We start from the raw sequence: 114095 nt of genomic DNA, 5'->3' as shown, positions 1-114095 counted from the left end.
CGATCGTTTCGCACATGGAAGCGGTGTTCGCCAGCGACTGGTACCTGGAAACCGGGCAGATGCTGGAGGTCTCGCCGGCGCGGCCGGTGCACGACGAGGACGTGGCCGCGCAGCTGCTGCCCAGCGGTCCGGCGTATCCGTTCGGAAACGCCGGCGAGACGGTCAACTCGCTGATCCACCTGGCCCAGCACCGGCTGGTGCTGACCACGCCCTACTTCGTGCCCGACGACGCGACCATGAGCGCGCTGCGCATCGCCGCGCTGTCGGGCGTGGACGTGCAGCTGGTCCTGTCGGCGACCAACAACAAGCGCGTGCTGCTGCTGGCCCAGCAGTCCTACTACGAGGAACTGCTCCAGGCCGGAGTCAAGATCGCGCTGTACCAGCCGCACTTCATGCACGCCAAGCACCTGAGCGTGGACGATTCGGTCGCGCTGGTAAGTTCGATCAACCTGGACATCCGCTCCTTCGCGCTCAACGCCGAGATCGGCCTGCTGTGCTACGACCGCGACGTGGTGGCGCGCATGCACGAGATCGAAACCGACTACCTCGCCCATTCGCAGATGCTGTCCCTGGAGCAATGGCAACGGCGCCCTTCGTGGCGGCGCAGCCTGGAAGGCCTGTCGCGACTGGCCGATTCGTTCATGTGAGCGCGGCCCGGCGACGGCGGCCGGGTAGAATCGCATCCATGCAGTCCCGCTTCGACATCGCGATCATCGGCGGCGGCGCCGCCGGCACGCTGGCGGCGATCCAGTGCCTGCGCCAGGCGCGCGAGCCCGTGCGGATCGCCCTGTTCGAGCCGGCGCCGCGCCTGGCCGAAGGCGTGGCCTACGCGACCGACCGCCCCGAGCACCTGCTCAACGTTCCGACCGGCCGCATGAGCGCGTTGCCGGGAAGTCCCGCTGATTTCCTGGACTGGCTTGCGCTTCGGGACGGCCACCGCGACACCGCACGCGAAGCGCTGGCGCGCAGTTATGCGCCGCGCCGCGAGTACGCGCACTACCTTCGCGATCGCCTGGAGCAGGCGCGCGCAGGCAGCGTGGCGACGCTGGACGTGGTGCCGCTGCGGATCGATGCGCTCGCACGCGACGACGACGACTGGCGCCTTTCCTGGAACGACGGACAGGCACGCGCACGACGCGTGCTGCTGGCGGTCGGCAACGCGCCACGGCCCTTGCCGCTGCGCGGTTCGGGTGCGCTGACCCGGCCGCGCCTGGTCGACGCCTGGGACTACGCAGGCGTCGCGGCGATCGGGCCGGAAGCCGACGTATGCATCGTAGGCACGGGCCTGAGCATGGTCGATGCGGTACTGACCCTGGAGGCCAACGGCCACCGGGGTCGGATCCACCTGCTGTCGCGGCATGCGCTGCTGCCGTTGGCGCATGAGCCCGTCCACGAGGTGGACGACCAGCTCGATGTCGACGGCCTGAAGGTGCTGGGCGTGCGCGGACGGTTGCGACAGCTGCGCCGGCAGGCGCGCGACGCGGCGGCGCGCGGCCTGCCGTGGCAAGCGGTGATGGAAAGGCTGCGCCCGCACGTGCAGGCCCTCTGGCGTTCGATGCCCACCATCGAGCAGCGTCGGTTCCTGCGCCACGCCGTGCGGCACTGGGATATCCACCGGCATCGCATCGCCCCCGCGGTGCGGGACGTGCTGCAGGACCTGCGCGACAGCGGGCGCCTGCACGTGCACCGCGCGCGGCTGGACATGGCCACCGCCGGCCAGCGCTGCGTGCAACTGACCGCGCGGACCCACGACCAGCGCATCCTCGCCCTGGACGTCGACCACGTGGTCAATGCCACCGGCGTGGAGATGCGCGTGCAGGCCATGCGCAGTGCGCTGCTCGTGCAGTTGCTGGGCGACGGCCTCGCAGGCCCGGGCGCGCACGGCATCGGGGTGGCTACCGATGCCTCGGGCCGCCTGGTCGATGCAAGCGGCCATGCGCAGGATGCGCTGCGCGTGATCGGCAGCCTGCGCATCGGTGAAGCCTGGGAAAGCATCGCGGTGCCGGAACTGCGGGTCCAGGCCGAAGCCATCGCCTGCGACTGGTTCGGCGACGGCGCGCACGCATCGCCCTAGGCGTCGGCGCGCGCTCCCGGCACCAGCGTGGCCAGGGCCCGCTGCAGTTGCGCCTCCGGCGCGAGATCGACCGGCAGTGCGACAACGTCCGGCTCACCGCGTGGATCCTCGAGGGTGGCGAACTGGCTGTCCAGCAGCGACACCGGCATGTAATGGCCGCTGCGCGCGCGCATCCGGGCGGCGATGAGGCGAGCCTCGCCCTGCAGGTAGACGAAGCGCAGCGGCAGCCCCGTGACGCGCAGCGCATCGCGATGCCGCCGGCGCAGGCCGGAGAACGCCAGGGCGATGCGTTCGCCCGCCTCCACGCGGCGCACCAGATCGCTCGCGATGCGTTCCACCCACGGCTGGCGCATCGCATCGGTGAGCGGTTGCCCGCTGGCCATGTGCGCCTTCGCCTCGGCGCTGTGGAAGTCGTCGGCATCGAGGAAGGTCGCCGGCCAGGTATCGGCCAGCGCGCGTGCGAGCGTGGTCTTGCCGCTGCCGGACACGCCCATCACCACGGCGACGCGGACGCCGCCATTCACGCCGGCAACTCCACGCGTACCTGGTAGTGGCGCCCGGCCTCGACCGCGGCGATCACCTCGCCCTGCAGCGGCGTCCCGTCCACCAGGATGCGGCGCTCACGGAGTCCTTCGACACGCTCGATCCCCACCTCGAACACCGCGCCGCGGAACTGCCGCGATGCGCATGCGCGCGGCCAGTGCGAAGGCAGCTGCGGCGCGATGCGAAGTCCGTCGCCGTCTCCGCGCAGGCCGAACAGGGACTCGACCATGCAGCGATACAGCCAGGCCGCGGTGCCGGTGTTGAACAGCTGGCTGGACCGGCCAGCGGTGCGCGGGTGCGACCGCCAGGCCCCGCGGTAGTAGTTGGGCACGAACACCGGCAGCTGGCCGCGCTGCAGGCCGTCCGCAGGATCGGGGCCGGTCAGCATCGCGCGCATGACCTGCCAGGCGCGGTCCGACTCGCCCACCGCATACAGACTGTGCAGGTAGAACGCGGCGGCATGGTTGTAGACCGCGCCGTTCTCGGCCGAACCGGGGAACTTCTGGGTCAGACGGCCGACGTCCTCGCGCATGCCGGTGTACGGGGGATCGAGCATGGCCACGCCGGAGGGCGAGACCAGCTGCGCATCGATCGATGCAAGCAGCCTGTCGCGCCGGTCCGCATCGGCGGCGCCACTGAGCATCGACCAGCTCTGCGGATTGAGATAGATGCGACCCTCGCCGTCGGCACGCACGCCGAACACGACGCCATCGTCGGTGATGCCGCGGCCGTACCAGTCGCCATCCCACAGGTGCCGGTTGACCGCGTCGTTGAAAGCCGCGGCGCCTTCGCGGAAGGCGGACGCCTGCCGCGCCCGGCCCCGGCGCTCGCAGATTCCGGCCCACAACGACAGCGCATGCGCGCTGGCCAGCGACAGCCAGCCCGATACGCCGCGCCCCTGCCACCCGACCATGTTCATCGGATCGCACCAATCGCCCTGGGCGATGTAGCTCAGGCCGCGTCCGTCGCGTTGCGCCAGCAGCCATTCCATCGCGCGATCGATGCGTTCGGCGACGCTGGCGCGCACGCCCTCGCGGTCGCCGACCTGGACGTCGAGCAGTGCGTCGTCGCCAGTCTCGTCCAGGTAGGCCTGCAGGCACACCGGGAGCCACACGCAATGGTCGGTGTGCGGCACCTGGTTGATGTACTTCAGTTCCGCGCCCTCCAGCAGCAGGATGCCGTCGGGCATCGCGCCGCTGGCTTCCTGCTGCGACAGCGCATGCAGGAACGCTGCGCGTGCCGTCGCCGGCCGCAGGTAGGCCATGCCCATGTGGTCCTGCAGGTAATTGCGCGTCTGCGGATCGGTGGTCAGGCGGTTGGAGTCGCCGTGGTAGTAGACCTGGCGCGGCAGCCAGTGGTTGGCGAAGTCGTCCAGCCACGGATCCGGGGTCTGGATCCGGAGGCAGCCACCCCCTTCGTCGAGATAGGCGGCATAGTCCGTGCGCGCCATCGCGAAGCCGGTGGCGGAGAGCAGCCGTGCGCGCAGGGCCAGTACCTCCGCATCGTCGCGCGCCGGAGCGAACACGAAGCGGTATTCCTCGACCGCATCGGCGGCGAGGGTGGCGCGGTACTGCAGGGCGGCGACCGGCATCTCGTAAAGCGCATCGCCGCATGCAAGCCGCTCACGGCCCATGATCGCGTCCGGCGCCTGCAGGCCACCCTCGCCCTCGAACGCAGCCTGGTTCGCCTCCCAGGCATGCGGCTCGCGTTCGTGCAGCAGCACGGTGCGATCCTTGAATTCGCGGTTGCGGAAGTAGTCCTGCACCTTCTGATAGGGCGTGACGCTGTCGCACACGATCCCGCCCAGGTCGGCGCGCCAGGCGCCGGACTGGTTCATCCACGACATGTAGCCGACCGGGAAGTACGGATACAGGCTGACCCTGCGTTCGCGGCCCGAGCGGTTGCGTACGCGCAGCGTCCACAGCTCGGCGGCGTCATCGAGCGGCAGCGATACCTGCCACTGGACTTCGATGCCGTCGCGGCACACCGTCCAGGCCACGTCACCCCGGCCGACCGAGAAGGCGAATTCATCCGGCGCATGGTTCACCGGCGCGTGCGGGGCGGAGAAGAGCAGGCCGCTCTCCTCGTCCTTCACGTAGCAGAAGCGACCCGGGTGGTGCGCGTAGTACGGCTGCTCCGGTTGCATGAAGGTCCTGGCCTCCAGCGTCGGCGCATGCGCGTATTTCGCCGGCTCCGGCTGCATGAACTGGGCGGTGGCGTAGCCGCGGCAGTTGAGCTGGAGCAGCAGCTTGCGGTTCCACAGGAACGTCGACGCCTGTGGCATGGCAAGCGGGCTGTGCAGGACGAAGCGACGCCCCTGCTCCTCGAAACCCCAGCAGGCCTGGCTCATGCCGCGGCCTCGCGGCGCGCCTGCAGTTCGGCCTGCACTTGGCCCAGGGCCGCATCATCGAGCGGATAGAAGCGCATCACCCAGGCGGCAAGCAACGCCACTACGCCGGGAATGACCGTCAGCAGCAGCACGATCCCCAGCTGCGACGCGTCGGACTGGGCCTGGTTGGCCACGTAGCCCATTCCGGCCAGCATCCAGGCGATCGCCGCCGAGGCCAGCGCACCACCGAACTTCTGCGAGAAGGCCGCGGCGGCGAAGGTCATCGCGGTGGCGCGGCGCCCGGTCTTCCACTCGGTGTAGTCGGCGCAGTCCGCGTACATCGAGAACGCCAGCGGCGACTTGGGTCCGAGCAGAAGTCCGATGAGGATGTTCAGCGCGAGCATGGTCCAGATCTGCTCGCGCGGGATGAAGTACATCGCGCAGCTGAGCACGCCGACCGCCGCCATCAGCCACATCAGCAGGCGCTTCTTCTCCACGAACCGGGTCAGCAGCGGGGTCGATGCCGCACCCACCGCCAGTGCCACCGAGTAGCTGCCCAGGAACAGCCCCGTCAGTTCAGGACGCGCAACGTAGTACTTGAGGTAGTACACCAGCGAACCGCTGCGCATCACGATCGTGACCATGATGATCAGCGCCAGTGCGAACAGCACCAGCCACGGGCGGTTGTCCAGCAGGTCGGCCACGTCCTGGCGCATCGTGCCCTGGTGCTGGAGTTGCGGCTGGATGCGCTCGCGCGTGGTCGCGAACACGACCGCGAAGCAGGCGACCGCGACGATGCCGTACAGGCCCAGGGTCAGCTGCCAGCCCAGCGGCTCGTCGCCGCGGCCGAGCCAGCGCACCAGGTCCAGGGTGAACCAGTTGACCACCGTGGTGCCGGCGAAGGCGGCGATGAAGCGGAAGCTGATCAGCGTGGTGCGCTGCTGGCTGTCGGCGGTCATGACGCCCGACAGCGCCGAATACGGCATGCTCAGCACGGTGTAGGCGAGCATCATCAGGGTGAAGGTGGCATAGGCCCACAGCAGCTTGCCGCCGCCATCCAGGTCGGGCACCGTCCAGGTCAGCACGCCGGCGAAGGCCAGCGGCAAAGCGCCCCACAGCATCCACGGGCGGAAGCGTCCCCAGCGGCTGCGCGTGCGATCGGCGACCGCGCCCATGAACGGATCTGTCGCCGCGTCGACCAGCTTGGTCACCAGCATCATGGTCCCGACTGCGCCCGCCGCCAGGCCCATCACGTCGGTGTAGAAGATCAGCAGGAACGCCGAGATATTGGCCCAGTAGAGGTTGAAGCCGAAATCGCCGATGCCGTAGCCGACCTTTTCGCGGAGTGGCAGTCGCGCATCGGCCTCGCGCGCACCTGGATGACCGGCCTGTACGGGGTGCTGCATGCCTTCGCCTCGAGATGGGGCGCAAGCGCGCGTGGCCACCGGGCCACACCCGGCCCGGCGCCTGGTTGACAGCGTTGTCGAGCTTGCCGGCATGGGGCCGCGCAGGCAAGCGTGCAGCGCATGTGGCGGACGCGGCCAGACCATGCGCCGCAGTACACTGGCCGCCTCCGGATGAGGAGGGCCGCCTTGGTCCCGAGCTGGATCCTGCTGCTGGTATCGGTCGGCTACGCCGCACTGCTGTTCGCGGTGGCGTGGTGGGGTGACCGCCGTCCGATGTACCCCGACCGTCCGTGGCTGCGCCCGGCCGTGTACAGCCTGGCGCTGGCCGTCTACTGCTCGTCGTGGACGTTCTATGGCGCCGTCGGCAGCGCGGTGCGCAACGGGATCGGCTACCTGCCGATCTACCTGGGCCCCTTGCTGCTGTTCCTGTTCGGCTGGCGGATCATCGAGCGCCTGGCGCTGATCGCGCGCAGCCAGAACACGGTTTCAATCGCCGACTTCATCTCGGCGCGCTACGGCCGTTCGCGCCGGCTGGCCGCGCTGGTCACGGTGATCGCGCTGGTGGGCGTGGTGCCGTACGTGGCCCTGCAATACAAGGCGGTGGCGATGAGCCTGACCGTGCTGTCCGGACAGGACGCCGGGCAGGTCGGGGTGATGGCCGACCCGGCGCTGTACGTGGCGCTGCTGATGGCCCTGTTCGCGGCGCTGTTCGGCACCCGCCAGGTCGATGCCACCGAGCACCACCACGGCATGATGCTGGCCATCGCGCTGGAATCGCTGGTCAAGCTGGTGGCGATGATTGCCGTGGGCGTGTTCGCGTGGGCCTGGCTGGGCGGGCACCAGATCCGCATCGCCGACTCGGCGCGGACCCTGTTCCAGGCATCGCCGCCGATGGGCTTCGTGGCCCAGACCCTGCTCGGCTTCCTGGCCATCGTCTGCCTGCCGCGCCAGTTTCAGGTGGCGGTGGTCGAGTGCGGCGACGTGGCCGACATCCGCAAGGCGCGCTGGCTGTTCGGCGCCTACCTGCTGGTGATCTCGGTGATGGTGGTGCCGATCGCCGGCGCCGGCGTGGCCTTGTTCGGGACCTCGGGCGACGTGGCCAGCGACACCTTCGTGCTGGCCCTGCCGCTGGCCGAGGGCCGCGACGCGCTCGCGCTGGCCGCTTACGTGGGTGGCTTTTCCGCGGCTACCGGCATGGTCATCGTGGCCAGCATCGCGCTGGCGACGATGGTCAGCAACGACCTGGTGATGCCGGTGCTGCTGCGACGCGGCTGGGGCGAGCGTCACGCGGCGGCCGACGTGGCCTCGATGGTGCTGTGGGTGCGCCGCGTAGCGATCCTGCTGCTGGCGCTGGTCGCCTACACCTACTACCGCTGGATCGGCGGCGACACCACGCTGGCCGCCTACGGGCTGATGGCCTTCGTCGCGGTCGCGCAGTTCGCGCCCGGCCTGATCGGCGGCCTGTACTGGCGCGGGGCCAGCCGCCGCGGCGTGGAGATCGGCCTGCTGGTCGGTTTCATCACCTGGATCTACACGCTGCTGCTGCCGGCACTGTCCAGTTCCGGGCATTTCGATCCGGCGTGGATGCACGAGGGCCCGTTCGGCCTGCACTGGCTGCGGCCACAGCAGCTGTTCGGCCTCAGCGGCTGGGATTCGCTCACCCACGGCACGTTCTGGTCCTTGCTGCTCAACGGCTCGGTGATGATGCTGGTCTCGGCGCGCTGGCGGCCGGGCGTGGACGAGCGCCTGCGCATCGCCCCGTTCCTGGACCCGTACGCGGAGCGCCAGACCCTGGCGCAGGGCGAGTGGCCGGGCAATGTCAGTGTCGGCGACCTGCTGGCGCTCGCAGTGCGCATCGTCGGCGAGCGCCATGCACGGCGCGCGTTCTCCGAGCAGGCCATCTCGCTGGGTCGCGAACTGCAGCCGGCCGCAGCGGCGGACCGCGCCTGGATCCAGTTCACCGAGCGCCTGCTGGCCGCCTCGATCGGCGCGGCGTCCGCGCGACTGGTGCTGACCAGCGTGCTGCGCGGCTCGGGCATGCACCTGAGCGAGGTCATGGCGCTGCTGGACGAAGCGGGACAGGAGCTGCGCTTCAATCGCGGCATCCTTTCCACCACGCTGGAGAACATCAGCGCCGGGGTCAGCGTGGTCGACCCGGACATGCGCCTGGTCGCGTGGAACCGCCGCTACCAGAAGATGTTCGGCTATCCGGCCGGCATGCTCTATGTCGGCCGTCCGGTCGCCGACCTGATCCGCTACAACGCCGAGCGCGGCGAACTGGGCGACGGCAACACCGACGAACAGGTCGGCAAGCGCATCGAACACATGCGCGCCGGCAACCCGCATGTGTTCGAGCGCGTGCGCGCCGACGGCAGCGTGATCGAGATGCGCGGGCAAGCCCTGCCCGGCGGCGGCTACGTCACCAGCTACAACGACATCACCGCCTACAAGCATGCCGAGCAGGCCTTGCGGGAAGCCAATGAGACGCTGGAGCAGCGCGTGGCCGAGCGCACCCGCGAGGCGGAGGAAGCGCAGCAGTCGCGCACCCGTTTCCTGGCGGCGATCAGCCATGACGTGCTGCAGCCGCTCAATGCCGCGCGGCTGTTCGCCTCGGCCCTGCGCGACAGCGGCGAACCGCAGGAACAGCAGCACCTGGCCGAACGCGTGGATGCGTCGCTGCGCGCGGCCGAAGAACTGCTCGACGGACTGCTCGACGTCTCGAGGCTGGATACCGGCGCCCTGCAGGCCGACGTCCGCGAGTTCGATGCGGGCGAACTTCTGCGCGAACTCGCCGCGCAGTACGCCCCGGTGGCAGCCGGCCGCGGCCTGGACCTGCGGGTGTACGCGCGCCCGTGGCCGGTACGCAGCGACCGCCGCCTGCTGCGCCGGGTGCTGCAGAACTTCCTCGCCAACGCGCTGCGCTACACCCGGCAGGGGCGGATCGTGCTGGGCATGCGCGCGCACGGCGACGCCGTCGCGCTGCAGGTGTGGGACACCGGCCCGGGCATCCCGCTCCAGCACATGCGCCAGATCTACGACGAGTTCCATCGCTACCAGCAGCCATTCGACTGGGGCGAGCGCGGCCTGGGCCTGGGCCTGTCGATCTGCCAGCGCATCTCGCGCCTGCTCGACCATGGGCTGGATGCGCGCAGCTCGGTGGGTCGCGGCAGCATGTTCTCGATCACCGTGCCGCGCGCCGCGGCCTTGCCGACGCCGATCGAACGGCCAGCCACCTTCCTGCCCGACTCCGGTTCGCTGGCCGGCCTGCGCGTGCTGTGCGTGGACAACGACCAGGAGATCCTCGACGGCATGCGCGTGCTGCTCACGCGCTGGCATGCGACCGCGATCACCGCCAGCACCGTGGACGATGCCCTGGCGCGGATGGCCGACAGCGCGCCGCAGGCGATGCTGGTCGACTACCACCTGCACGATCGCCTCGATGGCCTGGACACGCTCGATGCTTTGCGCGATGCGGGCGGGCGGATTCCCGGCGCGCTGCTCACCGCCGATGGCCGCGACGAACTCAAGCGGCTGGCGCGCCAGCGCGGCTACCGCCTGCTGACCAAGCCGGTGAAGCCGGCTTCGTTGCGCGCCTGGCTGGCCGCGCAGGTGCCGGCGGCCGAGCGTGCCGAGCCCTAGGACTCCCCCTTGGCCCGGTAATGGCATGACTTGACCCTGGGCTGACTCCAGGGTGTGCAATCACGTGCCGCACCCGGCGTTCATCCACCATCCGTTGAACCGCCGCCATTCGTCGCTTAACGTGGCGATGCCTGCCGATATCCGCACGATGACCCTGATCCGCCGCCTTTCGCTTTGCCTGCTCGCCCTGGCCCTGTTGCCGGGGGCGACGCTGCAGGCGCAGATGTCATCGACGTCGGTGCGTGATGCTGTTGCGATTTCGTCGACGGTAGCGACCGGCGATTGTCACCAGGCGATGTCCATGCCGCCGTCTACCGACACAGTGGACGCGGGCCATCACCCCGGGCCCGCCAGCGGTGCGACGCACGCCGGTGAATGCTGCGGCGATGCCGACGCCAAGGACAGCTGCTCGGGTGCCTGTCCGTGCCCGACGGCGCTCGCGGCGCTGCCGCTTTCGTCCCCCAGCGCATCGGACCCGATGTTGCAGCAGCGGTGGCAGGCCGTAGGGTTTCAAGGCCGTGACCGCTTCGCCGAAGGACCGCCCAGGCGCCCCCCGATCGGCTGAGGGGACGCAATCCTCCGCGTCGCGCGATGTCTGCGCGCAGTGCCTGCCTGTATCGATGCCGCGGCTTGCGGCTTCGACCTCCGCTGGAATCCAGATGAGCCGTCATACCCGCTTCCCCCACTCTCCCGGCGTGGCTTCGCTGCCGCGTCGCCGTTTCGTCCAGGGCCTCGCCTTCGCCGGCCTCGCCGGCGGCAGCGGCCTGCTTCGCACGCCGGCGCTCGCCGCGCCCGGCACGTCACCGCAGGTGCTGCGCGGCACCACGTTCGACCTGGCCATCGGTGCCCGCGAGGTCAACATCACCGGCCGCGCGCGCCAGGCGATCACCGTCAACGGCAGCCTGCCCGCCCCGCTGCTGCGCTGGCGCGAGGGCGACACGGTCACCGTACGCGTCGCCAACCGCCTCGCCGACGCACCGACCTCCATCCACTGGCACGGCATCCTGCTGCCGGCCAACATGGATGGCGTGCCGGGCATGAGCTTCGACGGCATCGCGCCCGGCGAGAGCTGGCTGTACCGCTTCACCCTCAGGCAGTCCGGCACCTACTGGTACCACAGCCACTCGATGTTCCAGGAACAGGCCGGCCTCTACGGCGCGATTATCGTCGAGCCTTCGCAGCCGCCGCCGTTCCACTACGACCGCGAACACGTGCTGCTGCTCTCGGACTGGACCGACCTGGCGCCGGACGCGCTGTTCCGCCGGCTGAAGAAGGCCCCGTCCTACGACAACCACTACAAGCGCACCGTCGGCGACTTCGCCCGCGATGCCGGCGAAGGCGGCCTGCGCGCCACGCTCGCCGATCGCGGCATGTGGGGCCGGATGCGGATGACACCCAGCGACCTGTCCGACGTCAATGGCCACACCTACACCTACCTGCTCAACGGCCTGCCACCGGCGGGCAATTGGACCGGGCTGTTCCAGCCCGGCGAGAAGGTGTTGCTGCGACTGGTCAACGCCGGAGCGATGACCTATTTCGACGTGCGCATCCCGGGCCTGAAGATGACCGTGGTCGCGGCCGACGGCCAGTACGTGCACCCGGTGACGGTGGACGAGCTACGCATCGCCGCTGCCGAAACCTATGACGTCATCGTCGAGCCCGCGGGCCAGGACGCGTACACCATCTTCGCCCAGGACATGGGCCGCACCGGCTTCGCCCGCGGCACGCTGGCCGTTCGCCACGGCCTGGCCGCGCCGGTCCCCGGCAACGACCCGCGACCGCTGCTGACCATGGATGACATGGGCCACGGTGCGCACGGCGGTGCGGTGGCGCCTGTCGAAGGCGGCTGCGGTGCGATGATGCGGCACGGCACCGAGGGCGGTTGCGGCGCGACCATGCACGGCGGCGGTCACGACGGCCACGCGGCTGCATCCGTCACCCATCCGGACAGCGAACGCGGCAATCCGCTGGTAGACATGCAGTCCTCGCCCGGCGGCCCGCGACTGGACGACCCGGGCATCGGCCTGCGCGACAACGGCCGCCGCGTGCTCGCCTACGCCGACCTGAAAAGTGTCTTCGACGATCCCGACGGCCGCGAACCTGGACGCGAAGTCGAGCTTCACCTCACCGGGCACATGGAGAAGTTCGCCTGGTCCTTCGACGGCATTCTGTTTGCCGGCGCCGAACCGCTCCGGCTCAACTACGGCGAGCGCCTGCGCATCGTGCTGGTCAACGACACGATGATGCAGCACCCGATCCACCTGCACGGAATGTGGAGCGACCTGGAAGATGCCGATGGTGCGTTCCAGGTGCGCAAGCACACCGTCGACATGCCGCCCGGCACGCGTCGCAGCTACCGCGTGCGCGCCGACGTTCTCGGCCGCTGGGCTTACCACTGCCACCTGCTCTACCACATGGAAGCCGGGATGATGCGCGAAGTGCGCGTGGAGGAAAGCGCATGAGCCGCGCGACACTCCGCATTGCCATGGTGCTGGCCCTCGGCGCGCCCGCGTTCGCGCAGGCGCAGGCCGGCTGCACGGCGGAGCATGCGGCGATGGGCCACTGCACGTTGCCCGCGTCCGCGCCGGTGCCCGCCGCAGTTCCAGCCAAGGCGCCTTCTGCACAAGCCGTCGACGACTGCACGGCAGAGCATGCCGCCATGGGTCACTGCAAGCGTCCACAGGCCGGCTCCGCGGCATTCGATGCGAACGACCCGGCCTGCCCTCCCGAACACGCCGCGATGGGGCATTGCACGCCACGCAGCCCGCGCGCGCAGGTGCGGGAGCAGGCACCACGCGAGCCCATTCCCATCCCTACCGAAGCCGACCGCGCCGCCGCCTTCGCTCCGCTGCAGCATGGCCACGCGCACGGCGGCGACATCCACAGCCTGGTGCGCTTCAACCGCTTCGAGGCATGGGATGCCGACCCCGGCACCGGCCAGGCGTGGGAAGGCAAGGCCTGGATCGGCGGCGACGTCCGGCGCCTGTGGCTGCGCAGCGAAGGCGAGCGCGAGCACGGCCGCACCGCATCTGCCGACCTGGAAGCGCTCTACGGGCGCGGCATCAGCCCGTGGTGGGACTTCCTGGCCGGCGTACGCCACGACTTCAATCCTGGGCCCTCGCAGACCTGGGCGGCGGTCGGCGTGCAGGGCATGGCCCCATACAAGTTCGAAGTCGCGGCCACCGCATACCTCGGCGCGGGCGGGCAAAGCATGTTTACCGCCGAGATCGAGTACGAACTGCTGTTCACCAGCCGCCTCATCCTGCAGCCGCTGGTGGAAGTGGAGTTCATGGGCCGTGCCGATCCGGAGCGTGGTACTGGCTCGGGCCTGTCCTCGGTCGAAGCCGGATTACGGCTGCGTTACGAGGTCGACCGCCAGTTCGCCCCGTATGTCGGGCTCGCGTACGAGCGCACTTATGGCGGCACCGCCGATCACCGTCGAGGCGCGGGCGAGGCGGCACATGAAACGCGCTGGGTCGCCGGCGTGCGCTGGTGGTTCTAGCGGTTGCGCGCGTCGCCTTGCACGGAAACGGACAGGCGCGTGGCCGGCTGCGAAAGCCAGCCACGCGCCCGGTAACCGCACCACCGTCGGAGCGGGCGGGACTCAGCGCGCGACGCGGGTCTGCGTGCCGTCGTTGGTGACGCGGACGCGGTCGCCGACCCGGTAGTCCCCGACCGTGCCCGGCTGCACGACCACGATGGATTTCCCCGACTCAAGGCGCACGGTGAATTCGACCGCACTGGTATCGCTGGTGAGCCTGCGGCCGCTCTCGATCGCCACGGGGCGCAACGCCTGGATGGTGCCCCACTCCACGCTTTGCACCTCGCCCGAGACACCGCGCCCGAAGGTGTCGGCGTCCCTGGGCGTGCTCGCACATCCTGAAATCGCGGCGGCGGCCACGACGATCGAAACCAGTACTGCCCTGCTGGCACTGCTGTTCATGGTTCCACTCCTGATGTTCGTTTCCGGGTTGGGACGGAACTGCATCCGACCCGCTGGCTGGACGAGGACGGCGTCCACTGCGGGTTGTGCCTAACGTACCACCGGGAGTGCCGACGACAGGATGCCTCTGCAAGGCGAGCCCCTTTTCGGGGCAGACCTGCGCGCGAGGCGATGGCGCCGGGACATGGGCCCACCAGGATTCGAACCTGGAACCAAGGGATTATGAGTCCCCTGCTCTAACCGTTGAGCTATAGGCCCGTAGCAGGGAAAGTGTAGTGGAGCGCACGCATCCGCGCCCAGCCGCCGGCTCCCGGACCGGAAAAGCGGAAGGCCCCGCATGCGGGGCCTTCCGGTGTCGCGTGACGTCGAACAGCCCGGTCAATCGATGTCGAGGAAGCTGCGCAGCTGTTCCGAACGCGACGGATGGCGCAGCTTGCGCAGCGCCTTGGCCTCGATCTGGCGGATGCGCTCGCGGGTGACGTCGAACTGCTTGCCCACTTCCTCGAGGGTGTGGTCGGTGTTCATGTCGATGCCGAAGCGCATGCGCAGGACCTTGGCCTCGCGCGGAGTCAGGCCGGCCAGCACGTCGCGGACGGTTTCCGACAGGTTGATGTTGGTGGTGTTCTCGATCGGGGACTCCACGTTGGTGTCCTCGATGAAATCGCCCAGGTGCGAGTCCTCGTCGTCGCCGATGGGAGTCTCCATCGAGATGGGCTCCTTGGCGATCTTCATGACCTTGCGGATCTTGTCCTCGGGCATGTCCATTTCCTTGGCCAGCTCCTCCGGCGTGGCCTCGCGGCCGTACTGCTGGAGCATCTGGCGGGAAATGCGGTTGAGCTTGTTGATCGTCTCGATCATGTGCACCGGGATGCGGATGGTGCGCGCCTGGTCGGCGATCGAGCGGGTGATCGCCTGGCGGATCCACCAGGTCGCATACGTCGAGAACTTGTAGCCACGACGGTATTCGAACTTGTCGACCGCCTTCATCAGGCCGATGTTGCCCTCCTGGATGAGGTCCAGGAACTGCAGGCCGCGGTTGGTGTACTTCTTGGCGATGGAGATCACCAGGCGCAGGTTGGCCTCGACCATTTCCTTCTTGGCCTTGCGCGCCTTGGCTTCGCCATAGGCCATCTGCCGGCCGATCTCGCGGATGTCAGCCAGGTCCAGGTACATCGCCTGCTCGATGGCGATGGTGGCCTGCTGCTCGGCGACGATCTGGTCCTTGACCTCGCGCAGCGCCGAAGACCACTTCTGCTTGCGCTTGAGGACTTCGTCGACCCATTCCAGGTTGACCTGGTTGCCTTCCCACGCGCGGATGAAATCCTTGCGCGGCATGTGCGCCACGACGGTGGCCAGGTGCAGCACGCGACGCTCGTGGTCCTTGATCTCGCCCATCACCTCGCGCATCTTGCGCACGAGGGTGTCGGTCAGGGCCAGCGGGAACTTCAGGGTGACGAACTGGTCGGCCAGCTCGGCGCGCATCTTCACCACGTTCTTGGCCTGCGGGCCCGACTTGGCGTTGGCCTTCTTGAGCTTGGCGTAATCGGCGGCCAGCGCTTCCATGCGGCGCGCCACTTCGGCCGGGTCCGGGCCGGTCGGGCCGGCTTCGGCCTCGTCGTCCTCGGCCACGGCCGCCTCTTCTTCCTCGTCTTCGGCGTCGTCGCTGTCTTCGGCCACGGCCGCGACCGGTTCCGGCACCTCTTCGACAAGGTCATTGAAGCCGACCACGACTTCGGCCAGGCGCTTCTTGCCGGCCTTGTGCAGTTCGTATTCCTCGAGCAGCAGCTCGATCGACCACGGGAAGCTGCCCAGCGCGGCCTGGACCTGGCCCAGGCCTTCCTCGATGCGCTTGGCGATGGCGATTTCGCCTTCGCGTGTCAGCAGCTCGACCGTGCCCATCTCGCGCATGTACATGCGCACCGGGTCGGTGGTGCGGCCACCTTCCGAATCCAGCGCGGTCAGCGCGGCGGCGGCTTCCTCGGCGGCGGTGTCGTCGATCTCGCGGTTGCCGGTGTTGCCGTCGTTGAGGAGCAGCGTTTCGGCATCGGGCGCGACTTCATGGACGTCGATGCCCATGCCGTTGATCATGCCGATGATGTCTTCGATCTGCTCCGCGTCGACGATATCGTCGGGCAGGTGGTCATTGACCTCGGCATAGGTCAGGTAGCCCTGTTCCAGGCCCTTGCTGATGAGCTGTTTGATTTCGGATTGCTGGGCTGGACGTTCGTTGGCCATGTGCGGCGCGCCACCGGGATCAGGTTGGTGAAGAGAACCTAGCATTATAACAGGGGGCCGGCCGGAAAGCCGGACATTCCTTATGCGTCAACCACTTGCGGGCGGCTCGCGTTCAGCGGCCTTCAGGCCCGAAGCAGGAAGGTGACCGGGCCGTCATTGACCAGGCTGACTACCATATGGGCGCCGAACCGCCCGGTTTCCACCCCGCCGGCATGCTGGTTGCGACAGCTTTCGACCAGCTGGCTGAAAACCCGTTCAGCGGCATCGGGCGGCGCGGCGGTACTGAAGCTGGGGCGCATCCCGGCATCGGTATCGGCGACCAGGGTGAACTGGCTGACCAGCAACAGTCCACCGCCGGTATCGGCCAGCGAACGATTCATCTTGCCGGCATCGTCGGCGAAAACCCGATAACCGAGCAGCCTTTCGGTCATTCGCTTCACCTTGCTCGCGTCATCGCCGGGCTGGACCCCGACCAGGGCAAGCAGGCCATCCCCGACCTGGCCGACCACCTGGCCATCGACCTCGACAGAGGCCCGGGCGACACGCTGGATCAGGGCAAGCATGGACGGGACACCGCGCGGTGAAGATGCGCCAGCATCGGCGGCGGCTCCGGGTTTGTCATCCCATGCGGAGGCGCGGACCGGGTGACACCGGCAGCTTTGCACGCCCGGCCGCTAGACTTGCTCCATGTCCGCCCAACGCCAGGCCCGCCTCCTCGTCACCGCCACCCGCTTGCTCGGCGCTCTTCCCTGGTCGGTCGTCTACCGGCTTGGCGACGGCATCGCCGCGCTGTGGCGACTGGGCGGCGCCCGCGAAAGCCGGGTCGCCCGGCGCAACCTCGAGCTGGCATTCCCGCAGGTGACCGGCGCCGAACGCGACGCCCTGCACCGGCGCATCCTGCGGACCACGGCCCGGCAGGCGCTGGAAACCCTGAAGCTCTGGACCCGCCCCCCGGCCGAGAACCTGGCCCTGCTCCGCGAGATCCACGGGGCAGACCTCTACGACCAGGCCCTGGCCGCCGGCCGCGGCGTGATCGTGGCCGCGCCGCATTTCGGCAACTGGGAGCTGCTGAACCAGTGGCTGGCCTCGCGCGGGCAGATCGCGATCGTGTACCGGCCGCCCGACTCGGCCGTGGGCGACGAATTCCTGCAGCAGGTCCGCGGCGTCGACAACGTGCGCCAGGTCCGTGCCGAGGGCGCCGCGGTGCGCCAGCTCTGGAAAATGCTCAAGGAAGGCGGTGCGGTCGGCATCCTGCCCGACCAGCAGCCCAAGGCCGGGGATGGCGAGTTCGCCCCGTTCTTCGGCGTGCAGGCGCTGACCATGACCCTGCTGTCGCGACTGGCCGAACGCACCGGCGCGCCGGTGCTGATGGCGTGGTGCGAACGGATCGGCGACGGCCCGGGGTTCGCCCTGCATGTCGAGGCCGCACCGGCGGCGATCGCCGATGCCAACCCGGTCGCCGCCGTGACCTGCCTCAATGCCGAGGTCGAGCGCATCACCCGGCGCGATCCATCCCAGTACCAGTGGACGTACAAGCGCTACACCCTGCGCCCGCCGGGCAGTGGCGAGATCAATCCGTACGAACGCCGCGAGTGGGCCAAGCGCCCGGCCTAGCCGTCCGCGAAGCATCACCGCGTCGCCAGGTCGCGTCCGGGTGCGCATCCCGGCGCGCGAACGCTTACGATCCGGTCAGTCCATCGACCTTGAAGACTCCGTGACCGAATCGCCGGCTGTTGCGCCTCCTGCGCTGGATACGAACCTCCACGACGCCATCGCCACCGCCGACTGGCAGCCACTGCCCCGGCGCGGCGCCCTGCTGTATGCCATCGGCGCGGGCTTCGCGTTCGCCATCCCGTCCGGTTTCGGTATCGGCATGCTTGTCTCGGGGCTGGCCGACACACCCCGCATCCCGACCGCCATCGCCGCCGGCGTCGCGGGCCTGTTGCTGGGCGTGTACGTGGGCCTGCTGCGGCATCGTCGCATCGGCTGGAAGCTCGATGCCGACGGCTTCGCCACCCGCCGCGGCGGCCTGTGGCGCACCGAAACGCTGGTACCGGTTTCGCGCGTGCAGCACCTGGACCTGGAACGCGGTCCGCTGGAACGAAAACTCGGCCTGGCCACGCTGGTGGTGCATACCGCCGGCACGCGCATGGCCGCGGTGAAGCTGCCGCTGCTGGCACTGGACGATGCCGAAGCGCTGCGCGCGCACCTGGCCCGCCAGGTCGAAGCCGACGACGCGCTGTGAGCGACGCCCCCGCCTCCGTCGCCGTTGCTCCAGGCGAACACCGCCTGCATCCGTGGTCATGGCTGTTCGTGCTGCTGCAGCAGCTCCGGCAGTTCATCGTGCCGCTGGTCGTTTTGCTGTTCGCCGGTCGCCGCGGCAACACCGAGGGCTGGTGGGAACTGGCGCCGCTGATCGGCGTCGGCGCGCTGGTCGCGGTGTCGTTGCTGCAGTACTTCACCTATCGCTACCGCATCGGCCGCGATGGCATCACCATCCGCAGCGGACTGCTGCAGCGCTCGCAGCGCGAAATCCCGTTCGCCAGGATCCACAACGTCGGCCTGCACCAGTCGTTGCTGCACCGGGTTTTCAAGGTCGCCGAGGTGCGCCTGGAATCGGCCGGTGGGCAGAAGCCCGAGGCGCAGATGCGCGTGCTCGGCATGGACGAGGCACTGGCGCTGGAGCGACTGGTAAGGCATCGCGGCGCGGAACCGGCCAACCCCGATAGCACTGATGCTTCGATCGCGCCAGCCGACGACAGCCACGCGTTGCTGGCCCTGTCCACCGCCGAGGTGGTGCGCCTGGGCCTGGTGTCCAACCGCGGCATGATCGTGTTCGCCGCCGGCTTCGGCCTGTTCTGGCAGCTGTTCCCTGACGAGCGCCTGATCGCGCGCTACGCCGAGGATTCGTTCCGCGAAGCAGCTGGTTACGCCGGCGACCTGCACCTGGGCTGGATGGGCACGGCCAGCGCGGCGCTGGTGGCCATCGGCGTGTTCGTCTTCCTGTTGCGCGTGCTGTCGGTCGCCCTGGCGCTGAGCCAGTACCACGGCTTCCGCCTGAGCGAGATGCAACGCCGGCTCACCGTCGAGCGCGGGCTGTTCGCGCGGATGCGCACCAGCGTGGCGCCGCGCAGGATCCAGGCCTGGTTCCTGCAGGAAACGCTGCTGCATCGCTGGTTCGGTCGCAGGAGCCTGCGCATCGACACGGCCACCGGCGGCCAGGAGAACGATCCGCGCAAGCTGCGCGAACTGGCGCCGATCGCCACGCCAGAGGCCTGCGACGCCCTGGCCGCGCACCTGCTGCCGGGCGTGGCCTGGCCGCCGGCGCACTGGCACCCGTTGCCGCGCAATGCATGGTGGCGCGTGTTCGCCTCCGGTGCGCCATGGACCCTGCTGCTGGCCGGCGTGCTGGCCTGGCAGCTGGGCGCCTGGGGCCTGCTGGTGCTGCTGTGGTTGCCGTGGTCGGCATATGCCGCGTGGCGCCAGGCCGGCCGGCTGGGTTACTCGATCGATGCGCGCCTGGTCGCGGTGCGCGGCGGCTGGTGGTCACGCTGGTGGCGTTTCGCCGAGGTCGACAAGCTGCAGGCACTGCGTCTGCAGCGCTCGCCGCTGGACCGCTGGCTGGGCACCGCATCGCTGTGGATGGATACCGCCGGCGCCGGCGCGATGTCGCCACCCTTGCGGATCCGTTTCCTGCCCGAGGCCGAGGCACGCGCCTTGTACGCACGACTGGGCAGCACCCTCGCGTCGCGGCGGCTGCGCTGGTGATGGCGCCGCCGGTGGAAGCCGGCGATCGGCCGCCTCAGACCCTGGCCGGACCCCAGTAACCGATCCGCTTGCGCAGCTTCAGCTTGCGCCACAGGTTCATCGGCTTGGGCTTGCGGCTGCGCCCGCCTGCGGCGACGAACGCGTCGATCGCATCGAGCACGCGCTCGCTGGAGCGCCCATCGCGATAGGGATGCAGCTGGTCGGCGAATTCGCGCACCGCGGCCATCAGTTCCGGCGGCCGCGACAGCGCGCGGCGGATCGCCGGCTCGAACTGCGACGGGTCGTCGATGTCGATCAACTGCGGCCCGGGGCGACGGTTCTTGAAGGTCACCACCGGCTTGTAGGTGAGCAGGAACTCGTTGAGCGCCGAGGACGTGTCCGAGCACATCATGTCCACCTGGCCGAACAGGTCGAGGATGTTGTCGTTCTCGGCGAACGTCAGGTACTCGTTCTGCAGCGCCTTGTACTTGGCCACCACCTCCGGGTCCATTTTCGGATGGAAGGTGACGATCCAGCGCCACTCGCCACTGCGCGACAGTCGCGCGATCTCGTCGTACAGCACGGGTGCCGCGCTCCACGAGGGCGAGAAGGTGGAGTGGTAGAGGATCACCGGCGGCTGCCGCACCGGCTCGGGCGCGTCGCCCAGCCCGGCCATGAACGGATCGATCTTGGGGAACCCGGTTTCGGCGACCGCGAAGTGGCCAAGCTCCCTCGACAGTTCGCCGAAGGCGGCGGTGTCGCGCGGGCCGGTGGTGCAGTACAGGTCGAAGAAACCGCGGATATAGATGTGCCGCGGCTTGCCGGCGTCGAAGCCGTGGAAGGTCTCGACCTTCACCCCGGGGAAGAAGTGCGGCACCGCGTTGCTGGAGGTGATCACCGCGTACGGGTTCCATTGCCGCACTTCCTGCACGGTCAGCAGGCGTTCGTCCGGCGCGAGGTCGGCGGCACCGGGGCCGTCGAAGAACCAGGCCGTCTCATCGCCACGCGCGCGGATCGCGGCCTGGATCGGGCGCAGGATCGCCAGCGCATAACGCTCGGAACCGTAGAGCAGGTAGTGCTTGGGCACGTCGCACTCCAGGGTGCGCAGGGATGACGGCGATTATCGCACCGGCGCACGCCGGGTCAGCCAGCCCCTGCTAGGCTTCCCGCACCTCCCATGCCGTGCATCGCCGCATGACCGCCGACCGCCAAGCTCCCTCCGCAATGCCCGCCGCCACGCCGGGCCGGGTGCCGCTGTCTGCGTGCGTCATCGCCTTCAACGAAGCCGACCGGATCGGCGAATGCCTGGCCTCGCTGGCGTTCTGCGACGAGATCGTGGTGGTCGACTCCGGCTCCACCGACGGCACGCGCGAGGTGGCGCGTGCCGCGGGCGCGCGCGTGTTCGAACGCGCCTTCGACGGCTTCCGCAGCCAGAAGCAGTTCGCCATCCAGCAGTGCGCGCACGACTGGATCCTGAGCCTGGATGCGGACGAGCGCGTCGATGCCCGACTGCGCGCGGCGATCGAGGCCGAGCGCGACGGCGGCTTCCAGCGCGCGGCCGGGTATCGTTTTGCGCGCATGTCGGAGTACTACGGTCGCTTCCTGCGCCATGGCACCGCCTATCCGGACCGGGTGCTGCGCCTGTTCGACCGGCGCCGCGGCGGCTGGCACGGTGATCGCGAGATCCACGAAGCGGTCTCGGTCGAAGGTCCGGTCGCCCTGTTGCCCGGCGACCTGCTGCACCATCCGTTCCGCTCCTTCATGCAACTGCTCGACAAGAAGCAGCGCTACGCACGGATGATGGCCGAACACGATTTCGCGCGCGGCAAGCGCGCAACCCTGGGCAAGCTGGTGCTGGCGCCGGCCTGGCGCTTCTTCCGTGGCTTCGTGCTCAAGGCCGGGTTCCTCGACGGTTGGCCCGGGCTGATCGAGTCCTTCGTCAGCGCCAATTACGTGCGACAGAAGACGATCATGCTGTGGCTGCTGCAGAACGGGCAGCCGCTGGTCGATCCGCCGCGGTCGCGACGCGACCACAACGCGGCGCCTTGACGCCGCGGCGCCGTTGCCTCGCTACTGGGCGGCCCGGCGATTCCGTGAGGGTGCGCAAGGGGAGCGGCTTCCGATCGCCCGCGTAGAGCGGGCGCCGGTTGGCGGATCGGCCGCCGGCGCTACAGCGGCGGCGCCGCCAGTTCGCGCGCGTCGAGATGGCCGCTCTTGTCGGCATCCTGGCGCACGAAGCGTTCGGCCAGGCGCCGGCGATGCTCTTCGATCGTGATCGGCTTGCCCCTGCCGCCCGGCAGCTCGGCGGTCGACAGCACGCCGTCGCCGTCGGCATCCATGCGCTCGAACGCGTAGCTCATCCAGGCGACGTACTCGTCCTGGGAAATGCGTCCGTCGCCGTCGGTGTCCATCCGCTGCAGGTAATCGCCGGTGCGCTCGACCTGCGCGGCGGCAGCACCCGCCAGCAGCAGGCCCGCGCAAAGCAGCAGGCCCGGACGCGGACGCCCGGGCCTGTGCGGATGCGGTGCCTGGCGGCGGGTGCCGTGCATCAGTGCGCCAACGCGTAGCCCTTGAGCCGCATCGAATACTCCTGCAGCGCGCGGATGCCGCTGGCTTCGGCTTCCTGGCACCAGGCCTGCAGCTGGCGCAGGCGCTCGGACGCGTCATGGGTGCGGGCTTCCAGCAGCGCCGACAGGCGCGCGCGGTGCTCGACCAGCGCCTGGATCCGCGGACGCTGCGACACCCAGGCGTGCAACTGCTCGCGCGCATCGGGCTTGAGCCAGCGACCGTCGTCGACCAGGCCACGACGCATACGCCGCGGCAGCAGCTCGCGCAGCCGGGCGCCGGCGGCGGCGGCTTCCTCGCGCAGCGCCGGCGTGAACACGTTGCGCTGGTAGTCGGTCATGGCCTGGAAGCGGTGCGAGAGCAGCGCGCGCAGCGTTTCGGTATCGGGCACGGCGATATTGGGGCGGACGTCCAGGCTCGGGGCCACGCGCAGCACCTTGGCCAGGCCGACCTTCTCCAGGCCCTTGATCGCGGCCCAGCCGATGTCGAACTCCCAGCGCCGCATCGAGAAGCGCGCCGAGCTCGGGAACGCGTGGTGGTTGTTGTGGAGCTCCTCGCCGCCGATCCACACGGCCCACGGGGTCAGATTGGTCGAGGTGTCGGCCGATTCGAAGTTGCGGTAGCCCCACCAGTGGCCCAGGCCGTTGACCACGCCGGCGGCCCAGAACGGGATCCACGCCATCTGGATCGCCCACAGCGCGATGCCCGGCAGGCCGAACACGGCGAAGTTCACGAACAGCAGGGCGACCGGGCCGAGGTTGGCATGCGGCGTGTACAGGTGGCGCTCGATCCAGTCATCCGGCGCACCCTTGCCGTACTGCTCGATCGAGGGACGATCGGCGCGCGCCTCGCGGTACAGCTCCACGCCTTCCCAGAACACCTTGCCGATGCCACGGGTCTGCGGGCTGTGCGGGTCTTCTTCGGTTTCCACCTTGGCGTGGTGCTTGCGGTGGATGGCGACCCACTCCCGCGTGATCATCGAGGTGGTCAGCCAGGTCCAGAAGCGGAAGAAGTGGTTCAGGACCGGGTGGAAATCGACGCCCCGATGGGCCTGGCTGCGATGCAGGTAGAGGGTCACCGAGAAGATGGTCAGCTGGGTGAAGACCAGCAGCACAACCCCCATCCCGAGCCAGCCCACGCCGGCCAGTCCGGAGGTGAGGAAATCAAGCAGCGCGTCGGGCATGTCGGGAACTCGTAGCGGGGACGGAGACCACCGGCATGCAGGGGGCGTGCCGGCGTGGGGACATGATGGGGCCTGATCCGGCAAACTTCACCCATCGGCCGCGTACTGTGTTCATCCGCGGCTCCGCCCAGGAATGTCCGCGCGATGTCCCCACCCGAACCCCTGGCCGCGCCCGGTCGCAACCGCCCGCCACTGATCGAACTGGACCGCGCCAGCGTCACCCGGGGGCAGGTGCGGGTGCTGCACGACCTGTCGCTGCGGATCGACCAGGGCCAGCACACCGCGATCCTGGGCGCCAACGGCTGCGGCAAGTCGACCCTGATCAAGCTGATCACACGCGAGCTGTACCCGCTCGCCCGCAGCGAGGGCGGGCCGCCAGTGCAGGTGCTCGGCCAGTCGCGCTGGCAGGTGGACCGGCTGCGATCCCAGCTGGGGATCGTGACCGGCGACTTCGGCGCCACCCTGGCCGACATGCATGCCCTGACCGTCGAGGACGCCGTGCTGAGCGGACTGTTCGCCAGTTTCGTGCTCCCGCCATTCCGCGAGATCACCGAGGACATGCGCACCCGCGCCGCCGAGGCGCTCGATCGCGCCCATGCCCTGCCGCTGCGCCGGCGCCTGTACGCCGAGCTGTCCACCGGCGAGGCGCGCCGGGTCCTGATCGCGCGCGCCCTGGTCAACCGCCCGCAGGCACTGCTGCTGGACGAACCGGGCACCGGCCTGGACCTGGTCGCCCGTGGCCACCTGCTGGCGATGCTGCGCGCGCTGGCGCGGCAGGGCGTCACCCTGGTGCTGGTGACCCACCACATAGAGGAAATCGTGCCGGAGATCGAACGGGTGCTCCTGCTGCAGGCCGGCCGGGTGCTGGCCGACGGGCCGCGCGCGGCGGTGCTGACCGGCGAGCGGCTGTCGCAGGCGTTCGCCGGGCCGCTCCGGGTCTGGCAGGAGCGTGACAGCTACCTGGCCACGGCGGGCTGAGCCATGCCCGAGCTGCCCGAGGTCGAAACCACCCGCCGCGGCCTGGCCCCGCACGTGGAGGGCCGGCGCATCACCGGGGTGACCCTGCGCCGGCCCGACCTGCGCTGGCCGATCCCTGCGGAGATCAGCCGGGAGTTGCCCGGCCAGCGCATCGCCGCGGTCCGGCGCAGGGCCAAGTACCTTTTGCTGGACACCGAGGCCGGCGACAGCGCGCTGCTGCACCTGGGCATGTCCGGCATGCTGCGGGTACTGCCGGCCGACACGCCGGTCGCCGCCCACGACCATGTCGACCTGGGGCTGGATTCGGGCCGCGTGCTGCGCTTCACCGATCCGCGCCGCTTCGGCAGCCTGCTGTGGCAACCGGCCGGGACCGAGCACGAACTGCTGCGCGGCCTCGGCCCCGAGCCGCTGTCGGACGCCTTCGACGGCGACTACCTGTTCGCCCGCAGCCGCGGCCGCTCCGCGCCGGTGAAGACCTTCCTGATGGACCAGCGGATCGTGGTCGGGGTGGGCAACATCTACGCGGCCGAGAGCCTGTTCCGCGCCGGCATCTCGCCCACGCGCGCAGCCGGCAAGGTGTCGCGGGAACGCTACGCCGCCCTGGCCCTGGCCGCCCGCGAGATCCTGGCCTACGCCATCACCCGCGGCGGCACGACCCTGCGCGACTTCCTCAATCCGGACGGCGCGCCGGGTTACTTCGAACAGGAACTGGCGGTTTACGGGCGCGGCGGACTGCCCTGCCCAGCCTGCGGCGGCCCCCTGCGCGAAGCCAGCATCGGCCAGCGCGCCAGCGTGTGGTGCCCGCGCTGCCAGCGCTGAGCGCAACGCTCGGCCGCCATGATGCAGCCGCAGGCAACCGGGCAGCACCGATACGGCAAAGGCGAAGAGAGGTGCAGGCTGACCCGCTCCTCATCGCGGAGGAGACCGTCCACCCGCCAGCAAAAGCCCGCCCCGCCAGCGCCAGGCTGGAACACGCCCGACCGTTGGGCTCGCCGTAGCCACCCTGCCGGCCCGCCCTCAGTCCCGGCATACATCATGCCAACCGCAGCGCCGGCGCCAGCAGCAGTCCGCAACGCCAAAAGTCGCTATATTCGGCCCCTTGCCGCGGTCACGGAGATGACGATGGCTGATGCTCCCGAGAGTTCCCCCGAGATCACCGTGTGGCTGGATGCCGCGCGCGGCGGAGACCGCGAGGCGCTCGATCGCGTGCTGGGCACGCTGTACCAGGAGCTGCACACGCTGGCGCGGCGACAGCTGTCGGGCCAGCAGAACAACACCCTGGACCCGACCTCGCTGGTCCACGAGTCCTACCTCAAGCTGATCGGCGCCAGCAACGGCGCCCGCTTCGAGGACCGCGCCCACTTCTTCGCCTATGCCGCCTCGGCCATGCGCAGCGTGGTGGTCGACTACGCGCGCAACCGGATGGCGCGCAAGCGTGGCGGCGACCTCAAGCGCGTGGCCGAGATCCCCGAGGAGGCCGAAAGCAGCCTGCGCCTGGACGAGAACCTGCTCGCCTTGGACACCGCGCTGGAACGGCTGACCGCGGTCGACGCGCGTCTGGCCAAGGTGGTGGAGCTGCGCTACTTCGCCGGGCTGTCGGAGCAGGAGATCGCCGAGCTGCTGGAGCGCTCGGAACGCAGCGTTCGCCGCGACTGGCAGAAGGCGCGCCTGTTCCTGCACGCGGCCATGCGCGAGGACTGACGGCGCAAGCCGTCCGCCCGCATGGACGCCGAGCGCTGGCAGCGCCTTTCGCCGCTGCTCGACGCCCTGCTCGACCTGCCGCCCGACGGGCGCATCGACGAACTGGAGCGGCTGCGGGCCGAAGATCCCGTGCTGGCGGCCGAACTGCAGGCGCTGCTGGCGACCGAGGACACCGACGCGGACTTCCTGCACGACCCGCTGCCGGGCACGCGCCCGACCTCGCGCGAAGGCACGCGGCTGGGTCCCTACCAGCTCGAGCATCTGCTCGGCGAAGGCGGCATGGGCCAGGTCTGGCTGGCCGAACGCGCCGACGGCCTGTACCGGCGCCAGCTCGCGCTGAAATTGCTGCGCCCCGGCTACGCCGACCCCAACCTGCGCCTGCGCTTTTCGCGCGAACGCGAAATCCTGGCGCGCCTGCAGCATCCCAACATCGCGCGCCTGCTCGACGCGGGCATCGGCGAAGGCGACCAGCCCTACCTGGTGCTGGAGTACGTCGAAGGCGTGCCGCTGACCGAGTACTGCCGCGACCACGCGCTGCCGGTGGAGGCGCGCTTGCGCCTGTTCCTGCAGGTGTGCTCGGCGGTCAGCCATGCGCACGCGAACCTGATCGTGCACCGCGACCTGAAGCCGTCGAACATGCTGGTCACCGCCGACCACGAAGTGCGGCTGCTCGACTTCGGCATCGCCAAGCTGCTCGACCGCGATGGCGTGGACAGTGCCCACGTGCGCACCGAAGTACGCGCCTTCACCCTCCACTACGCGGCGCCCGAACAGGTGCGCGGCGAACCGGTGAGCACGCTCACCGACGTCTATTCGCTGGGCGTGGTCCTGTACGAGCTGCTGGCCGGCGACAAGCCGTACCGGCTGCGCCGGCAGAGCGACGCCGAATGGGAGCGGGCGATCCTGGAAGTCTCCCCGCCGCGGCCCTCGGTGGCGGTGCAACGCCTGGCCGAAGCCGGGCAGCTGGAGGCGGCTCCGGCGCGGCGCCTGGCCCGGCGCCTGCGCGGCGACCTGGACAACATCGCGCTCAAGGCGCTCAACAAAGTTCCCGCGCGGCGCTATGGCTCGGTGGAGGCGCTCGCCCGCGACGTCGAACGCCACCTCGAGGGCCGGCCGGTGGAGGCGCGGCCGCCGCGGATCGGCTACCAGCTGCAGAAGTACCTGCAGCGCCATGCCTGGGGCGTGGCGCTGGGCTCGGTGGCCATGGTCGTCCTGCTGGCTGCGCTGGGCCTGGCGCTGTGGCATGCGCACGAAGCCCGGCACGAGGCCGCCCGCGCCCAGGCGCTGCAGCGTTTCGTGCTGGGCCTGTTCGATCACGCCGGCGGTGCGCAGCGCAGCCAGGGCATGGCCATGCGCGAACTGCTCTCGACCGGAGCGCGGCGCGGCGAAAGCGAACTGAAGGAGCAGCCGCGCGCGCTCGCCGAACTGCTCGGCGTGATCGCGCGCCTGTACATCGGCATTGGCGCCTACCAGGAAGCGCTGGCGCTGTCGGAGCGGCAGTTGCTCCTGCTCGACAGCGACCCGGGCGCCGCCGACGGCGTGCGCCTGGACGCGGCCAGCCAGCATGGCCGCGCGTTGCGGCTGCTGAGCCGTTCGCAGGAGTGCGTGGCGCGGATGCAGCCCCTGGCCGATGCCGCGCAGGAACTCGAACACGCGCTGCCGCAGCAGGTCGCCGATTTCTACATCCAGTACGGACGTTGCCGGCGCATGCTTGGCGAGACGCGGGTAGCGCGGCAGTGGTACGAGCGCGCGATCGAGATCCGCCGCGGTGTGCTGCGCGATGATGCCGGCGTGGCCGAGGCCCTGATCGACCTGGCGGCGCTGGAGAGCGACGTGGCGCACACCAGCGCGGCGATCGAGCAGTTCCTCGCTGCGCAGCGGCAGCTGCGCGCGCGCCTGGGCGACCGCCATCCGCTGATGGTCGAGATCCAGCGCAGCCTGGGCGCGCTCTACCTCGACCGCGGGCAGGCCGTCGAAGCCGAAGCGGCGCTGCGCTCCGGCCTGGCGCTCGCGCTGGAGCTCAACGGACCGGCCCACCCCTCGACCCTGGCGGTGCGCCGCCAGCTTGGCCTGGCCTACCTGCAGCTCGGTCGCCTGGCCGAAGCCGAGCAGGCGTTGCGTGCGCAGCATGGGCCGACCGAGGCCGCGCTCGGTCCCCGGCACCGGGAAACCGGCCTGAGCCTGTATGCACTGGGGCGGCTGGCGCTGGAGCGCGGCGATACCGCCGCGGCCATCACCACGTTCGAACAGGCCGTGGCGGTGTGGCGCCAGCCCGATGGCCGCTACGGGCTCGACTACGCCCTGGCCGACCTGGCCCAGGCCCTGCAAGCCAAGGGCGACCGCGAGGCGGCGCGAGCCCGGTTCGAGGAGGCGCGGCGCGTGCGTGTCGCCCGGTTCGGCGCCAGCCATCCGGCCGTGGGCGACCTGGACCGGATGATGGGCGAGCTGCTGCTCGAATCGGGCGACGTCGCGGCCGCCCTGCCGTGGCTGGAGCGCGCGGACCAGCTCACACGGCTCGGCTACGGGCCGGAAGACCCCCGGTCGCTGCGGGCGCAGCTGGCGCTGGCGCGCGCGCAGGCTGGCTCCGGCGAGGGGGAAAGTGGCGCTGATCGGCTCGCGCGTTTCGCGGCCGCCTTGCCGGCCGACGCCGCGCTGGCGCCGCTGCGCTGGGAGGCGCAGGCCTACGCGGCCCAGGCGCTCTGCCACGACCAGGACGTGGCCGGCGGCAGGCGCATGCTGGGCGCGCTGGATGCTGAGCTGCTCGCCGCGAGGCCGGAAGGCGGCCGCCTTTCCCGCGAAGTCGCCGGCCTTGCCGCCACTTGCAGCGTGCGCCTGAACGGACCCACGGCCGCCACCGCAGCGCGCTGACCGCTGTGCGTAAGATGACGCGCCCACCCTCGCCCGCCGCGCCATGCAACGACGCCAGTTCCTGATCCGTGCTTCCGCCGCCTTGGCGGCGCTCGGCCTGCCCCTGCCCCTGCTGGAAGCCGTCGCCAGCCCGCTGCCGCTGGGCGAACGCCATCCGTTCGACTATGCATGGCTCAAGGGCCATGCCCGCGCGCTGGCCACCCGCCCGTTCACGCCGCGCAGCGACGTGCTGCCTCCGCCGATCGCCGCCCTCAACTGGGACCAGTACCAGTCGATCGGCTTCCGCCAGGACCACGCGTTGTGGGGCGACATGGCCGGCTCGAAGTTCCAGGCCAAGTTCTTCCACCTGGGCATCTACTTCAAGCGCCCGGTGCGCATGTTCGAAGTGGCGTCAGGCCAGGCGCAGGAACTGGCCTACGACCCGGCGATGTTCGACTTCGGCAAGAGCGGACTGAAGGGCAAGAAGCTGCCCAGCGACCTGGGCTTCGCCGGCTTCCGCCTCAACTCGCCCGACGACATCCGTCGCGACTGGGCCGCGTTCCTGGGCGCCAGCTATTTCCGCGCGGTCGGTTCGAGCATGCAGTACGGCCTGTCCGCGCGCGGCCTGGCGATCGACACCGGCATGCCGCGGCCGGAAGAATTTCCCGACTTCACCGCGTTCTGGCTCGAGCGCCCGGCGCCGGGTTCGGAGACGGTGGTGATCTACGCGCTGCTGGATTCGCCCAGCGTCGCCGGCGCCTACCGCTTCGCGATCACCAAGGGCGAGCCGCTGGTCATGGACATCGACGCGGCGCTGTATCCACGCAAGGAAATCGAACGCATCGGTATCGCTCCTGCCACCAGCATGTACCAGGTCGGCGAGAACGACCGGCGCATGGACTGGGACTGGCGCGCCGAGATCCACGACACCGACGGCCTGGCCATGCACAGCGGCAGCGGCGAATGGATCTGGCGCCCGCTCGGCAATCCGGCGCACCTGCGCTACAACGCGTTCGCCGACGAGAATCCGCGCGGCTTCGGCCTGCTGCAGCGCGACCGCAACTTCGACCATTACCAGGACGACGGCGTGTTCTACGAGAAGCGCCCGAGCCTGTGGGTCGAGCCCAAGCACGGCTGGGGCCGCGGCTCGGTGCAGCTGGTGGAGATCCCCACCATCGACGAGACCTTCGACAACATCGTCGCGTTCTGGAACCCGGAGTCCAAGCCGCAGGCCGGCCAGGAGCTGCTGTACGGCTATCGCCTCTACTGGGGCGAGCAACCGCCCGTGCAGCCGACGCTGGCGCAGACCGTGGCCACGCGCACCGGCCTGGGCGGCGTGATCGGCTTCAAGCGCGACCATTTCTCGCAGCGCTTCGCGGTGGACTTCGCTGGCGGTGAACTGGCGGCGCTGGCCAAGCGCAACGCGACGGTCGAGGCCGTGGTCGAGACCAGTCGCGGCCGCATCGACACCGTCTCGGCGCGTCCGCTGCATGCCATCGAAGGTTACCGGGCAATGTTCGACGTCTATCCCGACGACGACTCTACCCGCCAGATCGACCTGCGCCTGTACCTGCGCCATGAAGGCCGCGCGCTCAGCGAGACCTGGCTGTACCAGTGGAACCCGCCGCCGCCAAGCGAGCGCCGACTGTACTGAGCGGCCGTGCGCGCAGGTCCCGCACGCCGGCTGCGTCGCCCGTCGACGTCGCAGCCGGCTGGAGGGTGGAGCGGGCGCAATCCTGCCGGTCCGGCGAACCCTCGCCATCGCATCGGCAACATGTTGTTTATCCGCCGGCGTGGCCTGACCGCCGGCGCGGGCTCAGAACCTGAAGCCGTAACCGAATACCGGCCCGGTCAGGCTCAGCGAAATGTCACCGTTGCGGTTGCCGAGATCGGCCTGCATGTGGCGATAGCCGACCAGCCATGCGCCATTGCCGGTGCGATAGCCCGCCATCGCCGAGGCGCCCCAGGTGCCGTCGCTCTCGCCCACCGAGCCGTCCGCGCGCAGGGTGAGGTTCCAGCGCTCCGACAGCGGCCACGCGTAGCGCGCGCCGAACAGGAAATCGAGGTAGCTGCTACCCACGTCCAGCGTGCGCGGCGCGAAGGCCGGGTTGTGGGGAACGAATCCGGTCGTCAGGTCCACGTCGATGTAGCGGGCGCCGCCGTACAGGTCCAGGCCACTGTCGCGCTGGCCGCCGAAACGCATCGAGAAGGCCACGTCGAGCAGGCGCGTATCCAGGTCCGAACTCGTGTCGAGGAACCGGCGCTGGCTGTCGTCCGCCAGTCCGAGGTAGATGAAATCGGCGAAAACCCCGAATCGTTCGTTGCGGCCTTCGACCCTGCCCATGAACACGCCATCGAGCTTGTCGATGATGTCGGAGAACGACGAATCGCTTTCGGCATCGGTCGGCGGAGTGAACGTGCGCATGTCGGTGCCGATGCTGGCCGCCCAGATGTAGGGCTCCACCATCCACTCCCAGTCATCGGCTTCCGCCGCGCTGGACGCGAAAGGCATGCAAAGCGCCGACAGTGTGATCGTGACGCTCGCCAAACGGATTCCCAGCCTCATTGCATCTCTCCCCTCGATGGGTTCTGGTTGCGTCCGCGGACGGGATGGCCGCTCCCGGACGTACGGCGAATCAAACACAAACCACGATGCCCGTACCCGCCGGGCGGCAACCCGCGCCGGCGATACCGCGGCTACCACACAAGATCGTCCGGCACCTTGAACTGCGCGTAGTACGCATCGTCCTCGGAGGTCGCGGACGCGGCCTCGTTGCCCGCACCCTGGCCATGGTCGAGCACGATCATGCCGGGGTCGCGTTCACGCACCTTGTCCGCGGCGACGCGCGGCAACAGTTCATACCGATCGTCGAGGCGAGCGATCACCAGTGCGCCCGACGACAGCTTCTTGCGCAGGTCCTCGCTGACCAGGACGGTACGGATCGCGCCATCGGCGGTGAAGCGGTACTCGCCTTCGCCCGAACGCGGCACCTTGCGGTCCTGGATGATCTGCCGTGCCTGCGCACGCAGTTCGGCGGTCCGCGCCAGCGCCTTGCGCTCCGCTTCCAGGACGCGGTCGCGTTCGGCCTTTTCGGCACGCGCACGTTCTGCTTCCCGCTGGATTTCGCTGGGGCCGGACGGGACCTTGGCGTGCCGGGCCTTGTTCTGCTCGCGCGCGACCTCGGCCAGCTTGGATTTCTTGACCAGGCCCGCCTTGAGCAACTGTTCCTGGAGCGGATTCCCTTTCGCCATGTCGCTGCTTCTTGCCGGGATTTCCGGGTCATCATACCCGCCGACCCCCCTGCCCCGCTTCCTGTCCATGGAACCCCTGAAGTACCTCGCCGGCTACCCCGCTCCCCTGCAGGCCCGTGCGCGCGAGCTGATCAGGCAGGGTCGGCTGGGCGCGATGCTGGCCGCAAAGTACGACCAGGCCCACGACGTGCGCAGCGACGGCCAGCTGTACGACTACGTGCAGGCGCTCAAGGACCTGCACCTGCGCCGGTCGGTGCCGCTGGGCAAGGTGGTGTACGACGGCAAGCTGCAGGTGATGAAGCACGCACTCGGCACCCACACGGCGATCGCGCGCGCGCACGGCGGCAGGCTCAGGGCCAGTCGAGAGATCCGCATCGCCAGCGTGTTCCGCGATGCACCCGCCCCGTTCCTGGAGATGATCGTGGTGCATGAACTGGCGCACCTGAAGGAAGCCGAGCACAACAAGGCCTTCTACCAGCTGTGCACCCACATGACGCCCGACTACCACCAGCTCGAATTCGACCTGCGGCTCTACCTGACGTGCCTGGAGGCCGATCAGTAGCGCGCGGCGGTCAGCGGCGCGTCCGCCCATTGCCAGGCGGCGGCCTGCTGGCGCGAGGTTTCGCCCGCGGCTTCGGCCTGTCCGAGCGCCTGCTGCGCCTGGGCCAGACCGAACAGCGACCATCCGTTGGCCGGATAGGCCTTCAGGTCCTGGGCGAACGCGTCCGCGGCGCCCTGCGCGTCGCCCGATTCGAGCAGCGCGGCGCCCAGGTAGGGATGGACCGGAAGCGGCCAGTCGGCCGGCTCGTTGTAGGCCAGCGCGCCCTCGGCGACCGCCGCTTCACGCAGCGTGGCGATGGCTTCGGCATGTTTTCCCTGCGCACGCAGCAGCTCCCCACGCAGCAGCCCGTCGGCGACGCGCAGCACGCCATCGGCGTGGTTGATGTCGAAGAAGCTCACCTGCGCCATCGCCGGATCGCCGGCGAGGGCATGCAGGGCGTCGGCCTCGCGCGCGGCCTCGTCCAGGGCGCCCTTGCGCAGGTGGGCCATGCCGCGGGCGAAGTGCCGGATCGCGGCCGGATACGGCAGCGCCGGCGGCGCGGCAGTGTCGGCCAGGATCGCGTCCCAGTCGCCGAAGCGGACCTGGGTCAGCAGCGGTGCGACCACGAACTGCTGCATGAACTGCATCGGCGCCTCGCCCATCGCGGCCTGGTCGGCGCGCTGGGCGGTCTGCGCCGCCGACTGCAGGGCCAGCGTGCGCGATCCGGTCAGCCCGGTCGTCATCGTGGCGAAGTGCCAGTTGTGCGGCACGTAGCCCAGCGGGTACACGCCGTTGCTGCCGCGGCACACCGCCAGGAAATCCTTGTCCGCGGTGGTGGCGGCGAAGTTGGCCAGGGTCGCGTCGTTGTACCGGCCGACGCGGATGTAGGTGTGCGCAGGCATATGGACCAGGTGGCCCGAGCCGGGGGCCAGTGCGGCCAACGCGTCGGCATAGGGAATGGCGCGCTGCGGCTCGGGCGAAGCTTCGGTGGCATGGATGTAGTAGTGCATCGCGCCGATATGGCGCGGGTTGCGCGCCAGCACGCGTTCCAGTTCACCGAGCAGCGCCGGGGTGAACTGGGCCGGGGTGCCGTCCTGCTGCCAGTACGCCCACGGCGACAGATCCATCAGCGCCTCCGCATACAGCGTGGCCGCGTCGTCGTCATCCGGGAACTGCGCGACCACCTTCGCCATCGCATCGGCGTAGGCCCGATCCAGCGGAGCGCGATCTTCGGGTGCCGGATCGGCGTACCGCGCCTGCAGCGCCTGGATCAACGCCCGGTCGGCCGGGCGCGCCGATCCGGCCAGTTCCAGCGCGCGCGCGGCGAGGGTCGCGGCATCCTTGGCCAGCGCCGGATCCATGGGCAGGTTGATGTTGGGGCCCAGCACCAGCGCCTGGCCCCATACGCACATGGCGCACTGCGGATCCAGCCTGGCTGCTTCGGCGAAGGCACGGCCGGCGGCCTCGTGGTTGAAGCCGTACGCCATGCGCAGGCCCTGGTCGAAGTAGCGCTGCGCCTGCGGCGCGCGCGTGGCGACGTCGCGGTGCAGGTCGCCGAACGTCTCGAACAGCGGCAGGTCGGTAGCCGGAACCCCGCTGGCGGAGGTGGCGTCGGCGGGCGCCTTCTGCCCCCGATCGCATCCCAGCAGCAGGACCGCCAGCAGCGGCAGGAGCAAGGACTGTCGGATCATCGCGACTTCCCCGGTCTGGTATACGGGACAGTAACGCAGGCGGGATACCCGAAGCGGACAAGGTGGTGGCCACCGGGACGCACCCGGACGGACTTCCCACCGGAGGCCGCGGAATGTCGTCGGCGGGCAATGCCGGCAGCCCTCGCCCGATCCGGTCGGTCCGGGGACTGGCGCCGCTGCCGCGCGGGATCAGAGCAACGGCGCCTGCAAAGGCTCGATCGCGCCCTCGCCACGCATGACCTTCTTGAATTCCTGGCGGCTGACCGAGACGTAGCGCTCGTTGCCGCCGATCTCCACCTGGGGACCGTCATGCACCGCGCGCCCCTGCGCATCCACGCGCAGGTTCATCGTCGCCTTCTTGCCGCTGTGGCAGATCGTCTTGATCTCGTCCAGTTCGTCGGCCCAGGCCAGCAGGTACTGGCTGCCCTCGAACAGCTCGCCGCGGAAATCCGTGCGCAGGCCGTAGCACAGCACCGGGATCCGCAGCCGGTCGACCACCTCGCTCAACTGCCAGACCTGGGCCCGACTGAGGAACTGCGCCTCGTCCACCAGCACGCAGTCCAGTGGTCCGTGCTCGGCCAGGTCCGCCTCCACCTTCCGCTCCAGGTCGGTGTCGCGATCGAACGCCGTGCCCTCGGCACGCAACCCGATCCGGGAAGCGACCACGCCCCCCTGCCCACCCCGGTCGTCCAGCCGCGGGGTGAGGATCAGCGTGCGCATGCCGCGTTCGCGGTAGTTGTACGCCGACTGCAACAGCGTCGTGGTCTTCCCGGCGTTCATCGCCGAGTAGTAGAAGTAGAGCTTGGCCATGGGCGCAGATTCTAAAGCCGCTGGCGCCACTGCGCTGCCCTGTTCCGCGACCGGCTGCTCCACCGCACGCGGTTCGCCCACCTCGACGCGGCCGGTGTTCAGCAGGGTTTTCCAGGTCGTGTCCTGCCAGGCGAAGTAGGCATCCGGCTCCCAGGACGTGTCGTCGAATTACTCGCTGCCGCTCAGCGTGATCGAATCGCGGCCGGCGCCTGAGGGCGGGATGATCGGCAGGTCCTGGCGGGGCTGCTCGGCACGGATGTCGACCGGACCGGACACCTGCCCCGGCGTGATGACCTGGGCTGCAGCCATGACAGGCCGCCATGACAGCGCCGCCGCCACTCCTGCGATGGCGGCCCGGTTCGGCGTCCTGCATGTCCGCACGCCCAGGAGCGCCCCTTGCTCCGTCAGTCGCCCGCCTTCACCGGCTCGACATCGCCCACGTCCACGTTCTCCTTCTGCGGCGCCTTCCAGACCTCGTCCTGCCAGACCCAGTAGCGCGCCGGCTCCCAGTAGTCCTTCCGGTAGTAGTCGTCGGCACGCAGGGTGGTGCCCTTGCCGGCCATCGGCCCGGTCATCGGGATGATCCGCACGAAGCCGACCGAACCGGTGCGACTGCCGGTGACCTTGCGGCCCTCGGTGCGCAGGATCCGCTCCAGCCGCGGCTTGGCTGCGTCGTCGCCGAACTCGGCCAGCAGCGCCTGGCCGCGGTCGATCGCCGCGTCCTGCTCGGCCTTGCTCAGCTGGCCCCAGTAGCTCTCGCGCAGGATGGTGAAGTTCGGATACAGGCGCTCGGCGGCCAGGTCCATCCAGACATAGCCCATCGGCTTGTCCTGGGCCACGCCCAGGCCCTTCCAGTACATCTCCGCCAGCATCGCCATCGATGCCTTGTCGGCATAGCTGGCGGCGCGGCGGAACATCGTGTGCGCCTCGTCGTAGCGCTTGTGGTGGAACGCGTGCAGGCCCTCGCGACGCCAGCGGATGTCGGGATGGGCGGCGAGGAAGCCTTCGGTCAGCAGCTCCGGGGCGATGTCCGGTTCACCGACATAACTGCCGAAGGTCGGGCGCTCGACCTCGCCCTCCCATTGCAGCACGCGCACCGGGCCGGACGGCCCGGTGCTGGCGGCCAGTGGAAAGCCCAGCGGCAGCAGCGCGGCCAGGATCCAGCCCGCGCGCGGGTTGCGTCGCAGTCCCAGTCCCGGACCGGACCGTTCGAACGGATTCGGATTCACGACGCGCGCTCCATTCCATGGCGGGGTGTCGCTGAAGGTACGCCCCGGCCGCGCGGACCGTCGCATATCCTTCGTCACTGGGACACAAGTCACACGCCGCGCACGGCGGCCGGGGCGGCGGGCAGGCCGCCGGCACCGGGTAGAATGCCGGGCCCGCTCGATCCGTTCCGCCACCTTGCTCAATTCCCCCCAACGCACCGCCGTGCTGCATGACGAAGGCCCGCTGCTGGTGCTGGCCGGCGCCGGCAGCGGCAAGACCCGGGTCATCGTCGAGAAGATCGCCCACCTGATCGGCAGCGGCCGCTACCCGGCCAAGCGCATCGCCGCGATCACCTTCACCAACAAGTCGGCGAAGGAAATGCGCGAGCGCGTGGCCAAGCGGATCAAGGGCGACGCGGCCGAAGGGCTGACGATCTGCACCTTCCATGCGCTGGGCCTGAAGTTCCTGCAGATCGAACACGCGTCCGCCGGACTGCGGCGCGGCTTCTCGATCTTCGACGCCGACGACAGCGCCGCCCAGGTCAAGGACCTGATGCCCGGCGCCAAACCCGATGCGATCGACGACACGAAGAACCTGATCTCGCGGGCCAAGAACGCCGGCCTGTCGCCGGAACAGGCGCTGGCCGCGGCGCGTTCCACCCGCGAGATGGAGGCGGCGAAGCTGTACGCGCGCTACCAGGCACGGCTGACTTCGTTCAACGCGGTGGACTTCGACGACCTGATCCGGCTGCCGGTGCAGATCCTGGAGGAGAACGCCGAGATCGTCGCCGGCTGGCGCGAGCGCATCGGCTACCTGCTGGTGGACGAGTGCCAGGACACCAACGACGCCCAGTACCGCCTGCTCAAGGCGATCGCCGGCCCGCGCGGCAACTTCACCTGCGTGGGCGACGACGACCAGAGCATCTACGCCTGGCGTGGCGCCAACCCTGAAAACCTGGACCAGATGGCGCGCGACTACCCGGCTTTGCAGGTGGTCAAGCTGGAACAGAACTACCGCTGCTCCAATCGCGTGCTGCGCGCGGCCAACGCGCTGATCGCGCGCAACCCCCACCAGCACCTGAAGACCCTGTGGAGCGACCAGGCCGACGGCGAACGCATCCGCGTGTGGGAATGCCGCGACAACGAGCACGAGGCCGAGAAGGTCGCCGCCGAGATCTCGTTCCTGGGCACGTCTAAGAAGATCCCCTGGAGCGAGTTCTGCATCCTGTTCCGCGGCAACCACCAGTCGCGCGTGCTGGAAAAGGCACTGCAGCTGCTGCGCGTGCCCTACCATCTCACTGGCGGCACCGCGTTCCTGGAGCGCCAGGAAGTGAAGGATGCGCTCTCCTGGCTGCGCGTGATCGCCAATCCGGAGGACGATGCGGCCTTCCTGCGCGCGGTGCAGTCGCCCAAGCGCGAGGTGGGCGCGACCTCGCTGGCGAAACTCGCCGAACTGGCGGCCAGCAAGCACATGCCGCTGTCGCGCGCCGCGCAGTCGATGGGCGCGCTGCAGCAGTTGGCGCCCCGCGCAGCGAACGGCCTGGGTGCATTCAACAATGCCATCGCCGACCTGCGGGACCACGCCAGCAAGCTCAGCGCTGCCGACCTGGTACGGCGCCTGGCGGAGAAATCCGGACTGCTCGCCGACCTGCGCAGCCAATGCAAGGACGAAGCCTCGTTCCAGCGGCGCAAGGGCAACATGGACGAACTGGCCGAATGGTTCGAAGGCGGCCCGCGTGGCGCCAGCGCCGGCGACCTGGCCGCGCAGCTGGCGCTGCTGTCGCGCAACGACAAGGACGACGGCGGCAACCAGGTGCGGCTGATGAGCCTGCATGCGGCCAAGGGCCTGGAGTTCGGCTACGTGTTCATCATCGGCTGCGAGGATGGCACCCTGCCGCACGAAGCCGCGCTGGAGGAAGGCTCGCTGGAGGAGGAGCGCCGGCTGATGTATGTCGGCATCACCCGCGCCAAGACCCAGCTGTGGCTCAGCTACAACCGCGAGACCCGGCGCTTCCGCGAAAAGGTGCGGCTCAAGCCCAGCCGCTTCATCGACGAACTGCCCGCGGCCGAGCTGCAGCGCGACGGGGCCGACCCGATCGCCGATGCCGCGGCCAAGAAGGAACGCGCGAACGCGAGCTTCGCCGCGATCCAGGCGCTGCTGGGCGAATGAGCGCCGGCACGTCCATCGCCACCACCACGCGGCTGCGGCTGCGCGAACTGGTCGAGGACGACGCCGGCTTCATGCTCGAACTGCTGAACCAGCCCGACTTCCTGCGCTTCATCGGCGACCGCGGCGTGCGCGACCTCGAGCAGGCGCGCAGCTATCTTCGCGACGGGCCGATCGCCAGCTATTCCCGCCATGGCTTGGGCATGTACCTGGTCGAGCCGCGCGCCGGCGGCGCACCGATCGGGCTGTGCGGCCTGGTGGTGCGCGACGGCCTGCCGGGACCCGACATCGGCTTCGCCTTCCTGCCGGCGTACTACGGCCAGGGCTATGCGTTCGAGGCGGCCAGCGCGACGCTCGCGCATGCGCGCACCGCGCTGTCGTTGCCGCGCGTGCTGGCGATCGTCTCGCCCGGCAACGACCGCTCCATCGCGCTGCTGCGCCGGCTCGGCCTGCGCGATGCCGGCACGATCCAGCTGCCGGGCAAGGACGAGGTGATCCTGCTGTTCGAAACCACGGAGCCCGGATGATGCTCGACCATTTCGTGCTGCTGGCCGACTACAACCACTGGATGAACGACAACCTCCACCAGGCCGCCGGCAGGCTGCCCGCGGGCGCACTGGAGGCCCCGCGTGGTGCGTTCTTCGGCTCGATCCTGGGCACGCTCAATCACCTGGTCGTGGCCGATACGGTATGGCTGAAGCGCTTCGCCAGCGACCCGGCCGGCGGACGCTGGACCGCACTGCACGCCCTCGACGACATCGAAATGCCCGGTCGCCTCGACGCGCAGCCCTGCGCCGACCTGGCCGCGTGGTGGTCGCGCCGGCAGCGGCTCGATGCGGTGATCGTCGCGTGGATCGGCCAGCTCGACGCGAACGACCCCGGACGCATCGTGGAATACCGCAACATGCGCGGCGATCCGCATCGCCGGCAGCTCTCCCACCTGCTGCTGCATCTCTTCAATCACCAGACCCACCATCGCGGCCAGGCGACCACGCTGTTCAGCCAGTGCGGCGTGGATGTGGGCGCGACCGACCTGCTCCTGCGGCTGCCCGTTCCGGAATGAGCGCTTCCGGACCGGCTGCAACCCCGGCGCCACCGTCCGCCCCTGGAGGCATCGCTTTGAAGCACGGCCGCCGCCGGCAAGCCGGTAAACTGGCGCCCCTGCTGTTTCCGAGATCGCGCTCGATGCGTCTTTCCCTGCTCTGCGTCGCGCTGGCCGTCGGCCTCATGGCCTCCGCATGCCAGCCGGTACGCCCCGAGGCTCCCGCGACAGCGCCCGCCGCCGCGCAGGCTCCCGCCGTGCCCGCCGACGACAATCTGAACGCCGTGCTCTGGGTGCAGCGTTCGGCCGAGTACCGTGCCGCCGCCGCGCAGGCCTACCGCGCCGCCACCGACCACCTCGACGTGGCGCTGAAGCAGGCCGACTGGGATGCGCTGGTGCCCGAGGAGCGCGGCAACGCGGCCAGGGGCCTGAAGCCGGCGGTGGTGCTGGACATCGACGAGACCGTGCTCGACAACTCGCCCTACCAGGCGCGACTGGTCCGCGACGGCGCCGAGTACAGCGATCCGACCTGGGACGCCTGGGTGGAGGAGCGCAAGGCCAAGGCCCTTCCTGGCGTGGTCGAGTTCGCCCGCGCCGCCAACGCCAGGGGCATCACCCTGGTCTACATCTCCAACCGCGCCGTGCACCTGAAGCAGGCGACCCTGGACAACCTGCGCGCCGAAGGCCTGCCGGTGGCCGACGAGGGCGTGTTCCTGGGCCTGGGTACCGTGGTCGAGGGCTGCGAACAGGACGGCTCGGAGAAGGACTGCCGCCGCCAGCTGGCCGGTCGCACGTACCGCGTGCTGATGCAGTTCGGCGACCAGCTGGGCGACTTCGCCCGCATCCAGGACAACAGCCCGGCCGGCCGCCAGGCCTTGCTGGACCGCTACGACGGCTGGTTCGGCGAGCGCTGGTGGATGCTGCCCAACCCCACCTACGGCAGCTGGGAGCCGGCCCTGTTCGACAACGACTGGCGCCAGCCGCGCGACGTGCGACGCGCCGCCAAGCGCGCCGCGCTGGACGTGGCGCCGTGAGCGGCCGCGCGCCCTTGGCGCTCGCCCCCGACGAACGGCTGATCTTCGCCCTGGACGTGCCCGGCCGCGCGCAGGCGCTGGAATGGATCGACCGGCTTGGCGACAGCGTGCGCTTCTACAAGATCGGCATGGAACTGCTGGCCTCGGGCGAATACTTCCAGGTGCTCGACGACCTGGCCGCGCGCGACAAGCGGATCTTCGTCGACCTGAAGTTCTTCGACATACCGGCCACCGTGGCCGGCGTGATCCGCGGACTGGGACGCTGGCCGGTCAGCTACTGCACGATCCACGGCTGGCACCCGGCGATGATGCAGGCCGCCGCCGAGGCCAATGCCGGGACCGACATGCGCCTGCTGGCGGTCACCGTGCTGACCTCGATGGACGGCAACGACCTCAAATCGATGGGCATTTCCGGCGAACCCGAAGCGATCGTCATCGAACGCGCCCTCGCCGCGCAGGCGGCCGGTATCGATGGCGTCATCTGCTCGGGGCTGGAAGCAGGCCCGATCCGCCATGCTGCCGGCGGCGGATTCTCGATTGTCTGCCCCGGCATTCGCCCCGGCGGCCCGGCAGGCGATGACCAGAAGCGCAGTGTGGGCGTGGCCGAAGCCTTCCGCGCGGGTGCCGACGCGATCGTGGTCGGCCGACCGATCCGAAAGGCGGCGGACCCGCGCGCGGCCGCATCGGCGATCCAGCACGAGATCGGGCTGGCGATAGCCAAATAAAATCAGATAGTTACGCAATACAATTTCAAGTATTGCCTAAACTTCGCCATGGCGATAGGATGCCGGCGTCCGGTCAGTGGCCGGAACCGTGCCACAACACGATGTCCTCCGGCCTTGGCCGGATTCAGGGAGGCCCAGCGCCTCCCTTTTTTCTGCCCGGACGCCTTGCCGACCCCACCGGGCTGCGGCCACACTCGGCGCGGACCCTCCGGATGCCGCCCATGCTTTCCTCGCGCCGCTGCATACGGCTGGCCCCGATCGCCGCCGCGTGGCTGACCGTTGCCCTGCTGGTGTCCATCGCTGGCTGCCGGCGCGAACCGGTTCCCGAGGAACTGCCCGGCGCGGCCAGCGAACCGGCCGGTGCCGTCCGCCAGCTGGCCACGCACCTGCAGCGCAACGACCTGGAAGCGTTCGCCCGCGACGCGCTGCCCGCGGCGGAACGGGCGCACCTGGCCGAGGCCTGGTCGCAGGGCCACAGCCGCTGGCCGTTGACCGAACTGCCGCTGGACGAACAGCTCGGCCCGCTCCTGGCGGTGCTGTCCGCGCCGGGGTCGGAGAAGGAGCTGCGCCGCTCGTTCGAGCGGCAGATGGCCGGACAGGACGCCGCGCTGCGCGACGCGACGCGGTCGCTGGCCCTGTTCGGCACCCAGTACGTGCGTACCCAGGGGGGCTACAGCGAAGAGGAACAAGCCCATTACGCGCAGGTCATCGCCGCACTGGGCGCATGGACGGCCACCGCGCCGATGGGCGACCGCGCGCGCGCCAACGCCGCGATCGACCAGCTGGCCGCCGCCGCGCGCGCCACCGGACTGGACGGCGATGCGGCACTGGACGCCGCCGGCATGGAGGAAAGCCTGCGCCGGCTGGGGCCGTTCGCCGCCGCGACCAAGGCGGTACTGGCCGACTACGGCCTGGACCTGGACCGCAGCCTCTCGGACCTGCGCACCGGCCTGGTCGAGGAGAGCGGTGACCAGGCCACCGTGCGCATCCACTATCCGCTGGCCGGCACCGAGATCGACACCACCGTCAGCCTGACCCGGCGCGACGGGCACTGGTACCTCACCGACTACCTCCTGCACGCCGCCGCCTTGCTGGCCGAGCCGTCCACGCCACCCGCACCGGCCCTGCCGGGCCTGCCAGCACCGCCGCCGCCGTCAGACCCGGCCGCTGCGCGATAATCCGTCCATGCCTGAACAGAATTCCTTCCCGTTCCCGGAGCCGTCGCCCGGCACGCAGCCTGCAACGGGCACGAGCGCGCCTGTCGCCACCGGGACCCCGCCCCCCGCCGCCGACGCGGCCCTCCCGGCGGACGCGACCGCAACGTCCGCCAGCGCGGTGGTGCCCGTGCCGGTCGCCGGCCGCGCACCGCCACCGTCGCCGCGCCGCCCGCTCTGGGCCCGCTTCATGGGCTGGCTGGTCGATCCATGGCTGGAGCTCAAGCTCGAACCGGCCGACCTGGACATCCAAGCCGACCCGCGCCCGGTCTGCTACGTGCTCGAGGACTACGGCCTTTCCAACGCCCTGATCCTGGACAAGGCCTGCCGCCAGGCCGGGCTGCCCTCGCCGCTGGTGCCATTGCCGCGCGACCCGACCGGGCGCAAGCGTGCCTACGTGGCCCTCTCGCGCCGCAACGCCGCACCGCTGATCCCGGACCAGCGACCCGCCAAGCGCACCCACTCCGATTCGCTGGCCCGCCTGCTGCAGGCGCATCGCGCCGATCCGGCGCTGGACGTGCGGCTGGTGCCGGTGTCGATCTTCGTCGGCCGCGCGCCGGACCGGCAGAGCGGCTGGTTCTCGGTGCTGTTCTCCGAAAACTGGGCGCTGGTCGGCCGCTTCCGCCGCCTGCTGGCGCTGCTGCTCAACGGCCGCGACACCCTGGTCCGCTTCGCCGAGCCAGTGTCGCTGCGCGAATCGGTGGACGAAGGCCTGCCGCCCGAGCGCACCGTGCGCAAGCTGCAGCGCGTGCTGCGCGCGCATTTCCGCCGGATCCGCGCCGCGATCATCGGCCCCGACCTGTCGACCCGGCGCCTGCTGGTGGACAAGGTGCTGGCCGCCGACACCGTGCGCGAGGCGATCAGCGACCAGGCCCGGCGCGACAACTCCAAGCCTGCCGAGGCCTGGAAGAAGGCCCACGCCTATGCGTGGGAAATCGCCGCCGACTATTCACATCCGGTGGTGCGTTCGGCCAGCTTCCTGCTGACCGGCATCTGGAACAAGATCTACCGTGGCGTGCTGGTCCACCACCTGGACAAGCTCAAGGAAGCCGCACCGGGCCATGAAGTGGTCTACGTGCCCTGCCACCGCAGCCACATGGACTACCTGCTGCTTTCGTACCTGCTGTACGAGCGCGGCATCGTGCCCCCGCACATCGCGGCGGGCATCAACCTCAACCTGCCGGTGGTCGGCACGATCCTGCGCAAGGGCGGCGCGTTCTTCATGCGCCGCAGCTTCCGCGGCAACCCGCTGTATTCGGCGGTGTTCACCGAGTACGTCGCGCAACTGGTGTCCGGCGGTTATTCGCTGGAGTACTTCATCGAGGGTGGACGCTCGCGTACCGGCCGGCTGCTGCAGCCCAAGGGCGGCATGATCGCGATGACGCTGCGCGCGTTCCTGCGCCAGCCCACCCGCCCGGTGCTGTTCCAGCCGGTCTACATCGGCTACGAGAAGCTGATGGAGGGCAACAGCTACCTCGACGAGCTCTCCGGCAAGGCCAAGCAGAAGGAATCGATCTGGTCTTTGCTGTGGGGCATCCCCAAGGTGCTGCGCTCCAACTACGGCCAGGTGGTGGTGAACTTCGGCGAGCCGATCCGGCTGGGCGAGGTCCTGGCAGAACGCGCGCCGGACTGGGATGGCAAGCCGGTGAACGAGGACGAAAAGCCGGCCTGGCTGGCCGACACGGTCGATGCGCTGGCGCAGAAGATCCACGTCAACATCAACGGCGCCGCCGACGTGAACCCGATCAACCTGCTGGCGCTGGCGATCCTGTCCACGCCCAAGCACGCCATGGGCGAACGCGACCTGCTGGCGCAGATCGCCCTGTCCAAGACCCTGCTGGCCGAGATGCCGTACTCGGACCGCTTCACCGTCACGCCGCACACGCCGGAGGAGATCATCGCCCACGGCGAGGAGATCGGCGTGCTCAACCGCATCCCGCATCCACTGGGCGACGTGCTGGGCGTGGACGACGACACCGCGGTGCTGCTGTCGTACTTCCGCAACAACGTGGTGCACCTGTTCACCGCCTCGTCGTGGATCGCCTGCTGCTTCCAGCACAACCGGCGCATGAGCCGGCGCACGCTCGTCCGCCTGGGCCGCACCGTCTACCCGTTCCTGCAGGCCGAGCTGTTCCTGCCATGGAGCGAGGACGAGTTCGCCGAGCGCGTGGACCGCATCGCCGACGTGTTCGTGCGCGAGGGCCTGCTGCAGCAGATCAACGACGACGAGGGCGGCATCCTGCAGCGCAACCAGGGCCAGAGCGACGAGGTGTTCCGCCTGCGCGCGATCGGCCACACCCTGCAGCAGGCGTTCGAGCGCTATTACATCGCCATCTCGGTGCTGGTGAAAAACGGCCCCGGCACGCTCGGCGCGGCCGAACTGGAAAGCCTGTGCCACCTGGCCGCGCAACGGCTCAGCCTGCTGTACGCGCCAGCGGCGCCGGAGTTCTTCGACAAGAGCCTGTTCCGCGGCTTCATCCAGAAACTGCGCGAGCTGCGCCTGGTATGGCCCGACCAGAACAGCAAGCTGCTGTTCGACGACCGCCTGGACACATGGGCCAAGGACGCCAAGATGATCCTGGGCCGCGAGCTGCGGCACACGATCGAGCGGGTGAGCCCGGAGGCGGCGCGCAGCGAGCCGCCGGAGGCCACGTCGGACTGAGTGCGATGCCGGGTTACTGGAACCAGGACAACTTCGAGGGCCTGGAGGCCATTGCGGCGCAGGCCGACGGCTTGCCGCACCTGCAGGCCTTCGCCCGCTACTGCCGGCTGAAGGCATCCGGCCTGCGCAAGCCCGCCCATGTCGCACTCGATGAATTCCTCGCCGAAGCTGCCACGCTCGATTTCGCCGTCCGCAAACAGCTCGTCGAGTGGCTGCTGGATAGCCAGCGTCGCGCGCCAAAGGTCCACCAGCTCATTCCGCAACCACTGGCCAGGCGGTTGATCGAACCCGTCCTGGCCGAATGGCTGCGCGACCATCCGCACGATGCCGCCGGCCACCGCTGGTGGGGAATCCTGCATAACGATCGCGCTGCGTTGCGCGCGGCTGTCGTACTGGACGCGAACGAAGTACTCGCCCGCATCCACCTGCTGCGCAACCTGATCGACTGCGTGGCCTTCGCCACCCACCACCTTCCCGAAGGCGGGCTGGTGTACGAAACCGCATTCGTCCACCAGTGCCTTGGCGAAGCGACGCAGCTTCTCGCGCAACTGCCGGCAGGCGAGGAAAGGCACGCACACGCCATGGCACTGGCGCAACAGCAGATGCTGGTCGACGATTTCCTGGACTGGAGCCGGCAGCCCGAGGGCATTGGTTTCGAGCAATGGTGCGAGCGCCGGCAGCGGCAGCACACTTGGGGCGTGCTCTATTCGTTCGACCGGGAGTAGGACCGGGCCAGGCAGGACCGCTCCAGGCGACGACGGTCAACCGGGGGCGGTCATCGTGTCCGGGTCGGCGATCGGCCGGCACGCGCCATGGACGACGTCTTCTCCGACACCTTGATGGGTGATCGTGCGTTCCTCGAAACGGCCCGTCGAGCGGTCATAGCTGAAGCTGCGCGTCATCAGCAGCTGTTCGCCACCTTCCGTGTACAGGTGGGACACCTGCGTGTAACGGCTCGCATCCATCCGCAATGGCACCGGCAGGCGTTGCGGCTCCCATAAATGCGGTTGCCAGTGCCTGCCTTCGCCTGTGTACAAGTGCTCGACGTCGCTCCAGAACCACATCCGGTAGTCGGCAATCTTGACGACCCAGCCGCCGCGCAGCTGCTTGCCGGTGCCGCCCAGCCCCACCGTTCCGCACTCCAGCACCTGGGGCGGCTCCGGTGGCGGAAGGTCGCAGCGACCGCTCCCGGCCTCGCACCAGGGCCATTCGCGTTCATGGGCGACGATACCCAGTTGCCCGTAGACCGGAACAACAGTCGCTCCAGTGCCGCGGAAGAACCCCTCCGCGAAACGTGCGGACTCCAGCGACTCGTAGCCGTGCCAGGCACTGGCACCGGGCCGCGGCCGCGCGTCCGGCATCCTGCAATTCAGTAGGAAGTGCAGTGGCGTGCCTGCTGCCAGCGAGCCGCGGAAATCCCGCAGCACCGATGCCTCCACCTGGCAATTGCCCGAATCCCGCCCACGCGGGATTTTTACCCGCTCCACCCGCAGTTGCAGGTGGTGGGGCGCCTGCTCGCGTGCGGCCTGGTAATACTCGGGCGGCAGCGCGCCATGCGCGACCGGCGCGACCAGGACCATTGCAGCGAACGGTGCACGGAAGCCGGCCAGGTCCGTCTTCGACGCTCGTCTGCCGGCGCGCTCGTCCGGCTTCCCGGGATCAGGCTCCACGCGCGGCCCATCCTTGTCGGTGGTATCGAGCAGCATCAAGTTCTTCCTCAAGCGCGGCCCGCCAGAATGCAGCCGTTCCGATGGCGAGCCCCTCGCGATCGTGACCTGCGCCGGACTTCGCCCGTGCCACCACTGCGGGTTGCCCGAAAGCCACCGCGGCACCGCTCCCGGAAGCTTGCCGCACTTCCTTGCCCAGCCCTGTCCTGCGGCAGCCCCATCGCAGCGAGGGCGCCGAGGTCGGCGCCCTCGCTGCGGCTGACCGGCACACACCCTCCGGGCCATACGCCGCCCGTACCGCGCCACGCATCATCCACTCAGCCGGCGAGCGGCATGCCCACCGGGCGGCGCGGGATTCCCCAGGCCTCGCCCGCTCTCAGTTGTATTCGCCATCGGCACGGACATAGGAACACCCGGTCTCATGGTTGTCCCGCCGGTGCGCGCTCGCGAACTTCCAGCATGCGTCGCTGTTGGAGCCTTCGAACACATGGGAAATCCATCCGTAGCCACCACTTGGGCTACGCCCGTGCTCGGGATTCTTGCACCATGCGCGCGTATAGACATTGGCAAGCGCGACGCTGGAAAAAAGAAGCAGGAGGGTCGCAGTAATCAGATATCGTTTCATGGCATCTCCTTCATTGACGGTTGGATTCTTGCAGCCCGGAACAGGCGATTTCCGGTTCTATGCCCCCACAGGTCAATAACCTGGCGGACCCGGGGGCCTCAGATGAATCCGTCTCCGGGCAGGTCAAGCGTTCATGCGTCCGCCGCCAGTGGATCGGCGTTCCTGCAACGGGGACAAGGCTCGCGCAAGCCGGGGCAAGGACTGCGCCTGCTGTTCCGGCGCAGCAGCATCCCTCAGGGGCGCCAGCCGGTCTGCACGACTTCAGCCCTCGCACTGTCCTGGTCCATTTCCTCGTCGCGCCTGTCCTGCGCATCCCGATAGCTGCTGTGCATCTCGCATGCAGCCCTGGAGTAACTGGAAACCGAGTAACGACCGGACAGTGAATTCTTGAACGAGCGCGCCATGTTCTCGATCATCGAGTAGTCGAACGGGCCATTGGGCTCGTAGTCGAAAACCGCCGAGTAATAGGAGACGCCGCTCTCCTTGAGATTGCAGTAGTAGTAATCCGGTCCGCCACGCTGCGCCCACGCCGGCACGCTGGCCGCTACCGCGAGCACGCCCAAAACTATGGCCATCTTCTTCATCTTCATCTCATTGCCCCCCTTGTTTTGCCGATTGCACAGAATGGATCGACGCCCGTCGCGGTCCGTATGCTGGCCAGACGATCATGCGGCTCGATGACGCACCGTCAGCGGGTTGCTTGTCCGCTTCCCCACGGCCACGCGGCCGGCCCGGTACACCATCGCCGGCGAAGGCGCATCGCCAAGACACGCCCCCAGGGTGCGACTCCACCGCATGGCCACCGCTACCTTTCCGCCACAGTTGACCGCACAGGCCGGAACCGAAACACTCCCGATCGGGGCTTGACAGAAAGGGGACTGTCATGGACGACGAATCGAAGCTGGCCGCCGTGCTGGAGCCGCTGTATGCATCCGTGCTCGAACCGGACCAGATGGCGCAGTTCAGCGCAACGCTCGGCGCTGCGACGAGCAGCCATATCGGTGCGGTGATGGTGCATGACGCCGGACATGGCCGCGGCCGCCTGGACCTGCTTTTCGGTGCCGATCCGGCCCAGGCCGCGATCTACGAGGCCGAGTACGCCGGCGACAACCTCTGGATGCAGCGCGCGCATGGACGGATGGCGGTCGGCGGCATCATGGACAGCGACTCCGTGGCCACGCGTACCGAACTCAGGCGCACCCGCTACTACAACGAGTACCTGCGGCTGGGCGATATAGAGCAATCCGTGGCCCTGTGCGCCAAGGCCGACGCGGAGGGCGTGGTCGTCGCCACCCTGTGCCGGGCCAGCGGACTGCGGCCCTACACGGAACGAGACCTCGCGCTGATGCGCCAGGTGGCGCCGCACTGGGCCAACGCCTATGCGATCCAGCGCCGGCTCAGCTGGCTGGAGCAGCGGGTGGAATCGCTGGAGTCGGCCATGGAAGCCGCGCCACTGGCGATGATGATGCTGGACAGGACGCAGCGGGTGAGCCGGATGAATCCTCAGGCCGAACATCTGCTGGGCCAGGGCGACCTGCTGCGCCTGCACCAGGGCCGGCCCGAGGCGACGCGGAACGTCGCGGCGCTGCGGCAGGCTCTGCACGAAGCCGTGGCCGGCCGATCCGGCGATGGCAGGCAACTGCGCCACGCAGGCAAGGTGGTGCTGAAGGATGCGGCCGGACGCAACGCACTGGTCGCGTCGGTGCACCCGCTGGCCGGCCCGGGTCGACCTGGCGCCTGCGCGGCAGTCCTCTTCCTTCAAACGGTGGGCGCGGCCAACGACCTGGGCCCGGCGCTGCGCCAGCTGTTCAATCTCACCGCCGCCGAATCCGCATTGGCCTGCGCGCTCCATCATTCGGGCGACCTGGCGCTGGCGGCGACGGAGTGCGGCATCGCGATGACGACCGCCCAGACCCGGATCAAGACGGTCTGCAGCAAGACCGGTGAGCGCGGGCAGGCCTCGTTGATCCGGCTGGTGGCGGCAGTGGCAGCCTGTTCCCGCTGAACCCGCGCAGCCCCTTCAGGCCGGCTGGTCGGGGATCAGCAGGCTCTCCAGCTTGGCGATGCAGTCCTTGACCTGCAGCTTGCGCCGCTTCAGGCGCTTGGCTTCCAGGTCGTCTTCGGGGTTGGCGGCCAGCTGCAGGATGCGTTCGTCGAGCGCGCGATGCTCGCGCCGCAGTTCGGCGATGCGTTCGGCGACAGTGGCGAGGTCGATGGCTTCCACGAGGTCCAAGCTTACACCGCGCCCGGTGCCATCCGCCGGCGCCGGCATGTACCGGTGCGCGCCGGTAGAATGAAGCCCGATGAATGCCGTCCTGCCCCTTCCCGAGCCCGCCTCCCGCCGTGCCGATCCGCGCATCGTCCAGCGCGAGCAGGCCAAGCTGGCCAAGCGCCTGCGTCGCCAGGTCGGCGAGGCGATCGCCGACTTCGGCATGATCGAGGCCGGCGACAAGGTGATGGTCTGCCTGTCCGGCGGCAAGGACAGCTACACGATGCTGGACGTGCTGCTGCAGCTCCAGCGCAAGGCACCGGTGCCGTTCGAGCTGGTGGCGGTGAACCTGGACCAGAAGCAGCCCGGGTTCCCCGAGCACGTGCTGCCCGACTACCTGCGCGCGCTGGGCGTGCCGTTCCACATCATCGAGCAGGACACCTACTCGGTGGTCAGTCGCGTCGTGCCGGAAGGCAAGACCATGTGTTCGCTGTGTTCGCGCATGCGGCGCGGCGCGCTCTACGCATATGCCGAGGCGAACGGATTCACCAAGATCGCGCTGGGGCACCATCGCGACGACCTGGTCGCCACCTTCTTCCTGAACCTGTTCCACCACGCCAAGCTTTCGGGCATGCCGCCCAAGCTGCTGTCTGACGACGGCAAGCACGTGGTGATCCGCCCGCTGGCGTACGTGCGCGAGAGCGACATCGTCGACTACGCCGTCGCCCGCCGGTTCCCGATCATTCCCTGCAACCTGTGCGGCAGCCAGGAGAACCTGCAGCGCAAGCAGGTCGGGCTGATGATGCAGCAATGGGAACGGGAATCGCCGGGACGCATCGAGACCATCGCGAACGCGCTCGGCGACATCCGTCCTTCGCACCTGGCGGACCTGAAACTGTTCGACTTCCCAGGCCTGGGCCATCGCGAGGGCGCCGCGCGCGCCGATGCGCATGCCTGGCTGGCCGGCGATCCGCACGACAGCGGCGGCGGCGACTGACAACCCGAGGCAGCCGTTCCAGGCCGCCGCCCCACACGATCCATCGCGTCGCCGCGGCGCGATGGCCACGCTTCCCAAGCACGAATACCGGACACCGACCCACGCATGTTCTTCCGCAACCTGACGTTCTTCCGCTTTCCCAGCACCCACGACTTCTCCCAGCTCGACGCCCTGCTGCCGGAGGCCGCCCTCAAGCCGGTCGGCCCGCTTGAGCTTTCCTCCAGCGGCTTCATTTCCCCGTTCGGCCGTGGCGAAGACGTGCTGTCGCACCGCATCGGCGACGCCATCTGGCTGTCGGTCGGCAGCGAGAACAAGATCCTGCCCGGCTCGGTGGTCAACGACCTGCTGGCGCAGAAGGTCGCCGAGATCGAGGACAAGGAAGGGCGCAAGCTCGGCGGCAAGGCGCGCAAGCGCTTGAAGGACGACCTGCTGCACGAACTGCTGCCGCGCGCGTTCGTGAAGAGCTCGCGCACCGATGCACTGCTCGACCTGGAGCACGGCTTCCTGGCCGTCGATGCTTCTTCGCGCAAGACCGGCGAGATGGTGGCCTCGGAGATCCGTCGCGCGCTCGGCAGCTTCCCGGCGATTCCGCCCAATGCCGAAGTGGCGCCGCGCAGCATCCTCACCGGCTGGATCGCCGGCGAACCGCTGCCTGATGGCCTGTCGCTGGGCGAGGAGTGCGAGCTCAAGGACGCGATGGACGGCGGCGCGGTGGTCAAGGCGCAGAACCAGGAGCTGCTCAGCGACGAGATCGGCAAACATCTCGAAGCGGGCAAGCAGGTCACGAAGCTGGCCCTGAGCCTGGACGACCATGTTTCGTTCGTCCTCGGCGAGGACCTGGTGGTGCGCAAGCTGAAGTTCCTGGAAGGCGCGGTCGACCAGCTGGAAAGCACAGAGCGCGACGACCTGCGCCAGGAGCTGGATGCACGCTTCGCCCTGCTGTCTGGGGAGGTGCGTCGCCTGTTCCTGGTCCTGGAGTCGGCGCTGAAGATCAGCAAGGCCGAGGGCTGACAGGCCGGCCGGGCCTCCCCGCGACGGCCCGGTTGAGTAGTCAACTGCTACGACATAGGCTGGCACTACCTGCCGCCAGGAGGTCGCCTCGATGATGCCCTTGTCGCTGTCTGTCGTGCTCGCCGTCGCTTTCGCCCCGCCTGTCATGCATGGCTCGGAAGCGAAACCCTCCGCAGCCGATGCGTTGGCCCCCGTCATCCCCGCGCTGTATACCCCCTCGGACGTCACTCCGTCGGGGCGCGAATTCATCGAGCACTGCGACGATGAAGCGTTCGCGAAGGCACGCTCCCTCCGGATGCTGGCGGAGCGATGCGAACGCCTGCTTCGGCGCTGGCACGGGGAAGCCAGCGGTCACATCGACAGCAGGACTGCGCCCGGTCCGGGCATCGAGCAGTTCGGCGCCCCCCGCTTCCTTCCTCCTCCGTCACCCATGCGGGCCGCGTCCGGAGTCGCGGGCTGATCTTCCGGAATACGGCGGGAGAACAGTGGTCGTGGCGCGGGCATGGCCGACGCGTTGGGCCTAGAATCGTCGCATGCCTTCCCTGCTCCATCGCCTGATCGCCCGCGCGCCGCAGCGCCTGCAACGCGACACCCTGGAACTCGAGCTGGACGATGGCCGCCGCATCGAGGTTCTACGCGTGCGCGATCCGCGCGCGCGCCGGCTCAAGCTCAGCGTGGACGAGCGCGGCGCGCGCCTGACCCTTCCGGTGCGCGCCAGCATGGTCTCGGGGGACCGATTCCTGCATGAACACCGCGACTGGCTGGCCACCCAGCTGGAGCGCCACCGGCCACCGGATGCGGCAGCGACCGCGCTTGCGCCGGGACACACCTCGCAACTGCCGTTGCGCGGCGAGCAGGTGCCGCTGTCATGGCACGACGGCCGCTACATCCGCATCGCCCGCGACGACGCGGGCATCCATGTGCAGCGCCCGGCGCGGGCATCGGATGCCGCCCTGCGACGCGCGCTTCGCGCGTTCTACGAAGCCGAAGCCCGCGCCGACATCGGCCGCTGGCTGCCCACCTACCTGGCGGGCCTGCCGCGTACACCGCGCCAGCTGCGGTTGAAGGTGATGTCTTCGCAGTGGGGTTCGCTGGCTCCGGATGGCACCCTGGCGCTGGACCTGGCCTTGGTGCTGGCGCGGCCCTCGGCCTTCGAATACGTGCTGGTCCACGAGTTGTGCCATCTGCTGCAGGCGAACCATTCGCCTGCGTTCTGGCGTGAAGTGGAAGCCCGCTTCCCCCGCTGGCGAGAGGAAAGGACCTACTTCCACGCCGAAGGGCGCCAGCTCAAGGCCAGCCTGCGCTCGCTGCTCTCCGGCTGACGGCAGGCGCCGGCTGCGGGCATTACGTGATGCCCGCGCTAGGATGGGCCCAGTCCCGACCGGAAGCCCCGCATGCGCGCATCGATCCGTACTGCCCTGTCCTTGGCCGTGGTTGCCGCCTTGATGGCCGGCTGCCAACGCGACGCGGAGCCGACGCAGGCAGGCACTCCCGACAGTGCCCCCGTGCCGGCAGCCCCTGCCACTGCTGATGCCGCGGGCAGCGGACCCCCCTCGTGTCCGGCCGATGCGGGCACACCACCCACGGGTGCCCTCACCGCGACCCGCATCACGGCCGCCGACGGGGATGGCGCGGCCGGCCTCTACGAAGGCCCGGTCTGGCGCGACGGGGCCCTGTACTTCTCCGATTTCCGTTTCTCCGATGGCTTTCCTTCGCGCATCCGCAAGCTGACCGCGCAGGGCGGCCTGGAGACGGTGATCGATCCCAGCGGCAGCAACGGGCTGGCGCTGGGCGAAGACGGTGCGCTCGTCGCCGCGACCCACGACCGCAAGGAGATCTCGCGCTTCGACCTGATCGACGGCTCGCGCATGCGCATCGTCGGCGAGTACCAGGGGCAGCCGTTCAATTCACCCAACGACCTGGTGATCGGCCGCGATGGCACGCTGTGGTTCACCGACCCGGATTTCCAGCGCGCGGCCGCGCCCGGAGGCCAGGACAAGACCCGCGTCTACCGCGTGGGGACCGACGGCAACGTCGGCGTGGTCGATGACAGCATCGCCAATCCGAACGGCATCGCCCTGTCGCCCGACGGCGGCACGCTGTACGTGGCCGGCGGCGGCGAACAAGGCGTGCTGCGCGCCTATGCGCTGGTCGACGGCCAGGCACAGGCCGGCCGCGATCTGGTGGCCACCACGGTTCCGGACGGGCTGGCGGTGGACTGCCTGGGCAACATCTACCTGACCGAACATACCTTGCGACGCGTGCGGGTCATTTCTCCGCAGGGCCAGGAGCTGGCGACCATCGCGGCCGATGCCAACCTCACCAACGCCGCATTTGGCGGCCCGCAGGGACGCACGCTGTACCTCACCGGGGCCGGCGCGGTGTGGTCGATCGACCTGGGCGTGGCTGGCCTGCCGTACTGATCCGGGATCCCGGGCGCCAAAAAAAAGGCCCCGCCGGAGCGGGGCCCTTCGTAGCGCTTCGCCGTCAGGCGATCAGAACCGGTACTGCGCCGAGACGCCGAACAGGTTGGCACCGCCGTCGTAGGAACCGGTCAGGCGCGAACGGCTCGAGGACAGGATGTTGACCTCGGGCGTATCGACCAGGTCGATGCGCGCGTAGCTGGCGTCGAGCGAGAAGTTCTCGCTGGCCGCCCAGGTCAGGCCGACCGAGTACCACATGCGATCCTGGTCGGGCATGCGCGGGGTGCGGTGCGGATAGCTGACCGGGGAGTCGTCGCGGGCGATACCGGCACGCAGGGTGAACGCGTCGCTGAGCAGGTACTCGCCGCCGACGCTGTAGAACCAGCTGTCGCCCCAGCTGTAGTCCTCGGCCGAGTCGGCCTGGCGCGGGTTGTCGAACTGGATGCGGATCTCGCGCAGCGAGCTCCAGCCGGTGCGCGACACCTCACCCATCAGGGCGAACTTCTCGGTGGCGTACCAGGTGCCGCTGAGGGTGTGCACGGCCGGCGTGGTCAGCTCGGCCAGCGCGCCGGTGTCCACGTACTGGCCGGTGGAGGCCAGGATGGTGGCGACGTTGGTCGGCACGGTGAAGTCGGCGTCGCCGGTCAGGGAGTGGTCGACTTCCGAGCGATACGAGTAGCCGATGGACACGTTGTCGGTCGGACGCCAGCTCAGGCCGGCGATGAAGCCCAGGCTGGTGTCGGTGCCGTGCACCTCGACCGAACCGTCGTTCTTCTGCGGGCCGAACGGACCGGTGATCGGGTTCGGCATGAAGCACAGCGCCTGCGTGGCGGCGTTGCCGCACAGCGCGGTGCCGAAGTCGATCGCGTTGGACAGGGTGACGTCGGAGCGCTCGATGACCGCACCGAGGCCGGCCGAGAAGTGGTCGCCCAGATCCAGCGACATGGCCAGGGTCAGGTCGATGATCTTCACGTCCGAGTTCAGCGCGTGGTAACGGCCCTTCCAGCCGTCGTCGTATTCGGTCTTCAGGCCGAACGGCGCGCTGACCATGGCGCCCAGGGTCAGGTACTCGAAGCTGCCTTCCAGCGGCAGGATGAACGACATCGCCGGGACCGGCGAGACGCCGCCGGCGTCGCCGCCGTCGCCACCGGTCAGCGGCTGCTGCAGGGGGGTGCCGGCCGCGGCATAACCGCTGCCTTCGAACTCGAAGGACAGGTCGATCGCGGTGACGTCGCCCTGGATGGTGGTGCGATCGAAGGTCGACATCATCGCCGGGTTGTTGACGACGACCGAGGCGTCGCCCTTGGCCGAAGCGGCGCCGGCCATGGCGCGGCCCTGGGCCTTGACGCTGTTTTCCTTCAGCTGGAACGCGGCGGCATGGACCTGGCCACAGGCCAGGGCGCCGGCGATGCCGAGGGCAAGCGCGGAAATGCGGGTGAGGGAATGGACTTGCATGTTTCTGATCTCTCCGGATGACGGGGGTTGAGTGGCACCTGCGCGCCCGCAGGCGACCCCCTCCCGGGGTTGCCCGCATCCGTCGGAGTCCCCTCCCGACATACGACGCCGTATTGGAGTATACGCCTTGCGTTTAACCAGACAATAACGACGAAAGTCACGCCCCGCGCCGGTGGCCGGCCCGCCTGGCCGGGTGGGTGCAGACGCCCGACCCTGGCCTGGGCGATAGTGGCGGCCATGTTCGTGTCCTTGCCCTCGCGCCAGAAGGCTTCAGTGCGCTGGGCCACGCCGCTGCTGTTTGCCGCGCTGTGGTTGGCTTTCCTGTGGTCGCTGGGCCGCCCGGATGAGGCCCGGCACAGCCTGTGGCTGGCCTGGGGGGCGCTGGGAAGGGGCCTTGGAGGCGGTGACGCCTGGCTGGCCGCCCTGCGCGACGGCAGCGTGCTGCGCCTGTTCACCGCCCTGTTCCTGCATGCGGACTGGGCGCACCTGCTGGGCAACCTCGTGTTCCTGCTGATCTTCGGCCTGCCGGCGGAGCGGACGATGGGGCCGTGGCGGTTCCTGCTGCTGTTCCTGTGTGGCGGCGCGGTGGCCAACCTGGCCGCCGTGCTGGCGATCGACAACCCGGACCGGGTGGTGATCGGCGCCAGCGGCGCGGTCTCGGCCGTGATCGGCGCCTATCTGGCCCTGTTCCCCGGGGCGCGCCTGGGCGTGGTCCTGCCCCTGGGCCTGTTCCTGGAGTTCGTGCGCGCGCCGGCATTCCTGCTGATCGGCATCTGGGCGGCGCTGCAGGTGCTGTTCGCCTACATCGGCCCGGCGTTCGGCGCGGTGGCCTGGGCCGCGCACGTGGCCGGGTTCCTCTTCGGCGTGGTGTTCGCGCTGGTGGTACGGGCCGGCATCGCGCGGCGGCTGCGACGGCAACGCGGCTACTGATCCCTTCGCCCTTGGATCGGGGCCGGTTCCGCCCCATCTTCTCCTCCCGCACGACGATCCGCAGACCGATGGCCAAGCTGCTCTACAAGGTGACTTTCCTCAACCACGGCAAGGTGTACGAGCTCTATGCGCGGCACGTGGCCGGAAGCTCGCTGTGGGGATTCACCGAGGTGGGCGAACTGGTGTTCGACGTGCACGAGGGCCTGGTGGTCGATCCGACCGAAGAGCGCCTGCGCGACGAATTCGGTACCACCCGCGTCCTGCACCTGCCGATGCAGAGCATCGTCCGCGTCGAGGAAGTGGAGCGCAAAGGCCAGTCGGCGATCCGCGATGCGGCCACCGGCGAAAAAGTGGTCACGCCGTTCCCGATGCCGTCCAAGCCGCCACGCTGAAGCCTGCCCGCCGGATATCGACTACGTCGGGCCCGCGCCAGCAGGCGCGGACGTTCCAACTCAGCGCGCCTGCACGGCCTTGGTGCCGGATGCCTGGCTGACGAGCGTCTTCAGCTCGACCAGGGCGGCGGCGATCGGCTTGTCGCCGGGCAGCGGCTGGCCGGCCTTGTAACCCTCGGCACCCTCGTCATCGCCGCGCAGGTGGCCCGGCAGCGTCGCCTCGCTGATCTCCGCCAGGCTGGGCGGCACCACGTCGGCGCCGATCAGGGCCGGGTCCGGCGTGAGCTCCTTGTCCGGGACGATGCCGCTGGCCTGGATGGAACGCCCACTGGGCGTGTAATAGCGCGCGGTGGTCAACTTGACCGAGTCGCCATTGTCCAGCGGCAGCACGGTCTGCACCGAGCCCTTGCCGAAGGTGCGACTGCCGATCACGCGGGCGCGATTGTTGTCGCGCAACGCGCCGGCGAGCACTTCGGCCGCGCTGGCCGAACCGGCATCCACCAGCACCACCACCGGCGCGCCCTTCATGCGGTCGCCCGGCGTAGCGTCGAACCGCGTGTCGCTGATCGGAATCCGGCCGCGCGTGCTGACGATCCCGCCTTTGTCGAGCAGATCGTCGGCCACCTGCACCGCGGCGGTCAGCAGGCCGCCCGGATTGCTGCGCAGGTCCAGCACCAGTCCGCGCAGGCGTCCGCCGGCCTGCGCCTGCAGCTTGTCGAGATGGGTCTGGAAATCGGCGCCCGTATCGGCCTGGAAGGTGCTGATGCGTACGTAGCCATAACCGGGCTCGAGCATGCGGCTGCGCACGCTGGTGATCTTGATGGTCTCGCGCACGAGGGTCACGTCGAACGGCTTGTCGCGCCCCTCGCGCACCACCGTGATGGTGACCTTGCTGCCCGGCACGCCGCGCAGCGGTTCCATCGCTTCGACCTGGGCGATGGGCTTTCCATCGATCGCGATGATGATGTCGCCCGACAGCAGGCCGGCGCGCGCGGCCGGAGTGTCGTCGATCGGCGCGACCACCTTCAGCGTGTTGTCCGGCTCCTGCTGCAGCTCCACGCCGATGCCGTCGTAGGCGCCGCTGGTCTGCTCGTCGAAGGATTCGCTCTCGCTCTTGTCCAGGTATGCGCTGTGCGGATCCAGGTCCAGCAACAGGCCGGCGATCGCCGATTGCATCAACGCGCGGTCGTCGACCGGATCGACGTAAGCGTCCTTGACGGCGTTGTAGACCGCCACGTAGCGGCGGATCTCGGCCAACGGCACCCTGGAAGCCGCGGTGGCGCGGTCATCGGCGGCATCGGGATCGTCGCTGGCCGCCACCGGCGCATCCTGGTTCGGGATGTCTTCCGGCGCCGCTTCTTCCGCGGGCGCCGCTTGCCCGGCTGCTTCCTTCGCTTCCGGTCCGCCCGGTGCAGGTTGCTGGGCGGCGACGTGCGCAGCCGGCAACAGGGCCAGCAGCAGGAGCAGGGAGGGACGACGCATGCGGGGCTCCGGGACGCGCCAGGCGCGCGTTGAACCGATTATGCGTCAAGCCCGGCCCAATGCCGCTTGAACTTCCACCGGACTTCCGCTGCCGGCATTCAGCGACGTTGCAGCCACGACGCCGGATCCACCGGCTGGCCGTTACGGCGCAATTCGAAGTAAAGCGCCGCACGGCCGTGGCCACCGGAGCTGCCGACCTTGGCCACCGCGTCGCCCCGGCGCACCCTGTCCCCGGCATCGCGCAGCAGCGACTCGTTGTGCGCGTACAGGCTCATGTAGCCGTTGCCGTGGTCGACGATCAGGATCAGCCCGTAACCGGTCATCCACTCGGAAAACCCCACGGTGCCATCGGCCACCGCGGTGCCCGGACTGCCGGCCGACGCGCCGATCAGTACGCCGCTGCTGGTCCTTCCGTCGGGCAGGCGACCGCCATAGCGCGCCAGCAACTCGCCAGTCGCCGGCCAGCCCAGCCCGCCTACTTTCGGAGGTGGCGTCGTCGATGCCACCCGGGGCGGCACCTTGCCCGGCGCAGCCGTGCGACCGTTTGCGCCCTGTTGCGCGCTCTGCGCTTCGCGCCTGGCGGCGGCACGGCGCTCGGCCTCGGCCTTCGCAGCGGTTGCCCGCAGGTTGGCGAGCAGGCGCTCCAGCGATTTCACGTCGCGTCCCAGCGCCTGCTCGCGCTGCTGGCGATCCTCATAGCGGTGATCGAGGTCGGCCACGACTTCGGCTCGTGAGCCGCGGTCGCGTTTGAGGGTGGCCAACTGCTGCTTCTGCTCAGCCTGCAGCGCCTGCAGTTCCGCGGTGCGCGCTTCGATTTCCGTCTCCGTCGCCACCAGCGCTTCCAGCGCCCCGGACAGCTCGGCCACCTGGCGTACCTGCTCGCGCTGGGCGTACCGGTAGTAGCCCAGCGCACGCTGGGCGTCGGCGATGCGGTCCTGTGCCAGCAGGATCTTCAAGGGCGCCTGGGCACCGCTCATGTAGGCGCTGCGCAGCAGCGTGGCCAGGTGCGCGCGACGCTGCCCGAGGTCGAGCTGCATCGCTTTGCGGCGCTGCTGCAGGGCGGTCAGCGCATCGCGTTCGCGCGCCATTGCCGCCTCGGTCTCGGCCAGTGCGCGGCCGGAGCGACCCAGTTGTTCGTCCGCCCGGCGCAATCGCTGGGCGGCCTCGCCGCGCTGTCCTTCCAGCCGGCGGCGTTCGCGGGCGATCTGCTGCAACTCGGTGCGCGTCTTGCGCAGCTCCTGCTCGGTCGCCTTCTGCGACTGGGCCTGGACGGCGAACGGAACGACGACCGGCCCGGACATCCACGCCAACCCGAGGAGCATGGCCAGCCGGGCCGCGACACGGGGCGACCCGCCGGCGAAGAGCCAGGACAGCATCTGCTTGCGGCGATGGCGCACGCCCGGACATCCCAGTGACTTCAGACAGTGGCGGATTGTAGCCAAGGGTGGTCGTATGCTGGTCAGGTCCCGTATCACAGGCATCCCATATGACCCGCCTCATCACCCGCGTCGCCTTTGCCCTTGCCGTGGCCTGTTCGTTGCCCGCCATGGCGCAGGACGACATCAGCAAGGTCAACGGCAGCATCGAAACGAGCGCCGGCGGCAATTACGGCGACCTGGAGACCGTCAACGGCGCCGTGCACATCGCCGAGAACGTGCAGTCCGGCGACGCCAGCACCGTAAACGGCAGCGTCCACGTCGGCAATGGCGCCCGCGTCGGCAGCCTGGAAACGGTCAACGGCGCCATCCGCCTCGGCCGCAACGTCCAGGTCGCCGGCGACATCGAGACGGTCAATGGCAGCGTATTCGTCGACCAGGGCGGCAAGGTGGATGGCGGCATCGAGACCGTGAACGGCGCAATCGGCCTGGTCCAGACCGAAGTGGTCCAGAACCTGGAAACGGTCAATGGCGACATCACCGTGGGCATCGGTTCCCACGTGCGCGGCGGCATCACCATCGAGCGCAACCGCAGCTGGTTCCAGGGCACGCCCAAGCGCAAGCCGCGGGTGGTGATCGGCCCGAACGCCGTTGTCGACGGGCCGCTCGAGTTCCGCCGCGAGGTCAGCCTGTACGTGCACAAGACTGCCCGGACCGGTCCGGTGACCGGGGCCGAACCGGTGAGCTTCGAAACCGAGACCGCGCCGCAGGACTGAGCCGGCGCGGCTTGGCTAGAATCGGGGTTCCGCTATCCCTTCGGAGTCCCGATGTCCCGTAAAGTCCTGATCGGCCTCGCCGCCGGCGCCCTGGCGCTGGCCGGCTGCAAACAGGCCGACACCCCCGCCCCGCCCCCCGCGCCCGACGCCGCCGCTGCTACTGCGCCCGCCAGCACCCATGCATTCAAGTCCACGATCGAGGCGGACGACTTCGCCGAAATGGTGAAGACCCTGGCCTCGGACGAGTTCGAGGGCCGTGGCCCGGGCTCGGTCGGCGAAGAGCGCACCATCGAATACATCCGGGCGCAGATGCAGCGCATCGGCCTGCAACCGGGCAATGGCGACAGCTACTTCCAGGACGTGCCGATGGTGGAAACCACGGCCGACCCGTCAACGAAGCTGACGCTCACCATCGATGGCAAGCCGGTGGAGCTGACATTCGGTGCGGACATGGTGGTCGGCACGCGTACCGGCCAGGCCCAGGTCAGCGTCAAGGACAGTCCGATGGTATTCGTCGGCTACGGCGTGGACGCGCCCGAGCGCGGATGGAACGACTATGCCGACCAGGACTGGACCGGCAAGACCGTGGTGATGTTCGTCAACGATCCGGGCTTCCACGCCCAGGACGAGAAGCTGTTCGACGGCAAGAAGATGACGTATTACGGCCGCTGGACCTACAAGTTCGAGGAAGCTGCGCGCAAGGGCGCCGTTGCGGCGCTGATCGTGCACGACGACGCCGGCGCGAGCTACGGCTGGGATGTGGTCAAGAATTCGTGGTCCGGCGCGCAGTACGACCTGCCGGCGAGCGACGATCCCGAGCCGCGCCTGCCGGTGCAGGGGTGGCTGACTGCAGACGCGGCACGCAAGCTGTTCGCTGGTGCCGGCCTGGACCTGGAAGACGCCTACAAGAAGGCGGGCAAGGCCGGTTTCACGCCCGTGCCGCTTGACGCCACCCTGTCGGTCGACCTGGCCAGCAGCACCGCCAACAAGACCTCACGCAACGTGATCGGCGTTCTGCCGGGCAAGTCCCGCGCTGATGAGGCCGTGCTCTACATGGCCCATTGGGACCACCTGGGCAACCACGAGGGCGAGGAAGGCGACGCCATTTACAACGGCGCGATCGACAACGCGACCGGCGTGGCGGGCATCCTGGAGATCGCGGAAGCCTTCGCCCAGCAGGAACAGCCGCCGGAGCGCTCCGTGGTGTTCGTGGCGGTCACGCTGGAGGAGTCGGGCCTGCTCGGGTCGAAGTACTACGTCGCACATCCGACGTTCCCGCTGGACAAGATCGCCGGCGTGGTCAACCTCGATGCGATGTCGGTGGCTGGCCGATCGCGCGACTTCGTCGTCACCGGCAAGGGCAATTCAGAGCTGGAGGACATGCTGAAGACCTACGCCGACCAACAGGAACGGGTCCTGGTCCAGGAGGGCAATACCGCCGCGGGCTACTACTTCCGCAGCGACCACTTCAATTTCGCCAAGGCCGGCGTTCCCGCGTTGTATGCCAAGGGCGGCAGCGATCTGGTCGAGGGTGGTACCGAGGCCGGCAAGGCCGCCAGCGCCGACTACGCCAAGCGTTACCACCAGCCCAGCGACGAGGTTCATGAAGGCTGGCGCTACGACGGAGTCGTCGAGGACCTGGTCGCGCTTTATGGCGTTGGTCGCGACCTTGCCGCCGGCGACCGCTGGCCGAACTGGTACGCAGGCAATCCGTTCAAGGCGGCACGCGACACGATGATGACTGGCAAGCAGGCCGGCAGCACCGAGTAATACCTCAGGCGTATTGGGCGCCCAGGAACGAACGAAGGGCCGGTCGCTGTCGCGCCGGCCCTTTTTTTGTGCGTCGACCGGGCTGACTGAGTATGTGCCGTTACGTGCAATAGCTAGCCCTTGCCACGAAAGAACCATGTTTCGCGCCGTTGCGGGAACGGGTAATCCAAGGTGCCACAGTCATCGGCAGTTGATATGCGCGCTGAGCGAACTCGGATCGACGGAATCGATCTCGCGCGGGCCACGACCAGAGCTCTCTCGCCGAGGCATGACCCTGGAGTTCGCATTGCGATATGGCCTGCCGCCCAGGCAGCCCAACTGGGGTGCGCGCGCAATTGAGCAAACACGCCAGGCAATCAGGGCACAGCGCAGCGCAGCCCTACCCGCCTGAAAGCTCGCCGCCCGGGCAAGAGGCGACAGGCTCCGCTCACCACGAACGCCGGTCGGAGATCCGAGGGGCAGCCATCTTCACGGCCAATCGGCAGCCCGCCGTCAACCTGGTCGACGGACTCGGGCTTACCGACCAGATCCGCGGCGCCCATCCGGGGCGCCCGTTGACTGTCCCGTTCAGCGATTCCCGCCTTGCGCGACGCCAGCTGCGTCCGGTGCCGGGGTCGTTTGCAGGCGCGCCCACGTCGCCCCTTTCAAGACTCCCTATCGGGAGGCAACGGCCGTTCACGACTCCGCACGATCGTTGAATCGGAAAAAGAAGAAACCCCCAGCCTGGCGGCTGGGGGTTTCGGGATAAAACCCTGACGATGACCTACTCTCGCATGGGAAGCCCACACTACCATCGGCGCTGTTGCGTTTCACTTCCGAGTTCGGGATGGGATCGGGTGGTTCCACAACGCTAATTTCATCAGGGAGACGGTTGGAGCGTGCTGGTGAACATGATCGCCCGTAAAGGACCGACCGTGCATACCGCACCGTCTCGCATAAGTACTTGGGATGTAGTGAGCGGCTCGATGACTATCGACGTGTTCGTCGAGTCCAAGGCCACTTGAGGTTATATGGTCAAGCCACACGGATCATTAGTATCAGTTAGCTCAACGCATTGCTGCGCTTACACACCTGACCTATCAACCACCTAGTCTTGATGGTTCCTTTAGGGGACTTGTGTCCCGGGAGATCTCATCTTGAGGCGCGCTTCCCGCTTAGATGCTTTCAGCGGTTATCGCTTCCGAACGTAGCTACCCGGCAATGCCACTGGCGTGACAACCGGAACACCAGGGGTTCGTCCACTCCGGTCCTCTCGTACTAGGAGCAGCCCCTCTCAAATCTCCAACGCCCATGGCAGATAGGGACCGAACTGTCTCACGACGTTCTGAACCCAGCTCGCGTACCACTTTAAATGGCGAACAGCCATACCCTTGGGACCGACTACAGCCCCAGGATGTGATGAGCCGACATCGAGGTGCCAAACACCGCCGTCGATATGAACTCTTGGGCGGTATCAGCCTGTTATCCCCGGAGTACCTTTTATCCGTTGAGCGATGGCCCTTCCATACAGAACCACCGGATCACTAAGTCCTAGTTTCCTACCTGCTTGATCCGTCGATCTTGCAGTCAAGCACGCTTATGCCTTTGCACACAGTGCGCGATGTCCGACCGCGCTGAGCGTACCTTCGAGCTCCTCCGTTACTCTTTAGGAGGAGACCGCCCCAGTCAAACTACCCACCATACACGGTCCCCGACCCGGATTACGGGTCTAGGTTAGAACGTCAAGCACATCAGGGTGGTATTTCAAGGATGGCTCCACCGAAGCTAGCGCCTCGGTTTCATAGCCTCCCACCTATCCTACACAGACGAACTCAACGTTCAGTGTAAAGCTATAGTAAAGGTTCACGGGGTCTTTCCGTCTTGCCACGGGAACGCTGCATCTTCACAGCGATTTCAATTTCACTGAGTCTCGGGTGGAGACAGCGCCGCTGTCGTTACGCCATTCGTGCAGGTCGGAACTTACCCGACAAGGAATTTCGCTACCTTAGGACCGTTATAGTTACGGCCGCCGTTTACTGGGGCTTCGATCAAGAGCTTCGCCTTGCGGCTGACCCCATCAATTAACCTTCCAGCACCGGGCAGGCGTCACACCCTATACGTCCACTTTCGTGTTTGCAGAGTGCTGTGTTTTTGATAAACAGTCGCAGCGGCCTGGTTTCTGCGACCCTCCTCAGCTATAGCCCGCATGGGCCACCAAAGAGGGTGCACCTTCTCCCGAAGTTACGGTGCCATGTTGCCTAGTTCCTTCACCCGAGTTCTCTCAAGCGCCTGAGAATTCTCATCCTACCCACCTGTGTCGGTTTACGGTACGGTCTGCGTGAGCTGAAGCTTAGGAGCTTTTCCTGGAAGCGTGGTATCAGTGACTTCGTCCTAAAGGACTCGTCTCGGTGCTCGGTCTTAAAGGATCCCGGATTTGCCAAAGATCCAAACCTACCGCCTTTCCCCGGGACAACCAACGCCCGGTACACCTAACCTTCTCCGTCCCTCCATCGCACTCACGCGAGGTGCAGGAATATTAACCTGCTTCCCATCGACTACGGCTTTCGCCCTCGCCTTAGGGACCGACTAACCCTGCGTCGATTAACGTTGCGCAAGGAAACCTTGGGCTTTCGGCGTGCGGGCTTTTCACCCGCATTATCGTTACTCATGTCAGCATTCGCACTTCCGATACCTCCAGCGGACTTCTCAATCCACCTTCGCAGGCTTACGGAACGCTCCTCTACCGCGCATAACAAAGTTATGCACCCCAAGCTTCGGTTTATCGCTTAGCCCCGTTAAATCTTCCGCGCAGACCGACTCGACCAGTGAGCTATTACGCTTTCTTTAAAGGGTGGCTGCTTCTAAGCCAACCTCCTGGCTGTCTGTGCCTTTCCACATCGTTTCCCACTTAGCGATAATTTGGGACCTTAGCTGTGGGTCTGGGTTGTTTCCCTTTTCACGACGGACGTTAGCACCCGCCGTGTGTCTCCCATACAGTCCGTCTCGGTATTCGGAGTTTGCAATGGTTTGGTAAGTCGCGATGACCCCCTAGCCATAACAGTGCTCTACCCCCGAGAGGATACATATGAGGCGCTACCTAAATAGCTTTCGAGGAGAACCAGCTATCTCCGGGTTCGATTAGCTTTTCACTCCTAATCACACCTCATCCCCGTCTTTTGCAACAGACGTGGGTTCGGGCCTCCAGTACCTGTTACGGCACCTTCACCCTGGGCATGACTAGATCACCCGGTTTCGGGTCTACAGCCCGCGACTATGCGCCCTATTCAGACTCGGTTTCCCTTCGCCTCCCCTATACGGTTAAGCTTGCCACGAACTGTAAGTCGCTGACCCATTATACAAAAGGTACGCAGTCACCCTTGCGGGCTCCTACTGCTTGTACGCACACGGTTTCAGGGTCTATTTCACTCCCCTCTCCGGGGTTCTTTTCGCCTTTCCCTCACGGTACTGGTTCACTATCGGTCGGTCAGGAGTATTTAGCCTTGGAGGATGGTCCCCCCATGTTCAGACAGGGTTTCACGTGCCCCGCCCTACTCGTCTTCACTGGAGTGGCCCTTTTAAATACAGGGCTATCACCTTCTATGGCCAACCTTTCCAGGTTGTTTTTCTAAAGCCATTCCAGCTTAAGGGCTAGTCCCCGTTCGCTCGTCACTACTTAGGGAATCTCGGTTGATTTCTTTTCCTCCGGTTACTTAGATATTTCAGTTCACCGGGTTCGCTTCCAGCAGCTATGAATTCACTGCAGGATACTGCCGAAGCAGTGGGTTTCCCCATTCGGACATCGCGGGATCAAAGCTTATTGCCAGCTCCCCCGCGCTTTTCGCAGGCTGTCACGTCCTTCATCGCCTCTGACCGCCAAGGCATCCACCGTGTGCGCTTATTCGCTTGACCATATAACCCCAAGTCGCCTCGGAGTTACTGACGTGCTGGTGGGGTACAAAGCCACCAACGCGAACATTCGACTCAATTTTTAGGGGCTCGAAGCCCCCGCCTTAGCCTCAACGACACGTCGAGATAGACATCTCAAACGCTCGCTACATCCCAAGTTATAAAAGAACACGTGCCGGCCTCAACGCCTGGCGCGTAAATTCGAAAGTGTGTGCGCTTGTCATTCAGAGTGGTGGGTCTGGGAGGACTCGAACCACCGACCTCACCCTTATCAGGGGTGCGCTCTAACCACCTGAGCTACAGACCCAAAAGTCGATACTCAATATGGTGGAGCCTGTCGGGATCGAACCGACGACCCCCTGCTTGCAAAGCAGGTGCTCTCCCAGCTGAGCTAAGGCCCCTAAAAGGGACTTCCCCAGTCCGTCAGGACCAGGAACTCTGAATGCAGGTGACTTGTGAGGACGCCCGACAGGACGATGCTGTCGTGCTCAAAAGGAGGTGATCCAGCCGCACCTTCCGATACGGCTACCTTGTTACGACTTCACCCCAGTCATCGGCCACACCGTGGCAAGCGCCCTCCCGAAGGTTAAGCTACCTGCTTCTGGTGCAACAAACTCCCATGGTGTGACGGGCGGTGTGTACAAGGCCCGGGAACGTATTCACCGCAGCAATGCTGATCTGCGATTACTAGCGATTCCGACTTCACGGAGTCGAGTTGCAGACTCCGATCCGGACTGAGATGGGGTTTCTGGGATTGGCTCACCCTCGCGGGATTGCAGCCCTCTGTCCCCACCATTGTAGTACGTGTGTAGCCCTGGTCGTAAGGGCCATGATGACTTGACGTCATCCCCACCTTCCTCCGGTTTGTCACCGGCGGTCTCCTTAGAGTTCCCACCATTACGTGCTGGCAACTAAGGACAAGGGTTGCGCTCGTTGCGGGACTTAACCCAACATCTCACGACACGAGCTGACGACAGCCATGCAGCACCTGTCTCACGGTTCCCGAAGGCACCAATCCATCTCTGGAAAGTTCCGTGGATGTCAAGACCAGGTAAGGTTCTTCGCGTTGCATCGAATTAAACCACATACTCCACCGCTTGTGCGGGCCCCCGTCAATTCCTTTGAGTTTCAGTCTTGCGACCGTACTCCCCAGGCGGCGAACTTAACGCGTTAGCTTCGATACTGGGTTCCAAGTTGAACCCAACATCCAGTTCGCATCGTTTAGGGCGTGGACTACCAGGGTATCTAATCCTGTTTGCTCCCCACGCTTTCGTGCCTCAGTGTCAGTGTTGGCCCAGGTGGCCGCCTTCGCCACGGATGTTCCTCCCGATCTCTACGCATTTCACTGCTACACCGGGAATTCCGCCACCCTCTACCACACTCTAGTCGCCCAGTATCCATCGCAATTCCCAGGTTGAGCCCAGGGCTTTCACGACAGACTTAAACAACCACCTACGCACGCTTTACGCCCAGTAATTCCGAGTAACGCTTGCACCCTTCGTATTACCGCGGCTGCTGGCACGAAGTTAGCCGGTGCTTATTCTTTGGGTACCGTCATCCCTACCGAGTATTAATCAATAGGATTTCTTTCCCAACAAAAGGGCTTTACAACCCGAAGGCCTTCTTCACCCACGCGGTATGGCTGGATCAGGCTTGCGCCCATTGTCCAATATTCCCCACTGCTGCCTCCCGTAGGAGTCTGGACCGTGTCTCAGTTCCAGTGTGGCTGATCATCCTCTCAGACCAGCTACGGATCGTCGCCTTGGTGGGCCTTTACCCCGCCAACTAGCTAATCCGACATCGGCTCATTCAATCGCGTGAGGCCTTGCGGTCCCCCACTTTCACCCGTAGGTCGTATGCGGTATTAGCGTAAGTTTCCCTACGTTATCCCCCACGACAGAGTAGATTCCGATGTATTCCTCACCCGTCCGCCACTCGCCACCCAGAGAGCAAGCTCTCCTGTGCTGCCGTTCGACTTGCATGTGTTAGGCCTACCGCCAGCGTTCACTCTGAGCCAGGATCAAACTCTTCACTTAAAATTACAGACCCGAAGGTCAATACTTTCAGATGCAGAAGTTCTACCCAGCTACGTATCGCTTGCTATAAAGCATTTGACTTGTTGCTGTTAAAACGTCTGCAAGATGGACAGTCATCCTTCCTGCAGGCGTCCGCACAAGTTACCTGCGCACACTTTCAAAGAGCGTCGGAATCGGCCTCAGCGCCTTCATCCGTGTCCCGACGTTTCCGTCGAGGTGAGCCGCACATTGTGCCGGCTCGTTTTGAAGATGTCAACACCGCGTCGCGGGTTTTTCATCTTCTCCTCAGCTTGGCGGCGAACCGCTTCCGTTGAGGTGAGCCGCACATTGTGCCGACTCGTTTTGGATCCGTCAACACCCCGTGAAGGGGTCTTTTCGTTTCCGTCCTCGTTGGCTGCGAATCTTTCGACTCGTTTCCGCCGAGGGAGCCGCCCATTATAGGGGGCTTCCGGAGAACTGCAACACCTTTTTCGAGGGTTTTTGTTTCCGGCCCCGCCGTCGTTGATTCCCGAAGGAGGTCAGCGAGTAGCGGGGCGCGCATTGTGCACGGCCGCCCCAGGAATGGGAAGCCCATTGCGCAATTTTTTTCGCTTAGACGGCAGCCGGGATAACTCGACAGGCGATTCCGGCCTGATGGCAGCTGGCCGAGATGCTTGCGCGCGCTGCTTTATCGACTGGAAGCCGGTGCATGAAGACGATCCGGGCGCCCGAGGCCGCCGCCTCCAGGACACACTCCAGTGCATTTCCGCGGGAGCGGATGCGCTGCGCATCCCGGCGTGCCGGCTCCAGCGCGGCTTCTTCGATATCTTCGGCCAGGACGATCACGTCCGCTTCGTTCAGGGCCCGCAGCGCGCGCAATGTATAGAGGTCGGGCGCCTCGCTGGCCTCGACCAGCGCTACAACGCCTTTCATCCGTTCCAGGTCAGGCGCCCGCTCCACTTCCGCGACGAAAGCCGCTTCGAGCGCGACAGGGCCGCCACGCTCGTATTCGTGCTCCATGCGCCCGTCCAGCATGCGCTCGAACCAGCGACGGCGCGCGGCCAGGTCCGGCATCTGCGCGCGGATGCGTTCCCGATGCGCCGCGAACTGCGCCGCGAGCACGCCCAACGCAGGACCGAGTGCGATTTCCAGCTGCTCGCGGATACGGCGTGCAAGCATCGGAGCCGCCCCGCCGGAGGAGATCGCCACGACCAGGGGCGCACGATCGACCACCGCCGGGACCTGGAAGGTGGACAGCACGGCATCGTCGACCACGTTTACGAAGCGCCTGCGGCGGCCCGCTTCGGCGGCCAGGCCCGCATTGAACGCCGGGTCATCCGTGGCCGCCACCGCAAGCCAGACGGCGTCGAGCCAGGCCGGGTCGAAATCGCCGCCCAAGCGGACGATGCGGCCCGTGGACAGCGCCTCGGCAATGTCAGGGTGCAGGACCGCATGGGCATGCAGGCGCACGAGCGCGCCTGCCTTGAGCAGGGCAGCGACCTTGCGCGCGGCCACTTCGCCCCCGCCGACTACCAGTACCTCGCGACCACCCAGGTCGGCAAACAATGGGTACAGCGCCATGCCACAGCCCCCTCATGCGATTCCGCATCGTCCCCGCTGGGGTGAGGATTGTCGATGGCGCGGCGGCCCGGGGTCAGGGCGCCAGGAAGTCCCTGTAGAAATCCGCCACGACTGCGGGCTGGTCCATATGTAAATGGTGTCCGCCCGGCACCACGTTCAGCTCCGCGTGGCGCACGGCGGCCAGGCGCGCCTGGCGGACCGGTTCGGGAAAGTAGGGTTGGGCCGGGTCGGCATACAGAAGCCGGACAGGGCAGGTGATCGCCGAAAGGAGCGCCGCGACCTGCGATTCGGTCAATCGGCTGGCCGCCGGGCGGGTCAGGCGAGGATCACTGCGCCAGACACGGCCGCCCTCCACTGGACGAGTGCCCCGCTCGACCAGCAGGCGCGCATTGGCCTCGTCGAGCTGGCTGGCTTGCATGCGCGCGCGCACCGCCACGGCAAGATCCGGAAATACGCGCAGCGCAGCGCCTGCAGGCCGGGCGCGGGCCACCGCGACGGCCTGCTGCAGGCGCGCGGCGGTGGTTTCGACCGGTTCGGCCAGCGGTCCGAGGGTCTCGATGAGCGCAAGCCGCTCGACCCGCGACGGGACCGCCGCGGCGACCAGCGTGGCGATCGCAGCACCCATGGAGTGGCCCAGCAGGGTGAAACTCTCCCACCCCAGCGCATCGGCGGCATCCAGCACTGCATATAGATGGGTGGTCAAGCCGTACTCGGCACCCACCGGCAGGTGCGCACTGTGGCCATGGCCCGGCAGGTCGAGCAGCAGCAGGTCGAGGTCGGGCAGGTGCGGGAGCAGCGGCAGGAAGCTGGCGGCGTTGTCCAGCCAGCCGTGCAGGGCGATCACCCGGGGCCGGCCCGGACGCGCAACGCGCAAACCCGCCAGCTCGCCCCAGGCTACCGGGAGGTCGATGTCATCCGGCGTCATGCCTCTCGCCCGACCGCGCAACTCGCCAGGTGGGCCAGTGCGTCGGCGTGGGTCGGTGCGTCATTGAGACAGGGGATATAGGCAAGGCGACCACCCTTGGCCTGGAAGTGCTCGGCCAGGCCCAGGGCCACTTCCTCCAGGGTTTCGAGGCAATCCACGGCAAATCCCGGGCAGACCACATCCACCTGGCGTTCGCCGCTGCTGGCCAGGCGGTCCAGCGCCTGGATAGTGGACGGTTCCAGCCAGCGCTCGCGACCGAACCGGGACTGGTACGCAAGCGACCACTGGGTGGTGTCCAGCCCCAGCGCGGCGGCGATCGCATGCGCGCTGTCCCGGCAGCGCTGCGGATACGGATCGCCCGCGTCGGCCACCCGTTGCGGCAGGCCATGGAAAGAAAACAGCAGGTGAGAGCCGCTGCCATGCTGATGCCGGTAGCGGCGAATCGAATCGGCGACCGCGGCCACCCAGCCCGCATCGACCGAGTAATCCTCGATCAGGGTCACGTCCATGCCCTGGGTCTCTTCGGCGACGACGTCGGCGACCGAAGCGGTAGTGGTGGTGGAGTACTGCGGGTAGAGCGGCAGGATCACGAGGCGGCGCGCACCCGCAGCACGCAGTTCGCGAAGCGTCGCGCGCAGGGCAGGGGTGCCGTAGCGCATGGCCGGGCGCACATGCCAGTCCGGCAGGCGCTGCTGCAGGGCAGCCGCCAGCCGCAGGGTGTGGACGAGCAGGGGCGAGCCCTCGTCCATCCACACCTTGGCGTAGTTGGCTGCCGAACGCGGCCCGCGCAGCGGCAGGATCAGCCCGTGCAGGAGGGGTTTCCACAGCAGCGGCGGAATCGAGACCACGCGGGGGTCGCCGAGGAATTCGGCCAGGTAACGGCGCACCGCCGGCGCGGTGGGCGCTTCGGGGGTGCCGAGGTTGACCGCGACCAGCGCGGTATCGATGGCGTCGGACATGCCGGCATTCTGACAGAGCGGATGCGTCGTCGCGCCGCGACGCGCATGTGCCCGCGCGTACGCGACGGCGGGCCTCATGCACGATTCATTGAATCTTCATTAATTTCGACCCATCCGCGGCCCGCCCGCACTTACGTTCCGGAGCCCTCCGCATGTCGCGCCTGCCGAAATTCCTGTTCTCGCTGGCCGTCCTGTTCGCTGCCGGGCATGCGCTCGCCGCGCCCACCGAAGAGGAACGCGCGCGCAATGCCGTGCGGGTCCTCGCCGAGATCCAGCAGATCCCCGAGCAGTCGATCCCGGACAAGCTGCTCGACGAGGCGCGCGGGATCGTGGTCGTCCCGGACACGATCAAGGCCGGCCTGGTGCTCGGCGGGCGCCGCGGCCACGGGCTGATGTCGGTGAAAAGCGCCGACGGCACCTGGTCCAACCCGGTGTTCGTGACCCTGACCGGCGGCAGCATCGGCTTCCAGGCCGGCGTGCAGTCCTCCGATGTCGTGCTGGTATTCCGCAACGACCGCAGCCTGGACGACATCGTCAACGGCAAGTTCACCTTGGGCGCCGATGCCGGCGTGGCCGCCGGCCCGGTAGGCCGCAATGCCGCCGCCGCCACCGACGGCCAGCTGAAGTCCGAGATCTGGTCCTGGTCGCGCGCGCGCGGCCTGTTTGCCGGTGTCTCCCTGGACGGCGCGGTGCTGCAGATCGACCGCGACGCGCAGGCGCAGGTATATGGCGCCACCACGACCCCGCGCATGGTGTTCGAGGGGCGCTCGCAGGTCACTCCACCCAGTGCGGTGGTGGCGTTCCGCGACCAGCTCGAGGAGGCGACCCACAGCGCGCGCGTGGCCCGTTCCGGCGGCTCGGCTCCGGTCGCCGGCGCAGCGCCGGTCGTTTCGCACGCCCCGGCCCAGGTGCAGACCGTCGGAACCGCGCCGGCTCCCGCCGCGCCCGGCACTGCGGCTCCGGCCAGTGGTCCCGCGCCGACGCAGGGTTTCGAGCCGATCGAAGACTCCGGCACACGGACCGAACCACTGCCCTGAGTGCTGCGCTATCCTGTGGCCCTGTTCCTCTGAATCTGTGAGCGTGCCATGGGCGGCCTGAGCATCTGGCATTGGATCATCGTGCTGGTAGTGGTGCTGCTGGTGTTTGGCACCAAGCGCCTGCGCAATGCCGGCAAGGACCTTGGCGAAGCGGTCAAGGGCTTCAAGGAAGGCATGCGCGACCCGGACGAAAAGCCGGCCGGCCAGCTCGGCAACGAGCGCAGCGCCGAGTCGAAGGAACAGTCCGAGCGCGATCGCGCCGAACACTGATTCCGCGTCGGTCGCGCGCGGATGTTCGATATCGGTTTCGGCGAACTGCTGCTGATCGCGGTGGTCGCGCTCGTGGTCCTCGGTCCGGAGCGGCTGCCCAAGGCGGCCCGCTTCGCCGGGCTGTGGGTGCGTCGCGCACGCGCGCAGTGGTATTCGGTCAAGTCAGAACTCGAACGCGAACTGGAAGCCGAAGAGCTGAAGCGTCGCATGCAGGACACCCAGGCCGCGCTGAAGCAGGCACAGGCGCGCCTGCAGGACGAATTCGGACAGGCCCAGTCCCAACTGCAGGGCGAACTCGACGCAGCGGGCAAGCAACTGGACGCCGTCCGGCGCGAGGTCGAGGATCGGCCGCAAACCCCGGACGCGCCTGCGACACCACCGCAGGAGGGAAGCGATGAATCCCGCCGGCCCTGAAGCGGACAGCGAGAGCAGCCTGCTCGACCACCTGCTCGAGCTGCGTACGCGACTGCTGCGCGCGCTGGCCGGGCTGGTGGTCGTGCTGCTGGCGCTGCTGCCTTTCGCCAACAAGCTTTACGCGTGGCTGGCCGCACCTTTGCTGGACAAGCTGCCCGAGGGCGGCCAGCTGATCGCCGTGCAGGTGGCCTCGCCGTTCTTCACTCCGCTCAAGCTGGCGTTCTTCGTCGCCCTGGTGGTGACTGCGCCTTGGCTGCTGTACCAGGCCTGGGCATTCGTGGCCCCGGGCCTGTACCAGCGTGAGAAGCGACTGGCGATGCCGTTGCTGGGCTCGGCGGTGGTGCTGTTCTACGCCGGCTGCGCGTTCGCGTACTTCGTGGTGCTGCCGTCGGTATTCGGCTTCCTCACCGCGATCAAGCCCGAGGGCGTGGCGATGATGACCGACATCAACGCCTACCTGGATTTCGTCCTGGTGATCTTCCTGGCCTTCGGCGCCAGCTTCCAGCTGCCGGTGGCGCTGGTGATCCTGGTCCTGCTCGGCTGGGTCACGCCCGAACAGCTGCGCGAGGGGCGCGGCTACGCGGTGGTGGGCATCTTCATCCTGGCCGCGCTGATCACCCCGCCCGACGTGGTCTCGCAACTGCTGCTGGCGATCCCGATGTGCCTGCTGTACGAGGCGGGCATCCTCGCCTCGCGGCTGGTCGCGCCCAAGCCATCGGACGCGCCTTCGTCCTGAGTGCGCCTCAGGCCGCCAGCTGGCCGCTGGTGGCCGTGCCGGCGGGCGCTTCTTCGCCGAACAGCCTGATCCAGGCGGTGTAGACCGCACCAGCCAGCAACGGCATCAGCACCGCCATCAGCAGCAGCTGCGCGACCCACATCGCGACGAACGGCCCGGCGACCAGCTGCACCACCAGGGTCACCAGCAGCACGCCGAAGTAGATGGCGAACATCGCCACCAGGGTCAACAGCAGGAACACCGCCAGTGCCGGCAGGTTGTGCACGCAGGCGCGCAGGCTGTCGCCCATCGCCTGCAGGCCGTCGCGACGGTCGAACAGGATCCGCGGCACCGATACGAATACGGTCAGGGCCACGGCCACCGCGGCGGCCAGGCCCAGCAGCAGCCACAGCAGGATGCGGCCCGCGGGCAGGCCGGCAACCAGCGCCTCGACCTGCTCGGGCGTCGCCTGCTGGCCGGACTGGGCGAGCGTGTTGAGCTCCTGGCTGACCTGGGCCAGGTGCTGCAGTTCCTGCGGGCCGACCAGCACCAGCAAAAGTACGCCCAGCAACAGGCCGGCGGCGACCTGCGGCAGCAGGGTCGCCAGCAACTGCGGTACCCGACCTTCGTGCACGCCCTGCAACAGGTGCGCCGGATGCGGAGGGCGGTCGTGCGCGACCTCGCGCACCGCCCACAGCAGGCCTGCGAACAGCACCGGGCCGGCCAATGCGACCAGCAGCTGCAGGATCGTGGCCAATGCCGGCACCGCGAGACCGACGGTGACCACGACCGAGGCCAGCAATCCCCACAGCGCACCCAGCGCGCCCAGCGCCACCGGCGCGCGGCGCAGCAGGGTGAAGCCGCCCAGCAACCATTCCGCGCCGTCCGAAGCCGGCAGCCTGCGTATCGTGTCCATCCCGTTCCTGTTGGGCGCCCCGGATCGGGTACGCGGTGATTTCGTAGCGGTTTCGTGCCGATTATGGGCGAAGCGCGTGCGCCGCAGCAGTGCCGCCGCGGCCAGGTTCAGACTCGGCCCGCGCGTCCGGGGGTTCCGCGCGCGTGCTGGACGAAGCGGCGCAGCAACTGGCGCGCCTGCGGCGCCGCGCTGACCTCGCGGGCGACCGTGCGCGGGCAGCGCCCATGGTTGCGCAGGCAGTCGGCGCGCGCGTTGACGTAGCCGCGCATGTGGTGGGTGGCGAACTCGGGGTGGAACTGCACCCCCCACGCCTGCTCGCCCCAGCGGAACGCATGGCAGCCGTCCTGTTCGGAACGGGCCAGCACGGTGGCGCCCTCAGGCGGCCGCAGCACCGTCTGCAGGTGGGTCGCATGGGCGGCGAACCGGGCCGGCATCGCCGCGAACAGCGGATCCTCGAACGCCGGCGGATGCAGGTCGATGAACACCGTGCCCGACTCGCGCCCGGCCGGGTTGTAGTCGACCTCCCCGCCCAGCGCGTGCGCCAGCAACTGGTGGCCGTAGCAGATGCCCAGCAAAGGCGTGCCCTGCTGGACCGCCTCGCGCATCCAGCCGGCCGTGCGCTCGCTCCACTCGGCGCGGTCGGTGACGAAGGCGGCCGAGCCGCTGACGATCACTCCCGCAAGGCCGGTGGCAACCGGCAACGCGTCGCCCCGTTCGGCGTTGACCTCGATCACCTCGTGCGCCGGCAGCCCGGCCGCGACCCGGATCCAGTGCGGAAAGCGGCCATAGCGCTTGAGGCTGTCCACCGGCTGGCCGGTTTCGACGATCAGGAAGGGCGCGCGGCGGACGGCGTTCACGGGCAGGCGGACCAGCGGAAAAGTAGCGGTTGAAACGGCGCAAACCCGCATGGGGCGGGGCTGCGCCCTATACTAGCCCGCTTTTCCGCAGCGCAATAAATGCCGATGACAGGTCCGACCTTCCAGGGATTGATCCAGGCGTTGAACGCTTACTGGGCCGAGCAGGGCTGCGTGCTGATCCAGCCCCTCGACCTGGAAGTCGGCGCCGGCACCTTCCATCCGGCCACCTTCCTGCGCGCGCTCGGGCCGGAGCCGTGGAACGCGGCCTACGTGCAGCCTTCGCGGCGACCCACCGACGGCCGTTATGGCGAGAATCCCAACCGGCTGCAGCGTTACTACCAGTACCAGGTGGTGATGAAGCCCAACCCGGACAACATCCAGGAGCTATACCTGGGGTCGTTGAAGGCGCTGGGCATCGATCCGCGCGTGCATGACCTGCGCTTCGTCGAGGACAACTGGGAATCGCCGACCCTCGGCGCCTGGGGCCTGGGCTGGGAAGTGTGGCTCAACGGCATGGAGGTGACCCAGTTCACCTACTTCCAGCAGGCCGGCGGCATGGAATGCCGGCCGGTGCTGGGCGAGATCACCTACGGCCTCGAGCGGCTGTGCATGTACCTGCAGAACGTGGACAACGTCTACGACCTGGTCTGGACGGTCGGGCCGCAGGGCGTGGTCACCTACGGCGACGTCTACCACCAGAACGAAGTCGAGCAGAGCACCTACAACTTCGAGCATGCCGACGTGGCCGAGATGTTCCACCGCTTCGACGCCTGCGAGGCCGAGGCGCTGAAGCTGGTCGAGGCGGGCTTGCCGCTGCCGGCCTACGAGCAGGTGACCAAGGCCAGCCACAGCTTCAACCTGCTCGACGCGCGCCGCGCGATCTCCGTCACCGAACGCCAGCGCTACATCCTGCGCGTGCGCAGGCTGGCCCAGGCGGTGGCCGAGGCCTACCACGCGCAGCGCGAGAAGCTGGGCTTCCCCGGCCTGAAGCGCGAGGGCGCGGCCTGATGTCCGGCGGGACGATGATCCTGATCGGCATGTACGACTCGCCGTTCACCCGGCGCGTGGCGATCGCACTGGCCCTGCTCGGCCGGGCATTCGAGCATCGCGACTGGTCGGTCGGCGCCGACTTCGACCGGATCCGCGAGTACAGCCCGCTCGGGCGGGTGCCGGTGCTGGTGCTCGAAGACGGCGAGGTACTGACCGAATCGGCGGCGATCCTCGACTGGCTGGAACACGAGCCCGGTGGCGACAGCCTGCTGCCGGCCGGCGGCGCCGGGCGGCGCGAGGCGATGCGCCTGATCGGCCTGGCCAGCGGCGCCGCCGACCGCTGCGTGGCCGGCGTGCTCGAGCGCATCTTCCATCCGCAGGAACACCGCTCGGCCGCGCTGCTGGAGCGTGGCCGGACCCAGGTCGAAGGCGCGCTGGCCGCGCTCGATGCCGCCTGCGCGGCACGCGGCGGTCGCTGGCTCGCCGGCGAGGCGATGACCCTGGCCGACATCACCGTGGCCTGCCACGCCACCTACGCCGGGCAGTCGCTGCCGGTCGACCTGGCGCGTTGGCCCGCGCTTTCCACGCACGTGGCCCGCTGCGAGGCGCTCGATGTTTTCCGCGCCCATTACGCACCGTTCTTCACCCCGCAACCGAAAGGCACCAAGGAATCCAACGCATGAAGCCGCTGCTGATCGAACTGGGCACCGAAGAGCTGCCGGTCAAGGCGCTCCCCGGGCTCGCGCAGGCGTTCTTCGACGGCGTGGTCGCAGCGCTGGAGAAACGCGGCATCGGTTTCGACGCCAACGATGCACGGCCGCTGTACACCCCGCGCCGGCTCGCCGTGCTGCTGCCGGCGGTAGCGGACGAGCAGCCCGAACAGCGCAGCGAAGTGCTGGGCCCGTACCTGAACATCGCGCTCGACGCCGAAGGCAAGCCGACCAAGGCGCTGGAAGGTTTCGCCGCCAAGGCCGGCATCGACTGGACCGCGCTGGAGCGCACCAGTGACGCCAAGGGCGAGCGCTTCGTGCACCGCGCGGTGAAGCCGGGCGCGAATACCGCGGCGCTGCTGCCGGAAATCGTCGCCGAAGCGCTTGCGGCGATGCCGATCCCCAAGCCGATGCGCTGGGGCGACCATGACTACGCCTTCGCCCGGCCGGTGCACTGGCTGGTGCTGCTGCTGGGCGCGGAGGTGGTCAATGCGCAGGTGCTCGGGGTCACGTCCGACCGCATGAGCCGCGGCCATCGCTTCGAGCACGACAAGCCGGTGTGGATCGGCCAGCCCGGCGACTACATCGATGCGCTGCGCGCCGCGCGCGTGCTGGTCGATCCTGCCGAGCGCCGCGCCCGCATCGTCGCCGAGGTCGAGGGCGCCGCGCGCCAGGCCGGTGGCCAAGCGCGCGTCACCGACGACAACCTCGAGCAGGTCGTCTGCCTGACCGAGTGGCCGGCGGCCGTATTGTGCAGCTTCGAGTCCGCGTTCCTGGCCGTGCCGCAGGAAGCGCTGATCGAGACGATGGAGGTCAACCAGAAGTTCTTCCCGGTGCTGAGCGACGGCGGCAAGCTGACCGAGCACTTCATCGGCATCGCCAACATCGAGTCGCGCGACGTGGCCGAGGTGCGCAAGGGCTACGAGCGGGTGATCCGTCCGCGCTTCGCCGACGCCAAGTTCTTCTTCGACGAAGACCTCAAGCAGGGCCTGGTGTCGATGGGCGAGGGGCTGAAGACGGTCACCTACCAGGCCAAGCTGGGCTCGGTGGCCGACAAGGTCGCGCGCGTGGCCGCGCTGGCCGAGGCCATCGCCGCGCAAGTCGGCGCCGATCCGGCGCAGGCGCGCCGTGCGGCGGAACTGGCGAAGAACGACCTGCAGTCGCGCATGGTCAACGAATTCCCGGAGTTGCAGGGCATTGCCGGCCGCCACTACGCGCTGGCCGCGGGTGAACCATCGGAAGTCGCCCTGGCCATCGACGAGGCCTACCAGCCGCGCTTCGCCGGCGACGACATCGCCCTGTCGCCGCTGGGCAAGGTGCTGGCCATTGCCGAGCGCCTGGACACCTTGGCGGGCGGCTTCACCGCGGGCCTGAAGCCAACGGGCAACAAGGATCCGTTCGCGTTGCGGCGCAATGCGCTGGGTCTGGCGCGGACGGTGATCGAGAGCGGGTTCGACCTCTCGATCAAGGCGCTGGTCGAACACGCGATCGCCGGCATCGGCCCGCTGCCGGCGGGCAAGGATGGCGCCACCGCCCCGGCCGATTCGAGCGAGCTCTACGACTTCATCCTCGACCGCCTGCGCGGCTACTACGCCGACAGGGGCGTGCCGGGCGCGCACTTCAACGCGGTGGCCGAACTGAAGCCGGCGTCGCTGTACGACTTCGATACCCGCATCGATGCGATCGGCACCTTCGCCACGCTGCCGGAGGCCGAGGCGCTGGCCGCGGCCAACAAGCGCATCGGCAACATCCTGAAGAAGGCCGACATCGCGATCCCGGCGATGGAGGATCCGGCGTTGTTCAGCGAACCGGCCGAGCGCGCGCTCGGCGAGGCCGTCGAAGCCGCGCTGGACGACACCACCGCTGCCCTGCACCAGCACGATTACGTGCGCGTGCTGAACCGGCTGGCGCTGGTGCGGCCGCAGGTGGACGCCTTCTTCGACCAGGTGATGGTCAATGCCGACGATCCGGCGATCCGCGGCAACCGCCTGGCCCTGCTCAAGCGGCTGGCCGACCGCTTCGGCGCGGTTGCGGTGATCGGGCACCTGTCGGCCTGATCGCGTTTCGCATGAAGGCGGGCTAACGGAGTCGGCACCGGCCCCGTTATCCTGCCCCCATGCGACTCCCCCTGATCCTGACGCTGCTCCTGGCCTCGGCGGCCTCGCCCGCCTGGGCGCGCGGCACGATCGACAGGGTCGAGATCCACGGGCTGGAAGCCAGCGAGGACCGCGCGCTGGAGAACAACGTGCGCCTGGCGCTGGGCGTCAACAACGAACTCGGCAAGGTGCAGGGCGAGTCGCGGCTGGAATTCCTGCTGCTCAACACCGAGCGCGAAGCCCGGCAGGCGCTGGAACCGTTCGGCTACTACTCGCCGACGATTACCGTCGACTCCCCGCGCGACGCCAACGACCGCATCGTGGTCATCGTCCGCGTCGACAAGGGCGAGCCGGTGCGGGTGCGCGATTCGAACGTGGCCATCCTCGGCCCGGGTGGCGAGGACCAGTACCTGGAACGCGACCTCGCCGCCTTCCGGCCGCGGGTGGGCGACCAGTTCGACCACGGCCTCTACGAGGCCAGTCGCGACGGACTGAGCCGGCGCCTGGCCGAACGCGGCTACTTCGACGCGGATTTCATGGAGCGCGAAGTGCGGGTGACCCGCGCCGACTTCGCCGCCGACATCGACCTGGTCTGGGACAGCGGCTTCCGCTACGACATGGGCCCGACCACGTTCCACCAGGACTTCTTCCGCCCCGGACTGCTCGACAAGCTGCTGACCTGGGAGGAGGGCAGCTACTTCCACCAGGGCAAGCTGGACCGGCTGCGCCAGTCGCTGGTCAAGCTGGACTACTTCAGCGCCATCGACATCCAGCCGCTCACCGACCAGGCCACCGACGACCTGCGCGTGCCGATCGACGTCAACCTGGTCCTGGCCAAGCGCACGGTCTACACCGCTGGCGTGAGCTACGGCTCGGAAAGCGGCATGGGCGTGCGCTTCGGCATGGAACGCCGCTACGTCAACGACCGCGGGCACAAGCTGGTCACCGACCTGGACTATGCGCAGAACCGCAAGAACCTGCTGGTGCAGTACCGCATCCCCGCCTTCGCCTGGCTCGATGGCTGGTACACCGGTGCGTTCAGCGCCTACGACGAACAGACCGACTACATCGACTTCCGCAACGTCCGCCTGCTCGCCAGCCGCAGCGGCGAGCTCACCGAGCGCTGGACCGCGGTGGCCTCGATCATCGCGTTGCGCGAGCGCTGGAGCTACGACATGGACGCGGCCACCGGCCAGCGCCTGTACACGTACTCCACGCTGTTCTACCCCGAACTGACCGGCAACTACATCGGCGTGGACAACCGCCTGTTCCCGCGCCACGGACTCAGCGCGAGCCTCGCCCTGCGCACGGGCGCCGAAGGGGTGGGTTCGGACACGAGCTTCGTGCAGGGCTGGAGCAGCGCGACCTGGTTCCAGGGCATCGGCGAAGCGGACCGGCTGATCGTGCGGGGCGAAGCCGGCGCGACCTGGACCAGCGACCTGGTCGCGATGCCGCCGAGCCTGCGCTTCTTCGCCGGTGGCGACCGCAGCATCCGCGGCTACGCCTGGCGTGAGGTCGGACCGCGCACGCCGCCGCCGGACAACTTCGCGCTCGGCGGACGCTACGTGCTCACCGGATCGGTCGAGTACGAGCACTACTTCAACGCCGGGCCGTGGGGCATGGCCGGATTCGTGGATGCCGGCGACGCCTTCGACGACAAGTTCGATCCGCACGTGGGCGTGGGCGTGGGCGCGCGCTGGCGCTCGCCGATCGGCGGCGTGCGCGTGGACATCGCGCACGGCCTCAATGATCCCGATTCCAGCTTCCAGATCTACCTGAGCCTGGGAGCCAACCTGTGAGCGCACCGGCGCCCACGCCACCGCCGGCCCCACGCCCGCGCTTCTACCGGCGGCGGCGCTTCTGGGCGTGGTCGGGGCTGGGCGTGCTGGCGATGGTGGTCGGCGTCGTGGTCCTGCTGTACTGGCTGCTGCAGACCGTGGCCGGGCGCGACGTGCTGCTGGCGCAGATCATCGCGCGCCTTCCCGTCGGCGCGACGCTGACGTGGGAGAAAGTCGAAGGTCCGATCGTCGGCCCGCTGACGATCCATGGCCTGGACTTCCGCTACGACGACTATCGCTTCACCGCCCGGCGCGCGTACCTGGATCCGGATATCCGTCCGTTGCTGGGCCGGCGCCTGCGACTGGATGCCTTCGAGATCGAAGGCGCCACGCTCGCACTGGCACCCAGCGACGAACCGTTCCAGCTGCCACGCTGGCCCGAATCGCTGCCGCCGGTGGAGATGCCGCTCGCCATCCAGGCCGATCGCATCGTCATCGACGGCCTGGCCATCAGTTCGGGCGGCGAGCAGGTGATCGACATCCGCACGCTGCGCGGCGGCATCGACATCGCCAACGGCTCGCTGCATGCCGAACAGCTGAAGATCGACAGCGATCGCGGCCTGTTCACCGTGCACGGCAGCTACGAGCCCGTGCACGACTATCGCAGCGACGTGCTGGTGACGGCGGTGCTGCCGGCGGCGCGCGGACAGAGCGCGGTGCGGTTGGGCCTGCTCGCGCGCGGCGACCTGTCGAAGATGGAGGTGGGCATCGGCGGCCGCGCGCCCGAACCGCTGCGCGCCACGCTCACCCTGGGTGGCGACGAGGATGCACCGCGCTGGCGGCTGGCCGCGCGCAGCGAGGGTCTGGACCCGGGCCTGTTCACCGGGGCCGCCCCCGCCGCGGAACCGATCACCTTCGACCTGCAGGCCAACGGCAATGGGGGCGATGCCCAGCTGTCCGGTCGCGCCGGGCGGGCGGGGCAGGAACTGGTGATCGCGCCCTCGCGGGTGAAGCTGGAAGAGCAGGTGCTGACCGTGGCGCCCCTGGTGCTGGAGGCCTTCGAGGGCAGCGTCGAACTGCGCGGGCGCGCCGACTTCACCGATCCGGAAGACGGCCGCTTCCGCTTCACCCTGCGCGCGAAGGACCTGGTCTTCCACGGCGAGGACCCGGCTGCACCACCCATCGGCGTGGACGCGGCGCTGGGCCTGGCCGGTTCGTTGAAGAACTGGGCCGCCTATGGCGACGCGACCCTGCGCCGTGGCGACCAGCAGGCCGACCTGGTGCTGGACCTGCGCGGCGACCAGTCGCAGGCGCGGATCCACGCGCTGCAGGCGAGTATGCCGACCGGAACCCTGCAGGCCACCGGCGGGATCGGCTGGGATCCGGTGCTGGACTGGGACCTGGCGCTGGTCCTGGACGGTTTCGATCCCGGCTACTTCGCACCGGGCTGGGACGGGAACATCCATGGCCGCATCGCCACCACCGGCCGCGCGCGCGACGCCGGCGGGTTCGATGCGCAAGCCGACGTGCAATCGCTGGGCGGACGCCTGCGCGGCCGCGCGCTGGCCGGCAGCGGCCGCTTCGTCCTGCGCGGCGACCAGGGCGAAGGCAACCTGTCGCTGAGCCTGGGCAACAGCCGCGTGCGCGCCAACGGGCGGGTCGGCGACCGCATCGACATCACCGCGCAGCTGCAGCCGCTGCAGCTGGACGACCTGCTGCCCAACGCCGCCGGAACGGTCGAAGGTTCGTTGCGCCTGACCGGTACCCGGCAGGCGCCGGACCTGCAGGCCGACCTGCAAGGGCGCGGGCTGCGCTGGGACGACTGGAGCGCCAACGCGGTCGACCTGCAGGGCCAACTGCCCTGGCGCGGCAGCAACGGCGATCTCGTCGTGCGCGGCACCGAACTGGAGGTCGGCATTCCGCTGCAGCAGCTGACCGTGCATGCACAGGGCGCGGTGGAGAACCTGCGCCTGCAGGTGCAGGCCGACAGTCCGCAGGCCGCGGGCCTGACCCTGTCCGGGCAGGTGCAACGTCGCGGCGCGGGCTGGAACGGTTCGCTGGACCAGTTGCGGATCGAACCCGATCGCGGCAATGCCTGGGCCTTGAGCGCACCGGCCGCCTTCAGCGTGGTCGGCGACCGCTTCCAGCTGCAGCCTGCCTGCCTGGCCACCACCGGCGACACCGGTGACGCGGCGCTGTGCGCGCATGCCGACTGGCCGCGCGAAGGGCTGGTCGTGAACAGCGAAAGCCTGCCGCTGACGCTGCTCGCGCCCTGGCTGCCCGAACAGGGTGGCCGCGCACTGGTGCTGCGCGGCGAACTGACCCTGGACGCGCAGATCAAGCCGCAGGGCAACCGCTGGGTCGGCGGCATCCACCTTGCCTCGCCCGATGGCGGCGTGCGCCTGGGCAACAACGCGCGGCGCGAGATCGCCCGCTACGACAACTTCAGCCTCGACGTGACGTTCGATCCGCAGAAGATCCAGGGCCGCCTCGGCAGCGGCTTCAAGGGCAACGGATACATCGACGCCACGTTCAATACCGGCTGGGAGCCGTACTCGCCGCTGACCGGCGAGCTGTACACCTACATCTCGCAGCTGTTCTGGCTGGAACTGTTCTCGCCGGACCTGGTGCGCCCGCGCGGAGTCGTGCGCGGCCACATGAGCGTGCGCGGCACCCGCGAGACACCACTGATGGCCGGGCAGTTGCTGCTCGAGGACTTCCAGGGCGAACTGCCGGCGCTGGGCCTGAGCCTGACCGACGGCCAGGGCAGCCTGGACGCGCAGCCGGACGGTTCGGCGCGGCTGTCGGCATCGGTCAGCTCCGGCGGCGGCAAGATCAATGTCGACGGCAGCCTGTCCTGGTTCGGCCAGGCCACGCCGCTGCAGCTGGATATCCACGGCCGCGACGTGCTGATCGCCGATACGCCGATGCTGCGGGCCACCGCCAACCCGGACCTGCAATTCAGCATGGACGGCCCGACCATGGTCCTGCGCGGCCAGGTCGAAGTGACCCAGGCCACGGTCAACCTGGAACGGTTCGAACAGGGCGCGACGGTTTCCGAGGACGTGGTGGTGGTCGATCCGTTCGATCCCGAGGAACAACGGTCCGCCCCGCTGGACATGGACCTGGCGCTGATCCTGGGCGACGACGTCGCCATCAGCGGCTACGGCCTGCAGGGAACCATGGACGGGCGCCTGCAGGTCCGTTCGCGCCCGGGCCACGAGATGGTCGCCACCGGCGCGTTGCAGGTGGGCGGGCGCTACAAGGCCTATGGCCAGGACCTCACCATCACCAACGGACAGTTGACCTGGAGCAACAACCAGATCGCCGATCCGCGGATCAACCTGCGCGCCGAGCGCCGCGTCGGCGACGTGGTCGCCGGCATCGACGTGTCCGGCCATGCCATGGCGCCGCAGCTCAACGTCTGGTCCAACCCGTCGATGCCGCAGTCCGAGGCACTGGCCTACCTGATGCTCGGGCGCAGCCTCGAGGGCGCCACGCGCGACCAGGCCCAGCAGGTCACCGCGACTTCGGCGGCGATGTCGGCCGGCACCGGCCTGCTCGCCGCGCAGCTGGGCACCCGGCTGGGCTTCGACGACGCCGGGGTCATGCATTCGCGCGCGCTGGGCGGTTCGGTGGTGGGCGTGGGCAAGTACCTGTCGCCACGCCTGTACGTCGGCTACGGTGTGTCGATGGTCGGCGCCGGCCAGGTGGTGATCCTGAAGTACCTGCTGCGCAAGGGCTTCGACGTCGAACTGGAATCGAGCACGATCGAAACGCGCGGTTCGATCAACTGGCGCACCGAGCGCTAGCGCGCCGGCGCGCATGACCTGCGGCGGTTGTCCGCGCCGCGGGTCGCCGTTACCGTCTCCGGTCCGCTTCTGCCGATGGATCCACCGATGACGAAGAACCCGCCCGCCATCTTCCGGCCCCGGGGCCGCGTGAGCGTGGTCGCGCTTGCATGCCTGGCCGCCCTGGCCACGCACGCCCAGGCCGACGAAGGCATGTGGATGCCTTCGCAGCTGCCGCAGATCGCCGCGCAACTGCGCGAAGCCGGCTATGCCGGGGATCCGGCGGCGCTGGCCGACCTCACCAGCGCCCCGCTCAACGCGGTGGTCCGCGCCGGCGGCGGCACCGGCGCTTTCGTCTCCGCCGACGGCCTCGTGCTGACCAACCACCACGTCGCCTTCGGCGTGATCCAGTACAACAGCACGCCCGGGCGCAACCTGATCGACAACGGCTTCATCGCCGGCGACCGCGCCGGTGAGCTGCCGGCCAATCCGGATTTCCGCGTACTGGTCACCGTCGGCTTCGACCGCGTCACCGACCAGGTGCTCGGCGCGGCGCGCGGCAAGTCGGGCCGCGCCTATTACGACGCCGTCGACGTGGCCAGCAAGCGGATCGTGTCCGAGTGCGAACGCGAAGCCGGCGTGCGCTGCAGCGTGGCCAACATGTACTACGGGACCGACTTCTACCGGGTCCGCCAGCTGGAGCTGCGCGACCTGCGCCTGGTCTATGCGCCGCCGCGCAGCATCGGCAACTTCGGCGACGAGACCGACAACTTCATGTGGCCGCGCCACACCGGCGATTTCACCCTGCTGCGCGCCTATGTCGGCGCGGACGGCAAGCCGGCGGCGTTCTCGCCTGACAACGTGCCCTACCAGCCGCCGTCGCACCTGCAGGTCGCCAGCGACGGACCGCAGGAGGGCAGCTTCGCCATGCTGGCCGGCTACCCGGGCATCACCTATCGCCATCGCACCGCGGCCGAGTTCGCCGAACAGGTGGAATGGACGTTGCCGACACGGGTGGAGGTGTTCGACTCGCTGATCGGCGTGATCGAACAGGCCGGTCGCGAAAACGCGCAGGCCAGGACCCTGTATGCCTCGCAGCTGCAGTCGCTGAAGAACAACCGCAAGCGCGCGGCGGGCGAACTGGAGGGCCTGCGGCGCAGCGATGCGGTGCAGCTGCGCGGCGCCGACGAGCGCGACATGCTGCAACACAACGCGCGCGGCGACCGTCGCGAACTGGACGCCCTCGCCGGCGTGCTGGCGCAGGCCTCGGCGGTCCGCGAACGCGACCTCCTGCTGGGCCTGATGATGTCGCAGAGCCAGCTGCTGCGCTCGGCGCTGACCCTGGAACGCCTGCGGATCGAGGCGGCCAAGCCCGACGAAACCCGCGAGGCCGGTTACCAGGCGCGCGATCTGGCCCTGATCGAAGGCACCTTGAAGCAGGTCCAGCGGCGCTACGACCGCGCGGTGGAGAAGGCCGTGCTCACCGCGCTGCTCGGCCGCTACCAGCGCCTGCCCGATGCGCAGCGCCTGCCCGAGTTCGATGCCGCGTTCGGCCGCACCCCGGCCACGCTGGCCGCAGCGCTGGACACGCTGTACGCCGGCACCACCCTCGGCGACGAGGCGGTGCGCCTGGCAGCCCTGGCCACCGCACGCGAGGGCCGCGCGCTGCCTGTCGATCCGCTGCTGGCGCTGGCCGCCAAGCTCGTGCCGGCGCAGGTCCGCCTGGAGGACGAGCGCAAGGCGCGCGAAGGCGAGTTGCTGCGCCAGCGCCCGCTGTACATGGACGTGCTGGCCGCGTGGCGCGCGCACCAGGGCCGCCCGCTGTATCCGGACGCCAACGGCACCCTGCGGGTCAGCTACGGTCGCCTGGAAAGCCTGCAACCGCGCGACGCCGTGACCTACGCACCGGTGACGACCGTGCAGGGCATCACGCAGAAGAATACCGGCCAGGTCCCGTTCGACGCCCCGCGCCCGCTGCTGGACGCGATCGCCCGTGGCGACTTCGGCGCCACCGCCGATGCGGCGCTGGGCACGCAGACGGTCAACTTCCTCACCAACCTGGACACGACCGGCGGCAACTCCGGCTCGCCGGTGCTCAACGCCCGCGGCGAGCTGATCGGCCTGAACTTCGACAGCAACTGGGAGGCGGTCAGCGCCAGCTGGTGGTTCGATCCGCGCTACAAGCGCGCCGTGCACGTGGACATGCGTTACATGCGCTGGCTGATGGAGAAGGTCTACCCGGCGCCGCATGTGCTGCGGGAGATGGGGCTGTAGGTCGCCTTGCCGGCATGCGCACCGCGCGCGCGCCGGCTTGTCAACGGCTTACATCGGCGCAGGCAGGGCGCGACAATCGGATTCCGCTATTGCACCGCAGACACCGCCGTCCATGACCGAAGTTTCCGCCGCGCTCGCGCGCAAGATCGCCCAGACCATCGCCGACGAGATCGGCGCGCAGGCCGCGCAGGTCGTCGCCGCCGTCGAACTGCTCGACGAAGGCGCGACCGTGCCGTTCATCGCCCGCTACCGCAAGGAAGTCACCGGCGGCCTGGACGACACCCAGCTGCGAAACCTCGAAGCGCGCCTGGGTTACCTGCGCGAGATGGAAGACCGGCGCGCGTCGATCCTGGCCAGCATCGACGAGCAGGGCAAGCTGAGCGACGAATTGCGCGCCGAGATCGAGGCCGCCGACAGCAAGTCGCGCCTGGAAGACCTCTACCTGCCGTACAAGCAGAAGCGCCGCACCCGCGCCCAGATCGCGCGCGAGGCCGGGCTGGAGCCGCTGGCCGACGGCCTCCTCGCAGATCCCACCCGCGTACCGGAGGAGTTTGCCGCTTCGTTCGTCGACGCCGACAAGGGCGTGGCCGATGCGAAGGCCGCGCTGGAAGGCGCGCGCGCGATCCTGATCGAGCGCTGGGGCGAAGATGCCGCGCTGCTCGGCGAACTGCGCGGCTGGCTCGAAGGCAATGGCGTGATCCGGGCCAAGGTAGTGGAAGGCAAGGAAGCGGCCGGCGAAAAATTCCGCGACTACTTCGACCACGCCGAGCCGCTGGCGAAGATTCCCTCGCACCGGCTGCTGGCCCTGTTCCGCGGGCGCCGCGAGGAATTCCTGCAGTTGGAACTTGAACCGGGCAGCGATGTCGAGGCCGGCAATGCCTATGCCGAGGGCCGCATCGCGCTGCAGGCCGGCATCGCCGACCGCGGTCGCGCCGCCGATGCCTGGCTGCGCAACGCGACCCGCCTGGCCTGGCGAGCGAAGATCCACTTGCACCTGCTGCTGGACCTGTTCAATCAGGCACGCGAGAAGGCCGAAGCCGAGGCGATCGCGGTGTTCGGCGACAATCTCAAGGATCTGCTGCTGGCCGCGCCGGCGGGACCGAAGGCCGTGCTCGGCCTCGATCCCGGCCTGCGCACCGGCGTGAAGGTCGCGGTGGTCGATGCCACCGGCAAGCTGGTCGCCACCGACACCATCTACCCGCACGAGCCACGTCGCCAGTGGGACGCTTCGCTGGCCTCGCTGCGCAAGCTGTGCGTCGCCCATGGCGTGGAACTGATTGCGATCGGCAACGGCACCGCGTCGCGCGAGACCGACAAGCTGGCCGGCGACCTGCTCAAGCTGGTCCCGGAGCTCAAGGCGCAGAAGGTCGTGGTCAGCGAAGCGGGCGCATCGGTGTATTCGGCCTCCGAACTGGCGGCGAAGGAGTTCCCGAACCTCGATGTCTCCATCCGCGGTGCGGTCTCGATCGCGCGCCGCCTGCAGGATCCGCTGGCCGAACTGGTCAAGATCGAGCCCAAGGCCATTGGCGTGGGCCAGTACCAGCACGACGTGGACCAGTACCGCCTGGCGCGCGCACTCGATGCGCGCGTCGAGGACTGCGTCAACGCGGTCGGCGTGGACGTGAACACCGCTTCGGCGGCGTTGCTGGCGCGGGTGTCGGGCCTGTCGTCGACGGTGGCCGAGAACATCGTCAGCCATCGCGACCAGAACGGCGCCTTCGCCTCGCGCAAGGCGCTGCTCAAGGTGCCGCGACTGGGCGACAAGACCTTCGAACAATGCGCCGGCTTCCTGCGCATCGCCGATGGCGAGCAGCCGCTGGACGCATCCTCGGTGCACCCGGAAGCCTATCCGGTGGTCGAGCGGATCCTGGCTGGCAGCGGCCGCGGGGTGAAGCAGATCATCGGCGACAGCAGTTTCCTGCGCGCGCTCAAGGCCGAGCAGTTCACCGACGAAAAGTTCGGCCTGCCGACCGTGCGCGACATCCTCAAGGAACTGGAGAAGCCCGGCCGCGATCCGCGCCCGGAGTTCAAGGCGGCCAAGTTCGCCGACGGGGTGGAGGACATCAAGGACCTGCGCCCGGGCATGGTGCTGGAAGGCGTGGTCAGCAATGTCGCCGCGTTCGGCGCGTTCGTCGACATCGGCGTGCACCAGGACGGACTGGTCCACATCTCCGCGCTGTCGGACAAGTTCGTGAAGGATCCGCGCGAGGTGGTGAAGGCCGGCGACATCGTCAAGGTCAAGGTGCTGGAGGTCGACGTGGCGCGCAAGCGCATCGCCCTGACCCGGCGCATGGACGACGAACCCGGCCAGGCGGCACCACGGCCCAGCGAACGCGATGCCGCACGACGCGATGCGGGCCGTCCCGGCGCGCCGCGCGATGCACGTGGCAATGATCGCAATCGCGGCGGCGGCGGCGGCGCGAAGCCGGCGCAGCAGGCTGCGCCGTTCAACAGCGCCATGGCCGACGCGCTCAAGGGCCTGCGTCGCGACTGATGCGTGGTGCCGGGCTCGCCCGGCTTTCCACGCCCGGGTTGGGCCGAAGAGCAGCGGGGAGGGCCCCGCTCTACCGTCAGGCCACGGCCTTGCTGAACTCGTCGTACGCCGCCTGCGCATTGGCGGCGTACATCAGCGACGGCCCGCCGCCCATGTAGACGGCCACGCCCAGCATCTCGCGGAACTCCTCCGGCGTGGCGCCCAGCCGCACCAGCGCCTTGGCGTGGAAGCCGAGGCAACCGTCGCAGCGGTTGGCCACGCCGATCGCCATGGCGATCAGCTCCTTGGTCTTCTCGTCCAGCGCGCCCGGCGCCATCGCCGCCTTGCTCAGCGCACCGAATCCCTGCATCACGTCCGCGTTGTGCGTGCGCAGCGGGCCCAGGTTGCGCGAGATGCCGCGGGTCAGGTCCTGGTAGGACAGGTCGTTCATGTGGGCTCTCCGGATTGGCGGCGGTTGCCGACGTCGCAATTATATTAGTGATTGCTAATTTAGCAAGTGCTGATATGATGGTGGCATGAGCCCGACCCGCCAGGACCGAAAATTCATGCAGCACGGGGCCGAACAGGCCGCGGCGATGCTGCGCACGCTGGGCAACGAACAGCGCCTGCTGCTGCTGTGCCTGCTGATGGAGCATGGCGAGATGACCGTGGGCCAGATGCAGGCGCAGGTGGACCTGAGCCAGTCGGCCCTGTCCCAGCACCTGGCCCGGATGCGCGAGGACGGCCTGGTGGTCGCCCGCCGCGAGGCGCAGTCCGCCTACTACCGCATCGACGATCCGCGCGTGGAGACCCTGGTGGCCGCGCTCAAGTCGGTGTTCTGTCCCTGAAACGCGAGCCACTTCCCATGCAGACAGTATCCCCGCGCGAAGCCCGGGCACTCCTCGACCAAGGCGCGCTGCTGGTCGACATCCGCGAAGTGGACGAGCACGCGCGCGAGCACATCGACGGCGCGTGCTGCGTGCCGCTGGCGCGGCTGGCCGACGCGCCCGCACTGCACGGCGCGAGCGGAATCGTGCTGTTCCATTGCCGCTCCGGTATGCGTACGCGGGCCAATGCCGCCGCGCTGCAGGCGGCCACCGCCGGTTGCACGGCGTATGTCGTCGATGGCGGCATCGATGCGTGGAAACGGGCCGGCCTGCCCGTGACGCACGATGCCCGGGCTCCGCTGGAACTCATGCGCCAGGTCCAGATCGCCGCCGGCAGCCTGGTGCTGCTCGGCACCGTGCTGGCGACGATGGTCTCGCCGTGGTTCCTGCTGCTGAGCGGCTTTGTCGGCGCTGGACTGGTGTTTGCCGGGATATCCGGCTTCTGCGGCATGGCGCTGCTGCTGGCACGCATGCCCTGGAACCGCGCGATCCGCTGAGGCCGCACTCGCCGCACCGACGCCGTTGCATCCAACCGGCGCTATTCGGCCCACTCGCGGTCGGTGGTGAAGGCGATCGTCAGCCAGCGGTCCGGTGAATCGTCGCCGATCGCCTCGCCGATCTCGTCGCGCAGCGCATCCCACTCCTCCAGCGTGCGCGCAGGCCAGCCCGCGGGCGCGATGAAGTACAGCTCGATCTGCCGCCCGCGGCCGACCTTGGCCACGTAGGCGCGATGCGACAGGAAGCCGTGGCGCTCGACCACGGCCTGCGCGACCGCGTCCACGTGCTGCTTCAATGCGGTGGGCGTGACCAGCAGGATCTCCTCCAGCGCGCGGCGCACCACGCCCAGCGGGATCGGGAAGATCACCAGGCACACCAGCGCCAGCACGGCCGGGTCGACATACGGCGACATCCATTCCAGCGAGGTGCCCTGGATCGCCAGGCCGACGATGAAGGCCACCAGCAAAGCGGCGGTGATCGCAGCCGACATCAGCCAGCCGCGGATATCCATCGCTACCAGCTCCGAGCGCAGGTGGCGGTTGGCGCGACGTCCGTACCAGGCCATGCCCAGGCTGATCAGCACGGTGGCGATGGCGTAGACGATGGCCTGGCCGAACTGCAACGGCCGTCCCCCCGTCAGGAAACTTCCGATCGCGTTGATGAAGGCGTACACCGCGGCACCGGACAGCAGCAGGCCGGTGGCGCCCAGCACCATCGGCTCCAGGTGCCAGAAGCCCATCGTGAACTTCTCGGCCAGGCGCCGGTTCTGCGATCCGCTGGCGTTGTATCCGGCGATGAGGTTGACCACCAGCAGGGCCACCAGGCTGGTGGCACCGTCGGCCAGCGAGTAGATGCCGTCGAACACGATGGCGTAGGAGCCCGACATCAGGCCGAACACGATGCCCAGCGCGGCGACCACCGCAGTGGCGGCGATGGAGAAGCGCAACACGCGCTGCTCGCCGCCAGCGACCGGTGTGTCCTGCGGGAGGCCGGACGGAACGCTCATGGCCCTAGCCTGCCCGAGCGGCCGGGCCGGCGCCAGCCGCACCCCGCGCCGGCGATCTCAGGCGACGCGGCTGCGACGCAGGCGCTCCAGGTGCACCAGCAGCAGCGAGATCGCCGCCGGGGTCATGCCGGGGATGCGCTGGGCCTGGCCGATGGTCTGCGGGCGCGCCCGCTCGAGCTTCTGCTGCACTTCGGCCGACAGCCCGCGCACGCCGGCGTAGTCGAAGTCCGCCGGGATCACGGTCTCTTCGTGGCGCTGCTGGCGCGCGATCTCCTCGCGCTGGCGGTCGACGTAGCCGGCGTACTTCACCCCGATCTCGACCTGCTCGGCCACCTGCGCATCACCGACGCCCGGGCCCAGCGCGGGCACGCGCATCAATGCGGCATAGCCCAGTTCCGGTCGCTTGATAAGGTCCAGCACGCTGGTCTCGCGGCTTACGGCCACGCCCAGTGCCGCTTCGACCTCGCGGCCCAGCGCGTTGGCCGGCGTGGCCCACAGCGCGCGCAGGCGCTGCGTCTCCCGTTCGATCGCCTCGCGCTTGGCCTCGAAGCGCGTCCAGCGCACGTCGTCGACCACGCCCAGTTCGCGACCGGCCGGCGTCAGCCGCAGGTCGGCGTTGTCCTCGCGCAGCTGCAGCCGGTATTCGGCGCGGCTGGTGAACATCCGGTACGGCTCGGTGGTGCCATGGGTGATCAGGTCGTCGACCAGCACGCCCAGGTAGGCCTCGTCGCGACGCGGCGACCAGCCGTCGTGGCCGCGCACGTGGCGCGCGGCGTTCAGGCCGGCGAGCAATCCCTGCGCGGCCGCCTCTTCATAGCCGGTGGTGCCGTTGATCTGCCCGGCGAAGAACAACCCCGACACCCGCTTGGTCTCCAGCGTCGCCTTCAGGCCGCGCGGATCGAAGAAGTCGTACTCGATCGCGTAGCCGGGCCGGGTGATGTGCGCCTGCTCGAAACCGCGGATCGACCGCACCAGCGCCAGCTGCACGTCGAACGGCAGCGAGGTGGAGATGCCGTTGGGATAGATCTCGGCCACGTCCAGGCCTTCGGGCTCGACGAAGATCTGGTGGCTGGCCTTCTCGGCGAAGCGCACCACCTTGTCCTCGATCGACGGGCAGTAGCGCGGGCCGATGCCCTCGATCTGGCCGGTATACAGCGGCGAACGGTCCAGCGCGCCGCGGATGATCTCGTGGGTGCGCTCGCTGGTATGGGTAATCCAGCACGAGACCTGGCGCGGATGCTCGCGCACGTCACCGAGGAACGACATCACCGGCAGCGGATCGTCGCCTGGCTGTTCGTCCATCACCGAATAGTCGAGCGTGCGTCCGTCGATCCGCGGCGGCGTGCCGGTCTTGAGCCGGTCGATCGCGAACGGCCGCTCGCGCAGGCGCGCGGCCAGGGTGGTGGCCGGCGGGTCGCCCATGCGCCCGGCGGTGTACTGGGTTTCGCCGATGTGGATCTTGCCGGCAAGGAAGGTACCGGCGGTCAGCACCACCGCCTGTGCCTCGAAACGCAGGCCGGTCTGGGTGATCGCGCCGCGCACGATGTCGCCATCGCCCGCGCCGTTCTGGATCACGAGATCGTCGACCGCGGCCTGGAACACGGTCAGGTTCGGCTGGTTCTCGACGATGCGCCGGATCGCCATCCGGTACAGGTTGCGGTCGGCCTGGCAGCGGGTCGCGCGCACCGCCGGACCCTTGCTGGCGTTGAGCGTGCGCCACTGGATGCCGGCCAGGTCGGCGGCATGCGCCATCGCCCCGCCCAGCGCATCGATCTCCCTGACCAGATGACCCTTGCCGATGCCGCCGATGGCCGGATTGCAGCTCATCGCACCCACGGTCTCGATGTTGTGGGTCAGCAGCAGGGTGCGCGCACCGCTGCGCGCCGACGCGAGCGCGGCCTCGGTGCCGGCGTGGCCGCCGCCGATCACGATCACGTCATAGCGATGGAAGGACTGGGACATCATGGGATCCGTGCCGTCGACCCTGCCGGTGATGGCGGGTCCGGAGCGGCAGCAATTCTAGCGGCGGCGACTGCAGCGGACTTGGCACGCTTCCTGCGGCAACCATTCCGTGCACCCATCGCGGCAATGCGTTCGGGGGCGCGGGCTGGAATTGGAACAGGGGCCAGCCACGCGCGCGATGGGGAAGCCGAGGGGCCGGTAGTCGGGGGACTGCCGGCCCCGTTTTTTTGCCTGCGCGGGCAAAGCGTGACGCCGGTCCCTAAAACAGGCAGCCCGGCCAGGGGCCGGGCTGCCGTAGAGGCGTCGACGTCCGACAGGGCCGGAACAGGGGGGATCCAGATTTCCCTGCCGGACATCGACATAGACCTGGCCGGACGGGTCAAAACATGACGCACCCGGTCACCTTGCCGCGCTAGCTTGCGACCGAAAACCGACCAGTGCAAGCGCTATTTCAAGGCTCGATCGTGTCCGGCGTCCCAGTCCGCGAGGACTCGGAACGACGCGATTCGGACGCCCGGGGCGCACTGCGCTGCGTGCTCCGCTCGCTCCTCGGCGGTGGACGCGACGCGCCGGGATCATCATTGCCGGCACCGCTGTAACGCGGCGCCTGGGCGCGATATCCCTGCGGCGGCGACGGACGCTGGTAGCCGCCCGGGCGCGGACCGCCGTCGACGCCCGGCGAGGGCCCTTGGCCGATGCCCAGGGTGCCCGGCCCAGGCTGCCGGCGCGGCACGCCTTCGCCGCCTTCACCACGGCGCAGCCGCTCCAGGTCACGCCAGGGACCGCGGTTGAGCGGCGGCGGGTTGCCGTTGGCGACCGGTGGCGGCCGGTCGGGCCGGCCATCGTGGTCCGGGCGCCCGCCATGGTCATGGTCGGGACGCGGCGGGCGCGGATAGTGGTTGTGCGGCGGGCGCGGGTAGTACGACGACCCGTATCCGCCGCCCGCGTACGGGTAGTAGGAGTACGGGTAGCCATAGCGCAGCCCGAACGACCAGCCCGGGTTGTACCGGTAGCTGTAATACGGAGACCCGTAGCCGTACACCCCGTAGCCGTAACTGTCGTAGTCGGAGATGTATCGGGTCGAGGAACCCCCGGTGTAGTACCCGCCGCCGTCGCCCACGTAACCGTAGGACGCGCAGCCACCCAGCGACAGCGCGAGCGCCAGGCCGGTGAACAGTCGCAGTTTCATGGGATTCCCCCCCGTAGCGTGAGTGGCCAGCTTCCGCGGGCCGCATTGAATCCGTGCTTAATCCCGCCCCCTCGCACGGTAACCGCTCAGCCACCGGACAGCAGCACACCGGCGGATGCATGTGCGCGATACGTTAACCTTCGCCCATGACCGAACTGCCCGTAGCCGACGACGTCCTCGCCGCCGCCGCCAGGATCGCCGGCCATGCCAGCGTCACGCCCGTGCTGCAGTCGCGCGCGCTGGATGCGATGGCGGGCTGCTCGATCTCGTTCAAGGCCGAGCACCTGCAGCGCGGCGGCGCGTTCAAGTTCCGCGGGGCCTGCAATGCAGTGTGGTCGCTGTCCGGGGCGGTCGCCACACGGGGCGTGGTCACCCATTCCTCCGGCAACCACGGCGCGGCGCTGGCGCTGGCGGCGCGCAGCCGCGGCATCCCCTGCCACGTGGTGGTCCCCGATGGCGCGGTGGCGGCCAAGCTCGCCAACATCCAGCGGCACGGCGCGACCCTGTGGCGCTGCGACGCGACCCAGGCCGCGCGCGAGGCGATGTGCGCGCAGGTGCAGGAGAGCACCGGCGCCACCCTGGTCCATCCCTATGCCGATGCGCGCGTGATCGCCGGGCAGGGGACGGCTACGCTCGAGCTGGTCGGCCAGGCCGGCACCCCGGATGTCATGGTCGTCCCGGTGGGCGGCGGCGGCCTGGCCAGCGGAACCGCGCTGGCGCTGGCCACCGTCGCGCCCGCTTGCCGGCTGGTGCTGGCCGAACCGGCCGGCGCCGCCGATACCGCCCGTTCGCTGGCCGCGGGCGAGCGACGCGTCGATTTCGTTCCGGACACCGTCTGCGACGGCCTGCGGGGCGCGCTGGGCGCGCCCAATTTCGCCCTGCTGCGCGCATGTGGCGCCGAGGTCGTCGTGGTCGATGACGAGGCCACGGTGGCGGCGATGCGGCTGGCCTGGCAGGTGCTCAAGCAGATGATCGAACCTTCCTCGGCCATCGCGCTGGCCGCAGTGCTGGCGCGACCGGCGCTGTTCTCCGGCCAGCGCGTGGGTGTGGTGCTGTCCGGCGGCAACGTCGACCTGGAGGCGCTGCCTTGGCTCGGCTGAAGCGGAAACGACGCGGCGGCCTGGCCACTTGGCTCTGGCGCCTGCTGCTGCTGGGGCTGCTGTGGCTGCTGGGCGTGGCTGCCTGGATCGTCTGGGTCGGCCAGCGCGACCAGGCCGAACAGGCCGACGCGATCATCGTCCTCGGCGCCGCCGCCTACGATGCACGCCCTTCGCCCGTGTTCCAGGAACGGATCCGCCATGGCCTGGACCTGTACCAGCGCGGCTACGCGCCGGTGCTGCTGTTCACCGGCGGCTATGGCGGCAGCCGCGCGCGGTTCTCCGAATCGCAGGTGGCGCGCCGCTATGCCCTGCAGCAAGGCATCCCGGAGTCGGCGATCCTGATCGAATCGGTTTCGCGCACCACCCGCGAGAACCTGGTGCAGGCCCGCGCGCTGATGCAGGAGCGCGGCCTGCACACGGCGATCGTGGTCAGCGATCCGCTGCACATGTCGCGCGCGTTGCGGCTGTCGCGGGAACTGGGCGTGGACGCGGTCGGTTCGCCCACGCCCAGCACGCGCTTCCGCACGATCCAGACCCAGTGGCGCTTCCTGCTGCAGGAGGTCTACTTCTTCCATCGCGACCTGGTGATGCGCGCGGCCTGAAAAGCGGGCGGCGTATGATGACCGCACCCCCGCAGGCAGGCACTCCATGAAGATCGATGGCACCCGCCGCCAGGACCGCGCGATCGAGCTGGTGCTGGCCTATTACGCCGCGTTCAACCGCGGCGACCGCCCGGCGATGCTGGCGCTGCTCGGCGACGACGTCGTGCACGACCTCAACCAGGGCGCGCGCGAGACCGGCAAGCAGGCATTCGCCGCCTTCATGCAACGGATGGATGCCAGTTACCACGAGCAGCTGCGCGACATCGTCGTGCTGGCCTCCCAGGATGGCGACCGCGCCGCGGCCGAGTACGTGGTCCATGGCCAGTACCTGCACGGCGACGAAGGGCTGCCGCCTGCGCGCGGGCAGGAGTACGTCCTGCCGGGCGGTGCCTTCTTCGAAATCCGCGACGACCGCATCACCCGGGTCAGCAACTACTACAACCTGCAGGACTGGATCGCGCAGGTATCGCGCTGACAGGAGCGCATGCGCGCCGGCAACGGCGGCGACGGACCTCCCCGCAGCAACGGGCGTGACCGCGCGCTGCCTGCAGCCTACGGCGCGCGCCGGCGGATCGGAATCTGCGACAGCGGCACCGCCGCGACCTCGCTGCCGCCTTCCCGGATCGGTGCACCGGGTGCCGGCGACCAGGCCTGCGCATAGATCACTTCCCAGCTGCTGGGCAGGCGTCCTTCACCATCGCGCAGGGCCTCGTACGCCTGCGTCGCGGCTGCAAAACGCGCCCGCCCGGTCAGGCTGCGCCGCCGGGTCGCCATCGCATTGGTCGCGCCGATCGCCCGCAGTTCGTGCATCAGCGCCGGCAGGTCCGGGTAGTTCAGGGTGAAAAGGTCGCGGTCCAGCACCGGATCGCGGAAGCCGGCGGCCATCAGCGCATCGCCAAAGCGCGCGATCGAAGCGAACGGGCTGACATGCGGCACTGCGTCGACCTGGGCGAACGCCTCGCGCAGTTCGACCAGCGTCTCCGGGCCGAAGCTCGAGCACAGCAGCAGTCCATCGGGCTTGAGCACTCGCCGGAAGCCGGCGAACACCGCGGGCAGGTCCTCGACCCATTGCAGGCACAGGTTGCTGAAGATCACGTCGACGCTGCCTTCGGCCAGCGGCAAAGCGCGCGCGTCGGCGCATACACGCGCAAACGGCTTCCACCATCCGGCCTGCCTGCGCGACTGGCGCAGCATCGGCAGCGCCAGGTCCAGCGCGAGCACCTGCGCCTTGGGCCAGCGCTTGCGCATCGCCGCCGCCGCGTGGCCGGTGCCGCTGCCCACGTCGAGCACCACCGACGGCACGCGGTCGTCGAGGTAATCCAGCGATCCGAGCAGGCGCGTGCGTACTTCCGCCTGCAGCGCCGCGGCCGCGTCGTAGCCGGCGGCGGCGCGCGAGAAGGCGCGGCGCACCTGGCGGGGATCGAACAGGGATTCCATCACGGGGGCGAGGCGGTGCTTCAAGGACCGATATTGTCGGCGAAAGCACCGATCTCCGCCGCTACCGCATCGGCGTGGCCGAGGAAGGGCGCATGCGCGGCCGCGGCGAGCTCGACGCATCGCGCGCCAGGCGCCAACGCCGCGGCCGCGGCCATGCCGCGCGGATCGACCAGCCGATCGCGACGCCCGGCCAGCCACAGGCTGGGCACGCGCAGGCCCGGCAGGGCCCGGCGCAGGTCGGTGTCCTCCAGCAGGTGCAAGCCCCGGCGTAACGCGACCGGATCCGGCTCGCCGCGTGCGTGCAGCAGTGCACGCAGGGTCTTCAGCTCGCTGCGCCCGTGTTCGGAACCCAGCGTGTCCAGGGCGATAAAGCGATCCAGGGTGCCCGCGTAGTCGTGCGCCAGCTCCTCGCCGAAGCGGGTGAACACCACCGGTTCGACCGCATGCGGCCAGTCCGGCGCGCGCACGAAGCGGGGCGTGGCCGCGACCATGACCAGACCGCGCACGGTCGGCAGCGAGGCCGCCGCGCGCAGGGCGAACAGTCCGCCCAGCGACCAGCCCAGCCAGATCGCCGGCGGCGTGCGCGCGCCAATCTCGCTGGCGACGCCTGCCAGGTCCAGCGGCTGTTCCGAATCACGGCTCAAGCCGTGGCCGGGCAGGTCGACCAGGTGCAGGCGGAAGCGCGGCGCGAGGCGCTCGGCGAGGGGCGCGAACACCCCGCCGTGCAGGGCCCAGCCATGGATCAGGACCAGGTCCGGGCCGCTGCCCAGGGTTTCGATATGCATGGCGCATTGTCGCCGACGCACGCGCATGCGGGAACCGCGTGATCGGGTCGCACACCGGAGCGCGGTTCCTGTAGGAGCGGGCATGACCGCGACACCGACGCCACCGGAATTACTGCAACGTCGCCTGTGCTGACGGCGTCGTCTTCGCGGTCATGCCCGCTCCCACAGGAATCGCGAAGCGGCCCTGGCATTCGACGTGCGCGGAAAGTTACGCGACGCCGACCTCAGGCCGCCGCGTGACGCACCGCGTGGTCGCGGGCTTCGGCCATCGCGCCGAGCAGCGCATTCACCTGCTGAGGCGTGTGCAGCGAAGAAAGGGTCACGCGCAGGCGCGAACGGCCTTCCGGGACGGTGGGCGGACGGATCGCGGTGACCAGGAAGCCGGCCTGCTCCAGCGCCGACGACATCGCCGTAGCGGTGGTCTCGTCGCCGCACAGCACCGGCTGGATCGGCGTGGTCGAGGGCATCAGCTCCAGGCCGAAGCGGCCGGCACCCGTGCGGAACTGGCCGACCAGTTCCTGCAGCCGCGTGCGCCGCCAGTCGTCGCGCCGGGCCAGCTTCAACGCGGCCAGCGAGGCGGCGGCCAACGCCGGCGGCAGCGCGGTCGTGTAGAGATAAGGCCGGGCCACGCCGGCCAGGTGCTCGATCAGGTCGGCATCGCCAGCGACCACGGCGCCGTAGCCACCCAGCGCCTTGCCGAGGGTGGCCAGCTGCAGCGGCACGTCGGCGACGCCCAACCCGGCCTCGGCCACGGTGCCGCGCCCCTGCGGGCCGAGCACGCCGACGCCGTGCGCGTCGTCCACGTACAGCAGGGCTTCCTGGGTGCGCGCCACCAGCGACAGCGCGCGCAGGGGTGCGATGTCGCCATCCATGCTGAAAACGCCGTCGCTGGCCAGCATCGCCACGCCGCCGTTCGCATTGCGCAGCTGGCGCATCGCCCCTTCCGGATCCAGGTGCGGATAGCGCCTCAGGCGCGCGCCGGCCAGTCGGGTGGCGTCGATCAGGCTGGCATGGTTGAGCCGGTCCTGGACGCAGACGTCCTCGTCCTCCAGCAGGGCCTGCTGCACGGCGAGGTTGGCCGCGAAGCCACTGCCGAACAGCAGCGCGCGCGGCGTGCCGAGCCAGTCGGCCATCTCGCGCTCGAGTTGCTCGTGCAGCGCATGGTGGCCACAGACCAGGTGCGAGGCGGTCGCGCCGGTGCCTTCGCGCGACACCGCGTCCTGCAATGCGGCGCCGACCTCGAACTGCGAAGCCAGGCCCAGGTAGTCGTTGCTGCAGAAGCCGGTCAGCCAGTGGCCGTCGAGCTCGACCCGCACGCCGTCGCGGCGGGTGATCGTGCGGCGCTGGCGCAGCCGGCCCTGCGCGATGCGCTGGCGCCGCTGGGCGAGGATGCGTTCGTGGATGTCGGTACGGGCCATCGGTGCCCCTCCCCCCGGAGAGCGTTGCGCGGCTGGGTCAGGCCGCGCGTCCACAGGCGGGCGCCGGTCCGGGGATATCGGCGTGAACGGTAGCGCCTGTGCCCGTCACGGTTCCGTGATCGGGCTCACAATGAACGAGTGGCATGGGCCGCAGACCGAGCCGCGCGAACAGCGCCTGGTCGCGCTCCACGTCCGGATTGCCGGTGGTCAGCAGCTTTTCTCCATAGAAGATCGAGTTGGCGCCGGCAGCGAAGCACAACGCCTGCAGTTCATCGCTCATGGCCTCGCGTCCGGCCGACAGCCGCACCATCGAACGCGGCATGGTGATGCGGGCCACCGCGATCATGCGCACGAACTCAAACGGATCCAGCTCGGCGGTGCCGGCCAGCGGGGTGCCGGTGACCTGGACCAGGCGGTTGATCGGTACCGAATCCGGGTGCGCAGGCAGGTTGGCCAGCGCCTGCAGCAGGCCAGCGCGCTGCGCACGGGTCTCGCCCATGCCGACGATGCCGCCGCAGCAGGTCTTCAGCCCCGCATCGCGGACGTGGCCGAGGGTGTCGAGCCGGTCCTGGTACTCGCGGGTCTGGATGACCTCGCCGTAGAACTCCGGCGCCGTGTCCAGGTTGTGGTTGTAGTAGTCCAGGCCGGCATCCTTCAGCGCCCCGGCCTGGTCCGGCGAGAGCATGCCCAGGGTGGCGCAGGTCTCCAGGCCCAGCGCCTTCACCCCGGCGATCATCTGCGCCACCTTCGGGATGTCGCGATCCTTCGGGCTGCGCCATGCCGCACCCATGCAGAAGCGCGAGGCGCCAGCGGCCTTGGCCTGGCGGGCCTTCTCGAGCACCTGCTCGGTTTCCATCAGCTTCGTGGCATCCACGCCGGTGTGGTAGCGCTGCGCCTGCGGGCAATAGCCACAGTCTTCCGGGCAGCCGCCGGTCTTCACCGACAGCAGGGTCGACACCTGCACCTCGGCCGCGTCGAAGTGCTCGCGGTGGACGCTGGCCGCCCGGAACAGCAGCTCGGGGAAGGGCAGGTCGAACAGCGCGAGCAGCTCGTCGCGATGCCAGTCATGGCGGATTTCCGAAGGCACGGCAGGTGTTTCCTGACAGCGGCGAAGGCCGGAGCCGGGCAGTCTGGAAAGCAGGCCACAGCCTGTCAACCCGGGACTCGCCCTTATGGTTTACAAGCCCTCCCTGCTGTCGTTCAGAACCGCGCTGGACAGCCTGGTCGGGCTCGCGGGGCGCGCATTGCCGCTGCACTGCCTGCTCTGCCGCGAGCCGGGCGAAGAAAGCCTGGACCTGTGCGGTGAATGCCGCCGGGTCCTGCCGGGCAACGGCAACGCCTGCCTGCGCTGCGCCCTGCCATTGCCCCTGCCGGCGGTCTGCGGCCACTGCCTGCGCCGGCCACCGCCGCTGCAGGCCACGCATGCGGCCTTCCTGTACCTGCCGCCGCTGGACCAGTTGCTGCCCCGTTTCAAGTTCCACCACGACCTGGCCGCGGGACGGCTGCTCGCGCAACTGATGGCGCATGCCTTCGCCGGCCTCGAACGGCCGCAGGCGCTGGTGCCGGTCCCGCTGCATCGCGGCCGGCTGCGCCGGCGCGGATACGACCAGGCCTTGGAACTGGCGAGGCCGATGGCCTCCACACTGCGCCTGCCCCTGCGCGCGGACCTGCTCCAGCGTGTCCAGGCCACCGCCGCGCAGTCAGAGCTTGATGCGGTGGCACGGCGACGCAACCTGCAGGGCGCTTTCCGCGTGGCCGACCACTGCGTGCCAAGCCATGTCGCGCTCGTCGATGACGTCATGACCACGGGTGCGACCCTGCATGCCGCGGCCGCGGCCCTGCGTCGCGCCGGGGTCGCACGGGTCGATGCCTGGGTCTGCGCGCGGACGCCCTAGGCGCCGCGATACGCGCATCCACCACCGGGCCGTCATTTGACAGTCGCCGACGCACAGGAGTATCCCGTGGGCCGGACCGGCACATCCGTCCGGCCGCAACTCCCTCATGACGCAGGAGGCAGCATGCAAGCGGGCACTGTCGACGAAGTACGACGCAGCTGGTGGGTTTCGGTCCTGTTCGGTCTCATCGGCATCGCCTTCGGCCTGCTCACCATGGCCAAGCCCTTCCAGGCGCTGGTCGCGATGGCCTGGGCCTTCGGCATCTTCGCCCTGGCCGACGGCATCGCCAGCGGCCTGGCGCTGTTCGACAAGCGCGTGGCGATCCCCAAGCCCTGGCTGCTGCTGTACTCGGTCGCCTCGATCGCCTTCGGCGTCATCGCCATCGGCAACCCGAAGGCCACCGCAGGCATCCTGTTCTTCATGCTTTCGTTCTGGCTGATCGTGGCCGGCATGTTCCGCATCGTCTTCGCGATCCGGGTGCGCAAGGAGATCGTCGGCGAATGGCTGATCGCGCTCAGCGGCGTACTGGCGATCGTGCTGGGCGTGGCGTTCCTGCGCAATCCGGCGATCGGCCTGTTCGCCACCGCGATCTGGATCGGCGCCGGTGCGCTGGTCTACGGGCTGCTGCAGGTGTTCGCGGGCTTGCGTTTCCGCAAGCATGCACCGCTGCCGGCCTGATCCATCCGACGTGTGCAGCGCCGGCGGTGATCCGCCGGCCCCATCCAAGACCTAGGAGTCCGTCATGTCCCGTGCCTGGTGGGTTTTCCTGCTGTATGGACTGTTTGCGATCGGGTTCGGCCTGTTCGCCCTGTTCCGCCCGCAATCGACCGTGTGGGTGATGCTGATGGCGTTCGGCCTGCTGGCGCTGGGCGATGGCGTGGTCAGCCTGCTGAGCGTGTTCCGCAAGGACGTGGCACTGCCCAACGGGTTGCTGCTGCTGTATGCCGTGGTCTCCATCGGCTTCGGCCTTCTGGCGCTGTTCAATCCGCAGATGGTGGCCACGGTGCTGGTCTGGCTGCTGGCGCTGTGGCTGATCTTCGCCGGCATCGCGCGCATCGTGTTCGCGGTACAGATGCGGCGCCTGGTCGAGGGCAACTGGCTGCTGGCGCTGAGCGGCGTACTGGCCGTCCTGCTGGGCATCCTGTTCCTGGCGCGCCCGAACCTGGGCGTGGCCGGCCTGGCCCTCTGGATCGGCATCGGTGCGCTGCTCTACGGCGTGCTGCAGCTGGCCCTGGCGTTCTACATGCGCAAGCGTGCGACGCGGCTTGTCGGGTGAGTAAGGGCGCCCCGGGGGGCCGCCACGGTCCTCCGGGTGCGCGCTGCGACACCGCCCCAGGCCTGCATCCGCACGCCATCCCATGAGCCCGGTCATCTCATCGCGGGTTCCAGCCCGCCCCGCAGGAGCCGCTGCACCCCCATCTCCTTTTCGGGAGCGGGCACGACCGCACCGCCCGCGCCGCGCAGCATCCCGTGATCACGATGCCCGTCGCGGACCGTTCCCCCGCCCTTACGTAAGGGCGTAGTGCGCGGCGATGCCGGCGAACACCGCCGCACCGATCCAGTTGTTGTGCAGGAACGCGCGAAAGCAGGGCTCGCGCTCGCGCCTGCGGGCGATCCAGAATTCCCAGGCGACCAGCACGGTCGCGACGCCGAGCGCGATCCAGTAATGCGTCCCCAGCTGCGCCTGGCGACCGACCAGTGCCAGCGCCAGCAGCGCCAACGCATAGAGCACGCCTTGCGCCACTAGGTCCAGGTCGCCGAACAGGATCGCGGTGGACTTCGAGCCCGCCCGCAGGTCGTCGTCCCGGTCGACCATCGCGTACCAGGTGTCGTAGGCGGTGGCCCAGAGGATGTTGGCGCAGTACAGCAGCCAGGCCAGCGCAGGCACTTCGCCCTGTACCGCGGCGAAGGCCATCGGGATGCCCCAGCCGAAGGCCATGCCCAGGTAGACCTGCGGCAGGTAGGTGTGGCGCTTCAGGTAGGGATAGGTGGCCGCCAGGAACAGGCCGGCGAAGCTCAGCCATACCGTCAGCCGGTTCAATGTCAGCACCAGCGCGAACGCAGCCAGCATCAGCACTGCGAACACCGCCAGCGCCTCGCGCCCGGACACCGCGCCGGTCGCCAGCGGGCGGTCCTTCGTGCGGTCGACCTGCGGATCGAGCCAGCGATCGGCGTAGTCGTTGATGACGCAGCCGGCCGAACGGGTCAGCCACACCCCGGCGGTGAACACGAACAGCGTCCACAGCGGCGGCACGCCACCTGCGGCCAGCCACAGCGCCCACCAGGTCGGCCACAGCAGCAGCAGCACGCCGATCGGCCGGTCGCCACGGACCAGTTTCCAGTACTGGCCCAGGCGTTCGCGCCAGCGCGGCACCCGCACCGGGATCGGGGATTCGTAGCGTTCGTAAGTCATCGCGGAAGGTTATCAGTCCCGCGCCGCAACCGGCCCCGCGTCGTGCACCGCGGGGACGTTTCGCTGCTGGCCCGCCGCGCAGGCGCATAATCCACGCCTGCCCCGACTCCGGAACCGTCCATGTCCCTGTCCGTCCAGATCGATGACCGCGTCCGCGTCGCCAACGACGCGCCATTCGTGCTGTTCGGCGGCCTCAACGTGCTCGAGGACCTGGATTCGACGCTGTTCGCGGCCGGTCACTACGTCGAGGTCACCCGCCGACTCGGCATCCCGTACGTGTTCAAGGCCTCGTTCGACAAGGCCAACCGCTCCTCGATCACCTCCTATCGCGGAGTCGGCCTTGATGAAGGGCTGCGCATCTTCGAGGAAGTGAAGCGCCGCTTTGGCGTGCCGGTGATCACCGACGTGCACGAACCGGCGCAGGCCGCGGCGGTGGGCGAGGTGGTCGACGTGCTGCAGATCCCGGCCTTCCTGGCCCGCCAGACCGACCTGGTCGACGCGATCGCGCGCACCGGGCGCGCGGTCAACATCAAGAAGCCGCAGTTCATCAGTCCGCCGCAGATGAAGCACATCGCCAGCAAGATCCGCGAAGCGGGCAACGAACGCATCATCCTGTGCGAGCGCGGCGCGCAGTTCGGCTACGACAACCTGGTGGTCGACATGCTGGGCTTCCGCGAGATGATCGAGGCGACCGGCGGGCTGCCGGCGATCTTCGACGTGACCCACAGCCTGCAGCGGCGCGAGTCAGGCAGCGAGGCTTCGGGCGGGCGCCGCCGGCAGGTGCTGGAACTGGCGCGCGCGGGCATGGCGGTCGGCCTGGCCGGCCTGTTCCTGGAAGCGCACCCGGACCCGGACCACGCGCGCTGCGACGGCCCCAGCGCGTTGCCCCTGGACAAGCTCGAGCCGTTCCTGGCGCAGATCAAGGCGCTCGACGACCTGGTCAAGCAGTTCGCGCCGCTGGAGATCCGCTGATCTGACAGCGTCCGCGCACGCGGCCCGAAGCCCTGCACGGGCGAATTCCGCTACAATGCCCGGCCACGCGCCCGTAGCTCAGCCGGATAGAGTAGTGGCTTCCGAAGCCATTGGTCGGGGGTTCGAATCCCTCCGGGCGCGCCATCTGCTTGTCTATTGAATGCCGGACTGGACGCGCCTTGCCGCATTCCCCGGACACCTGCTGCCCACGTAGACGCGCGCCGGGCCTGGCGCTGCCGTAGCGCACACAGCGTCCAGTCAACGCACGTCTTGCCGGGCGCGCCATCGGCAAGGGCACTGCGTGCTCGCCCGCGGCTTCGGGGCCATGGCCCCAGCACCCCCGGCATAGCCGGTATGCGCATCGCCCATAAGCCCTGAGCGCGGGCAGCGGGTACGCTTGTGCGTGCGCCAGGCCGGCGCTTCGTCTTTTGCGAGCGCCCGCATGAGTCCCGTCGATTCCGCCCCCACGCCCGATTTCCGCTCGCGCGAATTCCTGCTGGACCATGTGCGCCGCACGATGGCGTTCTACCACCCGCGCTGCATCGACCCGGCCGGCGGCTTCTTCCAGTTCTTCAAGGACGACGGCACGGTCTACGACCCGCATACCCGGCACCTGGTCAGCAGTACCCGCTTCGTCTTCAACTATTCGATGGCCTGGCAGGCATTCGGTGATCCGGCGTATCGCGACGCGGTGCGCCATGGGATTGCTTTCCTGCGCGACGCGCACCGCAATCCCGACACCGGCGGCTACGCGTGGGTGCTGCACGACGGACGGGTGCGCGACGCGACCAACCATTGCTATGGCCTGGCCTTCGTCGTACTGGCCTACGCCAAGGCGCTGGAAGCGGGTATGGAGGAAGCACGCACCTGGCTGGCCGAAACCTGGCAGTTGATGGAGCGACACTTCTGGGAGCCGGAGCACGGCCTCTACGCCGACGAAGCAACGGCCGACTGGAGGGTCTCGGAATACCGCGGCCAGAACGCGAACATGCACGCCTGCGAAGCCTGGCTGGCGGCCTTCGAGGCCAGCGGCGAACTCCGCTACCTGCAGCGCGCGCAATTGCTGGCCGCGAACATGAGCGGCCGCCAGGCCGCGCTCGCCGGTGGACTGGTCTGGGAGCACTACCGGCCCGACTGGTCGGTGGACTGGGACTACAACCGCGGTGACCGCAGCAACATCTTCCGTCCGTGGGGTTTCCAGCCCGGGCACCAGGTCGAGTGGGCCAAGCTGTTGCTGATCCTGGATCGCCACGCACCGGACGCCAGCCACCTGTCGCGTGCACGCGAACTTTTCGATCGCGCCGTGGCGATGGCCTGGGACGAACGCCACGGCGGGCTGGTCTACGGCAACGACGTGGAAGGCGGCTTCTACGACGAGGACAAGTACTTTTGGGTCCAGGCCGAAGCGCTGGCCACCGCCGCACTGCTCGCCGACCGCACCGGGGATCCGGGCTACTGGCAGTGGTACGACCGCCTCTGGGACTACAGCTGGACCCACTTCGTCGACCATGCGCATGGCGCCTGGTACCGCATCCTCGGCCCGGACAACCGCAAGCTCACCGACGAGAAGAGTCCAGCCGGGAAGACCGATTACCACACGATGGGCGCGTGCTACGAAGCGCTGAAGGCCGTGTGAGGTCGACGCAGCCAGATTGGGCAGCGACTGTAAGCGGGCATGACCGCGACACCGACACACTCGAGATCGCACGTGCCGACGGCTGCAACGCGATGGATGCTCTGGCTGCCATGTAACTGTCACGCCATCGGGCATCCGACGTTCTCGTGGCTGCAACGCCGCCGGTGTCGCGGTCATGCCCGCTCCTACATCTACAGCGCGGCGGTGTTGGTGCAGCCTCTCGCTATCGTGGCTAGCCTTGCACGGGATTGGCAGCCAGCAGCGCGTCGACCTCGCTCCTGCCAGGCGCATGCGCGCCCGGCCGGGTGCAGGCGGCCGCCGCAGCGGCAGCGGCGAAACGTACATGTGCTGGCAGGCCGGCATCCGGACGCTGCAGTCGACTGGCCAGGAATCCGCCGATGCAGGCGTCGCCCGCGCCGACGGTATCGGCCACGGCGACCTTGAAGGCCGGCTGCTCGAAAACGCCCCCATCGGGCGCATAGGCCGTCATGCCATCGGCGCCGCGCGTGTACAGCACGGTTGCGCGCGGGGCGAGCGCATGCACGCGATCCAACGCATCGACCGTGGCCAAGGCCGGATAGATGTGGCGCAGGTCCTCGTCCGAGACCTTGATCGTGTCGGCCAGCGTGGCCATGCGCTCGAACAGCGGCGGGTAATCCGCATCCATCAGGTTGCGACAGTTCGGATCGAAGCTGACCGGCACGCCGGCCGCATGCAGCAGTTCGGCGAGCGCGAGCAGTCGCGCCCCCAACGGCTGCCGCACCAGGCTGATGCAGCCGAAGTGAGCGAACTCGCACGCCTGCTGCCACCCATCCGGCAGCAGCGCCGCGTCGAAGCCCAGGTCGGACTCGCCGACGAAGAAGTACTGCGGCGGATCGAGCTGGTGGACCAGGGCCAGCAGTGGTGATCGCCGCACCACCTGCCAGAAGCGCGCATCCAGTCCGGCCTCGCGCGACAGGGCGAGGATGCGCTGGCCGAACAGGTCCTCGCCGACCGACCCCCCCCACCCGGTCGGCGCGCCGAGCGTGGACGCCACCCGCGCGACATTCCAGCAGGCACCGCCCGGCACGCTGTGCCAGGTCGAATCACCCGTGCGCATGAGGTCGGTCAGCGCCTCGCCGAAAACGACCAGGCGGGGCAGGGCGGTGGCATCGCTTTCGCGCATGCGCGGATCAGGCTTCGGGTGCGACTGCCGGTGCCGCGACCGCCGCCGGCGCATGGCGCCCAAGCAGGCCTGACTTCACCAGCAACCCGTAGCAGGCGATCCAGCCGTAGCACACCATCGGCACCAGCAAGGCCAGCGCCAGGCCGATCCGGTCGGCCACCACGCCGGTCAGCAAGGGGATCACCGCGCCGCCGACGATCGCCAGGCACAGGATGCCGGAAGCGCCGGGCGTGTCTTCTCCCAGGCCGTCGATGGACAACGTGAAGATGGTCGGGAACATCACCGAGTTGAACAGGCCGATCGAAAGGATCGCCACCGCCGCGGCGGTGCCTTCGAGCATGGTCGCCGCCAGCAGCGCAAGCAACCCGGCGCCGATCGCGCACGCCGCCAGCACCAGGCCCGGCGAGACGAAGCGCAGCACCCACGCGCCGATGAAACGGCCGACCATCGCCAGGCCCCAGTACACCGCGATCAGGTTGCCGGCGGCGTGCTCGGAATTCGTCGCCCCGACCATGATCAGGTAGTTGACCAGCGCGCTGCCGATCGCGACTTCGGCACCGACGTACAGGAAGATCGACAGGGCGCCCAGGCTGACCCGCGGGATACCGAGCAGGCGCAGATAGTCGCTGCTTCCGACCGGGCGCACCGCCGGGACCGGCGAGCGGCGCAGCCACCAGCACAGCGCGGCCAGGCCCGCCAGCACCGCGGCGATGATCATGTACGGCACGCGCACATGGCTGGCCTGCTCCACGCGGAACGCTTCCAGTGCCGGGCCGCTCAGGCCGGCGGCCGGTTCGGACACGCCGGCGGCCAGGATCATCGCCGAGCCGAACAGCGGGCCGATCATCGTGCCGAACGAGTTGAACGCCTGGGCCAGGGTCAGCCGGCTGTGCGCGCGGGCCGGATCGCCGAGCCCGGCGGCCAGCGGATTGGCCGCCACCTGCACCAGGGTGATGCCGCCGGCGAGCACGAACAGTGCGGCGAGGAAGCCCGGGTACCAGCCCATCGACGCGGCCGGCGCGAACAGCAGGCAGCCGCTGGCCATGATCACCAGGCCAATGACGATCCCGCGCAGGTACCCGATCCGGCTGACCAGCAGGCCTGCGGGAATGGAGACCACGAAGTAGGCGAGGAAGAAGCAGAACTGGGTCAGCATCGCCTCGGTGTAGTTCAGCGAGAACGTCGCCTTGAGCTTGGGGATCAGCACGTCCACCAGCACCGTGCAGAAGCCCCAGGCGAAGAACAGCGCGATCACCAGCGGCAGCAGCCGCGAGGAGCCGCTGGCGGGCGCGCCGGCGGCGCCGGAATCGTGTGAGTGATTGACGTGCATCGATGCTGCCTCCCCGGCGTGTCGAAGGCGCCGATCATGGCGCATCCGCGCGCGTTCTTCTGCATATGCCACACGGCGGGGCGGCGCATGGCCGTGCGGAATACCCGCCTTCATCCGGCGCCAACGCCGGTAGCGACACGCTGGCCACCCTCCACCCGTCGATGGAACCCGCCATGAGCCGCCTGATCCCGTGCAGCCTCGCCCTGGCCACCTGCCTGCTCGCCACCGCGTGCGCCGGCCCGCAGATCGCCGGCGTCCAACCCATCGACGGGGTGATCTCCGGCCAGTGCCACACCGACATGGTCCGCGGCGCGGTCGGCCTGGCTGCCTCGGATGCGACCATCCAGCGTGCGCGAGTGGACAGCGACAGCACCGAGCTGCAGGTGGTACGCGGCGCTTCGGACCGGGCGGGTTCGGCAACGCTGCCCGAAGCCCAGGAGAGCTCCGCCGGAGGCAGCCGCCTGACCGTGGAGACCGGCCGCAACAATGCGATCACCGCGCTGCGCTGCGGCTGACCGGCGCAGCACCCGCCGTCAACGTCCGGTCGGACGCCGGGGGCGGCGGTGCGCACGCCGCAGGAACGCGAGCGCCGCCTGCTCCCACTGGCGCTGGCCCCGGCAGCGTTCGGCGACGCCCTGCAACGCGCCCTGGCGCCAGCCGTCGATCACCGCCGGATCGATATAGGCGCTGCGGCAGACCGCCGGGGTATTGCCCAGCTCGTCGGCAACCGCGCGCACCACTCCGGTCAGCAGGCGCGCGCACTCGCGCTCGGCCGCGGGCACGTCGTCCAGCGCCGCAAGACCGCGCATCGCCGCCAGCGTGCCGCCCCAGGTACGGAAGTCCTTCGCGGTGAAGGCCTCGCCCATGGCCTGGCGCAGGTATTCGTTGACCTCGCTGGATTGCACCGGGACCAGCTCGCCCGCGTCGTCGCGGTACTGGAACAGGTTCTGCCCGGGCAGTTCGCGGCAGCGCCGCATCAGCCCGACCAGCCGGCGGTCGTCCAGCACCGCCTCCTGCGGCTGGCCGCCTTTTCCGCGGAAGGCGATCCGCGCGCGGCCACCGGCGAGGAACTCGACATGGCGGTTGCGCAGCGTGGTCAACCCGTAGGATCGGTTCTGCCGACGATAGGCGTCGTTGCCGATCCGCAGCAGGGTCTCGTCCATCACCGCGACTACAATTGCCAGGACCTTCCCGCGCGGATGGCCCTGCAGAGCCAGGTCGCTGCGCAACCGCCGACGCAGCGCCGGCAGCGCCTGGCCGAAGGCGACGATCCGCTCGAACTTGCCCGCGCCCCGATGCCGGGCCCACTCCGGGTGGTAGCGATACTGCTTGCGCCCGCGCGCATCGCGGCCGGTCGCCTGCAGGTGGCCGCGAGGATCGGCGCAGATCCACACGTCCTGCCAGGCCGGCGGAATGGCCAGGGCCCTGATCCTCGCCAGCGTGCGCGCATCGCGGACCACGGTCCCCTGGGCATTGCGGTAACCGAAGCCACGCCCGTGCCGACGGCGCCGGATGCCGGCCGAGCCATCGACCACGTGGACGAGGCCGGCGCGGCCGGCATCATCGGTGGCATCGGTGCTGTTCGGAGAGGAGGCTGGAGACACGATCCAGGCGCTTGGCGGCGGGCAATCCAGTCTGGGCACCGTCATGCGGCGAGCGCGTCAAGGCCATCCCTGCGTCCTTAACGGTTAACGCATCGCGAATGTCGGCTGCGGCAAGCTTGGGCCATCACTCGAGGGAGTCGCCCATGACCACACGTACGACCCGCCTGCTGCTGCCGCTCGCCCTGCTCGCCGCGCTCGGCGCCTGTTCGGCCGGAAGCCCATCGGAAGACGACGGTGCCGAGCAGGAGCAGGCGCTCACCGCCGCGCAACAGGCCGCCGAATCCGCCGCTACGCCGCCCGCAGGCCCGGTCGACGCCGCCCCGCCGCCGCCGATGGAGTGCGATGCCACCCAGCTGCAAGGACTGGTCGGCCAGGTGCTGGAAGAGAGCGCAACCGAACAGGCCCGCACGGACGCCGGCGCCAAGAGCGTGCGGGTGCTCAAGCCCGGCGACATGGTCACGATGGAATTCGACAGCGAACGGCTGAGCATCGAAGTCGACGCAGCGGGCAAGATCACCTCGCTCCGCTGCGGCTGAGCCCTTCCCGGCAGGCGTGTCCTGCAACCGTCGTCGCCACCGGCTGACGGTTGCAGTTGCATGTATTTTCCCTGTGCGCGGTGCTGTTGCGGCACCGCAACACTTGTGCTTTAGTCGGGAATCCGGCGGCAATCTGGTGGCGCAAGTTTCGAAAGAAACCGTGTGCGGTGCCGCCTTCGCTCGCGTCCGGGCGTCAGCACCCCGCACGCATGTTCGTCGAGGCACAGATGGCCCCCCGCAACCGCCAAGGGCTCCCGGTAGAGCATGCGCTCCAGGGGACGCACGGGCTCTACGACCCCAATTCCGAGCGTGATGCCTGCGGCTTCGGCATGATCGCCCAGCTCGACGACCAGCCTTCGCGCGCGCTCGTCGACACCGCGATCGCCGCGCTCTCGCGCATGACCCACCGCGGTGGCGTTGCCGCCGACGGGCTGACCGGTGACGGTTGCGGCCTGCTGATCCGCAAACCGGCGCCTTTCCTGCGCGCGCTGGCGCACGAGGCCCACATCGCGCTGGGCGCGAATGACCAGTTCGCCGCCGGCCTGGTATTCCTGCCCCACGACGAAGCCCAGGCCGCGCAGTGTCGCGAGACCCTGGAATCGGAACTGCATCGGGTCGGCGTCGCGGTGAAGGGCTGGCGCCTGGTGCCTACCGACGAAAGCGTCTGCGGCCAGCTGGCCCGCGACACCCTGCCGGCAATCCAGCAGTTGTTCGTCGAGGCCGGACAGGGCCAGTCCGAGGACGCGTTCACCCTGGCCCTGTTCCTGGCCCGCCGCCGCAGCGAGCAACGCCTGCGCGCGATCGGCGATTTCTACGTCGTCTCACTGTCGCCGCATTCGATCGGCTACAAGGGCATGGTCCTGCCCGACAAGCTGTCCCGGTTCTTCGTCGACCTGCAGCGTGCGGACCTGGCCTCCAGCGCCATTGTCTTCCACCAGCGTTTCTCGACCAACACGCTGCCGCGCTGGCCGCTGGCGCATCCGTTCCGGATGCTCGCCCACAACGGCGAGATCAACACCATCGAAGGCAACCGCCGCTGGGCGCAGGCCCGCGGCAAGGTGTGGAAGACGCCGAAGTTCGACATCGCCGAACTCGAACCGGTCATCTCGATGCACGGCTCGGACTCGCAGAGCCTGGACAACATGCTCGAGCTGCTGGTGTCCGGCGGCATGGAACTGATCCAGGCGCTGCGCATCCTGGTCCCGCCGGCGACCCAGTCGCTGGAGTTCAAGGATCCGGACCTGGCCGCGTTCTACGAGTTCTACGGCCTCAACACCGAGCCGTGGGACGGCCCAGCCGGCATCGTTTCCCTGGATTCGCGCTAC

General features: G+C 68.8%; 96 protein-coding genes, 4 tRNA genes, 3 rRNA genes and 1 pseudogene (2 of these 104 cut by a window edge). 59 read left to right on the top strand and 45 right to left on the bottom strand.

What is annotated here, in order from left to right; all coding sequences use genetic code 11:
• Together cls and CSC65_RS09835 are read left to right on the top strand one after the other, a co-directional pair.
• Positions 1–647 carry the end of a cardiolipin synthase gene (gene cls, locus CSC65_RS09840; protein WP_162410391.1) on the top strand. It extends 769 nt beyond the left edge of the window, so 647 of the gene's 1416 nt are visible here — the last part of the coding sequence; the start codon falls outside the window, past its left edge; its stop codon occupies positions 645–647.
• Positions 648–685: 38 nt separating this feature from the next.
• Entirely contained in the window at positions 686–2074 is a 1389-nt protein-coding gene (locus tag CSC65_RS09835; protein WP_162410390.1) for an FAD/NAD(P)-binding protein, read from the top strand.
• Here the strand turns inward: CSC65_RS09835 and CSC65_RS09830 are convergent.
• The 3 genes from CSC65_RS09830 to CSC65_RS09820 are packed head-to-tail and all read right to left on the bottom strand — an operon-like array spanning position 2071 to position 6352.
• Positions 2071–2568 carry a gluconokinase gene (locus tag CSC65_RS09830; RefSeq protein WP_162410427.1) on the bottom strand — a complete coding sequence of 166 codons (498 nt, stop codon included), beginning with the start codon at positions 2566–2568 and terminating at the stop codon, positions 2071–2073. The two genes, CSC65_RS09835 and CSC65_RS09830, sit on opposite strands and share 4 nt — an antisense overlap.
• Before the next feature lie 26 nt (positions 2569–2594).
• Positions 2595–4967 (bottom strand): GH36-type glycosyl hydrolase domain-containing protein, encoded by a 2373-nt coding sequence (locus CSC65_RS09825; protein WP_162410389.1) that lies wholly within the window; start codon positions 4965–4967, stop codon positions 2595–2597.
• On the bottom strand, positions 4964–6352 hold the full coding sequence (locus tag CSC65_RS09820; protein ID WP_162410388.1) for an MFS transporter: 1389 nt from the start codon (positions 6350–6352) through the stop codon (positions 4964–4966). Before CSC65_RS09820 ends, CSC65_RS09825 begins: the two co-directional genes overlap by 4 nt.
• 186 nt (positions 6353–6538) lie before the next feature.
• Between CSC65_RS09820 and CSC65_RS09815 the strand changes: the two genes are divergently transcribed.
• The 4 genes from CSC65_RS09815 (at position 6539) to CSC65_RS09800 (ending at position 13493) form a co-directional block, all read left to right on the top strand.
• Positions 6539–9991, top strand: a complete 3453-nt coding sequence (locus tag CSC65_RS09815; protein WP_162410387.1) for a hybrid sensor histidine kinase/response regulator — start codon at positions 6539–6541, stop codon at positions 9989–9991.
• A gap of 148 nt (positions 9992–10139) precedes the next feature.
• Positions 10140–10556: a hypothetical protein gene (locus tag CSC65_RS09810; protein WP_162410386.1), complete on the top strand. Its 417-nt coding sequence runs from the start codon at positions 10140–10142 to the stop codon at positions 10554–10556.
• 94 nt (positions 10557–10650) lie between these two features.
• Positions 10651–12453, top strand: a complete 1803-nt coding sequence (locus tag CSC65_RS09805; protein ID WP_162410385.1) for a copper resistance system multicopper oxidase — start codon at positions 10651–10653, stop codon at positions 12451–12453.
• A complete protein-coding gene (locus tag CSC65_RS09800) occupies positions 12450–13493 on the top strand; it encodes a copper resistance protein B (RefSeq protein WP_162410384.1) in 1044 nt (347 codons plus the stop codon). Before CSC65_RS09805 ends, CSC65_RS09800 begins: the two co-directional genes overlap by 4 nt.
• A gap of 102 nt (positions 13494–13595) precedes the next feature.
• Here CSC65_RS09800 and CSC65_RS09795 read toward each other — a convergent pair whose 3' ends face one another.
• From CSC65_RS09795 to dtd, 4 genes are all read right to left on the bottom strand, one after another.
• Positions 13596–13934, bottom strand: coding sequence for an outer membrane lipoprotein (locus CSC65_RS09795; RefSeq protein WP_162410383.1), 339 nt, complete (start codon positions 13932–13934; stop codon positions 13596–13598).
• A gap of 185 nt (positions 13935–14119) precedes the next feature.
• Positions 14120–14192, bottom strand: a tRNA-Ile gene (locus CSC65_RS09790).
• 120 nt (positions 14193–14312) lie between these two features.
• A complete protein-coding gene (gene rpoD / locus CSC65_RS09785; RefSeq protein ID WP_162410382.1) occupies positions 14313–16169 on the bottom strand; it encodes an RNA polymerase sigma factor RpoD in 1857 nt (618 codons plus the stop codon).
• A 122-nt stretch (positions 16170–16291) separates the two neighbouring features.
• Positions 16292–16732: a D-aminoacyl-tRNA deacylase gene (dtd, locus tag CSC65_RS09780; protein WP_162410381.1), complete on the bottom strand. Its 441-nt coding sequence runs from the start codon at positions 16730–16732 to the stop codon at positions 16292–16294.
• 124 nt (positions 16733–16856) lie between these two features.
• Here dtd and CSC65_RS09775 point away from each other — a divergent pair, with 124 nt between their 5' ends.
• The 3 genes from CSC65_RS09775 (at position 16857) to CSC65_RS09765 (ending at position 19937) form a co-directional block, all read left to right on the top strand.
• Positions 16857–17783 (top strand): lauroyl acyltransferase, encoded by a 927-nt coding sequence (locus CSC65_RS09775; RefSeq protein ID WP_162410380.1) that lies wholly within the window; start codon positions 16857–16859, stop codon positions 17781–17783.
• 100 nt (positions 17784–17883) lie between these two features.
• The gene (locus tag CSC65_RS09770; RefSeq protein ID WP_202922865.1) at positions 17884–18414 is read left to right on the top strand and encodes a PH domain-containing protein; all 531 of its coding nucleotides are present in this window, start codon (positions 17884–17886) and stop codon (positions 18412–18414) included.
• A complete protein-coding gene (locus CSC65_RS09765; protein WP_162410378.1) occupies positions 18411–19937 on the top strand; it encodes a PH domain-containing protein in 1527 nt (508 codons plus the stop codon). The genes CSC65_RS09770 and CSC65_RS09765 overlap by 4 nt, the downstream gene beginning before the upstream one ends.
• 34 nt (positions 19938–19971) lie before the next feature.
• On the opposite strand, the gene CSC65_RS09760 is transcribed toward CSC65_RS09765, so the two are convergent.
• A complete protein-coding gene (locus tag CSC65_RS09760; protein WP_162410377.1) occupies positions 19972–21003 on the bottom strand; it encodes a CDP-glycerol glycerophosphotransferase family protein in 1032 nt (343 codons plus the stop codon).
• Between the two features lie 107 nt (positions 21004–21110).
• Here CSC65_RS09760 and CSC65_RS09755 point away from each other — a divergent pair, with 107 nt between their 5' ends.
• On the top strand, positions 21111–21965 hold the full coding sequence (locus CSC65_RS09755; protein ID WP_425501339.1) for a glycosyltransferase family 2 protein: 855 nt from the start codon (positions 21111–21113) through the stop codon (positions 21963–21965).
• 119 nt (positions 21966–22084) lie between these two features.
• Here the strand turns inward: CSC65_RS09755 and CSC65_RS09750 are convergent, their stop codons facing one another.
• Positions 22085–22465 (bottom strand): EF-hand domain-containing protein, encoded by a 381-nt coding sequence (locus CSC65_RS09750; protein ID WP_162410376.1) that lies wholly within the window; start codon positions 22463–22465, stop codon positions 22085–22087.
• Positions 22465–23664 carry a DesA family fatty acid desaturase gene (locus CSC65_RS09745; RefSeq protein WP_162410375.1) on the bottom strand — a complete coding sequence of 400 codons (1200 nt, stop codon included), beginning with the start codon at positions 23662–23664 and terminating at the stop codon, positions 22465–22467. Before CSC65_RS09745 ends, CSC65_RS09750 begins: the two co-directional genes overlap by 1 nt.
• Before the next feature lie 144 nt (positions 23665–23808).
• Here CSC65_RS09745 and CSC65_RS09740 point away from each other — a divergent pair, with 144 nt between their 5' ends.
• The 5 genes from CSC65_RS09740 (at position 23809) to CSC65_RS09720 (ending at position 30844) form a co-directional block, all read left to right on the top strand.
• Positions 23809–24642, top strand: a complete 834-nt coding sequence (locus CSC65_RS09740; RefSeq protein ID WP_162410374.1) for an ABC transporter ATP-binding protein — start codon at positions 23809–23811, stop codon at positions 24640–24642.
• 3 nt (positions 24643–24645) lie between these two features.
• Positions 24646–25461, top strand: a complete 816-nt coding sequence (gene mutM, locus CSC65_RS09735; protein ID WP_162410373.1) for a bifunctional DNA-formamidopyrimidine glycosylase/DNA-(apurinic or apyrimidinic site) lyase — start codon at positions 24646–24648, stop codon at positions 25459–25461.
• A 303-nt stretch (positions 25462–25764) separates the two neighbouring features.
• Complete coding sequence (locus tag CSC65_RS09730) at positions 25765–26343, top strand: ECF-type sigma factor (RefSeq protein WP_162410372.1); 579 nt, start codon at positions 25765–25767, stop codon at positions 26341–26343.
• A 21-nt stretch (positions 26344–26364) separates the two neighbouring features.
• Positions 26365–29211, top strand: a complete 2847-nt coding sequence (locus tag CSC65_RS16290) for a serine/threonine-protein kinase (protein ID WP_162410371.1) — start codon at positions 26365–26367, stop codon at positions 29209–29211.
• Positions 29212–29254: 43 nt separating this feature from the next.
• Positions 29255–30844, top strand: a complete 1590-nt coding sequence (locus CSC65_RS09720) for an OpgD/OpgG family glucan biosynthesis protein (protein ID WP_162410370.1) — start codon at positions 29255–29257, stop codon at positions 30842–30844.
• A 162-nt stretch (positions 30845–31006) separates the two neighbouring features.
• Here CSC65_RS09720 and CSC65_RS09715 read toward each other — a convergent pair whose 3' ends face one another.
• Positions 31007–31702: a hypothetical protein gene (locus CSC65_RS09715; protein WP_162410369.1), complete on the bottom strand. Its 696-nt coding sequence runs from the start codon at positions 31700–31702 to the stop codon at positions 31007–31009.
• Between the two features lie 185 nt (positions 31703–31887).
• Positions 31888–32442, bottom strand: coding sequence for a DUF2058 domain-containing protein (locus CSC65_RS09710; protein ID WP_162410368.1), 555 nt, complete (start codon positions 32440–32442; stop codon positions 31888–31890).
• Between CSC65_RS09710 and CSC65_RS09705 the strand changes: the two genes are divergently transcribed.
• Positions 32441–33004 (top strand): M48 metallopeptidase family protein, encoded by a 564-nt coding sequence (locus tag CSC65_RS09705; protein ID WP_238390342.1) that lies wholly within the window; start codon positions 32441–32443, stop codon positions 33002–33004. The genes CSC65_RS09710 and CSC65_RS09705 overlap by 2 nt on opposite strands.
• Here CSC65_RS09705 and CSC65_RS09700 read toward each other — a convergent pair.
• The 4 genes from CSC65_RS09700 to CSC65_RS09685 form a co-directional block, all read right to left on the bottom strand.
• Positions 32998–34674: a tetratricopeptide repeat protein gene (locus CSC65_RS09700; protein WP_162410366.1), complete on the bottom strand. Its 1677-nt coding sequence runs from the start codon at positions 34672–34674 to the stop codon at positions 32998–33000. The two genes, CSC65_RS09705 and CSC65_RS09700, sit on opposite strands and share 7 nt — an antisense overlap.
• A 189-nt stretch (positions 34675–34863) precedes the next feature.
• Positions 34864–35484 (bottom strand): thymidine kinase, encoded by a 621-nt coding sequence (locus CSC65_RS09695; RefSeq protein ID WP_162410365.1) that lies wholly within the window; start codon positions 35482–35484, stop codon positions 34864–34866.
• A gap of 168 nt (positions 35485–35652) precedes the next feature.
• Complete coding sequence (locus CSC65_RS09690; RefSeq protein ID WP_162410364.1) at positions 35653–35793, bottom strand: hypothetical protein; 141 nt, start codon at positions 35791–35793, stop codon at positions 35653–35655.
• A gap of 95 nt (positions 35794–35888) precedes the next feature.
• Positions 35889–36713 carry an SEL1-like repeat protein gene (locus tag CSC65_RS09685; RefSeq protein WP_162410363.1) on the bottom strand — a complete coding sequence of 275 codons (825 nt, stop codon included), beginning with the start codon at positions 36711–36713 and terminating at the stop codon, positions 35889–35891.
• 175 nt (positions 36714–36888) lie between these two features.
• Between CSC65_RS09685 and CSC65_RS09680 the strand changes: the two genes are divergently transcribed.
• From CSC65_RS09680 to CSC65_RS09645, 8 genes are all read left to right on the top strand, one after another.
• Positions 36889–38862 carry a UvrD-helicase domain-containing protein gene (locus CSC65_RS09680; RefSeq protein WP_162410362.1) on the top strand — a complete coding sequence of 658 codons (1974 nt, stop codon included), beginning with the start codon at positions 36889–36891 and terminating at the stop codon, positions 38860–38862.
• Positions 38859–39386, top strand: a complete 528-nt coding sequence (locus CSC65_RS09675) for a GNAT family N-acetyltransferase (RefSeq protein WP_162410361.1) — start codon at positions 38859–38861, stop codon at positions 39384–39386. Before CSC65_RS09680 ends, CSC65_RS09675 begins: the two co-directional genes overlap by 4 nt.
• Complete coding sequence (locus CSC65_RS09670; protein ID WP_162410360.1) at positions 39386–39922, top strand: DinB family protein; 537 nt, start codon at positions 39386–39388, stop codon at positions 39920–39922. The genes CSC65_RS09675 and CSC65_RS09670 overlap by 1 nt, the downstream gene beginning before the upstream one ends.
• A gap of 122 nt (positions 39923–40044) precedes the next feature.
• Complete coding sequence (locus tag CSC65_RS09665) at positions 40045–40935, top strand: 5'-nucleotidase, lipoprotein e(P4) family (protein ID WP_162410359.1); 891 nt, start codon at positions 40045–40047, stop codon at positions 40933–40935.
• The gene (pyrF, locus tag CSC65_RS09660) at positions 40932–41660 is read left to right on the top strand and encodes an orotidine-5'-phosphate decarboxylase (protein WP_162410358.1); all 729 of its coding nucleotides are present in this window, start codon (positions 40932–40934) and stop codon (positions 41658–41660) included. The genes CSC65_RS09665 and pyrF overlap by 4 nt, the downstream gene beginning before the upstream one ends.
• Positions 41661–41881: 221 nt before the next feature.
• Positions 41882–42838, top strand: a complete 957-nt coding sequence (locus tag CSC65_RS09655; protein ID WP_162410357.1) for a hypothetical protein — start codon at positions 41882–41884, stop codon at positions 42836–42838.
• A gap of 7 nt (positions 42839–42845) precedes the next feature.
• A complete protein-coding gene (gene plsB, locus CSC65_RS09650; protein ID WP_162410356.1) occupies positions 42846–45536 on the top strand; it encodes a glycerol-3-phosphate 1-O-acyltransferase PlsB in 2691 nt (896 codons plus the stop codon).
• Positions 45537–45541: 5 nt separating this feature from the next.
• Positions 45542–46261, top strand: a complete 720-nt coding sequence (locus CSC65_RS09645; RefSeq protein ID WP_162410355.1) for a hypothetical protein — start codon at positions 45542–45544, stop codon at positions 46259–46261.
• Between the two features lie 36 nt (positions 46262–46297).
• On the opposite strand, the gene CSC65_RS09640 is transcribed toward CSC65_RS09645, so the two are convergent.
• The 3 genes from CSC65_RS09640 to CSC65_RS09630 form a co-directional block, all read right to left on the bottom strand.
• Positions 46298–47242 (bottom strand): hypothetical protein, encoded by a 945-nt coding sequence (locus CSC65_RS09640; protein WP_162410354.1) that lies wholly within the window; start codon positions 47240–47242, stop codon positions 46298–46300.
• A gap of 337 nt (positions 47243–47579) precedes the next feature.
• Positions 47580–47828 carry a hypothetical protein gene (locus tag CSC65_RS09635; RefSeq protein WP_162410353.1) on the bottom strand — a complete coding sequence of 83 codons (249 nt, stop codon included), beginning with the start codon at positions 47826–47828 and terminating at the stop codon, positions 47580–47582.
• A 233-nt stretch (positions 47829–48061) separates the two neighbouring features.
• Positions 48062–48412 carry a hypothetical protein gene (locus CSC65_RS09630; RefSeq protein ID WP_162410352.1) on the bottom strand — a complete coding sequence of 117 codons (351 nt, stop codon included), beginning with the start codon at positions 48410–48412 and terminating at the stop codon, positions 48062–48064.
• 299 nt (positions 48413–48711) lie between these two features.
• On the opposite strand from CSC65_RS09630, the gene CSC65_RS09625 reads away from it, so the two are divergent.
• On the top strand, positions 48712–49833 hold the full coding sequence (locus CSC65_RS09625; RefSeq protein ID WP_162410351.1) for a PAS domain-containing protein: 1122 nt from the start codon (positions 48712–48714) through the stop codon (positions 49831–49833).
• 15 nt (positions 49834–49848) lie between these two features.
• Here the strand turns inward: CSC65_RS09625 and CSC65_RS09620 are convergent, their stop codons facing one another.
• Complete coding sequence (locus CSC65_RS09620) at positions 49849–50052, bottom strand: YdcH family protein (protein ID WP_202922863.1); 204 nt, start codon at positions 50050–50052, stop codon at positions 49849–49851.
• Positions 50053–50131: 79 nt separating this feature from the next.
• On the opposite strand from CSC65_RS09620, the gene ttcA reads away from it, so the two are divergent.
• The 5 genes from ttcA to CSC65_RS09595 all read left to right on the top strand — a co-directional run bounded on the left by ttcA (position 50132) and on the right by CSC65_RS09595 (position 54468).
• A complete protein-coding gene (ttcA, locus tag CSC65_RS09615; protein ID WP_162410349.1) occupies positions 50132–51034 on the top strand; it encodes a tRNA 2-thiocytidine(32) synthetase TtcA in 903 nt (300 codons plus the stop codon).
• Positions 51035–51139: 105 nt separating this feature from the next.
• Positions 51140–52045 (top strand): recombination-associated protein RdgC, encoded by a 906-nt coding sequence (locus tag CSC65_RS09610; RefSeq protein ID WP_162410348.1) that lies wholly within the window; start codon positions 51140–51142, stop codon positions 52043–52045.
• A gap of 91 nt (positions 52046–52136) precedes the next feature.
• Positions 52137–52505, top strand: coding sequence for a hypothetical protein (locus CSC65_RS09605; protein WP_162410347.1), 369 nt, complete (start codon positions 52137–52139; stop codon positions 52503–52505).
• Between the two features lie 73 nt (positions 52506–52578).
• Positions 52579–53367, top strand: a complete 789-nt coding sequence (locus tag CSC65_RS09600) for a YgjP family zinc-dependent metalloprotease (RefSeq protein WP_162410346.1) — start codon at positions 52579–52581, stop codon at positions 53365–53367.
• Positions 53368–53439: 72 nt separating this feature from the next.
• A complete protein-coding gene (locus tag CSC65_RS09595; RefSeq protein WP_162410345.1) occupies positions 53440–54468 on the top strand; it encodes an SMP-30/gluconolactonase/LRE family protein in 1029 nt (342 codons plus the stop codon).
• A gap of 72 nt (positions 54469–54540) precedes the next feature.
• Here CSC65_RS09595 and CSC65_RS09590 read toward each other — a convergent pair whose 3' ends face one another.
• Positions 54541–55923 carry an OmpP1/FadL family transporter gene (locus tag CSC65_RS09590; protein ID WP_162410344.1) on the bottom strand — a complete coding sequence of 461 codons (1383 nt, stop codon included), beginning with the start codon at positions 55921–55923 and terminating at the stop codon, positions 54541–54543.
• Between the two features lie 237 nt (positions 55924–56160).
• On the opposite strand from CSC65_RS09590, the gene CSC65_RS09585 reads away from it, so the two are divergent.
• Entirely contained in the window at positions 56161–56853 is a 693-nt protein-coding gene (locus CSC65_RS09585) for a rhomboid family intramembrane serine protease (RefSeq protein ID WP_162410343.1), read from the top strand.
• 68 nt (positions 56854–56921) lie between these two features.
• Positions 56922–57245 carry a DUF1820 family protein gene (locus CSC65_RS09580; protein WP_162410342.1) on the top strand — a complete coding sequence of 108 codons (324 nt, stop codon included), beginning with the start codon at positions 56922–56924 and terminating at the stop codon, positions 57243–57245.
• Positions 57246–57305: 60 nt separating this feature from the next.
• On the opposite strand, the gene CSC65_RS09575 is transcribed toward CSC65_RS09580, so the two are convergent.
• Together CSC65_RS09575 and CSC65_RS09570 are read right to left on the bottom strand one after the other, a co-directional pair.
• On the bottom strand, positions 57306–58727 hold the full coding sequence (locus CSC65_RS09575) for a S41 family peptidase (protein WP_162410341.1): 1422 nt from the start codon (positions 58725–58727) through the stop codon (positions 57306–57308).
• Positions 58728–58825: 98 nt separating this feature from the next.
• The gene (locus CSC65_RS09570) at positions 58826–60103 is read right to left on the bottom strand and encodes a murein hydrolase activator EnvC family protein (RefSeq protein WP_425501344.1); all 1278 of its coding nucleotides are present in this window, start codon (positions 60101–60103) and stop codon (positions 58826–58828) included.
• A gap of 110 nt (positions 60104–60213) precedes the next feature.
• Here CSC65_RS09570 and CSC65_RS09565 point away from each other — a divergent pair, with 110 nt between their 5' ends.
• Positions 60214–60879: a DUF4097 family beta strand repeat-containing protein gene (locus tag CSC65_RS09565; RefSeq protein ID WP_425501336.1), complete on the top strand. Its 666-nt coding sequence runs from the start codon at positions 60214–60216 to the stop codon at positions 60877–60879.
• A gap of 51 nt (positions 60880–60930) precedes the next feature.
• Positions 60931–62649 (top strand): M28 family metallopeptidase, encoded by a 1719-nt coding sequence (locus tag CSC65_RS09560; RefSeq protein ID WP_162410340.1) that lies wholly within the window; start codon positions 60931–60933, stop codon positions 62647–62649.
• Between the two features lie 750 nt (positions 62650–63399).
• Here the strand turns inward: CSC65_RS09560 and rrf are convergent.
• The 8 genes from rrf to hemH form a co-directional block, all read right to left on the bottom strand.
• A 5S ribosomal RNA gene (rrf, locus tag CSC65_RS09555) occupies positions 63400–63513 on the bottom strand.
• Positions 63514–63659: 146 nt separating this feature from the next.
• Positions 63660–66537 (bottom strand): 23S ribosomal RNA (locus tag CSC65_RS09550).
• A gap of 227 nt (positions 66538–66764) precedes the next feature.
• Positions 66765–66841: transfer RNA gene (locus tag CSC65_RS09545), tRNA-Ile, on the bottom strand.
• Between the two features lie 18 nt (positions 66842–66859).
• Positions 66860–66935 (bottom strand) — tRNA-Ala (locus tag CSC65_RS09540).
• A 90-nt stretch (positions 66936–67025) separates the two neighbouring features.
• Positions 67026–68570 (bottom strand): 16S ribosomal RNA (locus CSC65_RS09535).
• Together the 16S, 23S and 5S rRNA genes with 2 tRNA genes alongside form the textbook arrangement of a ribosomal RNA operon.
• A 591-nt stretch (positions 68571–69161) precedes the next feature.
• Positions 69162–70130, bottom strand: a complete 969-nt coding sequence (locus CSC65_RS09530) for an NAD(P)-dependent oxidoreductase (protein ID WP_162410339.1) — start codon at positions 70128–70130, stop codon at positions 69162–69164.
• Between the two features lie 73 nt (positions 70131–70203).
• The gene (locus tag CSC65_RS09525) at positions 70204–71055 is read right to left on the bottom strand and encodes an alpha/beta fold hydrolase (protein WP_162410338.1); all 852 of its coding nucleotides are present in this window, start codon (positions 71053–71055) and stop codon (positions 70204–70206) included.
• Positions 71052–72014, bottom strand: coding sequence for a ferrochelatase (gene hemH / locus CSC65_RS09520; protein ID WP_162410337.1), 963 nt, complete (start codon positions 72012–72014; stop codon positions 71052–71054). Before hemH ends, CSC65_RS09525 begins: the two co-directional genes overlap by 4 nt.
• Before the next feature lie 152 nt (positions 72015–72166).
• Here hemH and CSC65_RS09515 point away from each other — a divergent pair, with 152 nt between their 5' ends.
• The 4 genes and pseudogenes from CSC65_RS09515 to tatC all read left to right on the top strand — a co-directional run bounded on the left by CSC65_RS09515 (position 72167) and on the right by tatC (position 74471).
• Positions 72167–73051, top strand: coding sequence for a lipid-binding SYLF domain-containing protein (locus tag CSC65_RS09515; protein ID WP_162410336.1), 885 nt, complete (start codon positions 72167–72169; stop codon positions 73049–73051).
• A gap of 48 nt (positions 73052–73099) precedes the next feature.
• Positions 73100–73321, top strand: coding sequence for a Sec-independent protein translocase subunit TatA (tatA, locus tag CSC65_RS09510; RefSeq protein ID WP_162410335.1), 222 nt, complete (start codon positions 73100–73102; stop codon positions 73319–73321).
• A gap of 21 nt (positions 73322–73342) precedes the next feature.
• Positions 73343–73556, top strand: a pseudogene (gene tatB / locus CSC65_RS16210) (Sec-independent protein translocase protein TatB); the annotation flags it as partial.
• Positions 73557–73715: 159 nt separating this feature from the next.
• Positions 73716–74471, top strand: coding sequence for a twin-arginine translocase subunit TatC (gene tatC / locus CSC65_RS09500; RefSeq protein ID WP_162410333.1), 756 nt, complete (start codon positions 73716–73718; stop codon positions 74469–74471).
• Between the two features lie 7 nt (positions 74472–74478).
• Here the strand turns inward: tatC and CSC65_RS09495 are convergent, their stop codons facing one another.
• A complete protein-coding gene (locus CSC65_RS09495) occupies positions 74479–75366 on the bottom strand; it encodes a BPSS1780 family membrane protein (RefSeq protein WP_162410332.1) in 888 nt (295 codons plus the stop codon).
• Between the two features lie 107 nt (positions 75367–75473).
• The gene (locus CSC65_RS09490) at positions 75474–76223 is read right to left on the bottom strand and encodes a glutamine amidotransferase (RefSeq protein ID WP_238390341.1); all 750 of its coding nucleotides are present in this window, start codon (positions 76221–76223) and stop codon (positions 75474–75476) included.
• Between the two features lie 105 nt (positions 76224–76328).
• On the opposite strand from CSC65_RS09490, the gene glyQ reads away from it, so the two are divergent.
• From glyQ to CSC65_RS09455, 7 genes are all read left to right on the top strand, one after another.
• The gene (gene glyQ, locus CSC65_RS09485; protein ID WP_425501335.1) at positions 76329–77231 is read left to right on the top strand and encodes a glycine--tRNA ligase subunit alpha; all 903 of its coding nucleotides are present in this window, start codon (positions 76329–76331) and stop codon (positions 77229–77231) included.
• The gene (locus CSC65_RS09480) at positions 77231–77896 is read left to right on the top strand and encodes a glutathione S-transferase family protein (protein ID WP_238390340.1); all 666 of its coding nucleotides are present in this window, start codon (positions 77231–77233) and stop codon (positions 77894–77896) included. Before glyQ ends, CSC65_RS09480 begins: the two co-directional genes overlap by 1 nt.
• Positions 77893–79980, top strand: coding sequence for a glycine--tRNA ligase subunit beta (gene glyS, locus CSC65_RS09475; RefSeq protein WP_162410329.1), 2088 nt, complete (start codon positions 77893–77895; stop codon positions 79978–79980). The genes CSC65_RS09480 and glyS overlap by 4 nt, the downstream gene beginning before the upstream one ends.
• 59 nt (positions 79981–80039) lie before the next feature.
• Positions 80040–81818 carry an autotransporter assembly complex protein TamA gene (locus CSC65_RS09470; RefSeq protein ID WP_162410328.1) on the top strand — a complete coding sequence of 593 codons (1779 nt, stop codon included), beginning with the start codon at positions 80040–80042 and terminating at the stop codon, positions 81816–81818.
• Entirely contained in the window at positions 81815–85609 is a 3795-nt protein-coding gene (locus CSC65_RS09465; RefSeq protein WP_162410327.1) for a translocation/assembly module TamB domain-containing protein, read from the top strand. Before CSC65_RS09470 ends, CSC65_RS09465 begins: the two co-directional genes overlap by 4 nt.
• Before the next feature lie 87 nt (positions 85610–85696).
• Positions 85697–87862: a S46 family peptidase gene (locus CSC65_RS09460; protein ID WP_162410326.1), complete on the top strand. Its 2166-nt coding sequence runs from the start codon at positions 85697–85699 to the stop codon at positions 87860–87862.
• Between the two features lie 112 nt (positions 87863–87974).
• Positions 87975–90356 (top strand): Tex family protein, encoded by a 2382-nt coding sequence (locus CSC65_RS09455; protein ID WP_162410325.1) that lies wholly within the window; start codon positions 87975–87977, stop codon positions 90354–90356.
• A gap of 76 nt (positions 90357–90432) precedes the next feature.
• Here CSC65_RS09455 and CSC65_RS09450 read toward each other — a convergent pair whose 3' ends face one another.
• The gene (locus tag CSC65_RS09450) at positions 90433–90786 is read right to left on the bottom strand and encodes a carboxymuconolactone decarboxylase family protein (protein WP_162410324.1); all 354 of its coding nucleotides are present in this window, start codon (positions 90784–90786) and stop codon (positions 90433–90435) included.
• 85 nt (positions 90787–90871) lie between these two features.
• Between CSC65_RS09450 and CSC65_RS09445 the strand changes: the two genes are divergently transcribed.
• On the top strand, positions 90872–91183 hold the full coding sequence (locus CSC65_RS09445) for an ArsR/SmtB family transcription factor (protein WP_162410323.1): 312 nt from the start codon (positions 90872–90874) through the stop codon (positions 91181–91183).
• 17 nt (positions 91184–91200) lie between these two features.
• A complete protein-coding gene (locus tag CSC65_RS09440) occupies positions 91201–91719 on the top strand; it encodes a rhodanese family protein (protein WP_162410322.1) in 519 nt (172 codons plus the stop codon).
• Positions 91720–91760: 41 nt separating this feature from the next.
• Here CSC65_RS09440 and CSC65_RS09435 read toward each other — a convergent pair whose 3' ends face one another.
• The 3 genes from CSC65_RS09435 to CSC65_RS09425 form a co-directional block, all read right to left on the bottom strand.
• Entirely contained in the window at positions 91761–92726 is a 966-nt protein-coding gene (locus CSC65_RS09435) for a cation diffusion facilitator family transporter (protein WP_162410321.1), read from the bottom strand.
• A 57-nt stretch (positions 92727–92783) separates the two neighbouring features.
• On the bottom strand, positions 92784–94688 hold the full coding sequence (gene mnmG / locus CSC65_RS09430; RefSeq protein WP_162410320.1) for a tRNA uridine-5-carboxymethylaminomethyl(34) synthesis enzyme MnmG: 1905 nt from the start codon (positions 94686–94688) through the stop codon (positions 92784–92786).
• A 451-nt stretch (positions 94689–95139) separates the two neighbouring features.
• Positions 95140–95877: a hypothetical protein gene (locus CSC65_RS09425; protein WP_162410319.1), complete on the bottom strand. Its 738-nt coding sequence runs from the start codon at positions 95875–95877 to the stop codon at positions 95140–95142.
• A 146-nt stretch (positions 95878–96023) separates the two neighbouring features.
• Between CSC65_RS09425 and CSC65_RS09420 the strand changes: the two genes are divergently transcribed.
• From CSC65_RS09420 to CSC65_RS09410, 3 genes are read left to right on the top strand one after another with little or no spacing between them, the layout of a single operon-like run.
• A complete protein-coding gene (locus tag CSC65_RS09420; protein WP_162410318.1) occupies positions 96024–96977 on the top strand; it encodes a pyridoxal-phosphate dependent enzyme in 954 nt (317 codons plus the stop codon).
• Complete coding sequence (locus CSC65_RS09415; RefSeq protein WP_162410317.1) at positions 96965–97579, top strand: YdcF family protein; 615 nt, start codon at positions 96965–96967, stop codon at positions 97577–97579. Before CSC65_RS09420 ends, CSC65_RS09415 begins: the two co-directional genes overlap by 13 nt.
• 46 nt (positions 97580–97625) lie before the next feature.
• Entirely contained in the window at positions 97626–98054 is a 429-nt protein-coding gene (locus tag CSC65_RS09410; protein ID WP_162410316.1) for a ketosteroid isomerase-related protein, read from the top strand.
• A gap of 77 nt (positions 98055–98131) precedes the next feature.
• On the opposite strand, the gene bioC is transcribed toward CSC65_RS09410, so the two are convergent.
• From bioC to bioB, 4 genes are all read right to left on the bottom strand, one after another.
• Positions 98132–99016 (bottom strand): malonyl-ACP O-methyltransferase BioC, encoded by an 885-nt coding sequence (gene bioC, locus CSC65_RS09405; RefSeq protein ID WP_162410422.1) that lies wholly within the window; start codon positions 99014–99016, stop codon positions 98132–98134.
• A gap of 20 nt (positions 99017–99036) precedes the next feature.
• Positions 99037–99801, bottom strand: a complete 765-nt coding sequence (gene bioH, locus CSC65_RS09400) for a pimeloyl-ACP methyl ester esterase BioH (protein ID WP_162410315.1) — start codon at positions 99799–99801, stop codon at positions 99037–99039.
• 224 nt (positions 99802–100025) lie between these two features.
• Positions 100026–101219: an 8-amino-7-oxononanoate synthase gene (bioF, locus tag CSC65_RS09395; RefSeq protein ID WP_162410314.1), complete on the bottom strand. Its 1194-nt coding sequence runs from the start codon at positions 101217–101219 to the stop codon at positions 100026–100028.
• Between the two features lie 37 nt (positions 101220–101256).
• A complete protein-coding gene (gene bioB / locus CSC65_RS09390; protein WP_162410313.1) occupies positions 101257–102306 on the bottom strand; it encodes a biotin synthase BioB in 1050 nt (349 codons plus the stop codon).
• 85 nt (positions 102307–102391) lie between these two features.
• Between bioB and CSC65_RS09385 the strand changes: the two genes are divergently transcribed.
• The 3 genes from CSC65_RS09385 (at position 102392) to CSC65_RS09375 (ending at position 104390) form a co-directional block, all read left to right on the top strand.
• Positions 102392–103114, top strand: coding sequence for a double zinc ribbon domain-containing protein (locus tag CSC65_RS09385; protein ID WP_162410312.1), 723 nt, complete (start codon positions 102392–102394; stop codon positions 103112–103114).
• 123 nt (positions 103115–103237) lie between these two features.
• A complete protein-coding gene (locus tag CSC65_RS09380; protein ID WP_162410311.1) occupies positions 103238–103792 on the top strand; it encodes an HdeD family acid-resistance protein in 555 nt (184 codons plus the stop codon).
• Positions 103793–103856: 64 nt separating this feature from the next.
• Complete coding sequence (locus CSC65_RS09375; protein WP_162410310.1) at positions 103857–104390, top strand: HdeD family acid-resistance protein; 534 nt, start codon at positions 103857–103859, stop codon at positions 104388–104390.
• A gap of 231 nt (positions 104391–104621) precedes the next feature.
• Here the strand turns inward: CSC65_RS09375 and ubiA are convergent, their stop codons facing one another.
• Entirely contained in the window at positions 104622–105527 is a 906-nt protein-coding gene (ubiA, locus tag CSC65_RS09370) for a 4-hydroxybenzoate octaprenyltransferase (RefSeq protein ID WP_162410309.1), read from the bottom strand.
• Between the two features lie 120 nt (positions 105528–105647).
• Between ubiA and kdsA the strand changes: the two genes are divergently transcribed.
• From kdsA to CSC65_RS09355, 3 genes are all read left to right on the top strand, one after another.
• The gene (kdsA, locus tag CSC65_RS09365; protein WP_162410308.1) at positions 105648–106499 is read left to right on the top strand and encodes a 3-deoxy-8-phosphooctulonate synthase; all 852 of its coding nucleotides are present in this window, start codon (positions 105648–105650) and stop codon (positions 106497–106499) included.
• 67 nt (positions 106500–106566) lie between these two features.
• A tRNA-Arg gene (locus CSC65_RS09360) sits at positions 106567–106643 on the top strand.
• A 298-nt stretch (positions 106644–106941) separates the two neighbouring features.
• Positions 106942–108135, top strand: a complete 1194-nt coding sequence (locus tag CSC65_RS09355) for an AGE family epimerase/isomerase (protein WP_162410307.1) — start codon at positions 106942–106944, stop codon at positions 108133–108135.
• A 232-nt stretch (positions 108136–108367) separates the two neighbouring features.
• Here the strand turns inward: CSC65_RS09355 and CSC65_RS09350 are convergent, their stop codons facing one another.
• Positions 108368–109300 (bottom strand): carbohydrate kinase family protein, encoded by a 933-nt coding sequence (locus CSC65_RS09350; protein ID WP_162410306.1) that lies wholly within the window; start codon positions 109298–109300, stop codon positions 108368–108370.
• 7 nt (positions 109301–109307) lie between these two features.
• Positions 109308–110630, bottom strand: a complete 1323-nt coding sequence (locus CSC65_RS09345) for a sugar MFS transporter (RefSeq protein ID WP_162410305.1) — start codon at positions 110628–110630, stop codon at positions 109308–109310.
• A gap of 182 nt (positions 110631–110812) precedes the next feature.
• On the opposite strand from CSC65_RS09345, the gene CSC65_RS09340 reads away from it, so the two are divergent.
• Positions 110813–111145, top strand: coding sequence for a hypothetical protein (locus tag CSC65_RS09340; protein ID WP_425501343.1), 333 nt, complete (start codon positions 110813–110815; stop codon positions 111143–111145).
• 18 nt (positions 111146–111163) lie between these two features.
• Here CSC65_RS09340 and CSC65_RS09335 read toward each other — a convergent pair whose 3' ends face one another.
• Positions 111164–112279: a DNA topoisomerase IB gene (locus CSC65_RS09335; protein WP_162410303.1), complete on the bottom strand. Its 1116-nt coding sequence runs from the start codon at positions 112277–112279 to the stop codon at positions 111164–111166.
• Positions 112280–112377: 98 nt separating this feature from the next.
• Here CSC65_RS09335 and CSC65_RS09330 point away from each other — a divergent pair, with 98 nt between their 5' ends.
• Both CSC65_RS09330 and gltB read left to right on the top strand, forming a co-directional pair.
• The gene (locus CSC65_RS09330) at positions 112378–112770 is read left to right on the top strand and encodes an I78 family peptidase inhibitor (protein ID WP_162410302.1); all 393 of its coding nucleotides are present in this window, start codon (positions 112378–112380) and stop codon (positions 112768–112770) included.
• Positions 112771–112997: 227 nt separating this feature from the next.
• Positions 112998–114095 carry the start of a glutamate synthase large subunit gene (gene gltB, locus CSC65_RS09325; protein ID WP_162410301.1) on the top strand. It continues 3399 nt past the right edge of the window, so the window shows 1098 of its 4497 coding nt (coding positions 1–1098); it begins with the start codon at positions 112998–113000; the stop codon falls past the right edge of the window.

Origin of the sequence: Pseudoxanthomonas daejeonensis (genome assembly GCF_010093205.1) — a bacterium.
GTDB classification, from domain to species: domain Bacteria; phylum Pseudomonadota; class Gammaproteobacteria; order Xanthomonadales; family Xanthomonadaceae; genus Pseudoxanthomonas; species Pseudoxanthomonas daejeonensis.
The sequence above is the reverse complement of the archived record's forward strand: the minus strand, read 5'-3'. Positions and strand labels throughout refer to the sequence as shown.

Coding starts and splice junctions, on each gene's coding strand:
- CSC65_RS09835 (WP_162410390.1), top strand. CDS start 686: ATGCAGTCCCGCTTCGACATCGCGATCATCGGCGGCGGCGCCGCCGGC.
- CSC65_RS09830 (WP_162410427.1), bottom strand. CDS start 2,568: ATGGGCGTGTCCGGCAGCGGCAAGACCACGCTCGCACGCGCGCTGGCC.
- CSC65_RS09825 (WP_162410389.1), bottom strand. CDS start 4,967: ATGAGCCAGGCCTGCTGGGGTTTCGAGGAGCAGGGGCGTCGCTTCGTC.
- CSC65_RS09820 (WP_162410388.1), bottom strand. CDS start 6,352: ATGCAGCACCCCGTACAGGCCGGTCATCCAGGTGCGCGCGAGGCCGAT.
- CSC65_RS09810 (WP_162410386.1), top strand. CDS start 10,140: ATGACCCTGATCCGCCGCCTTTCGCTTTGCCTGCTCGCCCTGGCCCTG.
- CSC65_RS09805 (WP_162410385.1), top strand. CDS start 10,651: ATGAGCCGTCATACCCGCTTCCCCCACTCTCCCGGCGTGGCTTCGCTG.
- CSC65_RS09800 (WP_162410384.1), top strand. CDS start 12,450: ATGAGCCGCGCGACACTCCGCATTGCCATGGTGCTGGCCCTCGGCGCG.
- CSC65_RS09795 (WP_162410383.1), bottom strand. CDS start 13,934: ATGAACAGCAGTGCCAGCAGGGCAGTACTGGTTTCGATCGTCGTGGCC.
- rpoD (WP_162410382.1), bottom strand. CDS start 16,169: ATGGCCAACGAACGTCCAGCCCAGCAATCCGAAATCAAACAGCTCATC.
- dtd (WP_162410381.1), bottom strand. CDS start 16,732: ATGCTTGCCCTGATCCAGCGTGTCGCCCGGGCCTCTGTCGAGGTCGAT.
- CSC65_RS09775 (WP_162410380.1), top strand. CDS start 16,857: ATGTCCGCCCAACGCCAGGCCCGCCTCCTCGTCACCGCCACCCGCTTG.
- CSC65_RS09755 (WP_425501339.1), top strand. CDS start 21,111: ATGACCGCCGACCGCCAAGCTCCCTCCGCAATGCCCGCCGCCACGCCG.
- CSC65_RS09750 (WP_162410376.1), bottom strand. CDS start 22,465: ATGCACGGCACCCGCCGCCAGGCACCGCATCCGCACAGGCCCGGGCGT.
- CSC65_RS09745 (WP_162410375.1), bottom strand. CDS start 23,664: ATGCCCGACGCGCTGCTTGATTTCCTCACCTCCGGACTGGCCGGCGTG.
- CSC65_RS09740 (WP_162410374.1), top strand. CDS start 23,809: ATGTCCCCACCCGAACCCCTGGCCGCGCCCGGTCGCAACCGCCCGCCA.
- mutM (WP_162410373.1), top strand. CDS start 24,646: ATGCCCGAGCTGCCCGAGGTCGAAACCACCCGCCGCGGCCTGGCCCCG.
- CSC65_RS09730 (WP_162410372.1), top strand. CDS start 25,765: ATGGCTGATGCTCCCGAGAGTTCCCCCGAGATCACCGTGTGGCTGGAT.
- CSC65_RS16290 (WP_162410371.1), top strand. CDS start 26,365: ATGGACGCCGAGCGCTGGCAGCGCCTTTCGCCGCTGCTCGACGCCCTG.
- CSC65_RS09720 (WP_162410370.1), top strand. CDS start 29,255: ATGCAACGACGCCAGTTCCTGATCCGTGCTTCCGCCGCCTTGGCGGCG.
- CSC65_RS09715 (WP_162410369.1), bottom strand. CDS start 31,702: ATGCCTTTCGCGTCCAGCGCGGCGGAAGCCGATGACTGGGAGTGGATG.
- CSC65_RS09705 (WP_238390342.1), top strand. CDS start 32,441: ATGTCGCTGCTTCTTGCCGGGATTTCCGGGTCATCATACCCGCCGACC.
- CSC65_RS09710 (WP_162410368.1), bottom strand. CDS start 32,442: ATGGCGAAAGGGAATCCGCTCCAGGAACAGTTGCTCAAGGCGGGCCTG.
- CSC65_RS09700 (WP_162410366.1), bottom strand. CDS start 34,674: ATGATCCGACAGTCCTTGCTCCTGCCGCTGCTGGCGGTCCTGCTGCTG.
- CSC65_RS09695 (WP_162410365.1), bottom strand. CDS start 35,484: ATGGCCAAGCTCTACTTCTACTACTCGGCGATGAACGCCGGGAAGACC.
- CSC65_RS09690 (WP_162410364.1), bottom strand. CDS start 35,793: ATGGCTGCAGCCCAGGTCATCACGCCGGGGCAGGTGTCCGGTCCGGTC.
- CSC65_RS09675 (WP_162410361.1), top strand. CDS start 38,859: ATGAGCGCCGGCACGTCCATCGCCACCACCACGCGGCTGCGGCTGCGC.
- CSC65_RS09670 (WP_162410360.1), top strand. CDS start 39,386: ATGCTCGACCATTTCGTGCTGCTGGCCGACTACAACCACTGGATGAAC.
- CSC65_RS09665 (WP_162410359.1), top strand. CDS start 40,045: ATGCGTCTTTCCCTGCTCTGCGTCGCGCTGGCCGTCGGCCTCATGGCC.
- CSC65_RS09655 (WP_162410357.1), top strand. CDS start 41,882: ATGCTTTCCTCGCGCCGCTGCATACGGCTGGCCCCGATCGCCGCCGCG.
- plsB (WP_162410356.1), top strand. CDS start 42,846: ATGCCTGAACAGAATTCCTTCCCGTTCCCGGAGCCGTCGCCCGGCACG.
- CSC65_RS09645 (WP_162410355.1), top strand. CDS start 45,542: ATGCCGGGTTACTGGAACCAGGACAACTTCGAGGGCCTGGAGGCCATT.
- CSC65_RS09640 (WP_162410354.1), bottom strand. CDS start 47,242: ATGCTGCTCGATACCACCGACAAGGATGGGCCGCGCGTGGAGCCTGAT.
- CSC65_RS09635 (WP_162410353.1), bottom strand. CDS start 47,828: ATGAAACGATATCTGATTACTGCGACCCTCCTGCTTCTTTTTTCCAGC.
- CSC65_RS09630 (WP_162410352.1), bottom strand. CDS start 48,412: ATGAAGAAGATGGCCATAGTTTTGGGCGTGCTCGCGGTAGCGGCCAGC.
- CSC65_RS09625 (WP_162410351.1), top strand. CDS start 48,712: ATGGACGACGAATCGAAGCTGGCCGCCGTGCTGGAGCCGCTGTATGCA.
- ttcA (WP_162410349.1), top strand. CDS start 50,132: ATGAATGCCGTCCTGCCCCTTCCCGAGCCCGCCTCCCGCCGTGCCGAT.
- CSC65_RS09610 (WP_162410348.1), top strand. CDS start 51,140: ATGTTCTTCCGCAACCTGACGTTCTTCCGCTTTCCCAGCACCCACGAC.
- CSC65_RS09605 (WP_162410347.1), top strand. CDS start 52,137: ATGATGCCCTTGTCGCTGTCTGTCGTGCTCGCCGTCGCTTTCGCCCCG.
- CSC65_RS09600 (WP_162410346.1), top strand. CDS start 52,579: ATGCCTTCCCTGCTCCATCGCCTGATCGCCCGCGCGCCGCAGCGCCTG.
- CSC65_RS09595 (WP_162410345.1), top strand. CDS start 53,440: ATGCGCGCATCGATCCGTACTGCCCTGTCCTTGGCCGTGGTTGCCGCC.
- CSC65_RS09590 (WP_162410344.1), bottom strand. CDS start 55,923: ATGCAAGTCCATTCCCTCACCCGCATTTCCGCGCTTGCCCTCGGCATC.
- CSC65_RS09585 (WP_162410343.1), top strand. CDS start 56,161: ATGTTCGTGTCCTTGCCCTCGCGCCAGAAGGCTTCAGTGCGCTGGGCC.
- CSC65_RS09580 (WP_162410342.1), top strand. CDS start 56,922: ATGGCCAAGCTGCTCTACAAGGTGACTTTCCTCAACCACGGCAAGGTG.
- CSC65_RS09575 (WP_162410341.1), bottom strand. CDS start 58,727: ATGCGTCGTCCCTCCCTGCTCCTGCTGCTGGCCCTGTTGCCGGCTGCG.
- CSC65_RS09570 (WP_425501344.1), bottom strand. CDS start 60,103: ATGCTGTCCTGGCTCTTCGCCGGCGGGTCGCCCCGTGTCGCGGCCCGG.
- CSC65_RS09565 (WP_425501336.1), top strand. CDS start 60,214: ATGACCCGCCTCATCACCCGCGTCGCCTTTGCCCTTGCCGTGGCCTGT.
- CSC65_RS09560 (WP_162410340.1), top strand. CDS start 60,931: ATGTCCCGTAAAGTCCTGATCGGCCTCGCCGCCGGCGCCCTGGCGCTG.
- CSC65_RS09530 (WP_162410339.1), bottom strand. CDS start 70,130: ATGGCGCTGTACCCATTGTTTGCCGACCTGGGTGGTCGCGAGGTACTG.
- CSC65_RS09525 (WP_162410338.1), bottom strand. CDS start 71,055: ATGACGCCGGATGACATCGACCTCCCGGTAGCCTGGGGCGAGCTGGCG.
- hemH (WP_162410337.1), bottom strand. CDS start 72,014: ATGTCCGACGCCATCGATACCGCGCTGGTCGCGGTCAACCTCGGCACC.
- CSC65_RS09515 (WP_162410336.1), top strand. CDS start 72,167: ATGTCGCGCCTGCCGAAATTCCTGTTCTCGCTGGCCGTCCTGTTCGCT.
- tatA (WP_162410335.1), top strand. CDS start 73,100: ATGGGCGGCCTGAGCATCTGGCATTGGATCATCGTGCTGGTAGTGGTG.
- tatC (WP_162410333.1), top strand. CDS start 73,716: ATGAATCCCGCCGGCCCTGAAGCGGACAGCGAGAGCAGCCTGCTCGAC.
- CSC65_RS09495 (WP_162410332.1), bottom strand. CDS start 75,366: ATGGACACGATACGCAGGCTGCCGGCTTCGGACGGCGCGGAATGGTTG.
- glyQ (WP_425501335.1), top strand. CDS start 76,329: ATGACAGGTCCGACCTTCCAGGGATTGATCCAGGCGTTGAACGCTTAC.
- CSC65_RS09480 (WP_238390340.1), top strand. CDS start 77,231: ATGTCCGGCGGGACGATGATCCTGATCGGCATGTACGACTCGCCGTTC.
- glyS (WP_162410329.1), top strand. CDS start 77,893: ATGAAGCCGCTGCTGATCGAACTGGGCACCGAAGAGCTGCCGGTCAAG.
- CSC65_RS09470 (WP_162410328.1), top strand. CDS start 80,040: ATGCGACTCCCCCTGATCCTGACGCTGCTCCTGGCCTCGGCGGCCTCG.
- CSC65_RS09460 (WP_162410326.1), top strand. CDS start 85,697: ATGACGAAGAACCCGCCCGCCATCTTCCGGCCCCGGGGCCGCGTGAGC.
- CSC65_RS09455 (WP_162410325.1), top strand. CDS start 87,975: ATGACCGAAGTTTCCGCCGCGCTCGCGCGCAAGATCGCCCAGACCATC.
- CSC65_RS09450 (WP_162410324.1), bottom strand. CDS start 90,786: ATGAACGACCTGTCCTACCAGGACCTGACCCGCGGCATCTCGCGCAAC.
- CSC65_RS09445 (WP_162410323.1), top strand. CDS start 90,872: ATGAGCCCGACCCGCCAGGACCGAAAATTCATGCAGCACGGGGCCGAA.
- CSC65_RS09440 (WP_162410322.1), top strand. CDS start 91,201: ATGCAGACAGTATCCCCGCGCGAAGCCCGGGCACTCCTCGACCAAGGC.
- CSC65_RS09435 (WP_162410321.1), bottom strand. CDS start 92,726: ATGAGCGTTCCGTCCGGCCTCCCGCAGGACACACCGGTCGCTGGCGGC.
- mnmG (WP_162410320.1), bottom strand. CDS start 94,688: ATGTCCCAGTCCTTCCATCGCTATGACGTGATCGTGATCGGCGGCGGC.
- CSC65_RS09425 (WP_162410319.1), bottom strand. CDS start 95,877: ATGAAACTGCGACTGTTCACCGGCCTGGCGCTCGCGCTGTCGCTGGGT.
- CSC65_RS09420 (WP_162410318.1), top strand. CDS start 96,024: ATGACCGAACTGCCCGTAGCCGACGACGTCCTCGCCGCCGCCGCCAGG.
- CSC65_RS09410 (WP_162410316.1), top strand. CDS start 97,626: ATGAAGATCGATGGCACCCGCCGCCAGGACCGCGCGATCGAGCTGGTG.
- bioC (WP_162410422.1), bottom strand. CDS start 99,016: ATGGAATCCCTGTTCGATCCCCGCCAGGTGCGCCGCGCCTTCTCGCGC.
- bioH (WP_162410315.1), bottom strand. CDS start 99,801: ATGCATATCGAAACCCTGGGCAGCGGCCCGGACCTGGTCCTGATCCAT.
- bioF (WP_162410314.1), bottom strand. CDS start 101,219: ATGGCCCGTACCGACATCCACGAACGCATCCTCGCCCAGCGGCGCCAG.
- CSC65_RS09385 (WP_162410312.1), top strand. CDS start 102,392: ATGGTTTACAAGCCCTCCCTGCTGTCGTTCAGAACCGCGCTGGACAGC.
- CSC65_RS09380 (WP_162410311.1), top strand. CDS start 103,238: ATGCAAGCGGGCACTGTCGACGAAGTACGACGCAGCTGGTGGGTTTCG.
- CSC65_RS09375 (WP_162410310.1), top strand. CDS start 103,857: ATGTCCCGTGCCTGGTGGGTTTTCCTGCTGTATGGACTGTTTGCGATC.
- ubiA (WP_162410309.1), bottom strand. CDS start 105,527: ATGACTTACGAACGCTACGAATCCCCGATCCCGGTGCGGGTGCCGCGC.
- kdsA (WP_162410308.1), top strand. CDS start 105,648: ATGTCCCTGTCCGTCCAGATCGATGACCGCGTCCGCGTCGCCAACGAC.
- CSC65_RS09355 (WP_162410307.1), top strand. CDS start 106,942: ATGAGTCCCGTCGATTCCGCCCCCACGCCCGATTTCCGCTCGCGCGAA.
- CSC65_RS09350 (WP_162410306.1), bottom strand. CDS start 109,300: ATGCGCGAAAGCGATGCCACCGCCCTGCCCCGCCTGGTCGTTTTCGGC.
- CSC65_RS09345 (WP_162410305.1), bottom strand. CDS start 110,630: ATGCACGTCAATCACTCACACGATTCCGGCGCCGCCGGCGCGCCCGCC.
- CSC65_RS09335 (WP_162410303.1), bottom strand. CDS start 112,279: ATGACGGTGCCCAGACTGGATTGCCCGCCGCCAAGCGCCTGGATCGTG.
- CSC65_RS09330 (WP_162410302.1), top strand. CDS start 112,378: ATGACCACACGTACGACCCGCCTGCTGCTGCCGCTCGCCCTGCTCGCC.